This is a genomic window from Thermosulfurimonas dismutans, assembly GCF_001652585.1.
GTDB classification, from domain to species: Bacteria; Desulfobacterota; Thermodesulfobacteria; order Thermodesulfobacteriales; family Thermodesulfobacteriaceae; genus Thermosulfurimonas; species Thermosulfurimonas dismutans.
The window spans coordinates 1-94,683 of sequence record NZ_LWLG01000006.1; the positions used below are offsets into that span (position 1 = coordinate 1).

Annotated in this window: 87 protein-coding genes, 5 tRNA genes and 1 pseudogene; 45 read left to right on the plus strand and 48 right to left on the minus strand. The window is 51.4% G+C overall.

Annotated elements, in window-relative coordinates:
- Nucleotides 1-1,083 (minus strand): capsule biosynthesis protein (locus TDIS_RS05210; protein ID WP_068670050.1); only part of this gene is annotated, 1,083 nt, incomplete at its 3' end.
- A gap of 17 nt (nucleotides 1,084-1,100) precedes the next feature.
- Nucleotides 1,101-2,147 (minus strand): capsular polysaccharide export protein, LipB/KpsS family, encoded by a 1,047-nt coding sequence (locus tag TDIS_RS05215; RefSeq protein WP_068670052.1) that lies wholly within the window; start codon nucleotides 2,145-2,147, stop codon nucleotides 1,101-1,103.
- A gap of 222 nt (nucleotides 2,148-2,369) precedes the next feature.
- Here TDIS_RS05215 and TDIS_RS10830 point away from each other — a divergent pair, with 222 nt between their 5' ends.
- Both TDIS_RS10830 and TDIS_RS11160 read left to right on the plus strand, forming a co-directional pair.
- Entirely contained in the window at nucleotides 2,370-2,756 is a 387-nt protein-coding gene (locus TDIS_RS10830) for a transposase (RefSeq protein ID WP_084270974.1), read from the plus strand.
- Between the two features lie 10 nt (nucleotides 2,757-2,766).
- The gene (locus TDIS_RS11160; protein ID WP_161939481.1) at nucleotides 2,767-2,943 is read left to right on the plus strand and encodes an IS3 family transposase; all 177 of its coding nucleotides are present in this window, start codon (nucleotides 2,767-2,769) and stop codon (nucleotides 2,941-2,943) included.
- Nucleotides 2,944-2,971: 28 nt separating this feature from the next.
- Here TDIS_RS11160 and TDIS_RS11545 read toward each other — a convergent pair.
- The 3 genes and pseudogenes from TDIS_RS11545 to TDIS_RS05230 all read right to left on the minus strand — a co-directional run.
- Nucleotides 2,972-3,145: pseudogene (locus tag TDIS_RS11545) on the minus strand (IS256 family transposase); the annotation flags it as partial.
- On the minus strand, nucleotides 3,084-3,410 hold the full coding sequence (locus TDIS_RS05225) for a hypothetical protein (RefSeq protein ID WP_153303778.1): 327 nt from the start codon (nucleotides 3,408-3,410) through the stop codon (nucleotides 3,084-3,086). The pseudogene TDIS_RS11545 and the gene TDIS_RS05225, both read right to left, overlap by 62 nt.
- A 216-nt stretch (nucleotides 3,411-3,626) precedes the next feature.
- Nucleotides 3,627-3,702: transfer RNA gene (locus TDIS_RS05230), tRNA-Glu, on the minus strand.
- A gap of 86 nt (nucleotides 3,703-3,788) precedes the next feature.
- Between TDIS_RS05230 and TDIS_RS05235 the strand changes: the two genes are divergently transcribed.
- The 4 genes from TDIS_RS05235 to TDIS_RS05250 are packed head-to-tail and all read left to right on the plus strand — an operon-like array spanning nucleotide 3,789 to nucleotide 7,877.
- A complete protein-coding gene (locus TDIS_RS05235; RefSeq protein ID WP_068670056.1) occupies nucleotides 3,789-6,074 on the plus strand; it encodes an excinuclease ABC subunit UvrA in 2,286 nt (761 codons plus the stop codon).
- Entirely contained in the window at nucleotides 6,071-6,628 is a 558-nt protein-coding gene (gene rsmD / locus TDIS_RS05240) for a 16S rRNA (guanine(966)-N(2))-methyltransferase RsmD (RefSeq protein ID WP_068670057.1), read from the plus strand. Before TDIS_RS05235 ends, rsmD begins: the two co-directional genes overlap by 4 nt.
- Nucleotides 6,612-7,124 carry a pantetheine-phosphate adenylyltransferase gene (gene coaD / locus TDIS_RS05245; protein ID WP_068670060.1) on the plus strand — a complete coding sequence of 171 codons (513 nt, stop codon included), beginning with the start codon at nucleotides 6,612-6,614 and terminating at the stop codon, nucleotides 7,122-7,124. The genes rsmD and coaD overlap by 17 nt, the downstream gene beginning before the upstream one ends.
- Nucleotides 7,125-7,877, plus strand: coding sequence for a DUF3108 domain-containing protein (locus TDIS_RS05250; RefSeq protein ID WP_068670062.1), 753 nt, complete (start codon nucleotides 7,125-7,127; stop codon nucleotides 7,875-7,877).
- Here TDIS_RS05250 and TDIS_RS05255 read toward each other — a convergent pair.
- Nucleotides 7,798-8,301 (minus strand): bifunctional adenosylcobinamide kinase/adenosylcobinamide-phosphate guanylyltransferase, encoded by a 504-nt coding sequence (locus tag TDIS_RS05255; protein WP_068670064.1) that lies wholly within the window; start codon nucleotides 8,299-8,301, stop codon nucleotides 7,798-7,800. The genes TDIS_RS05250 and TDIS_RS05255 overlap by 80 nt on opposite strands.
- 70 nt (nucleotides 8,302-8,371) lie before the next feature.
- Here TDIS_RS05255 and TDIS_RS05260 point away from each other — a divergent pair, with 70 nt between their 5' ends.
- From TDIS_RS05260 to cobA, 14 genes are all read left to right on the plus strand, one after another.
- Complete coding sequence (locus tag TDIS_RS05260) at nucleotides 8,372-11,014, plus strand: valine--tRNA ligase (RefSeq protein WP_244147484.1); 2,643 nt, start codon at nucleotides 8,372-8,374, stop codon at nucleotides 11,012-11,014.
- Nucleotides 11,015-11,417: 403 nt separating this feature from the next.
- Complete coding sequence (locus TDIS_RS05265) at nucleotides 11,418-11,759, plus strand: PilZ domain-containing protein (RefSeq protein ID WP_068670066.1); 342 nt, start codon at nucleotides 11,418-11,420, stop codon at nucleotides 11,757-11,759.
- A gap of 67 nt (nucleotides 11,760-11,826) precedes the next feature.
- Nucleotides 11,827-13,134: a trigger factor gene (tig, locus tag TDIS_RS05270; protein WP_068670068.1), complete on the plus strand. Its 1,308-nt coding sequence runs from the start codon at nucleotides 11,827-11,829 to the stop codon at nucleotides 13,132-13,134.
- Between the two features lie 2 nt (nucleotides 13,135-13,136).
- Nucleotides 13,137-13,748, plus strand: coding sequence for an ATP-dependent Clp endopeptidase proteolytic subunit ClpP (gene clpP, locus TDIS_RS05275; protein WP_068670071.1), 612 nt, complete (start codon nucleotides 13,137-13,139; stop codon nucleotides 13,746-13,748).
- The gene (gene clpX / locus TDIS_RS05280) at nucleotides 13,745-14,992 is read left to right on the plus strand and encodes an ATP-dependent Clp protease ATP-binding subunit ClpX (protein ID WP_068670076.1); all 1,248 of its coding nucleotides are present in this window, start codon (nucleotides 13,745-13,747) and stop codon (nucleotides 14,990-14,992) included. Before clpP ends, clpX begins: the two co-directional genes overlap by 4 nt.
- A 35-nt stretch (nucleotides 14,993-15,027) precedes the next feature.
- Nucleotides 15,028-17,445 (plus strand): endopeptidase La, encoded by a 2,418-nt coding sequence (gene lon / locus TDIS_RS05285; protein ID WP_068670078.1) that lies wholly within the window; start codon nucleotides 15,028-15,030, stop codon nucleotides 17,443-17,445.
- A gap of 36 nt (nucleotides 17,446-17,481) precedes the next feature.
- A tRNA-Val gene (locus tag TDIS_RS05290) sits at nucleotides 17,482-17,556 on the plus strand.
- Between the two features lie 28 nt (nucleotides 17,557-17,584).
- Nucleotides 17,585-17,662: transfer RNA gene (locus TDIS_RS05295), tRNA-Asp, on the plus strand.
- Nucleotides 17,663-17,681: 19 nt separating this feature from the next.
- Nucleotides 17,682-18,467 (plus strand): YdcF family protein, encoded by a 786-nt coding sequence (locus tag TDIS_RS05300; RefSeq protein WP_068670080.1) that lies wholly within the window; start codon nucleotides 17,682-17,684, stop codon nucleotides 18,465-18,467.
- Nucleotides 18,451-19,023: a D-sedoheptulose 7-phosphate isomerase gene (locus TDIS_RS05305; protein ID WP_068670082.1), complete on the plus strand. Its 573-nt coding sequence runs from the start codon at nucleotides 18,451-18,453 to the stop codon at nucleotides 19,021-19,023. The genes TDIS_RS05300 and TDIS_RS05305 overlap by 17 nt, the downstream gene beginning before the upstream one ends.
- Nucleotides 19,013-19,975, plus strand: a complete 963-nt coding sequence (locus tag TDIS_RS05310) for a GSU2086 family protein (protein WP_068670084.1) — start codon at nucleotides 19,013-19,015, stop codon at nucleotides 19,973-19,975. The genes TDIS_RS05305 and TDIS_RS05310 overlap by 11 nt, the downstream gene beginning before the upstream one ends.
- Nucleotides 19,962-20,183 (plus strand): FmdB family zinc ribbon protein, encoded by a 222-nt coding sequence (locus TDIS_RS05315; RefSeq protein WP_068670086.1) that lies wholly within the window; start codon nucleotides 19,962-19,964, stop codon nucleotides 20,181-20,183. Before TDIS_RS05310 ends, TDIS_RS05315 begins: the two co-directional genes overlap by 14 nt.
- Nucleotides 20,183-21,103 carry a hydroxymethylbilane synthase gene (hemC, locus tag TDIS_RS05320; RefSeq protein WP_068670088.1) on the plus strand — a complete coding sequence of 307 codons (921 nt, stop codon included), beginning with the start codon at nucleotides 20,183-20,185 and terminating at the stop codon, nucleotides 21,101-21,103. Before TDIS_RS05315 ends, hemC begins: the two co-directional genes overlap by 1 nt.
- Nucleotides 21,100-22,620, plus strand: coding sequence for a uroporphyrinogen-III C-methyltransferase (gene cobA / locus TDIS_RS05325; protein ID WP_068670090.1), 1,521 nt, complete (start codon nucleotides 21,100-21,102; stop codon nucleotides 22,618-22,620). Before hemC ends, cobA begins: the two co-directional genes overlap by 4 nt.
- Here cobA and TDIS_RS05330 read toward each other — a convergent pair.
- Nucleotides 22,593-23,492 (minus strand): transposase, encoded by a 900-nt coding sequence (locus tag TDIS_RS05330; protein WP_068670092.1) that lies wholly within the window; start codon nucleotides 23,490-23,492, stop codon nucleotides 22,593-22,595. The genes cobA and TDIS_RS05330 overlap by 28 nt on opposite strands.
- Before the next feature lie 108 nt (nucleotides 23,493-23,600).
- Here TDIS_RS05330 and TDIS_RS05335 point away from each other — a divergent pair.
- Nucleotides 23,601-23,676: transfer RNA gene (locus TDIS_RS05335), tRNA-Lys, on the plus strand.
- Here the strand turns inward: TDIS_RS05335 and TDIS_RS11550 are convergent.
- The 15 genes from TDIS_RS11550 to TDIS_RS05405 all read right to left on the minus strand — a co-directional run bounded on the left by TDIS_RS11550 (nucleotide 23,635) and on the right by TDIS_RS05405 (nucleotide 40,516).
- Nucleotides 23,635-24,192, minus strand: coding sequence for a type II toxin-antitoxin system VapC family toxin (locus tag TDIS_RS11550; RefSeq protein ID WP_084270983.1), 558 nt, complete (start codon nucleotides 24,190-24,192; stop codon nucleotides 23,635-23,637). The genes TDIS_RS05335 and TDIS_RS11550 overlap by 42 nt on opposite strands.
- On the minus strand, nucleotides 24,162-25,004 hold the full coding sequence (locus tag TDIS_RS05340) for a hypothetical protein (RefSeq protein WP_068670094.1): 843 nt from the start codon (nucleotides 25,002-25,004) through the stop codon (nucleotides 24,162-24,164). Before TDIS_RS05340 ends, TDIS_RS11550 begins: the two co-directional genes overlap by 31 nt.
- A gap of 299 nt (nucleotides 25,005-25,303) precedes the next feature.
- Nucleotides 25,304-28,441 carry a type I restriction endonuclease subunit R gene (locus tag TDIS_RS05345; RefSeq protein WP_068670224.1) on the minus strand — a complete coding sequence of 1,046 codons (3,138 nt, stop codon included), beginning with the start codon at nucleotides 28,439-28,441 and terminating at the stop codon, nucleotides 25,304-25,306.
- 14 nt (nucleotides 28,442-28,455) lie between these two features.
- Nucleotides 28,456-29,151, minus strand: a complete 696-nt coding sequence (locus TDIS_RS05350; protein ID WP_068670096.1) for an abortive infection family protein — start codon at nucleotides 29,149-29,151, stop codon at nucleotides 28,456-28,458.
- 108 nt (nucleotides 29,152-29,259) lie between these two features.
- Nucleotides 29,260-30,873: a DUF6119 family protein gene (locus TDIS_RS05355; protein ID WP_161939482.1), complete on the minus strand. Its 1,614-nt coding sequence runs from the start codon at nucleotides 30,871-30,873 to the stop codon at nucleotides 29,260-29,262.
- Entirely contained in the window at nucleotides 30,860-32,215 is a 1,356-nt protein-coding gene (locus TDIS_RS05360) for a restriction endonuclease subunit S (protein ID WP_068670098.1), read from the minus strand. The genes TDIS_RS05355 and TDIS_RS05360 overlap by 14 nt, the downstream gene beginning before the upstream one ends.
- Nucleotides 32,216-32,305: 90 nt before the next feature.
- Complete coding sequence (locus TDIS_RS05365) at nucleotides 32,306-33,322, minus strand: PDDEXK nuclease domain-containing protein (protein WP_068670100.1); 1,017 nt, start codon at nucleotides 33,320-33,322, stop codon at nucleotides 32,306-32,308.
- A complete protein-coding gene (locus tag TDIS_RS05370) occupies nucleotides 33,315-33,617 on the minus strand; it encodes a nucleotidyltransferase family protein (RefSeq protein WP_068670102.1) in 303 nt (100 codons plus the stop codon). Before TDIS_RS05370 ends, TDIS_RS05365 begins: the two co-directional genes overlap by 8 nt.
- Before the next feature lie 25 nt (nucleotides 33,618-33,642).
- Nucleotides 33,643-33,993: a DUF5615 family PIN-like protein gene (locus tag TDIS_RS05375; protein WP_068670104.1), complete on the minus strand. Its 351-nt coding sequence runs from the start codon at nucleotides 33,991-33,993 to the stop codon at nucleotides 33,643-33,645.
- Entirely contained in the window at nucleotides 33,993-34,235 is a 243-nt protein-coding gene (locus tag TDIS_RS05380; RefSeq protein ID WP_068670106.1) for a DUF433 domain-containing protein, read from the minus strand. The genes TDIS_RS05375 and TDIS_RS05380 overlap by 1 nt, the downstream gene beginning before the upstream one ends.
- Nucleotides 34,236-34,256: 21 nt before the next feature.
- Entirely contained in the window at nucleotides 34,257-35,930 is a 1,674-nt protein-coding gene (locus TDIS_RS05385) for a class I SAM-dependent DNA methyltransferase (RefSeq protein WP_084270984.1), read from the minus strand.
- A gap of 427 nt (nucleotides 35,931-36,357) precedes the next feature.
- Nucleotides 36,358-37,716 (minus strand): Na+/H+ antiporter NhaA, encoded by a 1,359-nt coding sequence (gene nhaA / locus TDIS_RS05390; protein WP_068670108.1) that lies wholly within the window; start codon nucleotides 37,714-37,716, stop codon nucleotides 36,358-36,360.
- On the minus strand, nucleotides 37,713-38,405 hold the full coding sequence (locus tag TDIS_RS05395) for a HesA/MoeB/ThiF family protein (RefSeq protein WP_068670110.1): 693 nt from the start codon (nucleotides 38,403-38,405) through the stop codon (nucleotides 37,713-37,715). The genes nhaA and TDIS_RS05395 overlap by 4 nt, the downstream gene beginning before the upstream one ends.
- A complete protein-coding gene (locus TDIS_RS05400; protein WP_068670112.1) occupies nucleotides 38,402-38,698 on the minus strand; it encodes a MoaD/ThiS family protein in 297 nt (98 codons plus the stop codon). Before TDIS_RS05400 ends, TDIS_RS05395 begins: the two co-directional genes overlap by 4 nt.
- Before the next feature lie 9 nt (nucleotides 38,699-38,707).
- Nucleotides 38,708-40,516 carry an aldehyde ferredoxin oxidoreductase family protein gene (locus tag TDIS_RS05405; protein ID WP_068670116.1) on the minus strand — a complete coding sequence of 603 codons (1,809 nt, stop codon included), beginning with the start codon at nucleotides 40,514-40,516 and terminating at the stop codon, nucleotides 38,708-38,710.
- Between the two features lie 323 nt (nucleotides 40,517-40,839).
- On the opposite strand from TDIS_RS05405, the gene TDIS_RS05410 reads away from it, so the two are divergent.
- The 7 genes from TDIS_RS05410 to TDIS_RS05440 all read left to right on the plus strand — a co-directional run bounded on the left by TDIS_RS05410 (nucleotide 40,840) and on the right by TDIS_RS05440 (nucleotide 49,295).
- Nucleotides 40,840-41,223: an ArsR/SmtB family transcription factor gene (locus TDIS_RS05410; protein ID WP_068670118.1), complete on the plus strand. Its 384-nt coding sequence runs from the start codon at nucleotides 40,840-40,842 to the stop codon at nucleotides 41,221-41,223.
- Entirely contained in the window at nucleotides 41,201-42,484 is a 1,284-nt protein-coding gene (locus TDIS_RS05415; RefSeq protein ID WP_068670120.1) for a permease, read from the plus strand. The genes TDIS_RS05410 and TDIS_RS05415 overlap by 23 nt, the downstream gene beginning before the upstream one ends.
- Before the next feature lie 12 nt (nucleotides 42,485-42,496).
- The gene (locus TDIS_RS05420) at nucleotides 42,497-42,742 is read left to right on the plus strand and encodes a thioredoxin family protein (RefSeq protein ID WP_068670122.1); all 246 of its coding nucleotides are present in this window, start codon (nucleotides 42,497-42,499) and stop codon (nucleotides 42,740-42,742) included.
- A complete protein-coding gene (locus TDIS_RS05425) occupies nucleotides 42,743-44,071 on the plus strand; it encodes a TolC family protein (RefSeq protein WP_068670124.1) in 1,329 nt (442 codons plus the stop codon). It abuts the gene before it with no gap.
- Complete coding sequence (locus TDIS_RS05430) at nucleotides 44,055-45,176, plus strand: efflux RND transporter periplasmic adaptor subunit (RefSeq protein WP_068670126.1); 1,122 nt, start codon at nucleotides 44,055-44,057, stop codon at nucleotides 45,174-45,176. Before TDIS_RS05425 ends, TDIS_RS05430 begins: the two co-directional genes overlap by 17 nt.
- A complete protein-coding gene (locus tag TDIS_RS05435) occupies nucleotides 45,173-48,274 on the plus strand; it encodes an efflux RND transporter permease subunit (protein WP_068670128.1) in 3,102 nt (1,033 codons plus the stop codon). Before TDIS_RS05430 ends, TDIS_RS05435 begins: the two co-directional genes overlap by 4 nt.
- A 235-nt stretch (nucleotides 48,275-48,509) precedes the next feature.
- Nucleotides 48,510-49,295: an N-acyl homoserine lactonase family protein gene (locus TDIS_RS05440; RefSeq protein ID WP_068670130.1), complete on the plus strand. Its 786-nt coding sequence runs from the start codon at nucleotides 48,510-48,512 to the stop codon at nucleotides 49,293-49,295.
- On the opposite strand, the gene TDIS_RS05445 is transcribed toward TDIS_RS05440, so the two are convergent.
- The 3 genes from TDIS_RS05445 to dnaA all read right to left on the minus strand — a co-directional run bounded on the left by TDIS_RS05445 (nucleotide 49,292) and on the right by dnaA (nucleotide 52,303).
- Complete coding sequence (locus TDIS_RS05445; RefSeq protein ID WP_068670132.1) at nucleotides 49,292-49,564, minus strand: hypothetical protein; 273 nt, start codon at nucleotides 49,562-49,564, stop codon at nucleotides 49,292-49,294. The genes TDIS_RS05440 and TDIS_RS05445 overlap by 4 nt on opposite strands.
- Nucleotides 49,565-49,649: 85 nt before the next feature.
- Nucleotides 49,650-50,990, minus strand: a complete 1,341-nt coding sequence (locus TDIS_RS05450; protein ID WP_068670134.1) for an FAD-binding oxidoreductase — start codon at nucleotides 50,988-50,990, stop codon at nucleotides 49,650-49,652.
- Nucleotides 50,957-52,303: a chromosomal replication initiator protein DnaA gene (gene dnaA, locus TDIS_RS05455; RefSeq protein ID WP_068670136.1), complete on the minus strand. Its 1,347-nt coding sequence runs from the start codon at nucleotides 52,301-52,303 to the stop codon at nucleotides 50,957-50,959. Before dnaA ends, TDIS_RS05450 begins: the two co-directional genes overlap by 34 nt.
- Nucleotides 52,304-52,677: 374 nt before the next feature.
- Between dnaA and TDIS_RS05460 the strand changes: the two genes are divergently transcribed.
- Nucleotides 52,678-53,298 carry an HD domain-containing protein gene (locus TDIS_RS05460; protein WP_068670138.1) on the plus strand — a complete coding sequence of 207 codons (621 nt, stop codon included), beginning with the start codon at nucleotides 52,678-52,680 and terminating at the stop codon, nucleotides 53,296-53,298.
- Nucleotides 53,238-54,164 (plus strand): D-alanine--D-alanine ligase family protein, encoded by a 927-nt coding sequence (locus TDIS_RS05465; protein ID WP_068670140.1) that lies wholly within the window; start codon nucleotides 53,238-53,240, stop codon nucleotides 54,162-54,164. The genes TDIS_RS05460 and TDIS_RS05465 overlap by 61 nt, the downstream gene beginning before the upstream one ends.
- On the opposite strand, the gene TDIS_RS05470 is transcribed toward TDIS_RS05465, so the two are convergent.
- A complete protein-coding gene (locus TDIS_RS05470; RefSeq protein WP_068670142.1) occupies nucleotides 54,133-54,849 on the minus strand; it encodes a lysophospholipid acyltransferase family protein in 717 nt (238 codons plus the stop codon). The two genes, TDIS_RS05465 and TDIS_RS05470, sit on opposite strands and share 32 nt — an antisense overlap.
- 69 nt (nucleotides 54,850-54,918) lie before the next feature.
- Here TDIS_RS05470 and hisD point away from each other — a divergent pair, with 69 nt between their 5' ends.
- Complete coding sequence (gene hisD, locus TDIS_RS05475) at nucleotides 54,919-56,223, plus strand: histidinol dehydrogenase (RefSeq protein ID WP_068670144.1); 1,305 nt, start codon at nucleotides 54,919-54,921, stop codon at nucleotides 56,221-56,223.
- Here the strand turns inward: hisD and TDIS_RS05480 are convergent.
- From TDIS_RS05480 to TDIS_RS05490, 3 genes are all read right to left on the minus strand, one after another.
- Nucleotides 56,220-57,257, minus strand: a complete 1,038-nt coding sequence (locus TDIS_RS05480; protein WP_084270978.1) for a bis-aminopropyl spermidine synthase family protein — start codon at nucleotides 57,255-57,257, stop codon at nucleotides 56,220-56,222. The two genes, hisD and TDIS_RS05480, sit on opposite strands and share 4 nt — an antisense overlap.
- 85 nt (nucleotides 57,258-57,342) lie before the next feature.
- Entirely contained in the window at nucleotides 57,343-57,876 is a 534-nt protein-coding gene (locus tag TDIS_RS05485) for a (Fe-S)-binding protein (protein ID WP_068670146.1), read from the minus strand.
- Between the two features lie 13 nt (nucleotides 57,877-57,889).
- Nucleotides 57,890-57,966: transfer RNA gene (locus TDIS_RS05490), tRNA-Met, on the minus strand.
- 123 nt (nucleotides 57,967-58,089) lie between these two features.
- On the opposite strand from TDIS_RS05490, the gene TDIS_RS05495 reads away from it, so the two are divergent.
- Entirely contained in the window at nucleotides 58,090-61,503 is a 3,414-nt protein-coding gene (locus TDIS_RS05495; RefSeq protein ID WP_068670148.1) for an AAA family ATPase, read from the plus strand.
- Here the strand turns inward: TDIS_RS05495 and TDIS_RS05500 are convergent.
- From TDIS_RS05500 to TDIS_RS05515, 3 genes are all read right to left on the minus strand, one after another.
- A complete protein-coding gene (locus TDIS_RS05500; protein WP_068670150.1) occupies nucleotides 61,500-61,904 on the minus strand; it encodes a hypothetical protein in 405 nt (134 codons plus the stop codon). The genes TDIS_RS05495 and TDIS_RS05500 overlap by 4 nt on opposite strands.
- Nucleotides 61,905-62,043: 139 nt before the next feature.
- A complete protein-coding gene (locus TDIS_RS05510; RefSeq protein WP_263046556.1) occupies nucleotides 62,044-64,428 on the minus strand; it encodes a GSU2204 family CXXCH-containing (seleno)protein in 2,385 nt (794 codons plus the stop codon).
- Nucleotides 64,429-64,482: 54 nt separating this feature from the next.
- Nucleotides 64,483-65,541, minus strand: a complete 1,059-nt coding sequence (locus TDIS_RS05515; protein ID WP_068670157.1) for a GSU2203 family decaheme c-type cytochrome — start codon at nucleotides 65,539-65,541, stop codon at nucleotides 64,483-64,485.
- A 488-nt stretch (nucleotides 65,542-66,029) separates the two neighbouring features.
- Between TDIS_RS05515 and TDIS_RS05520 the strand changes: the two genes are divergently transcribed.
- Nucleotides 66,030-67,139, plus strand: coding sequence for a 3-deoxy-7-phosphoheptulonate synthase (locus TDIS_RS05520; protein WP_068670159.1), 1,110 nt, complete (start codon nucleotides 66,030-66,032; stop codon nucleotides 67,137-67,139).
- A complete protein-coding gene (locus TDIS_RS05525; RefSeq protein ID WP_068670161.1) occupies nucleotides 67,140-68,063 on the plus strand; it encodes a radical SAM protein in 924 nt (307 codons plus the stop codon).
- 50 nt (nucleotides 68,064-68,113) lie between these two features.
- Here the strand turns inward: TDIS_RS05525 and TDIS_RS05530 are convergent, their stop codons facing one another.
- The 10 genes from TDIS_RS05530 to TDIS_RS05575 all read right to left on the minus strand — a co-directional run bounded on the left by TDIS_RS05530 (nucleotide 68,114) and on the right by TDIS_RS05575 (nucleotide 76,091).
- On the minus strand, nucleotides 68,114-69,892 hold the full coding sequence (locus TDIS_RS05530; RefSeq protein ID WP_068670163.1) for a DUF6178 family protein: 1,779 nt from the start codon (nucleotides 69,890-69,892) through the stop codon (nucleotides 68,114-68,116).
- Entirely contained in the window at nucleotides 69,879-70,295 is a 417-nt protein-coding gene (locus TDIS_RS05535; RefSeq protein WP_068670165.1) for a YraN family protein, read from the minus strand. The genes TDIS_RS05530 and TDIS_RS05535 overlap by 14 nt, the downstream gene beginning before the upstream one ends.
- Nucleotides 70,222-70,872, minus strand: coding sequence for a ribonuclease HII (locus TDIS_RS05540; protein WP_068670167.1), 651 nt, complete (start codon nucleotides 70,870-70,872; stop codon nucleotides 70,222-70,224). Before TDIS_RS05540 ends, TDIS_RS05535 begins: the two co-directional genes overlap by 74 nt.
- Before the next feature lie 3 nt (nucleotides 70,873-70,875).
- Complete coding sequence (gene rplS, locus TDIS_RS05545) at nucleotides 70,876-71,223, minus strand: 50S ribosomal protein L19 (RefSeq protein ID WP_068670169.1); 348 nt, start codon at nucleotides 71,221-71,223, stop codon at nucleotides 70,876-70,878.
- Nucleotide 71,224: 1 nt separating this feature from the next.
- Nucleotides 71,225-72,523, minus strand: a complete 1,299-nt coding sequence (trmD, locus tag TDIS_RS11405) for a tRNA (guanosine(37)-N1)-methyltransferase TrmD (RefSeq protein WP_068670171.1) — start codon at nucleotides 72,521-72,523, stop codon at nucleotides 71,225-71,227.
- Between the two features lies 1 nt (nucleotide 72,524).
- Nucleotides 72,525-73,034 carry a ribosome maturation factor RimM gene (gene rimM, locus TDIS_RS05555; protein ID WP_068670173.1) on the minus strand — a complete coding sequence of 170 codons (510 nt, stop codon included), beginning with the start codon at nucleotides 73,032-73,034 and terminating at the stop codon, nucleotides 72,525-72,527.
- 19 nt (nucleotides 73,035-73,053) lie between these two features.
- Nucleotides 73,054-73,293: a KH domain-containing protein gene (locus TDIS_RS05560; protein WP_068670175.1), complete on the minus strand. Its 240-nt coding sequence runs from the start codon at nucleotides 73,291-73,293 to the stop codon at nucleotides 73,054-73,056.
- A 68-nt stretch (nucleotides 73,294-73,361) separates the two neighbouring features.
- Complete coding sequence (gene rpsP / locus TDIS_RS05565) at nucleotides 73,362-73,631, minus strand: 30S ribosomal protein S16 (protein WP_068670177.1); 270 nt, start codon at nucleotides 73,629-73,631, stop codon at nucleotides 73,362-73,364.
- A gap of 87 nt (nucleotides 73,632-73,718) precedes the next feature.
- Complete coding sequence (ffh, locus tag TDIS_RS05570) at nucleotides 73,719-75,050, minus strand: signal recognition particle protein (protein WP_068670179.1); 1,332 nt, start codon at nucleotides 75,048-75,050, stop codon at nucleotides 73,719-73,721.
- A 60-nt stretch (nucleotides 75,051-75,110) separates the two neighbouring features.
- Nucleotides 75,111-76,091 (minus strand): calcium/sodium antiporter, encoded by a 981-nt coding sequence (locus tag TDIS_RS05575; RefSeq protein ID WP_068670181.1) that lies wholly within the window; start codon nucleotides 76,089-76,091, stop codon nucleotides 75,111-75,113.
- 21 nt (nucleotides 76,092-76,112) lie between these two features.
- Here TDIS_RS05575 and TDIS_RS05580 point away from each other — a divergent pair, with 21 nt between their 5' ends.
- Complete coding sequence (locus TDIS_RS05580; protein WP_068670184.1) at nucleotides 76,113-77,912, plus strand: adenosylcobalamin-dependent ribonucleoside-diphosphate reductase; 1,800 nt, start codon at nucleotides 76,113-76,115, stop codon at nucleotides 77,910-77,912.
- Here the strand turns inward: TDIS_RS05580 and TDIS_RS05585 are convergent.
- The gene (locus TDIS_RS05585) at nucleotides 77,909-78,664 is read right to left on the minus strand and encodes a biotin--[acetyl-CoA-carboxylase] ligase (protein ID WP_068670186.1); all 756 of its coding nucleotides are present in this window, start codon (nucleotides 78,662-78,664) and stop codon (nucleotides 77,909-77,911) included. The two genes, TDIS_RS05580 and TDIS_RS05585, sit on opposite strands and share 4 nt — an antisense overlap.
- A gap of 122 nt (nucleotides 78,665-78,786) precedes the next feature.
- Between TDIS_RS05585 and TDIS_RS05590 the strand changes: the two genes are divergently transcribed.
- A complete protein-coding gene (locus TDIS_RS05590; protein ID WP_153303780.1) occupies nucleotides 78,787-79,029 on the plus strand; it encodes a hypothetical protein in 243 nt (80 codons plus the stop codon).
- Entirely contained in the window at nucleotides 79,026-79,904 is an 879-nt protein-coding gene (locus TDIS_RS05595) for a prephenate dehydrogenase/arogenate dehydrogenase family protein (RefSeq protein WP_068670191.1), read from the plus strand. The genes TDIS_RS05590 and TDIS_RS05595 overlap by 4 nt, the downstream gene beginning before the upstream one ends.
- Here the strand turns inward: TDIS_RS05595 and lgt are convergent.
- The gene (lgt, locus tag TDIS_RS10840; protein ID WP_084270982.1) at nucleotides 79,788-80,585 is read right to left on the minus strand and encodes a prolipoprotein diacylglyceryl transferase; all 798 of its coding nucleotides are present in this window, start codon (nucleotides 80,583-80,585) and stop codon (nucleotides 79,788-79,790) included. The genes TDIS_RS05595 and lgt overlap by 117 nt on opposite strands.
- A 91-nt stretch (nucleotides 80,586-80,676) precedes the next feature.
- On the opposite strand from lgt, the gene TDIS_RS05605 reads away from it, so the two are divergent.
- Entirely contained in the window at nucleotides 80,677-81,291 is a 615-nt protein-coding gene (locus tag TDIS_RS05605; RefSeq protein ID WP_068670203.1) for a bacterio-opsin activator, read from the plus strand.
- Here the strand turns inward: TDIS_RS05605 and TDIS_RS05610 are convergent.
- Nucleotides 81,288-82,616 carry a sigma-70 family RNA polymerase sigma factor gene (locus tag TDIS_RS05610; RefSeq protein ID WP_068670204.1) on the minus strand — a complete coding sequence of 443 codons (1,329 nt, stop codon included), beginning with the start codon at nucleotides 82,614-82,616 and terminating at the stop codon, nucleotides 81,288-81,290. The genes TDIS_RS05605 and TDIS_RS05610 overlap by 4 nt on opposite strands.
- Nucleotides 82,617-82,725: 109 nt before the next feature.
- Between TDIS_RS05610 and TDIS_RS05615 the strand changes: the two genes are divergently transcribed.
- From TDIS_RS05615 to hemA, 6 genes are all read left to right on the plus strand, one after another.
- Nucleotides 82,726-83,442 (plus strand): RNA 2'-phosphotransferase family protein, encoded by a 717-nt coding sequence (locus TDIS_RS05615; RefSeq protein WP_068670205.1) that lies wholly within the window; start codon nucleotides 82,726-82,728, stop codon nucleotides 83,440-83,442.
- Between the two features lie 66 nt (nucleotides 83,443-83,508).
- Nucleotides 83,509-84,846, plus strand: coding sequence for a TolC family protein (locus TDIS_RS05620; RefSeq protein WP_068670206.1), 1,338 nt, complete (start codon nucleotides 83,509-83,511; stop codon nucleotides 84,844-84,846).
- Nucleotides 84,843-86,003, plus strand: coding sequence for an efflux RND transporter periplasmic adaptor subunit (locus TDIS_RS05625; RefSeq protein ID WP_068670207.1), 1,161 nt, complete (start codon nucleotides 84,843-84,845; stop codon nucleotides 86,001-86,003). Before TDIS_RS05620 ends, TDIS_RS05625 begins: the two co-directional genes overlap by 4 nt.
- Nucleotides 86,004-86,006: 3 nt before the next feature.
- A complete protein-coding gene (locus tag TDIS_RS05630) occupies nucleotides 86,007-89,216 on the plus strand; it encodes an efflux RND transporter permease subunit (protein WP_068670208.1) in 3,210 nt (1,069 codons plus the stop codon).
- A gap of 24 nt (nucleotides 89,217-89,240) precedes the next feature.
- Nucleotides 89,241-90,071, plus strand: coding sequence for a c-type cytochrome biogenesis protein CcsB (gene ccsB / locus TDIS_RS05635; RefSeq protein WP_068670209.1), 831 nt, complete (start codon nucleotides 89,241-89,243; stop codon nucleotides 90,069-90,071).
- Nucleotides 90,055-91,410 carry a glutamyl-tRNA reductase gene (hemA, locus tag TDIS_RS05640; RefSeq protein ID WP_068670213.1) on the plus strand — a complete coding sequence of 452 codons (1,356 nt, stop codon included), beginning with the start codon at nucleotides 90,055-90,057 and terminating at the stop codon, nucleotides 91,408-91,410. Before ccsB ends, hemA begins: the two co-directional genes overlap by 17 nt.
- Here hemA and TDIS_RS05645 read toward each other — a convergent pair.
- Complete coding sequence (locus tag TDIS_RS05645; RefSeq protein ID WP_068670215.1) at nucleotides 91,407-91,826, minus strand: single-stranded DNA-binding protein; 420 nt, start codon at nucleotides 91,824-91,826, stop codon at nucleotides 91,407-91,409. The two genes, hemA and TDIS_RS05645, sit on opposite strands and share 4 nt — an antisense overlap.
- Nucleotides 91,827-91,829: 3 nt before the next feature.
- Entirely contained in the window at nucleotides 91,830-92,219 is a 390-nt protein-coding gene (locus TDIS_RS05650; RefSeq protein ID WP_068670216.1) for a secondary thiamine-phosphate synthase enzyme YjbQ, read from the minus strand.
- Between the two features lie 109 nt (nucleotides 92,220-92,328).
- Between TDIS_RS05650 and TDIS_RS05655 the strand changes: the two genes are divergently transcribed.
- On the plus strand, nucleotides 92,329-93,054 hold the full coding sequence (locus TDIS_RS05655; protein ID WP_068670229.1) for a CBS domain-containing protein: 726 nt from the start codon (nucleotides 92,329-92,331) through the stop codon (nucleotides 93,052-93,054).
- Here TDIS_RS05655 and TDIS_RS05660 read toward each other — a convergent pair.
- A partial coding sequence (locus tag TDIS_RS05660; RefSeq protein WP_153303781.1) for a penicillin-binding protein 1A occupies nucleotides 93,005-94,683 on the minus strand: 1,679 nt, incomplete at its 5' end. The genes TDIS_RS05655 and TDIS_RS05660 overlap by 50 nt on opposite strands.

The following is a 94,683-nucleotide window of genomic DNA, read 5'->3' on the forward strand; positions in this document are numbered from 1 at the left end:
TAGAGAACCCTTATAAGTCAAACCTTCAATATTATAAATAGCTTTACCAAGAGCAATAAGAGGCTTTTTATGATATAATACCTGAGTTCCTACCGTGCTATTGATAAGTACTACTCCTAATGAATTTTTTATAAAAGTAGGCAAATGACAATCGTGAATATAAAAAACCCTTCTTTCAATCCTTAATTCTTTGGCTAAATTTTTAATTAACTTAGTGTAATCTTTATATCCTCTGTCTCTGGGGTGATGCTTGAACACTAAATAATGCTCTTTTTTTGCATGTATTGCAAAGGAATTCATTACATATTTAATGAAGTTTTCTACACAACTGAAATCTGAATGGATAACTACCTGAGAATCATTGTGAACCTGCAATGGAATTAAGAAATATTTATTTTTAAGTTTTTTTAATATGTATTCCTTAAGTTCCTTCTCTTTTATTTGATAATAATACTTTCTGAAAATAGACCTAATCCAAGGAAGAGCTTCTTTATATAGACAAAAAGGGAAATATAAGCTCTTATGATGGCGATAGCGAGGAAAGATAGGATAAAGAATGTTAGCTGCTAAGTAATAAAGAATAGCCCAGATTACTTCGTGCCAGAAAGGATTTCCTATCGGATTTGGATTTTCTATAAATTTTGGGGGTATATTTACCTTAGAATAATCAATATGTTGATTACACAATACCGAATAACCATTTACTCCATTTAACTCTAAAGTGACATAATTTGGTCTTATATAACCCTCTTCAAAAGAGCCAACTATAATCTTTTTTCGTTTACAAACTTCGCAAGCAATCTTATGCCATGGTCTCCAATCACTAAAAAGAAGAACAATATCAATCTTATATTTATCTATTATATCTTCCAAAAATTTTCTCCAGTGTTTCAAACTTTTTCGGAAATTTATACACTCAAAAGGATAAAATAAAAGATCCCCACCATTAAAGTTAACCTTATAAACTTTGGCTCCAGCCTTTTCCAAATCTTTTTTTAGCCACCAGAAAAAGGGACCTCTTGGCCCTTGAAGAAGCAAAACATTTTTATTTTTGTAAAAATTCAGATTTTTTAAATAGGCCATTTCGACCAGAAATTATATCAAAATTTTCTAATTTTTAAAAAGGGATCGAAAAGATTTTGCAATAATCCCCACAATTTTAACTTAAAAGGCAAATTTTTCTTCAAGTTAACAAGTTCAAAAATAGCTTCTTCCGCACTTATTCGGTTGCCATCTATCAAGCTTACATACATAGGATAAAGTAATAAAGCCCCAGCTACAAGCTCCTGAAGGCTTAATTTAATATTTCTTCTGGGATGAGGATAAATATCAGTGGTCAAGCCATAACCAGCATAAAAAGGATGTCCGTAGCAAGTTACGGGTTTTCCGGCAATGAGCGCTTCGAAACCGAACAAGGAGGTAAGAACATGCACCTCATCTGCGTATGAAATGATATCGTAACTGGAAGAATTTACACAGATCTCATCACAAAATTTCAAAAGCTCGCCTGGCTTATAACTTCCTTTCCGGTATCCTCCCACTACATCCGGATGTGGTTTATAAACTATGTAAGCATTTGGATTATGTTCTCTCACACTTTTTAGTAACTCTAAGTTAGTCTTTATATAAGGAGATCCGAACTTAATAGAAGCATCACTTTCTACTTGACCGGGAACAACAATTATTTTTTTATCCGTTCTTGGGGGTCTCCATTTTTTGTCAGTTGAGATATTATACTTCGTTATCTTGTAACGCCTCAATAATTCTATTACCCTCTGCGCTCGTTCCAAAATAACATTGTCAAATTTTCTCGCGAGCAAAATTTCCTCTAGATAGGAGGGCTTGGTTGCATCATAGTATATACCTATAGGATCAGCCACCAGAGAAATGGGTATAGATAACCTTATGCCCAGTCCTATGGATCTAATAAACCCATCCTCTAAACGATACACTTCTACCGATTTATTGAAATTGACTCTTTCGTTCTCTAATGTACTTCCCCAGACCAATAATCTTATTTTGCCCTTCTTTTGACAGAGATCCTCGACTTCCTGCCTAGAAGATAGATTTCCTTTTACGGTGGGAAAAAATCTTTTTATTATTCTTATTTTCCAGAGAGAAAATTTGTAGGTATAAAAGTCTTCCACAGTAAGCTTCTTTATTCCGGGAATTTGGACCTTTTAATTACAAAATTTCCGGGTGCTTTTCAAGCCCCTTTTTGCAGAAACGAAGATCTTATATCGTAAGGTTTTAGGTTCTAAAGAGCTCGGTGCTGAGGTATCTCTCCCCGGTGACCTGCCCCTCATTTTTCGAACCACTTGGAGTGTTAGGATTTATAGATCCAAAATCTAAATCGATGGAGGTAAGCAATGAAAAAGTTCTCTATTGACCAGCTCATCAAAATCCTGGCCGAGGCAGACACCCCAGGAAACTCCGTAGCCGCTACCGCCAGAAAATACGGCGTTTCCGAGCAAACCATCTATAGATGGCGAAAAAAATATCGCGGTTTCTCTGCCTCCGAAGCTAAACGCTTAAAAGCCCTCGAAGAAGAAAATGCACGCCTCAAACGATTGCTCGCCGAAAAAGAACTCGAAATCCAGGCCTTAACACAGGTGATTAAAAAAATTTCTGACTCGGGAGGAAAAGAAAATGTTGGCTTCCCTATTGGTACAAGAGGGTCTTTCTCTAAACAAAGCCCTCCGCCTCATAGGCCTTTCCAAGTCTTCCTACTTTTATCGGAGCAAAAAGGCCTCTGAGGAAGAAAAATTGGCTAAAAGGCTAAGGGAGCTTGCCCTGGAAAAGCCAGTTTATGGTTATCGGAGGCTCTGGGCTCTTCTTAAGCGAGAAGGCTTTAAGGTGGGTCTTAAAAGGCTTTACACCTTGTATCGGAAGTTAGGCCTGGGGCTTTCTTCCCGCAAGAGACGAGGCTACCGAAAGACCTAAAATCCGGCGCTTGTCAAGTTTTCTGTGTCTAGACCAAGAGGTTCTCATTTTTTAACCTTTCCTCGAAAAGATATCTCAGGAGGTGAGCCACCCGCTGGTATTTCCAGTTGACCCTCCTCCACCTGCCCTCTAGCAATTCCTTAGCTAGCACCCCATACCTGAAGTCCCGATCCCGTTCCGAATGGAAATAACCCCCACAGGCCTACCTTATAAAGTTGAATATCCGTCTGAGGAAAAAGGCTTGAGGTGAGGCCCAGGAGTCCAGGGTAAGCCCTAGAGCCACCTATCTGTAGTGTTCTTTCGTAGAAGCCGTTTCCCTTGTCATGGGGATGTTTCTTGAGGTGGATGGCGCGGTGTGCCAGAGCCAGGCCATTAAAGATGGAGGTGAGGAGGTTTTTAGGGGTGAAGTTTTCCCAGTTCTGGATTTCCTCTAGCAATTCTTCGGGGAAGGGGTTATGCTTTTTCATGGTATCACCTCCGTTTGTAGTTTTTTCCTTGTGGAGGGGCCCCACTAGGGGCTCCCTCTCCTTTTATCCCCCGGACACAAAATTTTGAATACCACCCGGAAAGTCAAAGTTGATCAAAAACGAATACTGGCGGTTATTAGGGCCAGGTTATGGACACCAATATGGACACCAAGGCAAGTTATAAAGCAGGGGGTGTCCGGAAACCCTTGAAACCACTGGCGGCCCCACCGGGACTCGAACCCGGGTCTCTGGCGTGAGAGGCCAGTATCCTAGGCCGCTAGACGATGGGGCCGCAGACGCTATAAAACTAACCTCCGCCTCGTTACCTGTCAAGGAAGACTTGCGGTCTTTTTGTCCTCCGGTTTATCCTTGGGCTAAATGAGATTCCAGGATGTCACCACTCACAACCTCAAAATCGAAGAGCTGAGCCTTCCGGAAAGGGCCCTCATTGTGATTACCGGGCCCTCTGGTTCAGGAAAGAGTTCGCTAGCTTTAGATACCATTGTAGTCGAAGGGCAGAGACGTTACCTCTCGGCCCTAGCCTTATCTCAAGAGGTGAAGATTCCTCCCCCACCGGATCTAAAGGAGGCTTCGGGCATACCACCTACCGTAGCTCTCCCTCAGAGGGTTCCCCCTCCGAATCCCCGTTCCACGGTAGGCACGGTAAGCAGGCTTTTAGAAGTGCTGAGGAGTCTTTTTTCTGAGCTCGGAGAAACTACCTGCCAGGGCTGCGGAGAACCTGTTCGGACTTCCACTATCTCCGAACTTTTGGCCTTTTTTGGGGAGCTTTTGCCCGGAACCAAGCTTATCGTTCTGGCTCCACTTAGCAAACCCTCCCCCAAGGCCATTTCCTATTTGCTCTCGGAAGGTTTCGGCCGTTTCGTAATCGACGGCCAGGAGCTTGACCTCACGGAGGAGCCCCTACCGGATAGCTTTGAACGGGTGGAAGTAGTTATCGACCGCTTGATAAAGAGAGAAGGCACTGAAATCCGTTTCCTTGAAGCCCTAAGGCTTGCCGAAGGCCTATCCGGAGGGCCAGTAAAAATAAAAGTCCTAGAGGGATCAGAATATAAATTCACCCTCAAAAACCGATGCCCTCATTGCCTTTTAGAAGTCCCAGGACTCTCTCCAGAAAGTTTTTCTTTCAACCATCCCCGGGGTGCTTGCCCGGAATGTGGAGGCCTCGGGGAAAAAGACGGAAGCCCGTGTCCCCACTGCGGTGGGCTGAGGCTCAGGCCGGAAAGTCTTTCGGTTCGTTTCGGTGGGAAACAGGTCTCGGAGATCCTTGAGCTCCCACTTGAAGAACTCCATGACTTCCTTGAAGAGCTGACCTTTAGCGGCCTTGCGAAAAGGCTCTTCCTCCCCTTTAGGGAAAGGGCCTTATCGGTCCTTACCACCCTTATCGAGCTCGGTCTGGGGCATCTCCACCTTCTTTCCCCTTTTCATCGACTCTCCACCGGCGAGAGAAAGCGGATAGAGATTGCAAGCCTCCTTTCAACCGGGCTTTCGGGCTGTGTCTTCGTGCTGGACGAACCCAGTCTAGGACTTGCCCTTCAGGAAAAGGAAAAACTCCTGGTTTTCATAAAGAAACTCGTACTTTCCGGAAACACGGTTATCCTGGTGGAACACGACCCCTTCTTCATCAAGGCTGCGGACTTGATAGTAGAACTCGGCCCAGGGGCCGGAGAACATGGAGGCCGGCTTCTTTTTGTGGGGTCTCCGGAGGAGCTTTCCCTAAGGGCGGATCTTCCCACCGGGGCCTTTCTTTCCGGCACAAGACGCCTAAAACGTCAAATCCGACCAACCAAAGGCACGTTAACAGTCCTCTGTGGACCTTCCGGAAGCGGAAAGACTCAGTATCTCAAAAAACTCGCAGAAGACCTCTCCGCCGAAGGGCAGGCCGTTCTTTTCATTTGCGGCGAGATCCCGGGAAAGTTAAAAGGCCTAGTAGCCAGTTTCATCGGTATCTTCAACGAGATACGCCGTCTTTTTGCCGAGACCCCCAAGGCCCGAGCCTTGAACCTCAAGCCCGCACACTTCAGTCCATTCTCCCCGGAGGGCAGATGCCCGCTCTGCCGGGGCGAGGGCCGAAGGATACTTCGAATCTCGGGAATACCAGAAACCGAAGTCCTCTGTGAAGAATGTGGAGGCACGGGTCTCAAACCCGAGGTCATGAAAGTCACCTACCGAGGGCTCACCCTCCCTGAGGTCCTTGGACTTACCGTGGAGGAGGCCCTCAATCTTTTTGCCCGCATTCCGAAGATAAACGAAACCTTGCTCTTCCTCTCAGAAAACGGCCTCTCCTACCTTAGGCTCGGTCAGCCCTTAAGGACCCTTTCCGGCGGAGAGAAGCTCCGCCTACGACTCTTTCGAGAGCTTTCAGCCCGCAGGTCAGCCGATTTCATCCTCCTCGACCTACCCTCCATGGGGCTTCACCTTACGGACCTCGAAAGACTTCTAGCCCTCTTCGAAAAACTTACGGCCGCGGGCAAAAAACTCATCCTGGCCGAAAACCATCCGGCCCTCATTCTCCTCGCAGATGAGGTCTGGCTCATGGAAAGAGGCCGCCCCGTATTTCGGGGAAAGGCAAAGGAATTACTGGAATTCGAACACCCCTTTACCAGGGGACTTGAGAAATACCTTTCCTTGGTGGAGATTCCATGAGAATCACTGGCGGCACGGTCAGAGGGCTGAAACTCATTTCCCCTAGAATCTCGGGAGTCCGACCCATGACCGAAAGGACGAGAAAGGCCCTTTTCGATATCTTAGGCCCGCGGGTCTGCGGGGCAAGGGTGCTCGATCTTTTTTCCGGGACAGGAGCCCTCGGGCTTGAGGCCCTGTCCCGGGGAGCAGAAGAAGTCATCTTTGCAGAGGCCTCTCCTCGCATGGTGAAGGTCATCCTTGAAAATCTCAAAAGGGCCGGATTCCAAAAGAAGGCCCGGGTGCTTAAGGCCCAACTTCCCCGCGACCTCAAGCGTCTTCCAGAAGGACCCTACGATCTCATCTTTATCACACCACCTTACGGTACGGGCCTGGGTCAGGAAACTCTAGTCCAGATAAAAGCCTCCTTTCTTGCCGAAGGGGGACTCATCGTGGTAGAAGAAAGAAAGCAAGAGAGCTTCTCAGTAGAGAATACCCCTTGGGAACTAGTGGAAATCCGGAAGTATGGTGAAACAGCACTCTATTTCCTGAGGAGAAAAGATGGAGCACGAGATTAAGATTGCAGTATATCCCGGAACCTTCGATCCTGTAACCTACGGACACCTCGATCTCATCAAGCGAGCCCTAAAGCTCTTCGACCATGTCATCGTAGCCATTGGGGAGAATCCGACCAAAAAGCCCCTATTTTCCCTAGAAGAAAGACTCGAAATGCTGCAAGAAGCGGTCAAAGAGATACCGGACAGAGACCGACTGGAGATCACGAGTTTCTCGGGCCTGCTGGTAGATTTCGTCCGGAAAAGGGGGGCCCGAGCCATCGTGCGGGGACTGAGAGCGGTCTCGGATTTCGAATACGAGTTCCAGCTGGCCTTGATGAATCGACGTCTGGCCCGGGACATAGACACTATCTTCCTTATGCCTGGTTTCCGGTGGATCTTCATCAGTTCCACCATCATCAAGGAGGCCGCCAAATTTGGAGGTTCGGTGGATGGCCTGGTCCCTCCAGTGGTGGCGAAGAAATTAAAAGAGAAATTCTCTTCTCAAGAAGGTTCCTAAGTGTTTATCTTCCTCTGCCTTCTGTTGGTATCTCTATCCATCCAGTCTGCCAAAGCCCAGGACCTTTACTTTGAGTACCGGGTCTCCTGGGAGTTTATCTTCATAGGGAAGATCGAAATTTGGAAAAAGGAAGGTCAGGCGGTGGCCTATGCCCGCACCACCGGGCTAGGGGCCTTCATTTTCCCCTTCAAATCTCTCTGGCGAACGGAGACCAACCAGGCAGGAGAACCCGTAAAGACCGAAATAGAAGTCCTAGAAAGAGGGCACCCGAAAAGAAAACGTATATTCTTTGACCGAAAAAATGGTTGCGTAATTAAAGAAAAGATCACTTTCGAAAAACATCGGCGCGATACCTTTCCGGCAAATTTTCCCCTTTTTGACGAACTTACCGGATTCCTGGCAGCCCTTACCTTAAACTGGGACTCCCCGGGGCAGATCTATACCCTCCCCATCTTTGCGGGGAAAAAGACACACTTCGCTCGTCTCCTCTTCAAAGGGCAGAAAGAGATCAAAACTTTCCGGGGATGGGAAAGGGTTTTGGAAATTGAGGTAAGCCTTCCTTTTGAAAGTGAACTCATCAAACGCTCACAAAAAATTCGAGTCTATCTTTCGATGGAGGGACTCCCTGTGGTAGTAGAAGGTGATATTCGTCTGGGACATCTTACGGCCTATCTCACGCGGGTTTCAACTTCAGGCTCTGCCCCGCCACCACCAGAAGCACTTCTTCACAGCGTTCTGAAAGCTCCCGATTGAGTTCCCCGAGGAGATTGACGTAGCGTCGGGTCAAGGCATCGGCCGCTACCGGAGCCAAACCGATTTCGTTTGAGACCAGAATAAGCCGGCCCGCAAAATCTTTAACCGCGGAATAGAGACTTCCAAAGTACTCATGAGGTTCCTTCCCGTAATGGAGAAGGTTCCCTAGCCATACCGTAAGGCAGTCCACCACCACAGTCTTTCCGGAAATACGCCTCAAGACCTCCGGAAGCTCCAACGGTTCTTCCACCGTGAGGAAAGTCTCTCCCCGCTCTCGCCGGTGTCTCTCAATCTTTTCGGCCATTTCAGGATCAGTGGCCTCCGCGGTGGCCACAAAGATCCTGGGGGATGGAGCCGAAAGGGCCAACTTCAACGCCAGATGACTCTTTCCCGAAGCTATGCCACCCAGGATCAGAGTTCGCATCTTGAAACCTTGCTTTTACTTTATTTTTGGCTTAAAGAAAAGGCAATCTCTCAAAAAGGGAGGGCCCTCGGTGAAGGAACTTCCAAAGGCTTACGACTTTCGGGGACTTGAAGAGAAATGGTACCGGTACTGGGAAGAACAGGGGTATTTCCGGCCCAAACTCGACCCCAGGAAACCCAAGTTCTGTGTAGTCATTCCACCCCCTAATGTTACCGGGTCGCTTCATATCGGACACGCCCTGAACAATACCATCCAGGACATCCTAGTACGCTATCGGCGTATGGACGGCTATGACGTCCTCTGGCTTCCCGGGACGGATCACGCTGGAATCGCCACTCAGAACGTGGTGGAGAGAGAGCTTGCCCGCGAAGGAAAGACCCGCCATGATTTAGGCCGTGAGGCCTTTCTTCAGAGGGTCTGGCAATGGAAAGAACGTTTTGGGAACCGCATCATAGAGCAGTTGAAACGTTTAGGGGCCTCCTGCGACTGGTCGCGGTTGCGTTTCACCATGGATGAAGGGCTCTCCCGGGCCGTACGAGAGGTCTTCGTTAGACTCTGGGAGGAGGGCCTCATCTACCGGGGGGACTACATCATCAACTGGTGCCCTCGTTGTCACACGGCGCTTGCGGACATCGAGGTGGAGCACAAGCCCATCGCCGGAAACCTTTGGTACATTCGCTACCCTCTCACCGATGGCTCAGGCGAGGTAGTAGTGGCCACTACCCGTCCAGAAACCATGCTAGGAGACACGGCGGTGGCCGTCCATCCTGAGGACGAGCGTTATCGGAACCTCATAGGTCGCAAGATAAAACTACCCCTCATCGGACGGGAAATACCTATTATCGCGGACAAGAGCGTGGACCCCGAGTTCGGAACCGGAGCGGTCAAGGTCACCCCGGCCCATGACTTCGCGGACTTCGAGATGGCTCGCCGTCACAATCTTCCTTTCGTAAAGATCATGGACGAAAACGGACGGATGACCGAAGAAGCCGGGCCTTACGCCGGCCTTGATCGCTTCGAGGCCAGAAAGAAGGTAGTGGCGGACCTTGAGGCTCAGGGATTTCTCGTCAAAACCGAAGATTACGAGGTCATGCTTGGCCATTGTTACCGTTGCGACTGCGTGGTGGAGCCGCTTCTCTCAAAACAGTGGTTCGTGCGCATGAAACCCCTGGCTCAGCCGGCCACAGCGGCCGTAGAGAATGGCTTTATCCGGCTCGTCCCCGAGCAATGGAACAACCTCTATTTCGACTGGATGTACAAGATTCGGGACTGGTGTATCTCGCGGCAGATCTGGTGGGGACACCGCATCCCGGCCTGGACCTGCCAAGACTGTGGAAAGACCATAGTGGTCAGGGAGGATCCCGAAAGCTGTCCAGAATGCGGGTCGAAAAACCTTCGGCAGGAGGAAGACGTCCTTGACACCTGGTTCTCCTCGGCCCTCTGGCCCTTTTCCACCCTGGGTTGGCCGGAAAAAACCGAGGACCTCAAGGCCTTTTATCCTACCTCGGTACTGGTCACCAGCTTTGACATCCTCTTTTTTTGGGTGGCCCGAATGATCATGATGGGCCTTCATTTCATGGGGAACATTCCCTTTCGCACGGTCTATATCCACGCCCTGGTACGGGACGAGAAGGGCCAGAAAATGAGCAAGAGTCGAGGCAACGTCATCGATCCGGTGGTCATGATCGAAAAATACGGAGCGGACGCCCTGCGGTTTACACTTGCGGCCCTAGCGGCCCAGGGCCGGGATATAAAGCTTTCGGAATCTCGGATCGAGGGTTTCAAACACTTCGTCAACAAGATCTGGAACGCCGCTCGGTTCGTACTCATGAACCTTGAGGACTATGAACCTCGAGAACTCAAATCCGAGGCCTTACCGCTTCCATCGCGCTGGATCCTCTCGCGCCTTCAGAAGACCATTCAGAAGGTGCGGGACCGACTTGAGGCCTACGAATTTGACCAGGCAGCCCTGGCCATCTATCACTTCTTCTGGCACGAGTTCTGCGATTGGTACGTGGAAGCCTCCAAACTCTATCTTCGGGAGGGCGGAGAGGCCAAGCGTCTTGCCCAGAACGTCCTCCTTCACGTGCTTGAGACCTCGCTGAGACTCCTTCATCCCTTCATGCCCTTTGTGACCGAAGAGCTCTGGCAGGCCCTTCCCCATGAAGGCCAATCTATCATGGTAGCTCCCTATCCCAAGGTAGAAGAGAAGTTCGTTTCTCCAGAGACCGAAAAGGAAATGGACCTCGTTCGGGAAGTTGTAGTGGCGGTCAGAGGTATCCGGGCGGACTATCGCCTTCACCCCACCCGCAAGCTCCCGGTGGTAATTCTCACCTCAGAAGAGTCGGTTAAAGAAGTCCTTAGGGAGCATAGCCCCCTAATAGAGCTTCTGGCCGGAACGGAAGCCCTGCAGATAGAGGTGTCCGGGGAAAGACCTCGGGGGGCGGCCTCAGTGGTTTTGACAGAGGCCGAAGTCTTCGTACCGTTGGCGAACCTGGTGGATGTAGCCCAAGAGATCAAGAGACTCTCCAAAGAAAAGGAAAAGTACTCCAAAGAACTTGCCCGTGTTCGGGCCAGACTTGAAAATCCAAATTTCATCGAAAAGGCCCCAGAAGAGGTAGTAACTAAGGAAAAGATCCGAGCTGAGGAGCTTACGGAGAAACTAAAACGCCTAGAGGAAAACCTTGAACGTCTGAAAGAGATCGAAACTTGATGTTTATTTCCTTAACTTCTTCCTCTTCCGTGAAATCGACAGGTTTTCGGCCCGGCTGAAGGCCTGGGAAAAACTGGAGGGCCTCAAAAAATGTGAGGAGATACTTTTACATGAGGTAGAAATGGAGGGGAAAGGGAGAAAGTTCGTCCTCAACTTCCGGATGATCGTTTAATTTCTCTCGCTCGCCCCTCATTTTTTTATTTTAATGCTAGCTCTCAAATTCGAAGATCACTCCATTCTCAAAAGAATAGTAAAAATATCCAATAAAATTTAAGAAAATTAGAAGTTAATCTCAATTAATAGGACGAAATCCTGAAACAACTCCTTCCAAAAAATTTGGAAATTTTAATTTAATGAATAAAATGAAAAGAATGAGGTTTTTCGTTAGTGAGCGAGTTAGTTAGTGGCTGAAAGAAGGTGGTTTAACCGTTATAAAGTTAGAGCCTCGGGGGCCCTAGCTAATAACACTTATATGTGTAAGGTAGAACTTTTAGACTTGAGTGCAGCAGGGGCCCGGGTAAGGGGAAATTTATACCGAATAAAAGAAGGCGATGAGATCTATTTATCCATCGCCTTCAAACCTCCGATTAAAGCCAAAGGCATTATACGCTGGTGCAAGAAAACCGAAGAGGGCCTAGAAGCGGGTATCGAATTCACCTATATGGATTTTAAGACCCAGCAACATCTCCAGGCCTTTCTCTCCCAAATAGCCTTGGCCAGTATGTCCGACGCTTATCTTCGATAGGTCTTGTCGCCAACCTTAAATCCCGTTAGGTTTTTAAGAAAAATTTCTGGGGAAAGGAGTAGCTTCTATGAAGGTAAACGTAGAAGACATAAGTGCCGTGGAAAAACGCTTGCAGGTAGAAATTCCTCCAGAGGAAGTGCTTAAGGCCATTGATCGTACCTGTCAGAAACTTTCCCAAGAGGTAAATCTCAAAGGCTTCCGTAAGGGACGGGTACCCAAATCGGTGCTAAAACGTCTCTTCCGGGAACATATCGAAGATCGAGTGGCCGAACTTCTGATCTCGGAATCCCTCCCCAAGGCCGTCAAGGAAAGCGGTCTGGAACCTATCCTAAGGCCCGTAGTGGAAAGTCATGGCCGAGTAAACGAAAATGAGGCCTTTCAATACACGGCCGCTGTAGATATCCGTCCGGAGTTCGAGCTGCCGAGGGAAGTCTATATCGGACTCGAAGTGGAAAAACCCTCGGAGGAGGTCTCCGAAGAGGAGGTAGAACAGTACCTCGAGGCCTTGCGTTACACCTTCGCGGATGTCAAAAAGGCCCCGGAAGATCACGAACTCCAAGAACGGGATGTAGCCATTCTCTCCTTTCGGGCCTTTGATGGGGATAAGCCCGTTCCAGGACATGAAGCCGAGGCCCTTTATGTGGACGTAGGCACAGGGGAATTCGATGAAAGGGTGGAAAAGGCCCTCATTGGCCACAAAGCCGGGGATGAAATAGAAGTAGAAGTGGAATATCCCGAGGATGCCCTGAACGAGCTTCTGGCCGGCAAAAAGATAAGGTATGAGGTAAAAATTCGCGAAATCTACATTCGGGAATTGAGCCCTCTCAATGACGAATTCGTGGAAAAGATGAAACTAGGTTTTAAATCCGCCGAGGACTTAAAACAACGGGTTAGAGCCAGATTGGAAGAGGAGAGGAAACGCAAGGCCGAAGAGACCCTTAGAGAAAACCTCCTCTCCAAGATCCTCGAAAAGGTAGATTTTCCGGTCCCTGAGCGTTATATCGAATTCAAAATCGCCCAAATGCTCGAGGGCATCGAACAAGACCTCCAGCAAAAAGGGCACACCTTCGAGTCCGCGGGTATTTCTGTGGAAAGGCTTAAAAAACGGCTACGGCCCGTAGCTGAAAGACAGGCCCGGGAAGAAATGGTTCTTGAAAAGATCGCCGAGCAGGAAAACATCACCATCACCCAGGAGGACCTAGAGAAGAAGGCCCAGGAAATGGCCAAGGCCTCGGGGGGCAAACCCGAGGACGCCATGCGAGTGATCATGACTTACATGGTTCCGAAGCTTCTGGCAGAAAAGACCTTGCAGTTCCTGGTATCCCAAGCTACCCTTAAAAATGGCTCTGAAAATCAAGAAAAAAGTGAGGATTAAGAATGCCTCTTATTCCTATCGTCATTGAACAAACCGGCCGGGGCGAAAGGGCTTATGACATCTATTCCAGGTTGCTCCGAGAGCGAATTGTTTTCATCGGAGGCCCCATCGACGACCAACTGGCCAATCTGGTGATCGCCCAACTCCTATTCCTCGAGGCCGAAGATCCGGAAAGGGACATCATGCTCTACATCAACTCCCCCGGAGGGATCGTGACCGCAGGGCTGGCCATCTACGACACCATGCAGTACGTGAAACCTGACGTCTGTACCATATGCCTGGGGCAGGCCGCCAGTATGGCGGCGGTTTTACTTGCGGCAGGGGCTAAGGGTAAGCGCTACGCCCTACCCCATTCCCGGATCATGCTACATCAGCCCATGGGAGCTTTTCAGGGACAAGCCACGGACGTGGACATCCAGGCCCGAGAAATCATCCGCCTTCGGGAACTCCTCAATAACATCTTAGCTAACCATACCGGACAGCCGGTCGAACGCATAAAGGAAGACACCGAGAGAGATTTCTATATGTCAAGCCATGAAGCCCTAAAATATGGTCTCGTTGATAAGATCATCGAACACCGGGAAAATAAAAAGGAGGCTCAAGAAAAATCATGAATCGTTCTAGGACAACCTCCGAACTCCATTGTTCCTTTTGTGGAAAAAGTCAACAGGAGGTCCGCAAGCTCATCGCCGGACCTTCGGTCTATATCTGTGACGAATGCGTGGAACTCTGCAACGAGATCATCGCCGAGGACTACGAAAAAGAACTCGCGGACGAAAAACTAAAACGTATCCCTAAACCTTCGGAGATCAAGGATTTTCTCGATCAATATGTCGTAGGGCAAGAACGGGCCAAAAAGATCCTGGCGGTGGCGGTCCATAACCATTACAAACGCATTGAAAGTGGCCTCAATCTCAAGGATGTAGAGCTCCAGAAGAGCAACATCCTCCTCATAGGCCCTACGGGTTGCGGAAAAACCTTACTGGCCCAAACGCTCGCTAAGTTCTTGAACGTACCCTTTACCATTGCCGACGCCACTACCCTTACTGAAGCTGGATATGTAGGCGAAGACGTGGAAAACATCCTCCTCAATCTGCTTCAGGCCGCAGACTTCGACCTTGAGCTTGCCCAGAGAGGGATCGTTTATATCGATGAAATAGACAAGATCGCTCGCAAATCCGAAAGCCCCTCCATCACGCGGGACGTCTCCGGAGAGGGGGTGCAGCAGGCCCTCTTAAAGATTCTTGAGGGCACCATTGCGAACATCCCTCCCAAAGGAGGTCGCAAGCATCCCCAGCAGGAATATATTCGGATGGACACCACCAATATCCTCTTTATCTGTGGTGGGGCCTTTGTAGGTCTGGAAGAGATCATCAAACAGCGCCTTGGAAAAAGCGGGATCGGCTTCGGAGCCAAGATCAAGAATGTAAACGATATGAGTATTGGTGAGATTCTAGCCCAGGTACAGCCGGAAGATCTCATCAAGTACGGCATGATTCCGGAATTCGTAGGCCGGATTCCGGTAGTGGCTACGTTAGACGAGCTTACTGAGGACGAATTGATAAAGATCCTCACCGAACCCAAAAACGCCTTGGTCAAACAGTATCAAAAGCTTTTTGAAATGGATGGGGTGGAGCTCCGTTTCACCGAGGGAGCCCTTCGGGCCATTGCCCGGGAAGCCACGCGCAGAAAAACCGGAGCTCGAGGACTTCGAGCCATCCTGGAAGAGGCTATGGTGGACGTGATGTATGAGTTGCCTTCGCTTGAAGGCGTAAGGGAGTGCGTCATCACCGAAGAGGTCATCTTGCGGAAGGAAAAACCAATCATAATTTATGAAAAGAAAGCCCAGGAGGCTTGAATAAATGCTAAAGGCCACCAGGCCGAAGGAGGGTTATGAGTACGGAGCAGAATCAGCTTTTAAGATTGCCCCTTTTACCCTTAAGGGACATCGTCCTTTATCCTAATTCTTTGGTTCCGCTCTTTATCGGACGGGAAAAGAGTATCCTAGCCGTTGAGCACGCCCTCTCTACTGGAAAAGAAATTTTCTTGGCAGCCCAAAAAGATGCTCAGCTAGACAATCCCAAAGAAGATGACATCTACCGTGTAGGCACCATAGGACAGATTATTCAGGTGCTGCGGCTGCCAGACGGAACCATCAAGGCCCTGGTGGAGGGCAAGCAGCGCGGTCGCATCGTGCGGTTCATCCCGGATTACGAATTCTTCGTAGTGGAGGTGGAACCCAAGACCGAGGTTATCGAAGCCGGACCAGAGCTTGAGGCTCTGGTGAAGCTCACCCATGAGGCCTTTCAGGAATACAGCCAGATCAACAAGAAAATACCCTCGGATCTGGTAAACAATATCCTTAAGATCAACGAGCCGGCCAAGCTCGCCGATCAGGTGGCCACGGTCCTCAATCTCAAACTCTCTCAAAAACAGCGGCTCCTTGAACTCACCAGTGTACGCAAGCGGCTCGAAATGGTCTACGGCTACCTCAGGGGCGAGATCGAGGTGGCCAAGGTGGAACAGCGGATCAAAGACCGGGTCAAGAAGCAGATGGAGAAGACCCAGCGCGACTACTACCTCAACGAGCAGATGAAGGCTATTCAGAAGGAACTGGGAGAGCGGGAAGACGGACGTTCTGATCTCGCGGAACTCGAAAAACGGATTAAGAAAAAACGCCTCCCGAAAGAAGCGGCGGCTGTGGTCCGGCGGGAGTTCAAGAAACTCTCCATGATGTCCCCCATGTCCGCCGAGGCTACGGTGGTGAGAAACTATATCGACTGGATCCTAAGTCTTCCGTGGTTCGAAAAAACCAAGGATAAACTCGATATCGAGGAAGCCGAAAGGATCCTAAACGAAGATCATTACGGTCTTGAGAAACCCAAACAGCGCATCCTTGAACATTTAGCGGTCCAGAAACTGGTCAAGAAGATCAAAGGGCCGATCCTTTGCCTAGTTGGTCCTCCGGGCGTGGGTAAGACCTCGCTGGCCCGTTCGGTAGCCCGGGCCTTGGGGAGAAACTTCGTGCGAATGTCTCTGGGTGGAGTTCGAGACGAGGCTGAGATCCGTGGACACCGCCGTACCTATATCGGGGCGCTTCCAGGAAAAATCATCCAAGGTATGCGCAAGGCCGGTACCATCAACCCGGTCTTCTGCTTGGACGAAGTGGACAAGATAGGAACGGACTTTAGGGGTGATCCGGCGGCGGCCCTGCTTGAGGTCCTCGATCCTGAACAGAACCATTCCTTTCAAGATCACTATCTGGAGTTGGGCTACGACCTCTCACAGGTCTTTTTCATCACCACTGCCAATGCCCTACACACTATCCCGGCACCGCTCCTTGACCGTATGGAGATTATCGAGATCCCGGGCTACACCGAGGAGGAAAAACTCGAAATTGCCAGACATTATTTACTCCCACGTCAGCTCGAGGCCCACGGTCTCAAACCTGATCAGGTTCCGCTACCGGACAAAACCTTGCTAGAAATCATTAGGCGTTATACCAGGGAAGCCGGAGTAAGGAATCTGGAGCGGGAACTGGCTACCATCTGCCGTAAGATTGCCAAAGAAGTGGCTAAGGATCCCAAGGCCTTCAAGCCTTTCACTATCACGATTCGAAGGCTCAATCAGCTTCTAGGGATGCCCCGTTATCGATACGGGGTGGCCGAAGGCAAGCCCGAAGTAGGTATGGCCACCGGCATGGCCTGGACCGAGACCGGAGGGTCGCTCCTTCAGATCGAAGCTGTGATCATGCCCGGAAAGGGACAGCTCAATATCACTGGTAAGCTTGGTGAAGTTATGCAGGAATCGGTTCAAGCAGCCATGAGCTACGTACGTTCCCGGGCTCATCAGTTGGGGCTTCCTCCAGACTTTTACCAGAAAATAGACATCCATGTCCACGTCCCTGAAGGAGCCATTCCCAAGGACGGCCCCAGCGCCGGGATTACCATTGCTACGGCCATCGTCTCGGCGCTTCTCAAAATCCCGGTTAAGAATACGGTGGCCATGACCGGAGAGATCACGCTGAGAGGTCGAGTCCTTCCGGTGGGTGGTCTCAAGGAGAAACTTTTGGCTGCTCGGCGCGGAAACATCGAAACCGTAATTCTGCCCAAGGAAAACGAGAAGGATCTTAAGGAGATTTCTCCCAAGATCACCCGAAAACTGCGGATAATAATGGTGGAACACATGGATGAAGTCCTCAAAGAGGCTCTTGTGCTGGAGGATCCGGAGAAACTCTTCAAGGATGTACCGCCCCTTGATATCTGGACCCTACTCAAGAAAGGTGAAGGCGAAGAAATTCGAGCTCATTGACAGGTAAGCGATTTTTGGTTAATTTAGGCCCCCGAAGGGCGGATAGCTCAGTGGGAGAGCATCGGCCTTACAAGCCGGGGGTCAGAGGTTCGAATCCTCTTCCGCCCACCAAATTTTGTGTTATAATAAAAAAGACGGCGGGGCTGTAGTTCAGCACGGTTAGAACGCCGGCCTGTCACGCCGGAGGTCGCGGGTTCAAGTCCCGTCAGCCCCGCCATTTTGTTTAAATCAATCCCATGTCGAACACCTTCCTGATAAAAAAGATTGCTCTTTATTTGCTCTATCCCTCGGGCTTGATTTTTCTTCTCCTCCTGGGGGTAAGCTTCTATGCCCTGTGGGGCAAGAGACGAGGGCGGCGGAGAGCGCTGTTATTCACGGCTCTCCTTCTCTATTACCTAGCAAGCACCCCCTTTCTACCCTACTATCTCCTCAGGCCTCTTGAGGCTGGCTTCAAGCGCCCGAATCCGCAGGAGCTATCCCAAGCTCGGGCCATTGTAGTTCTTCCAGCCAAGATCTATGGTCAAAAGGACCTCCTTCTTGAGGAGCGCTTTAGTCGAGAGACTTGGGCTCGGTTCATAGCGGCCTTAAGGCTTAAGAAACGTTTGCCAGAGATACCCCTTATCGTGGCCGGGGGGTCCCTTGAGGGGCCAGGGGCAAAATATCTCAAGGAAATAGGCGAAGAACTGGGCTTTAAAGTTGAAGCCCTCGATGCCCCCTTAGATACTATTTCCACCGTAGCGGCCCTGAAGGAAAGACTTAGTGACCAGCCTTTTGTTCTACTAACCAGCGCTCACCACCTCCGGCGCTCGATGTATCTTTTTAAGCGCGAAGGACTATCTCCTATCCCCTATCCGGCGGTGTACGTCTCCCACACCTGCCGTTTCACCCCTTTCCACATCCTTTATCTCTTTCCCTATCCGGTATATCTTGAACTTACCAATGAGGCCATACATGAATATCTTGGCTTGTCCTTCTATCGTTTGAGGGACCTCGTTTTCGGGAGAGATGATGGAAAAAATTAAGGCCATCCTTTCGGCCTCACACGAGGTCACGGCCCGCTTTGTCGAAACCGAAGGACCGAAGATCCTCTCCCTAGTGGAAAAGACCTGTGAAGTTTTCAGGAACGGGGGCAAACTTTTGGTATTTGGAAACGGGGGCAGTGCCGCGGATGCCCAGCACCTGGCAGCTGAGCTAGTAAACCGTTTCAAGAGGGAACGGACTCCGCTTCCAGCGCTGGCCCTTACCACTGACACCTCCATCCTTACGGCCGTAGCCAATGACTACGACTTCTCTCTGGTTTTCGTAAAACAGATCGAGGCCCTTGGTAGAGCCGGGGACATCGCCCTCGGGATAAGCACCAGTGGTCGTTCACCGAACGTGCTCAAGGCGCTGGCCCGGGCTAGGGAGCTCGGGCTCTTTACCGTAGGACTTACTGGAGGAACAGGCGGAGGGATGCCCGAGGTTTCGGACCTAGTAATCACCGTGCCTTCCGAGGAAACCCCTCGTATTCAGGAGGGCCATCTCCTTTTCATCCATGTATTCTCCGAACTCATAGAGGAGGCCTATTTTGGGAAATAGGCCAGAACCTTTAAGTTTTAAAGATCTCAAAAGCTATTCCCTTTATGAACGCAAAAGCAAGGTTTCTCTAGAAAAACTGGGCCACCCCTTTCAGCGCGGGGCCCGTTTCAGGGAGTTTCTGGAGAGTCTTCCGCAGGAGCTAGCCGCTCGCGATCTTCTCGAGATCGCCCAGGCCGTAGTCGAGGCGCGAAAGGCGAAAAGACCTTTCATCTTCGCCTTCGGGGCCCATGTCATCAAGGTGGGCGTGAGCCCCTTCATCCTATCCCTTATGGAAAAGGGCATTATCTCGGCGCTTTCCACCAACGGGGCGGCCATGGTTCACGACGCCGAACTGGCTATGGCCGGTATTACTTCCGAAGACGTGGCCGAAGCCCTGAAAGACGGAAGTTTCGGGGCTGCACGGGAGACCGGCGAACTCCTAAACGAAGCCGCCCGCCTCGGGGCCGAAGGCCCGGGTCTGGGCAGAGCCCTAGGTAAACTCATCGCCGAGTCCGATTTTCCCTATAAACACCTTAGCCTCTTTGGAAGGGCCTACGAGCTGGACCTTCCGATCACGGTGCATGTGGCCCTAGGAACGGATATCGTCCACATTCATCCCTCGGCCGACGGGGCGGCCATCGGACGGGCCTCCTATATAGATTTTCAGATTTTTTCCCGCCTAGTCTCCGAACTTGAGGGCGGGGTGTTTCTCCTCGCAGGCTCCACGGTCATCCTGCCGGAGGTCTTTCTCAAGGCCCTGAGCGCCGTGCGAAACCTCGGTTTCAAGGTAGAAAAGTTCGTAACCGCCAATTTTGATTTTATCCGCCATTATCGTCCTCTTACCAACGTGGTCCATCGCCCTACCCTTTCCGGCGGAAAGGGTTATAGTATTACTGGACACCACGAGATTTTGATACCGCTCCTTTATGGAGCCTTAATCGAGTTGTGGGAGGAAGAAGATGCCCATCTATGAATTCGAATGTGAGGCCTGCGGGGAAGTATTCGAGGAACTAGTTTTCGGAGGGAAAATCGAGGGTATCAAGTGTAAAAAGTGTCAGTCCGAAAAGGTCAAAAAACTCATGTCGGCCTGCGGGTTCAAGAGTGAAGGGAAGTTTGTGAGCACGGCTTCCGGCGGAGCCTGTAGCGGCTGTGCCGGAGGATCCTGTAGTACTTGCCACTGATGAAAAAACTACTACGTGTAGGCACCCGAGGAAGCAAGCTAGCCCTAGCCCAGACCAACTGGGTAGTTAATCAGATTAGGACCCGTTATCCAGAGGTCCAGATCGAAAAAGTCATTATCAAGACCAAAGGGGACAAGATCCTGGACGTGCCACTGGCCAAGATCGGGGGCAAAGGGCTTTTCGTTAAGGAGATCGAGGAGGCCCTCCTCCGGAAGGAGATAGACTTTGCAGTCCACAGCATGAAAGATGTGCCCTCGGAGTTGCCGGAGGGACTAGGTATCGTGGCCATCCCGGAAAGAGAAGATCCCCGAGACGTATTTGTGGGACGAGAGTTAAAGAGTTTTTCCGAACTCCCTGAGGGAGCCAAGGTAGGTACCAGCAGTCTTAGACGCCAGGCCCAGCTCAAACGACTAAGACCAGATCTTGAGATCCTCCCCCTTCGGGGAAACGTGGATACCCGGCTGCGTAAACTCTCGGAAGGTCAGTACGAGGCCATCATTCTAGCCGAAGCCGGCCTTAAACGTCTTGGTCTTGACGTAGAAAGGGAACCCTTGTCTCCCGAAATTATGCTTCCAGCGGTGGGGCAAGGAGTACTGGCCATTGAGGCCAGAGAAGAAGATGTAGAGACCAGGGAAATCCTTGCTAGCCTTCACCATCCAAAAACGGCCCTTTGTGCCCAAGCGGAAAGGGCCTTTCTCAAAAGGCTTCAAGGTGGTTGCCAAGTACCACTGGCGGCCCATGCAACCTTAACAGATGGTCTTCTTGTGATCGAGGGTTTCATTGCCGATACCGAAGGCCGCAGGTTTTATCGGGAGAGACTGGAGGGTTCTCCGGAAGAAGGCGAAGCCTTGGGTATAAAACTTGCCGAGATTCTCCTTGAAAGGGGTGGTCAAGAAATCTTGGCGGAGCTTCTCGCATGAAAAAGGGCAAAGTCTATCTGGTAGGCGCAGGCCCGGGAGATCCAGGGCTCATCACTCTCAAGGGTATCAAGGCCTTGAACAAAGCCGAGGTGGTGGTCTACGACTATTTGGCCAACCCCAAGTTACTCTCGCACGTTCCGCCGGAGGCTGAAAGGATCTATGTAGGCAAGAAGGGAGGCTGTCATACCCTATCCCAGGAGGGCATAAACCGGCTTCTGGTAAAGAAGGCCCTAGAGGGCAAGACCGTAGTGCGGCTCAAGGGAGGAGATCCCTTCATCTTCGGTCGAGGGGGGGAGGAAATCGAGGCTCTATTGGCCGAAGACATTCCTTTTGAAGTCATCCCGGGAATCACCTCGGCCTTTGCCGTTCCGGCCTACGCCGGCATTCCAGTAACCCACCGGGAATACACCTCCACCTTGGCCCTCATTACCGGACATGAGGCCGAAGGTAAAGAGGATTCGGCCATCGACTGGGAGGCCCTCGCCCGCATCGGAACCCTCATCTTCCTCATGGGCATGAAAAACCTGCCCCGTATCTGTGAAAACCTCCTCCAGAACGGCAGATCCCAGGATACTCCGGTGACGGTCATCCAGTGGGGGACCACTCCCAGGCAGCGGGTGGCGGAGGGAACCCTCTCAAATATCGTGGAGCGGGTTAATGAAGCCGGGCTTTCGGCTCCGGCCATCATCCTGGTGGGCGAGGTGGCCCGTCTGCGTGAAAAATTCAGGTGGTTTGAGACTAAGCCGCTTTTCGGGAAAAAGGTCGTGGTGACCCGCACTCGGGAGCAGGCCAGTCAACTGGTGGAGGCCTTAGAGGAGGCCGGGGCGGAATGCATCGAGATCCCGACCATCAAAATTGTGCCTCCTGAAAGTTTCGAGCCTCTGGATCAGGCCATCCAAGAGATCGAGACCTTTGACTGGGTGATCTTCACTTCCCAGAATGCTGTTAAATATTTTGGGGAGAGACTCTGGGCTCTCGGAAGGGACGCGCGCAGTCTATACCGGACAAAGCTGGCCGTCATAGGAACGGCCACCGCGGCCTCGCTTGCGGAAATGGGTCTCAAAGCGGATCTCATTCCGTCGGAATTCAGGGCCGAGGGACTCATCGCGGCCTTTGAAAAGATGGAGATTGCCGGCAAGAAGATCCTCCTTCCTCGAGCTGAGGAGGCCAGGGAGATCCTGCCGAAAAAGCTCAGGGACTTCGGAGCCGAGGTCAGTGTGGTTCCGGCCTACCGTACGGTCCTTCCCGAAGAGTCCCGGGAGGCTCTACTTTCGGCCCTGAAAGAGGGCGTGGACCTCATCACCTTCACCAGTTCCTCGACCGCCAAGAACCTCTTCAAACTCCTTGAGGGACACGAATCCCTGCTCGAAGGGGTAGTTCTGGCCTCTATAGGCCCCATCACCAGTGAGACCCTTAGAAAACTAGGCCATCCACCGCAGATTGAGGCACGGGAATATACCATTCCGGGGCTGGTCTCCGCCATATTGGATTATTTTTCTGAGAGTGTTCGAAAATAGTTTTTAAGGAGCAACGAGATATAGAGGAGGGTAGCCAGGAGGTACATATTATAGAGCACAAAAGCGGCCAGTCCTCTCTTCTGGGCTATTTCTTCCTTTCTTACCCTAAAATGCGAGCCTATTTTCAGTTTTACCGTACCAAACAAACTTTCAATCAGATATCTATTTCGGCCCCATTTCTCCCAGAAAATTCTGGAATCTTTCCGCAGAGGATGTTTTACCTTCTGCCTGAAGGTTTCTTTTACTTTTATGGCCGGTTTTAATCCAAGCTCTACAAGTTTTTCCATGACCTTGAGACTATCATAGCATTTATCTGCTATAAGACATTCGGCTTTAAAAGTGACCGGATCAATCTCTGTCAGAGCTTCCAGGAGAAGTTTTACCTCGCTGGCATAGGGACCTCCGGTTTCAGCGGTAATGACGATTCTTTTTCCGGATGAAGTTACTCCGATTATGGGGACCACTCTTATATGGGCTTTTACTTTTCTGATTTCTGAGCCTCTTAAGAATTTTAAAGGATAGAGGTCATGATAACTAAAACCGGTGCCATCAGAGATAAAGAAAAAGAGGTGATGTTCTTTTGCTAGAAGTTTTCGGGCCAATTCTTGGAGAAGGATTTTCAGGGATTGTTTAGGGAATTTTGAGACTCGGTAGTGGTAGGTAGAAAGGGCGGGTCTTCGTCCCAATATATCGAAGGCCTCTTCTAGGGCTTCTCGGTAGGATAGATTTTTTAGGGTTTGGTAGAGGAAGATAGAGATAATGAAGGCATCGGAATAAGTTTTTGGGCGACCTCGAAAGGCCAGAGGCTTTTCATTTATTATAGCTCGGGTTATTTTGAAGATGGTCTTGAGACGCAGTTTGCTTCTTCTCATGTTGGGGGAGTTAATTCTAGGCTCCCCCAACGTCAATATCTAGTTTTTTCGAACACCCTCATTATTTTTCTTGACAGTCCTTGAGAGGGTGTTATCTTAGACCCTGGTGGGCCGCTAGCTCAACTGGTAGAGCAATGGACTCTTAATCCATAGGTTGGAGGTTCGAGTCCTCCGCGGCCCACCAGCAATTCCTTGCCTCTCTAGGGCTCAAATTTGTCCCAGAATCGATTTTTTTACCCATTTCTTGGCGATTTCGGGATCTTCTTGGGCGGCTAGCTTGATCTTTATCGTTTTCGTTTCTTGTCAATACCGGAATCCCTAAAACCCTAGCCGAAGCCGCAATAAAAATGTCGCTCCACCTGCGGCGAAACTCCCCTCCGGTTTTCTTTTTTACCCTGAAAGCCAGGTCCGCCGCCGTCTCGCAAATTTCTTCCGTGGAATGAATTACTTCGACTTCCGCCAAAAAGCTCATCAAATCATTTTTAAGAGCTTGTTTTTCTTCTGCCGAAAGAGATTCTTCCTCTTCTATCAATTTGACCCATAGAAGAAGCTCGGTAAGAGTGGCAAACGAAATAAAGATGCGAAATTTGTCGGGGAAGTCTTTGGGTAGGAAATAGGTTTCTCCTCGGAGGTAATTGTTAACGACATTTGTGTCGGCTACAACTTCGATCAACTTCCCCAAAGAGTTTCCTTCTGCCATTCTGTTATTTCCTCCGTACTTCTAGCAGAGGCCACCTCTTGGAAAATGCCCTCAAACCTTCTGAGCTCCTGCGGACGCTTCCTTGCTCTCTCTAGATCTTCTCTGCTTGTGATACCGTAAGGCTCAATAGCCTTGAGCTTGAAAGAAAGGATACGAAATGTGGTGGGATCTACCAGAGCTGTTCCATAGGCCCGCACTGTTTTCCTAAGATACCGGCAGACTTCTTCTTCTAGCCCCAGAGGATAACTGACCGAGATTTCTTCCCCCAGCAGGGTTTTAAGGGTAAAAGTACGTCTGTTCGGATGAGTGTCGATTTTCTTGATCGTCCCCAAAAGGACTTTGTCTTCCTCAAACGGTTCTTTTCTTGCTTTTTCTACCGCTTGAAAGAAAGTTTTAGCAGAAACCGTGGTTTTTCTGTTCCCAAGCATATCCACAGCCTCAATCGCTTCCCAGTCTTTATTGAAAAGGCCCTGCATTTTGGCTATACGCAAAATTTTACGGGCATAAGTTTTCTGATTTCCGTTGTTCATGGCTACGAAAACTCCGTAAACCTCTCCCCAAAACCACTTTTCCAGTTCTTCTGTAAACAGTTCTGATTGATCTTCATTACTGAAGAGAAGACCCGTTGACCCCTCTTCAATTCCCACAAAAACAGGACGGAATTTTCTAAAAAACGCTTTGTAAGTTGACGGGGCCTCTTCTTTAAGCAGAGAAAAAAGCCCCTTCAGGGCTTGGGCTACCGTAGAAAGGTGCTCTAGAGGGATAGCTCCCCGCAGCCGACCTTTAAGGATGAGCTTAAATTTAGGTTCCATGAATCTAATTCAAACATCCTTTCCCAAAATGTTATCCTCTTCGTGTCGAAACTGCAAGTTAAGAAATGAAAAGTTTTCGAAAAAATTCCCCAATCCTTGGCCCGGTTGAAGGCATAGCGCACGGTGGCCAAGGCTATTTCGATGCTTCGAGGGCTCCTTTCCACATCCTGCATGGCCTTCTTGAACTTTTCCAGAAGGAAAGGGGGCACTACAGGTCTCTAGAAGATTCATTTTTTTGGAATCTGGTGTCCTGTCATACCCAAATTGCCTGCGCTCTGCAGGCAATCGGCAGGCAATGATTAAGGGTTCATTTTTACCCATTCTTCAGATAAAACTTCGGCCTGCTTAAGTACCGTCTGCGTGGCTTCTTCCTGTTTGTCCGGGGGGTAGCCGTATTTACGAAGGGTCCGTTTCACCAACACTCTCAAATAGGCCCTTACGTTTTCGCGCTGGGCCCAGTCCACGGTGACATTCTCTCGTACCAGGCGCACCAGCTCCTGGGCGATCTGGCGCAAAGTTTTATCTCCCAAGACTTCCACCGCGCTCTCGTTGGCCGCTAGGGCATCGTAAAAGGCCACCTCTTCCTCGCTTAAACCCAATTCTTCCCCTCTCCGGTCGGCCTCACGCATCTCGCGGGCAAGCGCAATCAGCTCTTCAATGACCTGGGCGGCTTCAATGGCGCGGTTCTGATAGCGACGAACAGCGCGCTCAAGCATCTCGGAAAAACGCCGGGCCTGAACCACGTTTTTGCGCCGCCGGGTGCGGATTTCTCCCTGCAAAAGTTTGCGCAAAAGTTCCACCGCTAGATTCTTTTGAGGCATATCCCGCACTTCCGCCAGGAATTCCTCCGAAAGGATGGAAATGTCCGGCTTTTTAAGGCCTGCGGCGGCAAAAATATCCACTACTCCCTCAGGGGCCACGGCCCGATCCACCAACTGGCGGAGGGCGTGATCCAATTCTTCTTCGGGACGGGCGTCAGAAGGTGAACGTTTCACCAGGGCGGAGCGTACGGCCTGAAAAAAGGCCACGTCGTCACGGATGCGTAGGGCCTCTTCATGAGGAACGGCCAGGGCAAAGGCCTTAGAAAGTTCAAGCACCGCCTTGACAAAACGTTCTTTTCCATCCGGCTGGGCCAAAATATGTTCCTGTGCAGCGGGAAGGAGGGCCAGACGTTCTTCAGGAGCTCCGGTTTTCCAGGCCGACCAGTCAAAGCCGTGGAAAAGGTCACAACAAATTTCGTATTTCTCCTGCATGACCGCCACCGCTTCTTCCTGATCAAGGGCCGTGCGGCCTCTACCTCCGCTTTCGGTATAAACCGCAAGCGCTTGTTTTAATTCGCGGGCCAGGCCAATATAGTCCACCACCAGCCCTCCGGGTTTGTCCCGGAAGACGCGGTTCACCCGGGCGATGGCCTGCATGAGCCCGTGGCCGCGCATGGGTTTGTCAATGTACATAGTATGAAGGCTCGGACAATCGAAGCCCGTAAGCCACATGTCGCGCACGATTACCAGTCTCAAAGGATCGTTTGGGTCACGAAAACGCCGGGCCAGGAACTCCCGTCTTTCTTTGTTGCGGATGTGGGGCTGCCATTCCGGAGGATCCGAAGCCGAACCGGTCATTATCACTTTAATTACGCCTTTATCGTCATCCTCATGGTGCCATTCAGGACGCAGGCGAATAATCTGGTGGTAAAGATCAACGCATATGCGACGACTCATGCAAACGATCATGCCCTTGCCATCGAGGGCTTCCAGACGACGCTCAAAATGCTTCACTATATCTTCGGCGATCATGCGGAGGCGTGGTTCCGCCCCCACAACGGCTTCAAGTTGGGCCCATTTGGTTTTGAGTTTCTCTTTGCGCTCGACCTCTTCTCTCTCAGTAACTTCCTCAAATTCTTCGTCGATTTTGGGCTTTAGCTCCTCGGGTAGCGCAAGCTTTGCCAGCCGGCTTTCGTAGTAGATGGGCACCGTCGCGCCATCTTCTACGGCTCGCTGGATATCGTAAATGGAGATGTAGTCGCCAAAGACAGCTCGCGTGTTGCGATCCTCAAGCTCAATCGGTGTTCCCGTGAAAGCAATAAAAGAGGCGTTGGGTAAGGCATCCCGAATATGGCGGGCAAAACCGTCAATGAAATCGTACTGACTGCGATGAGCTTCGTCGGCCATGACCACAATGTTGCGTCGGAGAGAAAGTAGTGGATGACGGTCGCCTTTCTCGTCAGGAAAGAACTTTTGAATGGTAGTGAAGATGATACCTCCGGCTTCTCGTGAAAGAAGCTCGCGCAGGTGGGCCCGACTTTTGGCCTGAATAGGCTCCTGGCATAGAAGTTCTTGGCAGCGAGAAAAAACTCCAAATAGTTGATCATCGAGATCGTTTCGGTCGGTGAGTACCACCACCGTAGGATTTTGCATGGCCGGTTCACGAATGATGCGCCCAGCATAGAAGACCATGGTCAAGCTTTTGCCGGACCCCTGCGTATGCCACACTACCCCGATACGCCGGTCGCCGGGCCGCCCACCCTGGCCCCGCACTTCATAACGGCCTATTTCTTCTCTCACGCGCAAGCCTTCGTCTTGGGTTAACGCGGCCGCCCTCAGAGTCTCCCGCACCGCTACGCGCACGGCATGGAATTGGTGGTATCCAGCCACTTTTTTGGTGAGTCGACCGCCGTCGTCTTCATAAACCATGAAATCCCGGATCAGTTCCAAAAAACGCCCCGGCTCGAAAACACCCTTAAGAAGCACTTCAAGTTGGGGGACGCCTTCGTCCTCCACCCGCTCGCCCGAGATCGTGCGCCAGGGTTTGAACCATTCCCGCCCGGCGGTCAAGGTACCCATTCTGGCTTCCAGCCCGTCCGAAATGACTAAAAGTTCATTGAAGGTAAAGAGAGTAGAAAGCTCCACTTTGTAAGTCTGGAGTTGCTGATAAGCAGTCCAGATGGTGGCTTCTTCGTCCGCCGGATTTTTCAATTCGATGATGACTAGCGGAAGCCCATTTACAAAAAGCACTATGTCCGGCCGGCGGGTATGGCGGCCTTCGGTAACGGTAAATTGGTTGACGGCCAGGAAGTCGTTATTTTCGGGATCGTCAAAGTCTATTACGCGCGCCTGGGCACCGGCTATGGAGCCATCCTCCCGGCGATATTCCACCGTGACACCGTCCACGAGCATTCGGTGGAAGGCCCGGTTACGAGCCTCTAAGGTGGCGCCGGGAGGGTTTACGAGCTTTCGGAAAGCCTCATCTAGGGCCTCGACAGGAAGTTCCGGGTTTAGCCGGGCCAGAGCATCCTTCAGACGTTGTGGGAGAAAGGGCTTCCGATAATCGTCTCGCTCGGCGAAAGGCTCCCCGGGGGCGATCTCCGGCCCGTGCTTTATTTGCCAGCCTAGGGATTCGAGCCAGGCCAGCGCCGCCGATTCAACTTCGGATTCAGCCATTTTATAAGGATTACTCACGATTGTTGCTCCTTGTTCGATTCTATAAACGCCTGGAGATAACTTTCATAGGCTCTTAGATCCAAATAAAAAAGCACCTCGCTAGGCCTATATTCCAAAATATCTCCCAAGACATTTATACGAACGTATTCGCCATTTTCCTCATCTACGTATTCATTAAATACAGAGTTATCTTCGTATTCCAACGGTTTTTCCGGTTCAGAGAAAGGGAACCGATGGACTGTAAAAAGGAAATGTACAATTGCGTCTACAGCCCTAGCAACAAGAAAGGCATGGACCTTATCAAGACCTTGAAAGTCTGGTCCCTTGCCATGAGATGCGAAACCATAAGTATTCCTTAACTCAACTATACTTTGAACAACAGTTTGAAGGCTCCCGTTTAACTTACGTATTGATTCGTTTGCTTGTTCTTCTCTAATTACATAGTTTGGTACGAGTTGGAGAGCGTCAAGGGAGGTTTTAAAAAGTTTGGGAAGCTCCCATTTTTCTTCGTATGGAATACCTCTCTCAGAAAGAATGGCTTTGCATACACTCTCAAGGAGAGTTCTAGCCAAGTCAAACACCAGGCCTGGGTTAGCCTTATTCAAAGCATCTTCAAGAGCTTCAATTTGTTCGTGAATATGAGTAAAACCGGATTCACTTGCTTCTCTGGCTCCATACATTACAAATTTAGTAAAACCCCTATTGTTCACAAGGCTTTCCTCTTCGAGGAGATTCTCCTATTTTTGTTCGGGCTTTTTTGTACATGTCTTTAAGTTAGGATGGATTACACTCGTATATTATTCATTTCAAATAGCTAGCTAACACTCTTCTTCTGCGACCACCTGAAGAGCAACTTTATATCCCATTCCTTGCAAAAACCTCGCATTTTGCACAAGATTTAATTGACTAAAAAATGGAAGTAAAGATGTTACATCGCTTCCGATTTTCTTGCTAATAATTACATAAGTAACCTCATAACTCGAAGGATTTGGTCTTTGTGAAGCATCAGGAATCAATTCTAAAAACCTCTCTCCGTTATCCATAGTTGCTATTTTTTCACGTATTTTCTCTCGAACAGAACTATCTTGTAAAAACACTCTCGCAGATACTGTTCCTTGAGCAAATAAATGACTTAAAGTAGCGGATCTTGTTTTCTTTTTAACGTGAATAATCTGCTTTTTATCGGATAACAAATCGCAAAATTCTATAGAAGATACAGCATCTGTAGGCTTAATAAGAATTTTATCTAAACAGATAAAACTATCATCTTCTTGAGCTACACGTAGATTATATTCAGATTCTCGCTCTCCAGTTCTAGCAGTAGGTAAATTATAAACTGGAGGAGGTATTGACTGGACAAAACTTTTTACGCGTTCGGCAAAGCTACTGTCAATTTCGAACCATTTTCCCTCGATTAAAACATATAAGCGACCTTCATGTATTATTTCCCACACAATGCAATTGAAAAGTGACCACTTATCCTGAAATTGTTCATTATTAATCCATCGGACTGAAACTCTATAGTTTTTTAATTTTTCAACTGTTAGGTTATTTGTCTTGTCTCCAAGTACATTTAGATATTCTTCAATATCAAGATCGTCGTACTCTTGTTGTCTTGTTCCGGTAATACGAAATTTGTCTATGGATTGCCAATCAACAACTTCAGGTGGAGCTAAGTGAAGTTTTTCTATATTTTTGTTTTTTATTGCCTCCTCTAATTTAGAGTTTAGGAACTTAATTAGACTTAGATCTCTTACTTCGTTTAAATAGTCTACCCAGCCGAAATATTGTTTATATCGATTATCATAGTAAGCCTCTAAAATTTGCTTGCACTTTTCTCCAAGCTGATCAATTGTGATTTGTGCAGTAAAAGTCAGAGCATCAGCTCCAGTTAATCGCTTTGCAAAAGCTTCATCTTCAGGCTCTCCTGTTACAGCCCGAAGTAAATCTCTCGAAACATCTAAACCAAAAACTCCTAAATCTGCTCCTCGACTTGTTTGTTTTCGGGTAGCAAGCATCATGTCTTCATAAGTTCTCAAATCTAAGCTGCGCAATCTATTCGGATGAATTCGATTTAGAACTACTTTTAGACCAAAATTAAGCTCATAACAATCTGGCTTTAAAAGATTACGGCCATAACCAAAGGTAAACGCAAAAATCCTTTTTTCAGTTTTTATAAAAAGTACACCTGAAGCATTTGAAACACTTATCTCATTAAGATCCAAATCTAATGAGGGTTGAATAAACTCGATCCATTTAGGAGGTCTACTTAACGAAGTTGAATACCAAAACTCTCCTTCAAAAGGAAGTTCCGACCTAAGAGGAATTCTCTTAAGTGCATCAGGATTTCGTAATGCGTCCTGAAAAGAACTTATGTTATCTTTCAGCAGCAAGACCGTTAGCTTTTGTGTTTTTTTCTTAGTTGAGCTCACAAAATTTCCCCACAAACTTTTCCGCATCTTTGATGCGGATTTGACCGGAAATGAGTTTGGGAAGGAGGGTGTCGCGTACACCTGATAATGTTTGCGATTCTTTGTTGTTAGATTTTATTTTCAAAAATAGGGGGTCAACGGTTTTTTCAAATTGGATTAATATTTCTGAAGGAGCTTCAGGAATATAGAAATGTTCAAAGGCTTCTTTAGAAACTCTTTGACGGCCAGATGTTCCTTTCATAGTTTTTACCGCAAAGTCTCTCAATTTTTCCCATCGAGACAAACAATAAATAAAATATGATCCAGCTCTTTTAGGTGAAAACACCAAAAATTCCGTTGATCCCCATCCTACTTGATCTTCTTCTAAAAAGTTAACTAAAGTTGTTTTGCCGTTTTCTAAACAGGGAGTTATGCGTGCAAATAAAACGTCACCATTTTTAAACTTACTTCCGGAAGTAAATTCTCGGAGCTTGGGGGGAGATAGCAATTCCAATCCCGATGTGGGCAAAGATGCCATATCTACATAAGGAGCAATTTTCCCTTTGGAAAGGGAATATTTAGGATTTATCTCAATAATTTCTGTAAAAGAACTAACCCTCCACCCCTTCGGTATCGGGCCGAGGGGGGAATCCTCAAAGGAATCAGGGAAGAGCCGGGCGATTTCGGGAGAAAGTTTGGGGGTGGAGATGGCGCGGCGGCGGGCGGCCTTTTCCGCCAGGGCGTCGGGAATGGGGTTTCCGGCCTTAAGGGCGTTGTCAATCACCGGGGCAAAGTCCACAAACCAGGACTTAAAGATGGCCTTCGCCATCTCCTCCAGCGTCTCATTCATCCGCCGATTAAGCTCTATCTTGTCATCCAGCGTGCCGAGTATGTGAGCGATGGCTTTTTGTTCGGGGAGGGGTGGAAGAGGAATTTGAATCTCATCAAATGATTTCATGGTAATAGTATCAAATACCGTCCCATAAGAAACCGCATGCATTTCCTGTATAGAGGCTTTTAAAGCGTAGTAGAGATAATCTTGATCTATTTTGTTTGTGTCTTTAGGAATCAAGCCATAACAAGTTTGATTAAACGCCATATTTTCGCCCAATTGGGCAATAGCTCCCACTGTTCCGCGTGCAGTAATAATTACTGTTCCTTTTGGTAAAATCTTGGCCGCACTATTGTTGAGACCTTCTTCGGTTATTGTTTCAGCGGTAGAGAAAAGATATCTACCTTTATTGTTTACAACATCCTTAGCTGTAGCCCATTTTATAGAACCATCCCAGTAACTTGAAATACCACGCTTGGGAGTGCCTCCTAATACAGGGATAGCAATGTCAGAAATCGGTACTTTTCTCATTTTTTTTGCGAGACGTTAAACGAAAAATTCACTCTTACTCTCTCCTCAATCCTTTTTCTGATCTGCGAATACAATCTGGCGTTAAGATTTTCACGTTCCCTCCAGCTCCCTTTCCAATTCCTCCACACTCGGCAAACTACTCTTGATCTCCTCCGGTAGAGCACGGGTCAGGCGATAAGAAGAAACGCCTATTGGTTTGGTGGTATCCCTTAAGGCGTACTCTACGATTACTTTGTTTTTGGACTTGCAAAGGATGATGCCTATAGAAGGCCTATCGTCGGGATGACGGAACAAATCGTCCACCGCCGAAAGATAAAAATTCATCTTGCCGGCATATTCCGGCTTGAATTCGCCAGTCTTAAGTTCTATCACCACATAACAGCGGAGTTTTAGGTGATAAAAGAGGAGGTCCAGGTAAAAATCCTCTCCCCCGACTTCCAGGTGAACTTGACTACCCACAAAGGCAAAACCAACTCCTAATTCAAGGAGAAAATCCCGGATGCGGGCGATGAGCTGCCTTTCAAGCTCACGCTCGCGGATATCTTCCGCCAATCCCAGAAAATCAAAAACATAGGGATCTTTCAGTATTTCTTGAGCAAGGTCTGATTGGGGAGCAGGCAAAGTCCGATCAAAATTGGTAATGGCTTTTCCCTTACGATGATAAAGGCCGCTTTCTATTTGGTGGACCAGGACGTTTCGGCTCCACCCATGCTCGATGGTTTGTCGGATGTACCATATACGCTCAGCAGGATCTTTGACTTTATCTAAAAGGGTGCAATGATGGAACCAGGGGATTTGTGCAGCAACCTGCTGCACAAATTCTTTGTCAGGATAGGCTTCAGCAAAAGCCCGCATATACTTCAAATTCCGGGCTGAAAAACCCTTCAGGTCTGGAAACTCTCGCCTCAGATCCTGTGCCAGACGGTCAATCACCTTTGAACCCCAGCCTTCCTTTTTCTGGCGTTCCAGGACCATCCGGCCGATTTCCCAGTAGCGCAGGATAAGTTCGCGGTTGGCGGAAAGGGCAGCTTTGATCCGGGCCCTTCGAATACGCTCCTTCAAATCCGCTAAAAATTCGGCATAGCCGGGAGGTAAGCTATTAAACATTCACCAGCTCCTCTTTTATATGCTGCCAGAGTCTTGGTTTGCGAATAACAGCTTTTTTAGAAACTACATCAACTTCAAGGCCTAAGATTTGTTCTAAATAATCTTTGAGATCTATTATTTTTAAGCCGATAGGCTTTTCAAACTCAACTAGAATATCAATATCACTGGCAGTAGTTTCCTCGCCACGCACATAAGAACCAAAAAGATTGGTCTCTTTAACGCAAAATTCTTTAGCTAAAACGGGTTTATGTGCTTGAAGAATGCGTTTTATTTCTTCTAAAGATTTATTCCCCATAAAACCCAAATTGTTTCTGTTTTAGTTATAGTTTCTTCTGTCTAATCTTAGTTCGTTCTACTACTGTAAACATTCCTTTAAGTTTAATGTTTTGCAAACTTAAAATCTTTAATAAGATTTCTCCACATTCCTCAGGATAAGTAGGAGTAAAGCGAAAATATATTATTCCGGCAGGCCGAAACTCTTTTTCGTGAAAAATTATCTTTCCATAATCTTTGTCAAAAGTAAGGATTATTCTCTCTTCTTTCTGCGCTATTCTTAAAACTTCTCTATCACTGATACCTGGAGACTCTTCCATAATAGATTTTACGTCGTATCCATTGTCTCTTAAAAGTTTTATGGACTTTAACGGAATATTTTCATTAGCTAATAGCATTATGCAGCTTCTCTGTTTTCCAACTCATAAATTAGCTCTTCACGCATACAATCGGCGACAAACGCGAAAACCGCTTTTAAGCTATCAAGAGTAAGAGAAGGATAATTTTCTAATATTTGTTCTACAGTCCAGCCTTCGGCAAGTAAATTCAAAATAAACTCTACAGAAAGTCTCGTCCCTTTGATAACAGGTTTTCCAGCCAAAATTTCAGGATTTGAAGTAATATAGTCTTGCCACCTCATAAATTCCTCCAATTTGTTTTTTTAGTTACCATAAAACCCAAGCTCCCTTAAATTGCGTTTTATAGCTTCTTCAAGTTTTGTGCTTTCGGCAAATTGAGTCTCCAGCTCCGCCACCAGGCGTTTCAGCTTTTCTTCAAAGGGCTCGTCGTCTTCTTCCTGCTGCGAGATGCCTACATACCGTCCGGGCGTGAGCACGTAGTCGTGTTTGCGGATCTCTTCAAGGCTTACGTTTTTACAAAAGCCGGGAACATCCTTATACTCTCCCGCACCTTCCTCACCGCGCCAGGCATGGTATGTCTGAGCAATTTCTTGGATTTCTTCGTCGGTTAACTCCCGATGGACGCGATCCACCATACGACCCATACGGCGGGCGTCGATAAAAAGCACTTCGCCCCGGCGGTCACGAAGACGCTTCTTTTGCCCGGCAGGGGGACGACCGCTCTTGTCCCTGGCCAGAAACCACAGGCAGGCCGGGATCTGGGTGGTGTAAAAAAGTTTGTCAGGCAGGGCCACGATGCAGTCCACCAGGTCGGCTTCCACGATATTTTTACGAATCTCCCCTTCGTTTGACTGATTAGAAGAAAGCGAGCCGTTGGCGAGCACCACCCCAGCGTAACCTACTGGTGATAGATGATGGATCATGTGCTGTAGCCAGGCAAAGTTGGCATTTCTCGCCGGCGGAAGCCCATATTTCCAGCGTTTGTCGTGGCGGAGTTGTTCTGCGCCCCAGTTCTTCATATTGAAAGGTGGATTGGCCAAGATGTAATCGGCTTTGAGATCAGGAAACCGATCATTTAAAAAAGTGTCGCCTTGCTCGATCTTGCCCTCTATGCCACGGATGGCGAGGTTCATTTTACAGAGACGCCAGGTGGTGTAATTAAGTTCCTGGCCGTAGATGCTGATTCGGGCCCGGGCCCGGCCACCGTTACCGTTGCCCGTGGCGTGGGCCTCTACAAAACGCACCGACTGCACAAACATGCCGCCAGAGCCACAGCAAGGGTCGTAAACCCGGCCCTCAAAAGGCTCAAGCATCTCGACCAGAAGCTTTACCACCGAAGCCGGAGTGTAAAATTCACCCCCTTTTCGGCCTTCGGCGCTGGCAAATTGGCCGAGAAAATATTCGTAAACCCGCCCCAGAACGTCCTTGGACCGGGCTTCTTCGCCCTCTAACCGGATATTCGTAATCAGATCTATGAGTTGGCCCAGGCGCTGTTTATCCAGGGCCGGGCGAGCATAATCTTTAGGAAGCACCCCTTTTAGGGAGGGGTTCTCGCGCTCTAAGACCTCCATGGCCTCGTCCACTATCTGGCCGATCTCCGGCCGACGGGCGTTTTGCTTGAGACGCTCCCAGCGGGCGGGAGAAGGCACCCAGAAGACGTTGGCCGCCCGATACTCGTCGGGATCTTCGGGATCGGCGTAAGGTTCCTGTTCAAGTCGTTTGCGATGTTCCTCGAAAGCGTCCGAGATGTACTTGAGGAAGATCAGCCCCAGGACCACGTGTTTGTACTCGGCGGCGTCCATACTTCCCCGCAGGGCATTGGCCGCCTCCCAGAGCTTGGCTTCGAAACCAAGATTGGCCGTGCTACGCCTTTTCTCTTTTGGTGGACGGGGTGGTTTTAATTCCAATTTGGGAGTACTGGTATTTTGGCCCTTTAGTTCTTCCACAAACTCATCTATAGGATTCTTTTTCGGCATATAGGCCCCCGGATACAACAGAGTCTTAATACTTCAATACTTCTTTATCTTCTGGCTTACCACGCCGATGATCTCATGCTCCTCGGTCATCTCGATTTTGGAATATTCGTGTTTTTTCCTAAACTACCGTATAAGTATCTCTTTTTCCCCCTTAAAAGGCTTATCTACCTAATTTAGAATCTTTTGACAACTCGGTTTGGTGTCCATATAGGTGTCCAATATTTTGGAATTTTACGATTTTATGTTACCATCCAGGCGAGATAGAAAAAGATTACGTGAGATTGATAAAGATCGAGAAAAGTTTATCGGCCTCTTAATCCATAGGTTGGAGGTTCGAGTCCTCCGCGGCCCACCAAGTTTTTCAAGGGTTTCAGGAATCCTCTCCTCAGGGGTCCGTACAGATGTCCGTAAATTGCTTAAAGCCCTACTACCGTGAGACAAACCGGAGCCAGAGGTAACCGGCTATTCCGGCGAGGAGGGAGGCTAAAAGGATACCCATCTTGGCCTGCTGAAGTAAAGCTTCCTCACCCGGCCAGGCCAGCTCTGTAATAAAGAGACACATGGTAAAACCTATCCCGGCCAGAAACCCCACTCCTACGAGCTGCGAAGGCCGAACCCCGGTGGGTAAAAAAGCCAGCCCTAATCTCGATACCAGCCAGGCCGTGCCAGCGATGCCCACCGTCTTTCCCACCACCAGTCCCAAGACAATGCCCAGGGATACGGGATGAGCAAACACTTCGGCCAGAGCCCCGGGCTCCATGTGAATTCCAGCGTTAGCCAAGGCGAAGAGAGGGATGATCACCAAGGCCACCGGAAGATGCAGGGCGTGCTCCATCCGTAGTGAGGGAGGCTGCACATCCCTTACAGCCGTGTGAATAGCTTGGATAACTTCTTTTTGGTAAGGGGTGAGAGTATGGGGGGCCGCCGAAACGGGAACGGCCTCGCAGGCCTTGAGGAATCTCTGGAGAACATCTTTGAAGTATCCGGGGATCAGTTTGGGCCTGGTGGGGACCGTGAAAGCGGTAAGTACTCCGGCGATGGTGGCATGCACGCCGGAAGCCAGCATAAGTAGCCAGAGTATAGTGCCTCCTATAAAATAAGGCAGGCCATGATAGATTCCGGCACGATTGAAGGTCCAAAGCAGGGTCCACACTCCGAAAGCCCCGCCCAAAGCCTTGAAATCAATGGCATGAGTGTAGAATAAGGCTATTATGATCACCGCCCCCAGATCATCTACGATGGCTAAAGCGATGAGAAAGGTGACCAACCCCGAGGGAACGTAACGCCGAAGGAGCACCAGCACGCTTATGGCAAAGGCTATGTCCGTGGCCATGGGGATGCCCCAACCCCTGATGGTAGGCTCACCGTGGTTCACCAGGGCGTAGATGATAGCCGGAAATATCATTCCTCCGATGGCCGCTATCACCGGAAGCAGGGCCGCCTTAAAGTCCGAAAGCTCCCCCACCAGGATCTCTCGTTTTATCTCCAGACCGATCAGAAAGAAAAAGAAGGCCATAAGGCCATCGTTTATCCAGTGATGCAGACTCATCCGTAGTTCCCACGAACCAAAGACTAGAGCCAGCTCTTTCTCGAAGAAGTGATGGTAGGCCCCGTTTACCGGAGAGTTAGCCAGAACAAGGGCCACCACGGTCATAACCATGAGGACCATAGCCGAGGCCGTTTGAGTCTTGATAAACTCCTCTATAGGGCTTAGGATCTTGTCCACCGCCCTCTCCCAAGGAGCAAAAAGTCGAAATTCATCGGGCAACTGTAGTTGATCTTTCATGCTGGCTCTCCATGAGGTGATCTCAGAGGCTCCAGATGGAAACGGTACTCCACTAGATCCACGAGGAGGAGTTTTCCAACCAGAGTCCCCGGAAGCCCCAGAAGGAGCTTCACCGCCTCCAGGGCCTGAATGGCCCCAAGGGTGAGGCAGATGGGGATCGCTACCGGAGGAGGCTCCGTATCTCTGGCCCCGGCAAAGATCTCGGAAAGGCGCGGGGTCCTTCCTGGAACGAGGCTCGTCACCTGGCCGAAAAGCCCGTTGAGTCCGGCGTGGACCAAGAAAATCCTTTTTTGCCAGCAGGCCTCCTCCAAAAGAAAGCGGGAGGCCCAGTTGTCCAGGGCATCCACGGCCCCAGAGACCCCTTCCGGGAGGGCAAAGCCTGGCCTGATCTCGGTCCCCAGGGGATGCACCTTAAGGCCGGAAAAGAGACACCCCAGTCTCTCGGCCGCCACCTCCGCCTTGGGCCGGCCCAGGTCTTCCCAGGTATAAAGGATCTGGCGGTTGAGATCCGGGGGATCCACCCGGCCGGAATCTAGGAGATATAGAGTACCCACCCCCAGGCGGGCCAGGGCCTCGGCCACCACACAGCCCAGGCCCCCTAGCCCGGCCACTAGGAGGGACTTCTCCGCAAGGATCTCCTGGGCTCCGGGGGGAAGGAGGGGTATCTGGCGGGAGAAGACCTCCCTCAACCGCCGCCTCCCGGGGGAAAAACGGAAAGGCTCTCACCCCCGCGCACCGGGGTGGAAAGGCCCTCCAGGTGAAGGACGTTCACCCCATCTTTCAGGATGATGACCCCGGGGCGGAGGGCCTGGCCCTCAAAGAGCTTCTCCCGCAGAACCTTTCCCCTCTTCTCCCCGAGGACCCGAGCCAGACGCTCAAGGACCTCCCTTAAAGGGACTTCCCCGGGAAGCTCAAGCTCAACTTCCCCGAGGCCCAGGTCAAGCCGCAGAGTTCCAAAGATCCTGACCCGAACCCGGACCAAATCCGCCCCCTAGGCCAGCCCCAAGGCCTTGAGCTTGTCCGGGGTGGGTTGGCCCGTCTCGTCCCAACCGCGCACGCGGTAGTACTCGGGGAGCATCTCCGAGAGCCGCACCACCGCCCCCTTGTTCGGGCCCTCGGGCATGGGCTCCTCCAGCATCCGTTTGGGAAGCGTATCCTGCGAGGGGTCCATTCCGGCCCGGAGATTGAAGAGGCGCTCCAGGTTCCAGATGCGCTCCCCGCAGGTCATCATCTCCTCCACGGTGTAGTCAAAGCCGGTGGCTGCCGAAAGGAGATCCCGATAGTCCTCGACCGAGAGGGCAAAAGAGGTGAAGAGACAGAGCCCAATAGAGTCAATAACCGCGGTGAGGTCCTGAAAAATCTTGACCCATTGGGCCTTGCCCTCCGTGCTCTGGGGATCAAGCTTTTCCGGAACTCCCAGGATCTCTGGCGAGATGAGATAGGCCCGCACGTGGCAGCCGCCGCGGTTTGAAGTGGCGTATCCCAGGGCGTGCCCCTGGGCCCCGCGGGGATCGTAGGCCGGAAGCTCCTGCCCTTTAACAGACATGGAGAGCTCGGGATGGCCGTAGGCCCGAGCCAGCCTGAGGGAGCCTTCGGCAAGCTTGTCCCCGAGGCCCCGGCGATAGGCCATGGCCTCAGTGTAATACAGGATGGCCTCGGAACTTCCGAAATGCAGTTCCGGTCCGGGTCCCAGGTCCTCCTTCGGAAGATAGCCCTTCTCGTAAAGCTCCATGGCGCAGGCGATGGTCACCCCCGCGGAGATGGTGTCAAGCCCCAGGCGGTTGCAGAGGAAGTTGGCCTCGGTCACGGCAATGAGGTCCTTCACCCCACAGCAGGCCCCGTAGGCCCAGCCGCTCTCGTACTCCGGCCCCTCTCCCTTGCTCCTGGTGGGAAGCTCGGTCACTCGGGCGCATTTGATGGGGCAGGCGTAGCAGCCCCGGTTCTTCTTGAGGTAGCCCTTCTCCACCAAGGCCTCGCCGGAGACCTCGTGTGTGCTATCAAAGACCCCGGTCTGGAAGTTCCGGGTGGGATAGAGGCCGTTTTCGTTGATGATGCTGTCAAGGACCTTGGTCCCCAGCCTGGGGAGCCCCTCACCGGTCACCGGATTTTTCTCCAGGATCCCGAGTTTTTGCCGGATGAAGTCCATGAAGACCTGTTTGTCCGGGGCCTCGGGGCGCCTGGTGCCCCGGACCACGATGGCCTTGAGCTTTTTGGCCCCCATGACGGCCCCCACCCCGGAGCGCCCGGCGGCCCGGTGTTTGTCGTTTATCACGCAAGCCAAGCGCACCCGGTTCTCCCCGGCCGGACCGATGCAGGCCACCCTAGCCCGCTCGTCCCCGATTTCTTCAAGGAGCCGGTCCGTAGTCTCGTGGGTGTCAAGCCCCCAGAGATGCTCGGCCGGCCTGAGTTCCACCCTGTCGTCCTGGATGAAGAGATACACCGGTTCCCGGGCCTCACCCTCAAACACCACCATATCGTAGCCCGCGGCCTTGAGCTCGGCCCCGAACTTGCCCCCGGAGTTGGAGCAGGCAATGAGCCCGGTAAGAGGACTTTTGCAAAGAACCATGTAGCGGCCCCCGGTGGGAGCCGGCGTGCCGGTAAGCGGCCCGGTGGCAAAGATCAGGGGATTCTCCGGTGAGAAGGGATCGGCCGTGGGGTCCATCATCCGCCAAAGATAATAACTCCCCAGGCCCCTTCCCCCGATGTAAGTCCTCAGGACCTCCTCCGAGGGCCGTTCCTTTTCTATCCGGCCCTCGGTAAGGTTCACCCTCAAAATACACCCCGCATACGTTCCAGGCATAACGGACCTCCTTAGAGCAGAATTAGATCTATTATACCAGTAAAGTGGGTTAGGAAAGCATTTTTTTAGGCCAAGCCGGTTCTAGTCCCTTGCAGGTCCGTTTTTTTCTGCCATCTATTTTTGGAATCCTGGAGAGGCGAAAGATACCAACCACCGAATCCTGCGAAACAGGCTTTAAGCGGATCGATAGAAAGGAATACCCTTCATAATTGCGTCAGAACAAATAGGGCTTCTTTACAAGCTATCTATAAATTGAAAAAATTTGGTGTCGCTTAATGACTCTTCTTGACAATATAGCTATTTGGCTATATATGAAAAAGACTATGAAGAAACTGGAAAAGCGACTCAAGGCTCTGGCAGATGGCACCCGGTTAAAAATACTAGGGCTGCTTTCGGTAAGGCCCTGTTGCGTGTGTGAGCTTTCGGCGGTCATCGGTTACACCCAGCCTACCCTTACGCGTCACCTCCAGAAACTCACCGAGGCCGGATTCCTTTCGGTAGAACGGCGGGGGTTTTTCCAGATCTACCGCCTGGCCCCGGAGGACCAGGAGGCCGAAAGACTGCTCGCCCTAGTGCTCTCCGAAATTCGGGAAACAACGGAATACGAAAGGCTTGTCGAAAGACTCCGGGTCGAGGGGAGACTCCCAAACCTTTTGCCTACGGAAGAAAACGGGAGTAAGGCCTATGAATTGGCGAAAAGAGCTTAGGTTCATCCTTCTCGGGACGGTAGTTTTTACAATTTTTTACTTTTGGCCGTATCTGATTCCTGGTCTTTCAGGAGACATCGCTCCAGGAGAGGACTCCCGACTCTTTATAGCCTTGAAGGAAGGACTCCTTTTCGTCCACGAATACGCTCGGGAACACGTAATCCTCTGTTTACTCCCGGCCTTTTTCATCGCCGGAGCCATAAGCGTTTTTCTATCCAAGGAATCTGTTATGCGCTATCTGGGGCCAAAGGCCCCCCGGCCAGTGGCCTACGGAATGGCCTCGGTGGCAGGGACCATCCTTGCGGTCTGTTCCTGCACAGTGCTGCCACTTTTTGCCGGCATTTACATGCGAGGGGCAGGGCTAGGTCCTGCCACCACCTTTCTTTACTCTGGGCCAGCCATAAATGTGTTAGCTATCGTGTTTACCGCCGGGGTCCTGGGACCGGCCTTGGGCATAGCTCGGGGGCTTACGGCCGTAGGCACGAGCGTCATCATTGGGCTAACTATGGCGTTTTTATTTCGACGCGAGGAGGCGGCCAGAGCCGCGGAGATGGAAACACTCGAAGCCGAAAAGACTCGCCCCTTTTGGCAGAGTCTACTTTTCATGGCCACGTTGATAGCCATTCTCCTTTTCGCTCACGATAAGAAGTGGATCTTTCTCGCTCTAGCGGCCTTTCTACTTGCCTTTGAACTCGTCTTCCTTTTTCGGGTGCCGTTTACCGGAGTTCTTTTTACTGGAGGTCTTGTTCTTGGAGCCGAGTTGCTCTTTAGGGGCCACGAGCTTTCCTTTATTCTGGGGATAGTCGGCCTTTCAGTCTTTCTCCATCGGGCCGGGGGGGAGGCTCGTGAGTGGCTTACGTCCTCCTATTTCCTAGCTCGGCAGATCCTGCCCCTTCTTTTTCTGGGGGTGTTTTTCGCCGGTTTTTTCTTGGGAAGACCGGGGACGGAGGGGCTCATCCCATCGCACTACGTAGCCAAGCTGGTGGGTGGAAACTCGCTTTCGGCCAACCTTTTTGCCTCCGTGGTAGGGGCCCTCATGTACTTCGCCACCCTAACGGAGATCCCCATTCTTCAGGGACTACTAGGAGCCGGGATGGGAATCGGGCCAGCGCTGGCGCTGTTGCTTTCCGGTCCGGCAGTCTCTCTTCCCAACCTACTCGTCATCCGCTCGGTCCTCGGGATGCGAAAGACCATAGCCTACCTGGCCCTGGTGGTCACGGTTTCTACCCTTTCGGGTTTCATTTTCGGAAAAGTTTTCTGAAGGAGGTCCGATATGGCACGGGAAATCAAGGTCTTTGGTCAGGGCTGCTCCCGATGTGAGGCCCTTTACGACCATGTAATTCTGGCCCTGGATGAGCTGGGAATAGAGGCCACGGTAGAGAAGGTGCGGGACCTCAAGCAAATGGCAGTCCACGGGGTGATGAACCCTCCGGGACTTGCGGTGGATGGCCAAGTGGTCTCCCAGGGAAAGGTCCTCTCCGTGGAAGAGATCAAAAAGATTCTTGTAAAAGACGAGTAAATGGGACGGTTTTTAATTCTTAGCGCCTTGCTGTTTTTAGGATGTCCTCTTCTAGTTGAAGCTCTCACCCTTTCCGAGGCTATTTCCCGGGCCCTTGAGAACAACCCGGAGATCCTAGCCAGGGGACACGAGGTTGCGGCGGCCGAAGCCGCCCGGCAAGCAGAATGGGGGGCACTCCTCCCGCAGGTAAATCTCCTAGCCCAGGCCAGCCGGCTGAGCGACCCCCAGGCCGTAACCTCTATCAAGGGACCGAACCGGTTTCCGAGCTTCAGCCGAGACATTTACCTTTTTGATGTCAATTTAGTGCTTCCGCTTTATGAGGGCGGGAGAATCCGTAAACGGGTCAAGATGGCGAAACTTGAAACCGCTCTCCGAGAAAGTCTTAAATACCAGACGGCCCTAGACCTTATCGCTAACGTCAGGGAGACCTATCTCCTAGCCCTCTATCTCAAGGCCCTCGTTCAGGCCCGTGAAAAGACCCTTGAGGCCTTAAAGCGTGTGGCCGAGGAGGCCCGGCTCCGGCTTTCCGTTGGCCGCATCGCCCCTCTTGATCTCATGCGCATTGAGACCCAGGTAAAGGCCGAGGAGGCCGCACTTGCCGAAAGCCGCGAGGCTCTGCGTCGGGCCAAAGAGGCCCTCTCCGTCCTTATGGGAGAACCTCCTCGAAGTGATTTTGAGCTTACGGGAAAGCTTGAGGAAAGGCTCATTGAGCCCGAAGCCCCGGACTGGGAGAGGGTCCTTGCCTGTCGACCGGATATTGCGGCCCAGAGGCGGGCCGTGGCCCGAGCCGAGGAGGCGGTAAAGCTTGCCTTCCGGGGGCACTTTCCGGCGGTAGAGCTTTTTTCGAACTATGGCCGTCGGGCGGGTTCAGGATTTAACGACAGTGAAGAGGTCTGGGAGGCGGGCGTAAGGCTAAAACTCAACTTCTTTAGCGGCGGCACGCTTTCGGCCCGGGTGGCCGAGGCCCGTGCAAAGTGGCTTGCCGAAAGGGAAAAGTTAAGGGCCCTTGAACTTTCCGCACGTAAGGAGATTTCCACAGCCCTCTCGCACCTTGCTGAAACCAGGGAACAAATAGCCCACTTTGAGGCCGCAAGGCAAACGGCCAAGGAAGCCTTTCGAGTAGCTAGCCTCAAGTATCGCACTGGGGCCGGCACGGTAACGGATATGCTCCTTTCCCAGGCGGCCTGGTTTTCTGCCGAAACGGACTATCTTTCGGCCCTTTACCGGCACGCCCAGGCCCTCATCGCCTACGAGCGGGCTACCGCCGAGATCGCTCGCGGTTTCCTAAATCTTTCCTGCGAGGAGAATCGCTATGTTTCGAAACCTTAAAATTCTGATCGCCCTCCTATTGATGGCCGGCCTGGCTCTGGTGGCCGTAAAGACGGTCAAAAAGAAAAAGGCCGCGCTAGAAAGACTCTCCCCACCCCAAGTGTCACCTCTTCCGGTGGAGGTGGTTCGGGTAAAGGTCGGCCCCCTTCTCGTAACCGAACACTATCTGGGAGAAATACGGCCCGTACTTTCCGCTCGGCTCTCCTCACGGATTACGGGCTATCTCCTTGAGGTACGGAAGTACGAGGGGGATCCGGTCAAGAAAGGTGAGGTGCTCGCCCGTATAGATGACCGCAAAATCAGAGCGCAGATGGGGGCTCTTTCCGCCCAGATTTCCGCCGCCGAGACGGAATTTCTCACTCGTAAACACATCTATGAGAGGGACCGCACGCTTTTTGAAAACCAGGCCATCTCCCGTGAGGCCTATGAGCTCTCAAAGGCAGCCTTTGAAAATGCGAAAGCGAGGCTTGCGGCCTTAAAAAAAGAGCTTTCCGCCGTGAAGTCCGATCTCGCCTACACCATGATCCAGGCCCCGTTTTCGGGGCTGGTTTCCCATAGATTCAGGGAGCCCGGAGAGCTGGTTCTTCCAGGAATCCCCATCCTTGAGATTGAGGCTCCGGAAGAGGGCTACCGCATCTTCGTGCGAGTGCCCCAGAGGAAAGCCGCTTACATAAAGGAGGGCTCGAAAGCCGTTCTTTCCGAGGGCCGGAGGAGACTTTCCGTTTCGGTGTTCCGGGTGCATCCGGCGGTTAGCGAGAATGGACTGGCTACGGTTGAGATCCGGGTCGCCGAACGGCCCTTCGGACTTCCAAGTGGGGCGAAAGTGGGCGTTGATCTGGTGATGAAAGAAGTCCAGGGAGCCATCGTACCTTTAAAGAGTCTACTTGAAACTACCGAAAAGACCTATGTTTTTCTAGCAAAAACCGAAGAGGGAGATCTTGCCTCGGTCCGGAGCGTCCCGGTCATGGTGCTGGGAAGAAATGGGAATCTAGTTGCGGTCTCTGGAAGGATCTCTGAAGGCGATTGGGTCATCGTAGCCGAAGAATCCACTCTTTTGAGGCTTCACGAGGGAATGAAGGTTCAGGTGACCGAGAAGGCAAAATGAGTTTTCTTGAACGCTATTTTCAAAACCCCTATCTCATCACCTCCCTCCTAATCTTAGGGGTGGTTCTGGGATTTCGTAGCTTTCAAAAGATGCCACTTAACCTTTTTCCGGATGCCAACTACCCCAAGATTGCGGTGATCCTCGTATGGCCGGGAGCTTCGGCTGAGGATATGGAGGACAAGGTAGCCCGGCCGGTGGAAAAGGAGCTTGCCACGCTGGACCTGGTCCGCAAAGTCAAGTCCTCCTCCCGGGATGAGGTGGCCGCAGTCTCCGTAGAATTCGAGTACGAAAAGAGCCTAGATTCCGCGGAGGTAGATGTCTCGGCAGTGCTTGATCGCATCTGGGCGGATCTACCACGTGGGCTCCTTCCCCCGCGTATCTTTCGGATAAGCGACGCTACCACCCCGGTCTGCACGCTGGCGGTCTCGCCCAAACCGGGCACACACCTTGACCTCGCCAAAGTTAGACAGATCGCGGACAATGAACTCCGTGAGGCCCTGCTGCGTATCCCTGAGGTGGCCCAGGTAGAAGTCTTCGGGGGCTATCTTCCTGAAATACGGGTAGAGATTGATCGCGATCGGATGGCCCGCTATGGACTCTCCCTCTCGCAGGTGATCTCCGCGCTCTATGCTCAGAACCTCAATATCCCTGGAGGGCTTATCCTTCGGAATCGGGACCAGATCCTGATCAAGGTTACCGGAGAGGTCCTGGAACGAGAAAAACTCGGAGATCTCGTGGTAGCGAGCTTTGAGGACGGAGAAATCCATCTCCGGGACATCGCTGAGATCCGGATCTTTTATGCCGAAAGACAGAGCTTGTTCCACGGGAACGGACGGCCAGCCATAGGGCTCAACATCCTGCGACCGGAAAAAGGACACGTAACCAACACCCTTTCCGCCCTTCGTCGGGAGCTTCCCCGAATAAAGAAAACTTTTCCGGACCTCGTAATCGAGGTCGCCGATACGCAGGCGGACCTCATCCGAACTTCCACCTCCAATATGGTCGAGGCCCTGAGGGACGCCATCCTCCTCACGGTGGCCGTAATCTTTTTCTTTCTGGCAAGGGGAAGGGTGACGCTTCTCGCCGCGGTCTCCATTCCGTTCACCTATTTCATGACCTTCTTTGGAATGCGGGTACTGGGTTTTGAACTCAACATCGTAACGCTTACGGCGGTGATCATCGCCGTGGGCTTGCTCGTGGACGATGCCATCGTAGTCATCGAGAACATCGATCGGCACATCCGCTTGGGTAAAAACCCTCGCGAAGCCGCGCTTTCGGGCACAAACGAGATCTGGCTTGCCGACTTCGCCGGAACCCTTACCACCATCGTGGTACTCGTTCCCATCATGTTCGTTGGAGGTTATGTAGAAAAGATCCTGCGGCCGCTTGCGGTCGTGCTTACGCTCGCGCTCCTTTCATCCTACGTGATTTCCATCACAGTCATACCGCTCCTAGCCCCGAAGGTCCTCCGGGACGACACCCAGCGGAACTTCTTGGAAAGGATCTTTTATCGGCTTAGCAAGCTCTTGCTTAATCCCCTGCGGAATTTCTTTACTGGGCTTTTCGTCCTGGCTGAAAGGCGAAGACTCCTTTTCATAGCCGGGGCCATCGGACTCCTTGTGGTGAGTCTACGGCAGATGCCCCTTGTGGGCCGGGATCTCATGCCGCCTATGGACACCGGTATCATCAAGGTCTCCTTTGAAACCGAGCCCAACACGGTACTTGCTCACACCGAGGAGATCGTAAATCAGATGGAAAAAATCATACGGAACACCCCGGGATTCATTCGCATGGCCACCGTGGTGGGAAGCGAACCCGAGGTCATAAGCTTTGGGGCCGAGCGCACCCCGCAACAGGGGCTCATCACCGCCCATTTTGTGGACCGTTTCCATCGGAAAAAGTCCATCTGGGAAATCGAAGACGAATTGCGGAAAGCCTTTTCCCGGATTCCTGGCCTTAAGTATATCCATGTTTACGAGTTCGGAGCCACGCCCCTTTCCTCCATTACCGCACCGGTGGAGGTCATGATAAGCGGCCCGGACATAAAAATTCTGGATCAACTGGCCGAAGAGGTCAAAAGTCGGCTTTACCAAGTTAAAGGCCTTACCACTATTTCACGGAACTGGGACATGGAAAAGCGGGAGGTACACCTTAAGCTTGATCTTGAAAGGCTTTCCCGTTACGGACTTTCGCCTACTTCTTTGGCCGAAGCCATTCGAGGGGCCTTCTCCGGGGCTAAAGCCACCGTGCTCCGAGTTCCCGGAGAGGACGGCTACATCGTGACTGTAAGACTGCCATTAGAAGCACGCTCTTCGCTTTCTGATCTCAAGACTTTTGAGATCGCAACTAAAAAAGGCCCTGTACCCTTAAATGAACTTGCGGACTTTGAGGTGGTTAAGACTCTTACGGTTTTTACCCGCGAGAATCTCTCCCCGGTAGTAAATGTCCTGGGATATCGAACTACCGCTGCTATCACCCATCTTCAGCTCCAAGTGGAGGAGGTCCTTTCGGACCTTCTGCTTCCGCCCGGTTACCGGATATCGCAGGAAGGTGAGATCAAACCCATGAAGGAAGCCTTCGGACGGCTTAGAGGAGCCATTATTGTATCCCTTATCCTCCTTTACTTCGCCTTGGTGCCCACCTTCCGTTCCTTCGGACACCCCTTAACTATCATGGTGGCCATACCGCTATCGCTTATTGGGGCGGTCTGGGGCCTGCTGATCGTCGGCCGCCACTTCTGCATGCCGGCTTTCATGGGACTCATCCTCCTTTCCGGGATCGTGGTCAACAACTCTATTATTCTTATAGATTTCATCGAAAGGGCCCGGGCCAGGGGAAGCTCCCGGCGAGAGGCCATCCTTTCGGCCATCCGCATAAGGACCCGGCCCATCATCATGACCGCGGCCTCCACCATCACCGGCATGCTTCCTATCGCTGCCGAAAGGGCCGTGGGGCTCGAAAGACTCTCGCCCCTTGCGGTGGTGGCCATCGGAGGGCTTTTCGTCTCCACGCTCCTCACCCTGCTCTACGTGCCCCTTTTTTACACCCTTTTCGAGGACGCAAGGACCAAGCTGACAAGACTCGGGAGGAGAAGATGAGAAGAACTGTCCTATTACCGATTCTTTTTGGGGACCTTTTCGACCGAAAAGGGGACATTATTAACAGGAACATCTCTGGGGAATAACTTTCGTAAAGTTGTGATTTTCCCCGATCGTTGAGACCGTTAAACCCCTTATCCTCAGGAAATTTCCGTTTTAAAAGTTTAGAAGATTTGACCTTTGAGTCTGATCGGGCCATCCTTTTTCTAGGCGACACTCAACAAGGAGGTGGGGCATGGCACTCTACAAGATTCACCCCCTAGTGCTCGGGGCCAAGATCTTCAGTAAGGGCATCCTTACCTATCAGCATGATTACGATAAGGAAATTACCGTCCCGGTCTACGGCTGGCTCATCGAGGGTGGGGACAAGACCATCCTGGTGGATACCGGCTACTTGGGCCCGGTGATCACCGAGGCCCGGGAGAAGGCCATCGGCGGAAAAATCTACCGTTTTGAGGAGGCGTTGGCCCGTTGGAACCTCACGCCTAAAGACATCGACATCGTGCTCCATACCCATCTTCATAACGACCATTGCGAGAATGACATGAAGTGTGTGAACGCCACCTTCTACGCCCATGAGTTCGAGTTCGAGACCCTCTATAACCCACATCCTCTTGATTTCCGCTATGCCCCGGATTTTGTGGAAGAGATCGATAAGGGCGGCCAAATGGTGCACCTTAAGGAGGACACCGAGATCGTCCCCGGGATAAGAATGGTCCACACCCCGGCCCACACCCGCGGCGGTATGACTGTGCTGGTGGCGACTGAAAAAGGCACCGCGGCCATCACTGGCTTCTGCACGCTTCTTGAAAACTTCTTCCCCCCGAAAAGGATCCGGGCCCTCGAATGGGAGGTCATCCCTCCAGGGGTAAACATCGACCCTTACCTGGCCTACGAGCAGGTCCTGAGGGTAAAGAGAGAAGCGGATATTTACCTTCCGCTCCACGAGCCGGCCTTTGCCCGGATCGACACCATTCCTGATGACCTAGAAAAACTTGAAGATTACCCACAGACGAATTAGGGAACGACATCCGTAAAAAGTGATAGATACCCGTAGGGAAAATAAAGGGCCTCCGAGGAAAGGCCCTTTCGGTAAAGAAGGTCTCTAACCCGCGACAAGAAATCACGGGCAAGGACCTGCGGGCCGCAGAAATATTTAAGGATCCGCAAGTTTTCCTTTATACGGCGAAGGTCAGTCCCCCGGCGAACACGGTTGTGCTGCTCCTCCGAGCCGTCTACTCCGTTTCCATTGACCGTGACATGCAGAACCGTGGGGCGTCTCTTCCCCAAAAACTCCTCTAAAGTACATTCCATACTTTAGGGTGGAAGAATTCTTAAAAAATGGCAAGTTTTTGCTACGAATTTCAAAAAAGTGCTAAAAGATCTTTCCGGGATTTAGAAGTCCCTTGGGATCGAAGACCTTCTTTATCTCTCTCATGAGAGAAAGGGCCCGTGGAGGAATTTCCCAAGGAAGATAGGCCCTTTTGGTAAGGCCTATACCGTGTTCTCCAGAAATGGTACCAGAGAGAGAAAGAACCAAGGAAAGGATCCTCTCTCGCAGGCTCTCTGCACCTTCCTTTTCCTCGTCAAAAAGGATGTTTACATGGAGATTCCCGTCTCCGGCATGCCCGAAGCAGGCCACCCTAAGGCCAAAATCCTTTGAAAGGGCTCGTACCTCTCTCACAAAGACGGAAAGCTTTGACCGGGGAAGAACGATATCGTCGGCTATCCGCCGGGTCCCTAGTTTCTTTAAGGCCGGAGAGATCGCGCGCCGTACTTCCCACAAAGTTTCCGCAGTCTCTCCAGAAGCCACCTTTAAAAACCGAGTTCGGCTATCTAGTATTTCCAAGGCCTTTTCAACTTCCTCCTTTACCGTAGAATCCAGGCCATCAAATTCAAGGAGTAGCAGGCCCTTTATCTCGGGTTCGAGGGCCCCGGTGGCTGTCAGGGTAACCTCGTCCATGAATTCGGCGGCTGCAGGAAGAAGCCCCCCGGAAAGGACCTCGTTTAGGCTCGCAAGGGCCTCCTCCTCCGAGCCAAAGCCTGCGGCCACTGTAGCGCGAGCCGGAGGAAGAGGAAGGACTTTCAAAGTAATTTTAGTAATGACCGCAAGCGTTCCCTCCGAGCCCACAAGAAGCCGCGTAAGATCGTAGCCCACCACACCTTTAAGGGTCCGCGTGCCCAACGGAAGGACCTCCCCGCCGGGCAAAACGGCCTCAAGCGCCAGAACATAGTCCCTAGTGACCCCATATTTGAGGCCCCGAGGCCCTCCGGCACAGGTGGCTACGTTTCCTCCTATAGTAGAGAATCGGTAGCTTGCCGGATCCGGAGGGTAGAAAAGTCCCCGGCGGGCAAGTTTCTCTTTAAACCTCCCGTTCACTACCCCCGGCTCCACCACCGCCACCAGATCTTCGGCGTTGATCTCAAGAATTCGATCCATAAGGGTGAAGGCTACGACCAGCCCTCCTCTTGCAGCCAAAGGTGCCCCGGTAGTAGCGGTCCCGGCCCCACGCGGGATTACCGGAAATTCCTCCTCATAGGAGAGGGCGAGAATCCGGGAAACCTCTTCGGTATTCTGCGGGAGGGCTACCGCCTCGGGCAGATAAGTCCTGCCCGAGGCGTCATAGGCATAGACCAGACAATCGCTTTCTGCCTCTAGTAAGCGGTCCCCGAGGAGGCGTCTTAGCTCTTTTCGAGCCTTTTCGGAAAGCGACACTCCTTCTCCGTCACGCCGAATCTCTCGGTGATTTCCCTCTCGAGGTATTCTATCTGATAACGAAAGGAGGGCGAAGAGGAAAGTCTCTTTTCTACACTCTGGAGGGCGTACACTACGGTAGCATGATCGCGGTTGAACCGCTGACCAATGGACGAAAGGCTCTCCTTGGTAAATTTTCTCAAAAGAAACATAGCCACCTGTCTGGACTGGCTTATACGTTTCTTACGGGACCGGGAAACTAAATCTTCCCTAGAAACCTTAAAATTCCGGCAAACAAGTTCTATCACCACGGAGGCCAGATCATGTCCTTCCGGAGGCATGATCTCCGAAACTAACTCCCGGGCCAGGGCTAGATTTACAGATTCTCGAAGAATACTTGCGCGAGCTATAAGTCCCACCACCGCGCTTTCAATTTGTCGGATATCTCCCCGCAGGTGCCGGGCCAAATATTCCACCACCTCCTCCGGAAATTCTTGACCCTGATTTCTGGACTTACGACGGATAATATTTTTACGAGTTTCATAATCCGGAGGATTAATCCTTACAATCATTCCGGCTGAAAGCCTTGAGCGCAGAGAGGAATCTAGATGAGAAAGCTCGTGGGGCTTTCTGGTAGAGGTAAAGACTACCGCCTTTTCCTCCTCGTAAAGATAATCCAAGGCCAAGGCCAGCTCTCCCTGGGTGAAATCTCTAGCCGGAATATGGTGGACCTCCTCCAGCATAAGGACGTCACAGTTCCGCCAGACCCGTTCCTTGAAGTTTTCCATCTGACCGCTTTTTAAGGCCCTAACCAGTTGTGAAGTAAAATCCCGAGCCGTAAGATAACAGACTCTAAAAGTATTCTTTCGAGAAACAAGGGCGTTTCCCACGGCCTGTGAGAGATGACTCTTTCCGAGACCGCTTTCAGCGGTGAGATAAATAATGTGCCCTCGGGGATTTTCGGCCATTTTGAGAAAAACCTTATAGGCCAGCCGATTGCAATCTCCCACCACAAATTCCTCAAAGGTATAGCGAGTCGAAAATTTTCGGCCAAGCACACGGGTAGGTTCGTAGGGCAAATCCTGTTGAAGAGGAGGCCTGGCCTCCTCCACCACAAAGGCTAATGAAAGACCTTGCCCCCAGAGAGATAAGGCCTCTTTAAAAAGCGAGAGGTAATTCTCAATTAGCCACTCCCTTGTAAATTCATTGGGTACCGAAACTACAAGCTTGCCGTCCTGACAATGCCCGGAAAGAGGTTCTATCCACACCTTAAAAACAGGTTCAGGAAGCCTTTCTTTCAAAAAATCTTTAATTTTTAGCCATAATTCTGACATAAAACCCTCCTCGCTTCCGGAAAAAGGTCTTTTTCTTATTAACTCGGTAAAAGGCAAAATTCAAAGTCTGAAAAAGGGGATCTCAGGAGATTAGCTCCCACATATAGGTTACCGAATTTTGGTCGATCTAAATGACACTTAAACCACAAATCCCTGAACCGACCGGGAAACCGTAAAAATTTTACTGAAAAATTTATACAAGGTTTAAAGGCATTTGGTAGTAACAAACTTGTTTTTAAACTTTGGGTTCTCCCTCTCGATCTTCTCCGGCTGGGTTTTTTCCTCCAATTTCACCATCGAGATTTTAAGACGTTTCGAGAAGGGGTTAGACCAAGGCTCCCCAAAAGGCCTAGAATCTGGTAGTAAAGAGGACGATGTCCCGAATTCCTTCACTTGAAGAGTGTTATCGCCTATTGGAAAAGGAAGGGGTTCCTTTTCATATCCGGAGACATGCTGAAAAGGTGGCTTTAGTCGCCGTATTTTTAGGAAAGGAACTAATCAAACGGGGCGAAAAACTCAACCTAAAACTTCTGTGTGCCGGAGGCCTCCTTCACGATCTGACCAAGCACCATTCCCTCAAAACCGGTGAGAACCACGCCGAAAGTGCCCGCAATCTCCTTCTCCGTCTTGGCTATCCCGAGGTGGCGAAGGTCGTGGAACAACACATATTTTTAAAGCCCGGGCCTCCGGGAACCCCCATCCGGGAAGAGGAATTGGTTTACTATGCGGACAAACGGGTAAAACATGAAGAAATCGTCTCTTTAAAGGAACGTTTTATCGATCTCCGGGAACGCTACGGCCGAAGGCCCTCTTCCTGGGTAAGGATCTTCTGCCTGGAGGAGCTCACTAAGCTTCTTGAAAAGCGGCTTTTTAAAAGGCTGCCCTTCGGACCGGATAAGATCCTGGAATTAAATCAAATCGAGGAGATCCCCAAATGCCTTACCGTGTGGCTTTGCTCTGCGGGGGAAACTCCCCGGAACGGGAGGTCTCTTTAAAAGGCGGAGAGGCGGTGGAACGGGCCCTCGTTTCGCGGGGGCACGAGGTCGTGCGGTTTGACCCCCCAAGGGACCTTCCGCGTCTTGCCGAAAGGGCTGGAGAATTCGACATCGCCTTTCTAGTACTCCACGGCCCAGGAGGAGAGGACGGAACCATCCAGGGTTTTCTGGATTCTCTGGGCCTTCCCTATCAGGGGGCCGGAGTACTGGGTTCGGCCCTAGCCATCCACAAGGGACTTTCCCGCCTGCTTTACCAAGAGGCCGGCCTTCCCGTGCCCCCCGGCAAGGTCTTCCATCGGAACGAAAGTCATCAAATCCCCGAGTTCTGCAAGCATTTGGGCTATCCCGTAGTGGTAAAACCCGCCACTCAGGGGTCAAGCCTTGGCCTTTCGGTGGTCAAACACCCGGAAGAACTTCCGGAGGCCACCGAGAGGGCCCTGACCCTTGACCACGAGGTGGTCATCGAAAAGTTCCTCTTCGGGCGTGAGATTACGGTAGGGATTTTGGGAAATAAAGCCCTGCCAGTGGTGGAAATCATTCCCGAAAAAAGCGAATACTTCGACTATGAAACCAAGTACACTCCTGGAGCAGCCCGCGAAATCTGTCCGGCTGAAATCCCAGAGGCCTTATTCCGCAAGGCTCAGGAATACGCCCTCCGGGCCCATCAGGCTTTGAGACTCCGGCACTACAGCCGCACGGATATGATAATTATGGGCGAGGAAATCTATCTCCTTGAAACCAACACCATCCCCGGAATGACCGAAACCAGCTTGCTTCCGCTTGCGGCCAAGGTCTTCGGACTTTCCTTTGAAGACCTGGTGGAAACCTTGCTCCTTATGGCCCTCGCGAAAGAGCCTCCTCTATGAAGGAGCGGACCTCCCGGGCTAGGCTCTCCTTGTCTTTATTTGTGAGTCCTTCGGTAGAAATGGGGTCGCCAATGATCACTTTTACCCTTCCAGGGTTAACGAAAAGGCTACCTTTAGGAAGAATTTTCCGGGTCCCTAAAATGGCCACCGGAACCGCAGGCACCCCAGCCTTAATCGGAATAAGAAAGCCGGCGGTCTTAAAGGGAAGTAGCCTGCCATCCGGACTACGCGTGCCCTCGGGAAAGACCACCACCGAATAGCCGGCCTTCACCCTTTCGGCACAGGCAAGAAGACTCCTCAATCCCTCCCGAGGGTCCTCTCGTTCCACCGGAATGTAACCGAGAGCCGCAAGACCCCAGCCGAAAAAGGGAATCCGAAAAAGGCTTTTTTTGGCCAAAAAGCGGATTTCAAAGGGCCGTAGGACCTCCTCAAGGACCGGTATATCCATCTGGCTCTGGTGATTGGCAAAAAAGACGTAACGGCCGGGGGGAAGACCCTTCAGACCTTCCACTTCCACCTTTACCCCGGAAATAAAAAGTATCAGGCGACACCAGAGCCAGGCTATCTTGTGGGCCAAGATCTTACGGGACTCAAGGAGGGCTACCAGGATAGCGACCATCCCGAAAAAGGGCACCGAGACCAGGATGAAAAGACCAAGGGCTATATTTCGCAAAAAGACTCCCATAGTGCTTTCCCTTTTCTTTATGTGGTAAGGTATAGGGAATTAAAGACTGCAAGTCAAGGAGGCCGTCTCATGAGGATATTGCGGGAAGAAAGTTCAGCCGGGAAACGGTTCATTCAAAGGCTAATTAATCGTGGAGCAAATCTTCCTACCAGGATAGAACGGTCGGTGAGAAAAATTCTTGCGGAGGTCAGGCGCCGGGGAGACGAGGCCCTTCTGGAATACACCCGAAGGTTTGACTGCCCAGATTTTAGAATCGAAGATCTCCGGGTAAGGCCTTCGGAGATCGAAGAAGCCTACAAGAAGGTAGATTCTGAGCTCCTTTCAGCTCTAAGACTTGCCATTCAAAATGTAAGGGTCTTTCATGAGAGACAGCTTGAGAAATCCTGGTTCTACACCCGAGAGGAAGGGATCTTTCTGGGGCAACTGGTAAGGCCGGTCTCCTCGGCCGGCATCTATATCCCCGGAGGTACCGGTGGTGATACCCCTCTGGTCTCCACAGTGGTCATGACCGCCATACCGGCCCAGGTGGCCGGAGTAAAGCGGATAGTCATGGTATCTCCACCCAATCGAGAGGGGAATTTACATCCGGCCCTACTGGTGGCCGCCGCCGAGTGCGGAGTAACCGAAATTTACCGGGTAGGAAGCGCCTGGGCCATCGGGGCCCTGGCCTATGGCACCCAGACTATTGCCCCAGTAGAAGTCATAGCCGGGCCGGGAAACATTTACGTTACGGTGGCCAAGAAACTCCTTTACGGCGAGGTGGGCGTAGATCTCGTAGCCGGACCTAGCGAGGTCCTCATTGTCGCCGATGAGTCCGCCGAACCGGAAGCTCTCGCCTGGGATCTTCTGGCCCAGGCCGAACACGATCCCCTGGCCACCGCGGTACTCTTTACGCCCTCGGCCGGACTGGCCCGCAAGGTCAAACGGGAAGTCGAAAAAGCCTTGGAACGACTACCCCGTAAGGAGGTAGCCGAGGCCGCTCTTAAAAAGCAGGGCGGGCTGCTCATTACCCGAAGTCTAAGTTCGGCTCTCGAACTGGCCAATCGCGTAGCCCCGGAACACCTGGAACTAGCGGTATCCGACCCCTTCGATCTCTTACCTTATATCCATAACGCCGGAGCGGTCTTCCTAGGAGGCTTCACCCCCGAGGCCCTAGGAGACTACGTGGCCGGACCGAATCATGTGCTTCCCACCCTGGGAGCGGCCCGCTTTGCCTCCGCGCTCTCGGTCTCGGTATTCCTCAAAAGGACGAGTTTGCTAGCCTATTCCCGAGAGGCTTTACAGAAGGAAGGCCCGGCGGTACTGAAACTAGCTGAAACTGAGGGCCTTTTCGCCCACGCCGAAGCCGTGCGCGTAAGGCTAAAGGAAGGTTAGGCCTCCTCCAGATAAGAAGGCATGGGCGTAGCCCAGGATTCGTCATCAAAATAAAGTTCCCGGAGGTCCCGGGGCTTCTCGAAAGGCGGGAGCGTCGGGCCCTCCACAACTTCAAAACGTACAAAAGAGCTCTTATACCAGTCCACCTCCGGAAGCGGCAACTCTAGTTTCTTCATTATCTCATAGGTACGGTAAAAGTCCTCCCATTGATTCTCGTTTTCAGGATAAATGGCGAAATCTCTCAAAATATCCGTAACTACTAGCCCGGCCGAAAGGATAAACTTTTCGAAATCGTACCACTTCCGGAGCGAGGCCTCCCGGTGAGTAAAACCCATGTACCCTGCGGCCCCAGGTCCCTTCAAGGCTTCCAGGCAGCGGCCGACAAAAAGTTTAAGGCCCTTTTTGGTTTCCACGGGATCAGTGACAAAGACATCAAAGGACCTTTTAAGGCTCTCAGGTAAAGCCTCGATAACGTTGTAGTTATAGACCTCTAGGTTGGTAAGCCCTTCCCTTTCAGCAAATTCCTTAATAAAGGCATTGAGACGTTCGTCGATCTCGACCACCACCACTCTTTTGGGCATCCGGGTAAGACCCATGACCACCGAAAGCAGGTCATCGTCACCTAGAATGAAAATCTCGGCCTCCTCCAGATCGCCACGCTGGTAGATATAGGCCACCCGGCGAACAGTATCCACCGGCCTAACAAAACCTTGATCATAATCGCTAGTAGGAAGGGGACGCTCTTTAGTGACCTCCAAGAAGCGCTGATAAAGATCTTCCCAAAAACCCTTGAGCTCCACCCCCAGCCCGCACCGAGAACAAAGAGTATCGGCCAGAGGGTTCAACGGGATTTCCTTTTCCAGATGGAACTTATAGTCCCGATAAACTATCAAACCTTCCTCAAGGAGGCTGTTCAGGGCCTCGAAGAAGGCCGCAATATGCCCATCTTGATAGTTTATAAGTTCCCAGAAAGTCTGAGGCTTGAGTTTCAAAGCTCTCAAGATTTGCTTCTTTATTCGCTCTATCTCAGACATTTAGCCCTCCCAACGCATGGTATCTTCCCAAACCTAACAAAATCCTCCAGCTTGACAACCGGCTTTCTTGGCGAATCAGGGCTTTTTAAGCCCCCGTAAGCTTTTTTTCCAGGATCAAGCGGTTTTCCTGAAAGATAGCCTCTTCATAAAGTGGGAGGCAGGCCCTGGGGTCGGCCTCTCCGGTTGATAATCTGGTAGCCAAAGCCAGACAGGAGGGCTCACCGCACTTTCCACAGTTAGTCCCGGGCAGTAACTTATAGATCTCAAGGGCCGGAGGTAATTGCCGGGGTTCATAACGAGGTTTTATTTCCTCTCGTCGTTTCCAAAGCTCTTCCAAGAACTTTTCCAGCTTTTCCTTTACCCTTCGCCCCTCTTCAATATCGGAAAGATCGGATATTCTCACATCTCCGGACCGTACGGCCACCTTCTTGCCTTCAAACCGGAAAATGATCACCGGCTCATCCGGATCATAAAAAACCACCCTGGCCTCGGCATTCAGATACGGGATAAGAGGAGACAAATCTTTTTCGGCAGGTATGACAGCCTTATAACGAGGGCAACGGGCATCTACATAACAAGAGGCAGGCTCAAGCTTGAAATCTGGCCTTAAAAACGACATAACAGAAAAAATTTGGGTGCGGGGGCGGGATTTGAACCCGCGACCTCCGGGTTATGAGCCCGACGAGCTACCAGGCTGCTCTACCCCGCGTCCGTTAGATAATAATTTAAAGGGTTTTAAGTAGAAGTCAAGGGGGCCAACCCTCTTCGCTATACTCAGCGGTGTATTAATCCACTCTCCCTAAAGAATAAAAAAGCATTAAAATTTCAGGCGATGAGAATAAAACGGCTCGAGATCTACGGATTCAAATCCTTTCCCTATCGGGTGAGTCTCCCCTTCCCTCCGGGGATTTCGGCCATCGTGGGCCCTAATGGCAGCGGGAAGAGCAACATCATGGACGCTCTCCGCTGGGTCCTCGGGGAACAAAGTCTTAAGCGTCTGCGAGTAAGGTCCGCTGAAGACCTCCTTTTTGCCGGAGATCACGGTCGGTCTCCAGGTTTTGCCGAAGTTCGGTTGGTGCTCGAGAATGACGGTGGAGTTCCAGAAGAATTTCGGGAACTTCCAGAAATAGTAGTAGCCCGTAGACTTTATCGATCCGGAGAGTCCGAGTACCTCATCAATAATCGCACCTGCCGCCTCAAGGACATTCATTACCTCTTCTTGGACACTGGGGTAAACCCAAGAGGTTATGGTCTTATAGATCAAGGGGAAGTCGGCAAGTTCCTGGAACGGAGTCCTCAAGAAAGGCGTTTCTTCCTGGAGGAGCTGGCCGGAGTCTCTCGTTACCGAGCCAACCGGGATGAAACCGCTCGAAATCTAGCCCGCACGCGTGAAAACCTGGCTCGGGTAGAGGACATCCTCTCCGAGATCAGAAAACAGATCACCAGCCTGGAGGAGCAGGCCGAGCTAGCCGCAAAGTACCTCCGGCTTAGAGACCGCCTCAAGCAACTCTCGCTCTCAAGACTGGCCGTCCTCTACCTCAAAGCCCGGAGAGACCGAGACCGAGCCGAAAAAAACCTCTCCGAGCTACGCCAGAACCTTGAAGCCCTTTCGGAACGGGAAGAAAAACTCCTCCCCCTCTATGAAAAGGTCCTCTCCGAGGTCAATCTCCTGAAACGAAAGCTTCGGGAAAAAGATGAAGCCCTTCAATCCCTAGAATCCGATCTCAAGGCTGTAGCCGAAAAATTGCGTACCCTCTATCGGGAGGAAAACGAGATCTCAAAGAAGTTGGAGAGGGAACGAACGCGGAAGGAAAATTTCACCGAAAACCTCAAAAATCTGGAAAAAGAGCTCCAAGGACTCATCACCGAAACCGAAGAACTTCAAAAGAGACTCGAAACCGAAGAGCACGTTTTCAAAGAACTTCAGGAAAGATATCTGGCCAAAAGAACAGAGGCCGAAAAGGCTGAAAAGAAATTGAGAGAAGAGGAAAAGAAGGTCCTTGGTCTTCGGGAAAGACTGCGCTTTTTGAAAGAAAGGAAGGAGCGCTTGGATAGGGAAAAGCGAACCCTTGAAGAAAAGAGACGGCTTCTTTCCGAAAAGAGCTCCAAACTAAAAGCGGAGAGAGAGCGCTTAAAAGCTCGCCAGGTAAGCCTTGAAAGTCATCTAGCCCGAATTGAAGATGAACTTTCCGGTCTTCGCAATAAAAAGCAAACTCTTGAGTCCCGGGTAGCGGAACTAAAGGAGGCTCTTCGCGGTCTTGAAAACGACGAAAAGGAGCGAAGACTTGAAATACGTTCCTTAGAGAAGGAAAAGGCCATGCTCCTTTCCCTTTTAAAGCAAGAATTGATCATAGATCCCGAAAAACTAAAAGGAACTGGCTTGAACCTCAAAATCTTGGCCGAAGAACTGGAAATCTCTCCAGAGAGGATGGAAGCCGTAGAAGCCTTCCTAGGAGAAAAGTTATCCTTTCCCGTGGCGGAATCTGTAGAAGATATAAAACAACTCCTCTCAAGCACGGAACTTCCAGGTCTTTTCTACAAGACGCCTGAAACTCACCAAAGACTTATCCAGGAACTTGAAGAACTTGAAGAGGAAGAGAGCCTTGAGAGGCTTCCTACTTCTCTACCATCAGGAAAAATACTTTATTTCCAGAGAGAAAAGGCCATCTTGTTCCCCAGCGGATTCCTGCTGTTTTCCGGGCGGGAGGCCCCGGGACCTCTGAGGATCAAAAAAAGACTTCATGAGCTTGAAAAAGAGCTCCAGGATCGGGGGTTGGTCCTACAAAAAGTTCAGGAAGAAAAAGCAGGTCTTCAGAAAACCCTTAAAGAAACGGAAGAAGCCTTAAAAGGCCGAGTTAAGGCTTTAAAGAAACTTGAGGAAGAGAAGGGACGTCTGATTAGAGAGCTCAAAGGCATTGAACAGAGTCTTACGAGGTTGATGCAGGAGGAGGCTTTTCTGGCGCGGGAAGGTTCGGCAGAGACGGCCAGGCAGGAGGCCCTGGCAGAGGAAAAAGAGAAGATTGAAGCGGAAATCCAGGGCTTAACCGCAGAACTCGAGGAGATCCTCCGGCAGGAAAAGGAACTCCGAGAGAGGAGACAAAGGTTAAAGAATGAAAGCTCTAAAGAGGAAAAGGCCTTTAAGGAGAAGAATCTTCTCATCTCGGAACTCTCCGGAAGACTGAAGGCCCTTTCCAGGAGGAAGAACGAACTTAATGAAGAACTCCGCAGGACACGGGACAAGTTGCGCAACACCTCCCAACAGGTCAGGCTCCTTGAGGAAGAGCTTCAATTTGTACGGGGAATGATTCGTAAGGAAAAGGAGACCCGGCGGGAAAAGGAAACTGTTCGTGAGGGTTTGCTTCGGGAAAAGAAAGAAGTTGAGGCCGCCCTTTCGGAGGCTAGTAAAAGGCTTTCCGAATTAGAGAGAGAGGGTAAGTCCTTGGAAAAAGATCGGGAGCGTCTAAAAGAGCGGTTACATCGCCTTGAGCTTGACCTGGTAGAGGCCGAAATGAGCCTGGAACATCTCTTGAGAGAGGCCCGTGAGAACCATGAGACTGATCTTGAGGCCTTCGTGGCGGAGGAAAAACCGGCGCTCAAAGATACGAGCGGCATAGAGGAAGAAATCATTAAAGTACGGGAGGAACTTTCACAGTTTCCGCCGGTCAACCTGGCCGCCGGCGAGGAACTCGAAAAGGCCCGCGAAAGGTTTGAATTTCTTTCCTCTCAGAGAGAAGAGCTCTTGGCAGCCATAAAAGACCTTGAGGCCGCCTGTCGGCGTCTAGATGAAGAGAGCCGCCGAAAAATCCGCGAGGCCTTGGAGCTTGCCAACCAAAAGTTGAGCGAGGTCTTTCCCCTTCTTTTTGAAGGCGGACGGGCAGAACTCTATTTCACGGATTCAGATGATCCTCTCCAGGCCGGACTTGACCTCAAGGTAAAGCTTCCGGGAAAACCGGTAAGACACCTCTCCATGCTCTCCGGAGGCGAAAAGGCCCTCTGCGCCCTGGCGGTACTTTTCGCTTTTTATCTAGTCAAACCAGGACCCTTCTGCATCCTAGACGAGGTAGACGCCCCTCTGGACGAGGCCAACACCTTAAGGTTCAATGAGCTTCTCAAGCGCCTAAAGGAACACTCCCAGGTCATCCTGGTAACCCACAATCCCCGCGTCATGGAGATCGCAGACGCCCTTTTCGGAGTAACCATGGAGGAAAAAGGGGTGTCTAAAGTAGTAAGCGTTAAGCTTACCTAAATGCGAATGCTTCCGTAGCGGGACGAACGCCGGGAACGGAAAATCATAAAGAGCAAGATAAGGACAAAGACCCCTATAAGGGCCATTATGGCCTTGGCCAGAATCTGGACCTGGATCCTAAGTTCCTCTATTTGAGCGCTCATTTGATTAAGCCGAACTTCAAGAACACGATTAGGAGATAGTTTGTCATTGCTTTTTAGAAGAGAAAGGATTTCCTCGTTTTGTTGACGAAGGATAGAAACCTGGGAGGACAGCTCGTTGATACGGGAAGTATGTTCCAAAGAATTCTTTTGAAGTTCCTCGAGCCTCTGCAAAATTTTTTTAGAGGAAGGATCTTGGGCAGCCAACGAAGAGACAACCCCTAACTCCAACACCAAAAACAAACCTAATATCAGTTTCATAACGGCTTCCCATCCCCGGCCCATATATCTGTTTTTATCAGATTTTCTCAACCATAGCAACAAATCTTTAAAAAACAAAAAAAGGGCGGGCTGGTCGCCCGCCCCTGCGGGAGAAGGTGTGGGGTTCAAGCGCTGCGCGCTAGAAGCTCCAGGTTATGAACCCGGTAAGGGTATAGGCGTCGCCATCGAGGTCGCCGTACACATAGGGCTCGTCGTCGTCGAAGTCGGAGTACCAGTAATTAAGGGTAAACGATAGGTTATCCCTGATCTGGTAGGTTCCGGTGACCTCCAGCTCGAGCATGGAATAGTCGAGGTCGGAGTACTCGTCGGCGTTGTTCATAAGAATAGGATTGTAGGCCCCGTCAAAAGTGCCTCCACCATTGGTCACTGTCACCGAAGGCATACTGGGACTTTCCATCTCGGCCTCAGCTAGAGTGTAGCTAAGAGTGGCCGAAAGATCCAACTTCTCCATGGGTACGAAGAAAACATTGAGGTAAAAGACATGGGCCACATTTTCCCAATCGAGCTCATCGTTGGCGGACCGAACCTGGTCCGACATGACGTGGCCCCCTCACCCGTGGTACACGGCTGCACAGAGCATACTCGTGTACTCATCCCAGAAGAAGTTGTACCCCACGTTAACACCGAACTTTTCCATGGGGGTATAGGTCACGTTCACGCCACCCATAAAGGTATTCTGCTCCCAATTGTAGCCGTCGGTATCGTCTTCGTTTTCTGCATAGCGGTATTTGAGATAGAAATTGGTGTTCAAATTGGCACTCAAGATGTAGTCCACCTTAACCCCGAGATCGTGGGCCATCTCAGGCTGATTAGTGGTATCCGCATGCCGACGGCCATACACAGTGTAACTGTACCAGGAATAGTTCCAGGGATTATCCGGGTTCGAGTTCACTGGCGTATAATCCGTTCCCCCTACACTAGTGCCTATAGCCTCCTCCGGGCAAGCCGCGTGCTTGAAGGCGTAAGGATCATCTACGTAGAGGAAGTTATAGTCCGCCTTCACCTTTAGACCAGCCATAGGCTTCCAGGTGGCGCCCAATTTGAAGAGGTGTTCTGTAGTCTCATCGGTCACATGATGTTCTTCGGCGTTCTTACGATCAATGTATTCCAACTCATAACCAAATCTGAAGGCCAACTCCCGGGAATAACGCCAGGAAAGATCTGCGGAGAAGATATACTCGTCCTCGTCGTAGGCGGACTTACGATTAAAACTGAAATCCTTGCCATCAATGGTGGGATCAGCGGGGTTGTAGTAAGGGTCGAGCTGAATGTAAACATCATCACCGTCCATGGTGTGATACTTGGCCTTGACCGTGAGGCTCATATCCTTGCGAAGACGCCAATGCCAGTTGCCGGAGAAAGCCAGGTAATCCACCTCAAGCTCTTCACCGGCATCTCCGTAGAGAAGACCGGAGCCACCCTCAGCTTCATCAGAGGACTCATTGGTGGCCTCGGAGTAAACGAAACCAAGGTTAAGTATCTGGGAGGAAGAGATATCCCACTTGGCCTTCAGAGTGTGCTGCCACTTCTCGGATTCGGGCGTGCGCGCAAAGGGAAGCTCGCCGTCGCTGTAGTCGTAGTTCAAGCCCCCCTCTCCCGGAAACTCTCCCGGGGCCAAACCAAAATCAGGCTTGAGGGCCGCCGCAGGATCGGTGGTAGGGGCAGGCCCCTGGGCATTGAGATAGAGGTGGCGGGGAACGTCGCTGGAGGTGTTAAAGCTGCGATACATGAGGCTGTAACGCACCGTCCACCGGCCAAGACGGGCTTCAATGTACGGAATGTAATCATTGGTGTATTCCTCGATGTACTTGGAGTAAGCCGCTACGTGACAGCTAGAGCACTTGGAGACCGTACGGGCCTGATCCCAACCCTTGCGCTCCTCCATACGGTGAGTGAAGCCCAGCACCACACCGGGAACGGTAGGCAGACGCAAAATGGCGTCGTTTTTCCAGAGCGAGCGAGTTACCCCGTAATGGTGGACCTTCTCGTAGCTATCATGCCAAACCGCCGCCGAAGCTCCTTCCCAGACCCCATCATTATCAATATCTTTGACGTCTGGCATAGAAGACGGAGGAGTAAAGGTACTCGTATATTTTTCGGGATACCAAGTGCCACCCCGATATTCAGTAGCCGTGGCCTGGAGGTTCTCCATTAGGTCTCGGTCGAGCCTGTGATAGAACCTATAGTAGTTGCTCTTGAAAGAGAAAAGACGCCGAAAATCGAGGCTTCCGGAATACTCCTGATCGTTGACTTCAATGTAACGACCCTCAAGATTCAGGAGAAAATCTTTCTCGGCCAGACTGAACTTACCTCCTATATACCAGGAAGAGTCCATGTCCACTTGGCTTTTGTACTCTGCAGCCCGGTTGGGTACATCTCCGTAATCGTTTACCGAGGCCCCAAGGTTTACCTCTAGCTCGTAAGACTTCTCATCCTCGGCCCAGGCCTGGCTACATGTCAACACCAGACCTAGAGCCATCAACAATAAAATCAACCTCCTCATCCTAGCACCTCCTCCTATTTTTAAACTTTGGTTATTTCCCTGCATTTCAAACCCCTATCGGGTAAGCTTCTTACCCTGACCAGGAATGGTCTGAGACGGAAAGTCCGAACCGTGCACAGAAGGATGGCACTGCGTACACTTGGTAAGAAAGCTCTTCTGCCACCCCTCAGCTGTAGAGTGAATGTTAGGCGCCGAAGGATAACGCCAATCCTGGCCCACCGGATAACCTGCAGGATTAAAAGGATGGACCGTATCCTTATCGTTATACCTAGTGGCATGGAAGTGGACCTCATGACACTGCATGCACAGGAAGGGCTCGTTCTGCTTCAGCAGGTTGTTGGCCACCGCACCGTGGGGATCGTGGCAGATGGTGCAGTCCTCCACCACGGGCTCGTGTTCGAACACAAAAGGCCCCTGGTAGCGGGTATGACAGGTAAGACAAAGATCGTTCAACCGTTCCTCCGTTCTAAGCATGCCCGGGATGGGGTTACCCGTGCCATGAGGATTGTGACAGTCGGAACAGCCTAGGTGACCCTCCTTAACCGGGTGGTGAGAGGGGAAGAAGAGTTTGGACTGCACATCCCGGTGACAGGAAGCGCAGAGTTCAAGCTCGGCTTTGGCCAGCAGAGCCTCCCGCTTGTTCCCGTGCACTTTATGACAGTCGGAACAGGCCACATCGTTTTCAAAGTGGGCAGAGAAGGCAAAGTGCATGGTCTCGCCGCCGGCGTGACAGGTCATGCAGACGGCACTGGCCTCCTCGCCTTCGAAGCCTTCCTCCCCGAAACGAATGATGGCTGAAAGTCCCTTTTCCGTATCGTCCTCCTGCATGGCCTCCACGTGCTTGGACCCCGGCCCATGACAGCCCTCACAACCCTTGGCGTAGCCAGGAGCCTCATAATCCGCCAGTCTCAGGTGAACATTGGTCTTGGCATCCGCCGCGTAATCCTCGTGACATTCTAGACAGGTTTCCGCACCCACATACTCTGCTCCCGGAGCCACTACCGGAGGTTTGAGGACCTGGGCCCGCTTCTCAGCTGCTTCCTTGGTACACGCTCCCAAAAAGAGAAGAAATACACCTAACAAGCCCGCCATCCATAGCTTTACCCTATCCATACCAACCTCCTCCATAGATAATATCGCTAGAATTTTGGCTAACACCAAGGCAAAGGTCAAATCGTATTAACTGTAATTATCTCGTTTTTAACCTTTTTTTTACATTCTAATAGAAGCTTTCGCGCCGAGTCTCACCGGAGATTAAAATTTCCGATATTTATAGCAAAAAATTTTTTCCGCCAGCTTTCCGCTAAAGCAGAGATCTGGATACCTAAACCCGTTGGCGTGTTTGAGATTGAAATTGATCCGAATAGCTGATTTTAGCCAGTAGGTAAAAGGAAAATCGAAAAAACTAAAGCGCTGCAGGGAGTTTCAGGGGCGCAAGCTCCTCTGACGAAACGATTAAGTGGAAATCAGTCTTTAAGGGAGGGTTGCCATTTTTAAAAATCGCGTAAGGATGTAAATTTAAATTGAAAAGAAGCCATATGTTGGTGAGAAGCTATTCGATATAGACGATAAAAATAATAATGGAAGGAGGTTTTTAGAGAATGATTGTCATCCTTAAACCGGAGGTTACCCCAGAAAGTCCGGAATTCCGAAAAATTTACGACTATTTTGCCCGTTTTGAAGGTATAAAGCTTCGTGTGGCCCAGTATGAAGGTGTAAGCCGGAAAGTAATCGAGATCCATCTCATAGGAGATACGCAAAAGGTGCCTTTAGAAGAAGTTCAGGCTTTACCGGGAGTAGAAAAGGCCATCCGGGTTTCGGCCAAGTATCGCCAGATCGGTCGACATGGAAGTCTTGAACCTTTTGGTTTTGAATATCAGGGACTGAAGTTCGATCAGGATTCTTTCCATGTTTTTGCCGGGCTCTGCGCGGTTGATTCCAAAGAAAATGCCGAGACCATCTTCAAAGCCCTTTCCGAAAACGGTGTAGTCACCGCCCGTATGGGGGCCTACAAACCCCGCACCTCCCCGTACGATTTTCAGGGATTTGGCAAAGAATGTCTCCCTTGGCTCTTTGAACTCGCTGGAAAATACGGCATAAAGGTCATCGCCATGGAGGTACTCTCCCCTCATCACATAGACGAAATCCGGGAAGCCTTGGAGAAAACTGGACATCCCACCGGAGTGATGCTACAGATCGGAACCCGCAACGCCCAGAATTTTGAACTCCTGCGGGCGGTTGGAAGCCAAACCGAGTTTCCGGTACTCTATAAGCGGGGCATGGGGCTTTCCATTGAAGAATCCCTCAATGCCTGCGAATACATTGCCAGTGAAGGCAACCACAAAATTATCTTCTGTCTGCGAGGCGTAAGGACCCACTTGGGAGATCCCCACCGTAATCTAGTGGATTTCGGACATGTACCAGTGATTAAGCGTCAGACCAGGCTTCCGGTCTGCGTGGATCCATCGCATCCTATCGGTTCACGAGTAGCGGCTCCAGATGGTATTAAAGACATCTATCACGTGGCTGCCCAAGGTGTGATCGCAGGGGCCAACATGGTTTTGGTTGAGTTTCATCCCAAGCCAGAAGAAGCTCTCTGTGACGGTCCTCAGGCCCTTCAACTTGAAGAGCTCCCCTGGTTCTTAGAACACGTAAATCTAGCCCGCGAGGCTTATCTGAAGATGCGGGAGCTGGTGAGTAAATATAGCTAAATGCCCATCTTCGGTCCGGTTAGATCGCGAAGGCTGGGGCTTTCCCTAGGGGTGGACCTTGTTCCGTCCAAGGTCTGTTCTATGGATTGTGTGTATTGCGAGGTGGGCCGCACCACGCGGTTAACCCTGGAGAGGGCGGAATATCGTCCGTTTTTCGAATTAAAAGCCAGTCTGAAGCGGGCTTTAAGAGAAAAAAATTATGATGTAGTGACCCTTACGGGTTCGGGTGAACCCACCCTGAATATCATTTTCCCGGAGGTAGTCAAACTCGTAAGGAAGCTTACGGATAGGCCCATCGCAGTCCTTACCAACAGTACCACTCTGGAGTCCCCGGAGGTCTTCTCTGCCCTTTGCGAAGTGGATTATGTGCTGGCCTCTCTGGATGCCGCAAGGAGCGAGTCTTTCCGAAAGGTAAACCGTCCGGCGGCAGGCCTTGAGCCCGAGAGGATCGTGGAGGCCCTAGCGCGCTTGCGGGAGGCCATGTCCGGGGAGCTCTGGCTCGAGATCCTCCTGGTAAAAGGCCTGAATGATACCCCTGAGGATATAGAGGCCCTGAAGAAGGCGGTTTTACGGATAAAGCCCCACCGGGTGCAATTAAATACCGTGGTGAGGCCGCCGGCCGATCCCCGAGCAAAGCCCCTCTCTTATGCCGAGCTCCTGGCCCTGGCCAGAGAGTTCGGCCCGGAAGCGGAAGTCTTAACGCGTCCTCCGGAAAGAAGGGCCGGTGGAGGCAAAATTGGAGCAGAAGAAATCTTGGCCTACCTCAGGCGCCGTCCGGCTCCAGCCGAAGAACTGGCCCGGGCCTTCGGAGTGAGCGCAGAAGAGATAAAAAGATTTCTGGAAAACTTGGTTAAAGATAGAAAGATAGAATCACTCCTATTTAACGGGGTGGAATTCTTCCGTTTTCTTTCGAAGGATTTGTAAATACCGACCTTTGAAGCCAGTTTAATTTGGAGTCGATAAAAAGCTGGGTTTTATTCTGTGATCAAGATATAACGCACGTAACGAGGAGAGGGCGGGGACTCGGGATCGGCAAAAGCGTATTCCTCCTCGAAACGGGAGGCCACAAACCTTAGAAAACTCTCGGTGAGTTCCGGGGCGTAGTAAAAGGTCTGTTGGGCGAGGCGCCTGAAGTTATCCAGAAGTTCCCGGAAAAGCTCTTCGGAAAACCGGTTTCTTTCCGAGTTAGAACGAACCTCCAGAAACCTTTCCAGAACTTCAGGCCACCTTTTCGCTGGAATAGGAGCAAACTTAAACTCCTGGGAAAGGACCCAGTTGGCCAATCCCGTAAGGATTAAGGCCGACCAGGTAATGTCCGAAGGTTCAAGGAAGTTGGTTTTTTGGGTAGCCATTTCCGCCACCCAAAGAGGCGGGATGCCAAAGGCCTTCTGAATAAGAACGGCCCAGTAACCGACTTCCTCAATGATCCTCTCCACCTGCCTTACCTCGGAAAGCTCACGGAACCAGCGGTATTCCTCTGCGGTTCCGGCCTTATCCGGCACAAAAAACTTGATGCGGTTGGCGTCCCGTACCGTAACTCCTTTGAGATAGGAGGCATAGGGTTCATCAAGGTGTCTCAGGACACGGACATCCAGGTCCTCCTGAGAGCTGATTTCGCGAGCCTTTTTGCGAAGGCTTACGATCAGGGTGTGTGCTAGCCGGAAGATGTCCTCTAGGAAGTAAGTTTCAAGAATTCGTCGCCCAGCCTCTGGATCTGGCCCAGCTAGATATTCCAAACCGATATTGAGATACCCCAAGACCTTATTTAAGGAATCCTCCACCTGGGCAATCTCGTCAATACTCACATGATCCACGATAAGGACCTTGTTGGTGATCCAGGCGAGCTCCCTTTTCAGGCGATCGAGCTGATGGGGATCCGTAATCCGAGAAAGGGCCTCGGAAAACCTCTCGGCCCCAGGATAATAAAGCGCCGGCACAAAACCAGGCGGGCTCTCTCCGGTTTCTTCTACTCGTCCGGGGAGGTAGCGCGGATCTATCCGACGAAGATGATTCTTGACTATTGGAGCGTAAACGTCCAAGGCCTCAAAGTAATCCGGAATCCCATGATCGGCCAGCCGCCCCCGACGCCAACGATAGGCCATCTCCTCTACCTGGGAGGGAAGCTCCCAGATGATGGCCTCCATAAGGTTGTAGTAATAGTTCTCATCCATGTCCCGGATGATCTCAATGATGCGCCGGAAATAAAACTCAAGCTTTTGTTTTCTGAACTCCACGAAATAGACTTCATCTAAAGTATAGGGTGGGAGCCAGTCGCGGGCCTCGGTAAGATCTACATCGTCCGGGCGCTTCACTACCCGCACGAACCTTTGCATAATGGCTACCAGAAAATCGAAGTCCGCCACCCGAAGCCACTCGGCCACTTTGTCCTCAGAGGTCTCAAAAAGGAGAACTAGCCAGGCGGTAAACCTTTCAGGAGCAAGGCGATCCTTCCGCCAGGCATCTATATCAAAAAGGAACTGAATTTGGGGCCCTTTGGCGTAGCTCAGGAGATCCACCGCTTCTTCCGTAGAGACGGCTTTGAGAGTGAGGAAAAGCTCCTGGGGAGGTAGGTTTTTTACCAGCCCTTCGGCCAGAGGCGAAAGCGTGATGACTCGGGCCCGGAGTTCCCAGGGAGTAGCAAGCACAAGATCCATTTGCTCACGAAAACTGAGCTCCGTAAGAAGCTTTTCGGCCTCCTCCGCCGGCCGGGAGAGCAGGTCCTGATAGGTAACCGGAAGTTTACGTTCCGCCATCCTCTATCACACCCTCAAGGTGTCTTATACAGGGTTTCTTTCCCGAAAAATCCAGGGCTATGACATCAAAGCGTACCCTTTTGGCCCTTCCTGCGTAAGAAGATAAGTAGGTTCTCGCTAGAGTTAAGAGCTTTTTCTGTTTAGCGGGATTTACGGCCTCCTCGGGAAGACCATGAGTAAGCTTACGACGGGCCTTAACTTCTATAAAGACCAGTGTATCCCCCCTTTCGGCGATGAGGTCTATCTCTCCGAGACGTGTCCGCCAGTTTCGGGCAAGAATTCGGTAACCTTTGAGTTTAAGATACCTTTCGGCCAGAGCCTCGGCCTCTTTACCGAGGCCCTGGCGGTCCGGTGAGGTCCGAAACCGGACGAAAAGTTCGGCGATGAATCGGGCAAGGGCCATAAAGTTTTAAGGCCTCGAGGTGTTCCTTAGTGCCGTACCCCTTATGGCGGGAAAATCCGTAAACCGGGTATGTAGGGCTTACGGACTCCATCAGACGATCCCGGGTAACCTTGGCCACGATGGAAGCCGCGGCCACAGAGGCACAGAGTGCGTCTCCGTCCACTACGGCCTTCTGCGGCCCGCTCCAGCCCGGAAGGCAAAAACGACCGTCCACCAAAAGGAGTTCCGGAGTAGGGGTAAGCCTGGTAACCGCTCGGGACATAGCCAAAAGGCTCGCCTGAAGGATCCCAAGGGCATCCACTTCCTCATGGGAAGCCTCTCCCACTGCCCAAGAAATGGCCTCCCGAACGATGATTTCATAAAGGGTTGCCCGTTTTTCGGGAGTTAAGACCTTGGAGTCCGCAAGATCTTCATGATCGAAATCCTCCGGGAGAATAACCGCGGCCGCCACCACCGGCCCAGCCAGCGCCCCCCGTCCGACCTCGTCCACCCCGGCAATAAACCGATAGCCGGCCTTGCGGAAAGATTTCTCCCGCGCCCAACGCTGAGAAGAAAAATATTCGGGAGGCCAGAGCATACCCTATAGACGCTCCTTGATGCGGGCAGCCTTTCCGTAACGGCCACGGAGATAGTAAAGCCTAGCCCTCCGAACCTTACCCCGTTTCACAACTTCGATTTTTTCGATTCGGGGGGAATGGAGGGGAAAAGTTCTCTCCACACCTATACCGAAAGAGATCTTCCTAACGGTAAAAGTGGCCCCGGTACCACCTCCGCGTTTACGAATGACCACACCCTCGAAGACCTGAACCCTTTCCTTTTCATCCCCTTCCTGAATCCGATAATGTACCCGAACAGTATCCCCCGGGCGGAAATCCGGTAGATCCTTTCGCAGATAACGTTTCTCTACCTCTTGAATAAGCGGAAACATCTTATCTTCCCTCCCCTAACAAGCGATCAATTATAATGCTAGCCGCTGATCTTACCGAAAGATGGTTATACTCGTCAAGTCTTCCGGAAATAGGTAAAAGGAAATAATGGCTCTTGTCAAGGACCTCATCGGCCAGTCCCCAGGCCGTGCCGAATAACACCAAAACCGGTTTCCCGGAGAAAATAAGACCTCGGGCCTCTTCATAAGAAAAGGTCTTTCGCAGGGGCCTGGCATCGGTGGCCAGGATGACGGGATCGTGGCCTTCGATCTTTCGGATCTCTTCAATAACCTCATTCAAAGAATGAACCGGACGCACCAGGCTCAGGGCCTCGCGACGGTCGGGATTGTGCTTAGCCCCAGGACCTGAAAGCCAGAACTCAAGCATCTCCTCCATGATAGCCCGCTGGTCAGATAGGGGCTGCACGATAAAATAAGCCTTAAGGCCGTAAGTTCTCGCCACCCGGGCAATGTCGTGGAGATCAAGATTGGTGAAGGAGGAGGCGATCTTGCGGCCTTCCTTGTTCAGAACCGGATAGTGAAGCAGAGCCGCGTAAACTTTGGCCTTACGAGCCTTCTCCCGTTTTAGCTTCTCTAAGAAGGCTCGGTCTTCATCGGTAAGCGAAGCCTTGGCCAAAAGATCAGGACGTTTCTCAAAGGTTATTCGCAGGGATTCCTCTCGTCTGAAACGCTCAATACGGGCGTGGTCGCCAGAGAGCAAAACCTCTGGAACCGTGTAGCCCATAAAATCCCGAGGTCGGGTGTACTGAGGATGTTTCAGGAGGCCCTCGGCAAAGGAATCTCGCTTTACGGAATCCTCACACCCTACCACCCCGGGCACAAGACGTGCGACGGTCTCGATCAAGACCAGAGCTGCCGCCTCACCGCCGAAAAGGACATAGTCTCCGATAGAAATCTCGTCATCTACGAAATACTGCCTTATGCGTTCATCTATCCCCTCGTAACGGCCACAGATTAAGATTAAATGTTTCTTTGCAAGTAGCTCGCGGGCCACCTCCTGATTGAAAAGCCTTCCCTGAGGAGAGAGATAAACTACCCAGGGTTCGGGAGACTCTTTTTTCAAGGCTTCGATGGCACGATAGAGGGGTTCGGGTTTAAGCAGCATACCCTCCCCACCACCAAACGGCTTATCATCCACCGTGCGGTGCTTGTCGGTAGCAAAGTCCCGTAGATTATGGAGACGGACCTTGAGCAACCCTTTCTGGATAGCCTTTCCCAAGAGACCAACCTTCAGGGGAGACTCAAAATATTCCGGGAAAATGGTTATGAGATCGAAAACCATCTCAAATCTGGCTCTCGATAAGTCCGGGGGTGGGACGAACTAGAACGTAGCCCTCATCAAGATTGATCTCCAGGATCACCTCCTCCACCATGGGAAGGTAAAAACTTTGGCCCTCTTTGGTTTCCACCTCAAGGAGGTCGTAAGGCCCAACCGGCATCACGCCCTTAACCCGGCCCAGGATCTCTCCAGCTTCGGTCTTCACAGGAAGGTCTTCGATCTGAAAATAATAGAACTCTCCCTCTTCAAGTTCGGGAAAATCAGAAACTTCGGCATAGAGAACCCTTCCCCGCAACCCCTCAGCGATCTCAACATCCTCGATACCCTCAAAACGAAAAAGGAAGTCCCGCCCCCCTGGGGCCTCCCTTACTGAAATAGGTATTAAGATCTCTTCGCCTTCTTTTTGAAGGAAAAATCGAGGAAGTTCCTTTAAAAGCTCTCGATTGGAAAGAAAGGGAAGGACTCGAACCTCGCCTTTTAGTCCATGAGGGCGGGTGATCTTACCTACTGCCACCCGCCCTCTTTTTTTCGGATTACTCAATAATCTCTAACACCGCCCGTTTACGAAGCTTGGTGGAAGCCGCACTCAGGATGGTCCGCATAGCCCGGGCCGTGCGTCCCTGTTTACCGATGACCTTACCCAGATCCTCCTTAGCCACCCGCAACTCGATTACTGAGGTCTGCTCGCCTTCAATCTCGTTTACCTGAACAGCATCCGGATTGTCCACCAAGGCCTTGGCCATCTGCTCCACCAGTTCCTTGAGCTTGCCCATCTTCTACCTCCTCCACTGGGAATCTTTTAGCGAGAATTTTACTCTACAAAACCCACGGCCGTAAAGACCTAAGCCGCTTTCTTTTGCTGAATCTCTTTGAGGATCCCGGTACGCTTGAGAAGGGCCCTTACGGTCTCCGTAGGCTCGGCCCCCCTATCGAGCCATTTCTTTACCTTTTCGGGATCCACCTTGAATTCAAAGGGTTCTTTAACAGGATCATAGTAGCCTAGGATCTCCAGAAACTTACCGTCTCGCGGCGCCGAGGCCTCCGCCGCCACCACCCGATAAAAAGGCCGATTGCGCCGCCCCATCCGCATGAGCCTAATCCTTACCGCCACCTTTGTTCACCTCCTTTGCCCAAACTGTTTCGGCTCCTAATTTAAACCGAAATGCGCAAACATCAATACTGATTTTAAAAAGGTGCCTCAAAAGGCCTGCAAAAGCCTCCGGGCTAAACGTTCTAGCCCCCGTGGACCTCGAGCTTTCTTGAGGAGCTTGCGCATCTCTTCGTAACTCTTGAGTAGTTTGTTCACCTCCTGAACAGTGGTTCCGCTTCCCCGGGCAATCCGACGCTTGCGGCTAGCGTTAATGATCCGGGGATTGAGACGTTCTTGGCGGGTCATGGAGTTGATGATGGCCTCCATCCGCACCAGTTCTTTTTCATCGAAGGGCATCTCCTTGATCTTCTTACCGATTCCAGGAAGGAGCGAAAAGACTTCCTGCATGGAACCCAGCTTCCGCATCTGTTTTATCTGTTCCCGTAAATCCTCAAGGGTAAATTCCCGTCGGCGAAGTTTTTCCTGAAGTTCACGAGCCTTTTTAAGATCAAAGGCCTCCTGGGCCTTCTCGATCAGGGTCAGGACATCTCCCATTCCCAAAATACGGGAGGCCAACCGATCCGGATAAAAGACCTCCAGAGCCTCCAGTTTCTCGCCGGTTCCGATGAACTTGATAGGGCACCCCGTAACCTCGCGAATGGAAAGAGCGGCCCCCCCTCTAGCATCGCCCTCCACCTTGGTAAGGATCACCCCCGTAAGTCCCACCTTTTCGTGAAAGCTCTTGGCAATGTTTACAGCATCTTGGCCAGTCATGGCGTCGGCGACCAAGAGCACCTCACGGGGACTTACGGTTTCCTTGATGGCCGCGGCCTCGGTCATCATGGCCTCGTCGATATGGAGGCGGCCAGCGGTGTCAATGATGGCCACGTCTCGCCCCAAGGCCTTGGCCTCGGCTAGGGCCTTTTTAGCAATTTCAACCGGATTGTCTGTAGGATCAGTGTCGTAAACCGGGACCCCCACCCTTTCGGCAAGAGTCTTCAACTGATCAATAGCCGCCGGCCGATAAACGTCCGCCGGCACCAAATAGGGCCGATGCCCCTTCTTCCTAAGAAAGAGGGCCAGTTTGGCCGCCGTAGTGGTCTTACCTGACCCCTGAAGACCTACCAGAAGGATAGGAACCGGCCTTGATCCACCGAGATCCAGAGGCGCCGGAGTTTCTCCCAGAGTCCGAATGAGTTCTTCGTGAACGATCTTTATGAGTTGCTGAGCCGGAGTGAGGCTCTCGAGGACTTCCGCCCCCAGGGCCCTTTCCCGCACGCGATCGACAAAATTTTTGACCACCCGGTAATTAACGTCGGCCTCAAGCAGGGCCAGACGTACCTCCCTGAGACCCCGCTCCACATCATCCTTGGTGAGTTTGCCCTTGCCCCGGAGCCTCTGAAAAACCCCTTCCAACCTTTCACTTAAATTTTCAAACATACCTTGCCCTGTTTTTCTCTCTTTTCGTATTTTTCAATCATAATGAGCCGGTTAGGGGTGTCAATAAGCCAGGGTCATCACCTTCCAACCAAGATAGGCCAGATAGGCAACCAGGAAGAAGATACCATCCCGCCTCCTGATCTTGCCCGAAAAGGAAAAAAACCATAGACCCAAGGAGAGAAAGAACGTCATAAAAAGGTCGGGAAATCCCTGTTCGGGGACCGGAACCGGCCGAATAGTAGCGGTGACCCCCAAGATGAAAAGTAGATTAAAGATATTTGACCCCACGATATTTCCGATGAGAAGGTCCGTCTCGCCACGCCTTACAGCCATAATAGAGATAGCAATCTCTGGAAGGCTAGTCCCGAGAGCGATAAGGGTAAATCCGATAAAGGCCTTTGGAAGTCCCAAGGCCGTAGCCAAACTTACGGCGAACCTTACGGTGACCTCGGCCCCAAGAACCAGCCCGGCCACTCCCAAGACAAAAAGTCCTAAGGCCACCGGAATGGAAAGCGGCTTTTCGGGTAAGGTCTCGGAAGCCGCCTGAAGCGCCAGACCGTTTAAACGATCCTGAACGACTTCAACCAGGTTGTAGTAGATGAAAATAGCAAAAAAGAGAAGCAGGAGGAGACTCTCGGTGCGGGAGTAAAGGGCTGGACCGTTAGAGAGATAAGGATCAAGGACTGCGACCACCGCAGCTACGGTAGCAAGCATCATCATTGGGATTTCCCGCCTGACCACAATGCTCTCGACCGCCAGAGGAGCTATCAGGGCTGCCAGGCCTATTCCTAGACCGATATTGGCAAGATTAGAGCCTATGATATTTCCAAAGGAAATCTCTCCGGCCCGAAGGGCGGCGGCCACATTTACGGCCAACTCTGGGGCACTAGTCCCGAAGGCCACCACCGTAAGGCCGATGACCGTGGTAGAAATCCCCAAGCGCCGAGCCAAGGCCGCCGCCCCCCGTACCATGAGATCTCCCCCACCGAGGAGAATGGCAAGCCCTAAAAGAGTAAAAATGAGATCTAGAAAAATCGACATATTCATTATTATAATGAAAGGATGAAGTTTCCCAAGACGGACCTCCCTTTAAGGGAGCCTGCCCTTCTGGTCCTTGCCTACCGATACTTGGTAAAGGACGAAAACGGCGAAGTAGTGGAGACCCCTGAGGAGATGTTCTGGCGGGTGGCCCGGACAGTAGCCGAGGCCGAAAGTTTCTTCGGAGAAGATCCGGAACCCTGGGCCGAAAAATTTTATCACCTCATGGCCTCTCTGGATTTCCTCCCCAACTCCCCTACCCTCATGAACGCCGGTCTTCCCCTAGGACAGCTCTCGGCCTGTTTCGTGCTACCGATAGAGGATTCCCTGGCGTCCATTTTCGAAACTCTGAAAAACGCGGCCCTCATTCACAAATCCGGCGGTGGAACCGGCTTTTCTTTCTCTCGTATAAGACCCAAGGGCGATGTGGTTAGGAGCACTCAGGGAGTAGCCAGCGGGCCGGTTTCCTTCATGAGGGTCTTTAACGCCGCCACCGAGGCCATCAAACAGGGCGGCAAGCGCCGCGGGGCCAACATGGGCATCCTGCGGATAGATCATCCAGACATTGAGGATTTCATCCTGGTAAAGCGAGATTTTAAAGAACTCACCAACTTCAACCTCTCCGTGGCCTTAACGGACGCCTTCATGGAAGCCCTTAGGAAAGACGATTACTTCTCTCTTATAAATCCCAGAACCCAAAAGGAAGTTCGCAGAGTTCGAGCGCGGAGGCTATTTGACCTCCTAGTAGAAAGTGCCTGGCTTACCGGAGATCCGGGGGTTATCTTCATCGACACCATCAATCGAGACAACCCTACCCCCCTGCTCAGCGAAATCGAAAGCACCAATCCGTGTAGCGAACAACCACTGCTTCCCTACGAATCTTGTAACCTCGGGTCTATCAATCTCTCCCGCTTCGTTAAAGAAGGACAGGTGGATTACGTACGTCTCAAAGAAGTCGTACACCTGGCCGTACGGTTTCTCGATAACGTCATCGAAGTGAATCGATTTCCCTTGCCTCAAATCGCCAGGATCACCCGGCTCAATCGCAAGATAGGCCTTGGAGTAATGGGCTTTGCGGACCTACTCATTAGGTTAGAAATCCCATACACTTCTAGAGAGGCCGTAAGGCTGGCGGAAGAAATCATGGCCTTTATCGAGCGGGAATCCGTAGCCGCAAGCATGGAGTTGGGCCAAAAACGGGGAAGCTTTCCCGCCTATGCCGGAAGCGTATGGGACAAACCCGAAACCCCTCACATGCGGAACGCCACCACCACTACCATCGCCCCTACCGGGACTCTCTCCCTCATCGCCGGGACCTCCTCGGGCATCGAACCCCTCTTTGCCCTGATCTACCGCCGAAGGGCCTTTGATGGAGCCGAGTGGACCGAAGTCCATGATCTCTTCTTGGAGGCCCTTGCCCATTACGGCCTTTCTTCCCAAGATATCGTTTCTGAAATCCTAGAAAAAGGGAGTCTGCGCAAGATTTCCGGCGTACCGGAAAAACTTAAGAAACTCTTCGTAACAGCCTTAGAGATCCCGCCGGAGCAACACCTAGCCGTCCAGGCGGCCTTCCAGCGTCACACCCACAACGCAGTCTCGAAGACCATAAATCTTCCGGAAAACGCCACCAAGGAGGAAGTTGCACACATTTACCTCAAAGCTTACGAGATGGGACTTAAGGGGGTCACAGTATATCGCTATGGCTCTCGTCCAGAGCAGGTCCTGAGACTACCCAAGGATAAGTGTCCGGACTGTGGGAACACGCTTAAAAACCGAGAATATTGTCTCCTCTGTGAGAATTGCGGTTATTCCGAGTGCGGCTAGGCCTTCCGAAGATAGAGACACTCCCCGGCCAAAATTCTTATCATCCTTCCTTCTTCGGTCTTAAGGATAAGGGCTCCCTCTTCGTCCACCTCGCAAGCCATCCCAATAAAGAGCCCCTCAGGAGAAGCCACCCGAACCTTTCGGCCCAGGGTATCCGAAAGTGTCCTCCACCTCGAAAGCACCTCCTCTGGCGAGAAATCCTCAAAGATAGTATAAAGTTCCTTTAAGATAGATCGCAGAAGCTCCTCTCGAGAGAGCCTCCTTCCCAAAATTTCACAAAGGGCCACCCCGGAAGACTCAAATTGCGAAACAGGATGATTCACATTTACCCCTATGCCAATGAGAGCATATTTGGGAACTTTCTCTCCGGGGGCCATTTCAAGGAGGATGCCAGCCACTTTTCGCCCACCGTAAAGTACATCGTTCGGCCACTTAAGGGTTACCGAAAGGTCGTATTCTTTTTTAATGGCCCTGGCCACCGCCACTCCGGAAGCCAATGAGAGGAGATGGGCCTTTTTCGACGGAATTTCAGGACGCACGATGAGAGTAAAATAAAGCCCCCCTTCAGGCGAAAGCCAGTTTCGGCCGCGGCGGCCCCTTCCACGGTTCTGTTTTTCAGCCACCACCACCCCGATCTTGCCCTCCTCGGCAAGGATCCGGGCCACGTCCATAGTACTCTCTACTTCCGAATAAGAAAAAAGGGGGACCTTAACCCAAGACGAACTCTCCATATTGGCTAAGTTTATCATCATTGAGAGTGTTCCGAAATTGCCTAAAAAGGCTTTATATATTAATATTCAAAATTGTCATGAAGGCTCTAGATAGAGGTCTAAAAAAAGGTTGGTTATGGTGTCTCTTGGGAGGGAGCCTGCTTATGGCCCTTCTCATACTTGGGGGAGAGCTCACCGGTAAGGCCAAGGTTATGGAGACCCCTGTCGCCGAATTGAATCTTAAAGAGATTCAACTCCTAAAAGAGTACCACGGTGCTAGGGCCGTAAAGTTTGAAAATGGCAAATGGTATTTCCTTGGCCCCCGAGGGCGTAAGTGGTATCCCCTCACCACTTCCATGGCCTGTCGGGAGCTCAGGCTTTCCTGCACGGAAACGGTCGCTAAATGAAACCTTCCCTCATTGGTATTGTCGGCGGGCTGGGTAGAATGGGGGCCTGGTTCCGCCGAGTTTTTGAGGAAGCGGGATACACCGTTCTGGTCTCCGATCTCAATACCCCTTTGACCAACCGTGATCTTGCGGAAAGATGCGAAGTGGTAATTGTTTCCGTGCCCATGCCGGTCTTCCCGAAGGTCATTCGGGAAATAGGGCCTCATCTTCCTAAAAACGCCGGCCTCATAGACCTTTGTTCCTTAAAGGCCCGAGAAGTAAAACTCATGTTAGAGCACAGTACCTCTGAAGTGGTAGGGGCTCACCCTCTTTTCGGCCCATACGAAAAAGGTCTTCAAGGACAAACCGTAGCCCTTTGTCCGGCCCGGGGGCAAACCTGGTACCAATGGTTTAAGGACTTCCTAGAAGAAAAGGGCGCCCGTACGGTTACCGTATCTCCTGAAGAACACGACCGTATCATGAGCTTGGTCCAAGTCCTGAACCATTTTTGGCTCCTGGTACTCGGAAGGACCATTGAAAAAAGCAGGCTTTCTCTCGAAAAACTGGTGGCCCTTTCCACCCCTAGCTTCAAAAGACAGCTAGAAATCTTCTCTCGGCTGGCTCCTCAGGACCCCGAACTCTATGCCGCCATCCAGTTTGACAACCCTTTAGGAGACGAAACTCGAAAGCTTTTCTGGCAACTCTCCAAAGAACTTTCCGAAATCATTGCCCATCGAGACCGCAAGACCTATATAGAGTATTTTAAAGATATGCAGATCTTAGCCCGAAAGGTAGGGACCTTCCTTTCGACCTCGGCGAATCCAAAACAGAAGCCCCCCCAAAACGACCATCAGGACACAGAAGACCTGTCCACGGGTCATCCAGCCAAACAGTAAAGACACCCCTAGGTCTGGTTCTCGGAAAAATTCGATGAAGAAACGGATCAAACCATAAAGCACCATAAAAAGAGCCAGTTTTGTCCCCGAAGCCCAAGGTTTACGCCTTACGGACCAAAGCACAAGGAAGAGCACCAGGCCTTCCCCCAGAGCTTCGTAAAGCTGTGAAGGATGTCGCGGCACCGGGCCACCGGCCGGAAAGATCATGGCCCAGGGAACATCCGTAGGTCTGCCGAAAAGCTCTCCGTTTATAAAGTTTCCTAAGCGGCCGAGACCAAGACCTATGGGGACCGTGACCACCAGAAGATCCGCCCACCAGAAGAAGGAAAGCCGATGTCGACGGGCATAAAGCCAGCCCGCTACCACCGCTCCGATAAGCCCTCCGTGAAAGGACATCCCTCCGTGCCAGACGGCAAAGATCTCAAGCGGATTCTTGAGGTAATAACCAGGATAATACAAAAGGACATGGCCCAATCTGGCCCCGACAATGAGGCCCACTCCTCCCCAAAAAAGGACGTTTTCGAGCACAGGATAGAGCTTCTTAAGCCCTCTTTCTCGGAGTTGATAACGGGCCAAAAAATAGGCCGCCAGGAACCCTAAAAGATACATCAGTCCGTACCAGCGAACGGCCAAAGGACCAACCCTAAAGATTTCAGGATCTATACGGGGATAAGGAAGCATGTCTCCATTATAAAACATGTTTTTTGGACGCAAAGCCTGGATCGTCAAATTTTTGGCTTTATCTTTTTAGAAAAAGGGGGAGGTAAGGACTATGCCGATAATTATTGGAGAGTCAGAAATTCAGGAAAGAGATCTAGATGCCAGAGCCTTAAGAGTCTTTCTAAAGGCCCTGGAGTTGCTAGGAGGTCCTAGGAAACTCATCGAACTACGCAATCTAACCTGGGTCACTAGCCTGATGGAAGCTTCTTACGCTGTAATCCTTGCGGAAGAAGGCCTCAAAACCGAAGATGAGATCGCGGCTTTCCTGGGGCTTACCCGCCAGACGGTTAGAAACATCCTGAGGGCTGATCCCGAACTCGTTATGATGAAGCTGGAAGGCGAACTTCGAGAAAAGACCCCCAAAGCCCATACCGCCGGAGGTCTTGCCAAATTGGCTTACCGAGAGATCAAAGAGGGTCGGGACGCCCTCATCTTTTTCTCGAGTCTGGTAGAAGAGGGGGCCCGACTACTCGGAGTGGGCTGGCCGGCGGAGGTCTTGGCCCGCCTAAAAGGTCTTCACTTTCCGGTTGCCGGAACCGAGATTGGACAAAGACTCAAAGGTCTAAAGGTTAAGGGAAAGGACCTCGGAGATATTGCGGCCACAAAAGATATTTATCATCATCCACGAGAAATCTTACAGGTACTTTCAGAAGCCTTGAAAGATTAATCCTTATACTTGATGTTCTCCTTCTGGGTCATCTGGCGCAGACGGGCTAAGGCCTTTTTTTCAATCTGCCGAATCCGCTCTCTGGAGACCCCAAAACGCTTGCCGATTTCCTCCAAGGTATATTCGCCCTCTTCCCCGATACCGAAACGCAGCCGGATAATTTTCTCCTCTCGGGGAGAAAGGGTAGAAAGGAGACTTCGGATCTTCTCCGAAAGATCCCGGTCCTTTACCTCCTCGTAAGGAGAAGGACTGTCCTTGTTCTCTATGAAGTCCCCCAGGGTGCTATCCTCGTCTCCGATGGGAAGCTCAAGGGAAACCGGCTCCCGTGAGGCCTCGAAGATGGCCAGAATCTTTTCCCGAGGAAGACCCGTACGTTCCGAAAGCTCGGCCGGGGTAGGTTCCCGACCCAGCTCCTTTACCAACTCGTAAAAGGCCTTAAAGAACTGACTGCGGAGCTCCAGAAAGTGGACTGGAAGGCGTATGGTGCGGGTCTTGTCCAAGATGGCCCGGGTAATAGCCTGCCGTATCCACCAAGAAGCGTAGGTACTAAACTTATTGCCCTTTCGATAATCGAATCGGAAGACCGCCCGCATGAGACCCAGATTACCTTCCTGGATAAGATCTGCGAGAGGCAACCCTTGGCCGATATAGCGCTTGGCGATGGAAACCACCAAACGCAGATTGGCCCGCACCATCTCGTCCTTGGCGGCCTCAATCTCGGAGACCCGGACTTTAACCTCCTCATAGAGTTTCTGGAGGCTCTCATCTCCAGGATACCTCTCTTTCATCTCCTCAATGGAGTTGACCAGAAAGTTCAGGAGACTCTTCTTAGGCTTGAGACCCGGATCTCGCTTTCTCCAGAGGGCAATTTCAGCCCTTAGGGCCTCCATTTCGGGGACTTGGGAAGGATGTTTTTCCACCGCCTCTATAATGGCATAAAACCCACCTCTAATAATTTTGGAGAGCTCGGCTTCCCGCTCCGGGGTAAGAAGAGGGTATTTGCCCATCTCCTTGAGATAAAGGCTGGTCACCTCTTCGGATTCGGAGGGCTCTTCTTCCTCGCCTGCCTCAAGCTCACTTTCCGAAAGGGTAGAAAGCTCCTGAATCTTCTTCTGAGCCTCTTTTTCTATCCAATCTTCTTTTTCGTAGAGTTGCTTCTCGTCTAGGATTTCAATATTGTTCTTGGAAAGAAAATCAAAAATTTCTTCAATTTTATCGGGATCGTCGTAATTCTCAGGTAAAATCTCGTTCAAGGCTTCGTAAGTAATAGCTCCATTCTTGCCCATCTCCAGAAGCTTCTTTTCAAGCTCCTTCTTGGTACTCATTAGACTTCACCCACCCTTCACCAAAAGTTTGAACTTATAGTTTTTAACAAACAAAAACCCCTTTGACAAGTCCTCCTTTAATGTTAAACATCAAAATAAAAAAGTCAAAATGGCGGATACAAAAAGGCTTATCAAGTTAGTCCATTATATGCTGGTCTACCGACCCGATGAGTTCGGTCTCATACCCGATAATGAGGGTTTTGTAAAGATCAAAGACTTACATTTGGCTATCACCGAAACCGACGGCTTCCGAGGGGTTAGACGAAAAGAACTTGAAAGCCTCTTTGAAGTCTTTGCACGAGAACGGTTTGAGTATCGTCGAGATCTCGGTCTGGTAAGGACTAAAGATCAAGTCCAGTTTACTGGGGTGGAGTATACCGAAAACCCTCCCGCTCGACTCTACCTTCCAGTCAAACCCAGAGCCTGGCTCCATATCTCCGAGAAGGGTTGGCAACGACCCGACCAAGCGATTATGACCCCAGACAAGGATCTGGCAAAAAAACTCGCCCGGAGAAAGGGGGCCCTTTTGATCGAAGTGGATACCACTATCGCCCGAGAGGAGGGGGGCATCTTCTTTCGGTTCATCGAAAAACTTTACCTTTCCCCCTGGCTTCCGGCCAAGGCCTTGCGCGGCCCGAAAGTAGACGAAAAATTTCGGGCCCGCTACGCCCCCAAACCAAAGGCAGAACCTGAGCCCGAACCCATTATCCCATTCCGACCCGATACTCAACTCCCAGAACTCCCCTACCGCAAGATCACTCGTGGAAAAAAGAAAAAAATCCCCTGGAAAACAGGACGAAAGGAAAAGAAAAAAGGAGATTGGTAAAGATCGCAAATCAATTAAGGGTTGCTTTATAGGCGAAGGGGTTTATAGTTGAGGAAGGGGGAAAGGATGAAAAAAGGCTTATGGTTGCTACTCTGGCTTTGTTTTTGGCCGGGCTTCCTTAAAGCCGAGACCTTAACTTTATCAAAGATTTATGAGTTGGCCTTAAGCAGGCACCCTTTGATCCGGGCGGCTGAGGCCGAGGTTGAGGCCGCTAGGGCCGGAGTGCGCGAAGCCAAGGGGGCCTTCTTGCCACAGATCGATCTCCGAGAGCTTTACGCTCGCACGGACAGCCCGCCCCAGGTCTTTTCTTACAAGCTCGCTCAAAAGAATTTTAAACCGGAGGACTTTTTAATCGATCGTTTGAACCATCCTACAGACTATTCCAACTGGAAGACACAGCTGGTAATCACCCAACCCATCTTCAATCAAGGCAGGGAAATCATAGGCTATCGCAAGGCCATGGTGGCCCTTTCGCAGGCGGAAGACTATCTTCAGGCGGTGCGGCATCGGGTCCTTTTCGAGGCCGAGTCTGCCTACCTCAGATTAAGATTGGCTCAGGAAAGAGTAGCCGTCTTGGAAGAGGCCGTACGGACTGCCAGGGAGAACCTTCGAGTGGTGGAGAGGCGATATGCCGCGGGCCAGGCCCTCAAGTCCGACCTTCTGGAAGCTCAGGTCTTCCTCTCCAGGCAGGAAAAGGATCTTGAGTCTGCCAGACACGAGCTCGAGGTGGCGGCCTCAGCCCTGAACTTGGCCTTAGGGCTTCCGCTCGACACTCGGTGGGAGATCCCAGAGGAGGCTATTCAAGTCCCCAAGGAGATTAAGTCACTCGAAAACTGGTTAACCCTTGCCCGTCAGAATCGACCGGATCTCAGGATCATAAAACACCGAAAGCGTCTCTCTGAGCTCGATCTCAAGGAAGCCCGCTATCGGTTCCTGCCCTCGCTTAATCTCAAGGGTATCTACGAGAAGAACTCCGAAGATCCTCTAGGGGGAGGCGCCGATGGCGAAGCTTACATCTTCTTGGCTGAGCTAAATTTCAATCTCTTCAAAGGTTTCCAAGACAAGGCTCGGTTGGCTAAAGCCAGGGCTAGGCTCCTCTCGGAAAAAGAGAAACTCCGACAATACCAGCGAGAGGTGGAACATCAGGTACGGGAAGCCTATAGTCGTCTCCTTACGGCCCGGAGAGAAGTAATGGTCACAGAGAAGGCCGTAGCTCGGGCCGAGGAGGGCTTAAGGATCATACGTAAACGGTACGAAGCCGGACTTTCGCTTCTGGTGGAACTCCAAGATGCCGAAACAGCCCTGAAACGGGCGCGACTTCTCCATCTGGAAGCTCTTTACGGTGAGAGGCAGGCCTTTAGCCGTCTGCGCTACGTCTCGGGAACTATAGGAGGCACACCATGAAAATTTTCAAATGGTTGGTTCCGATCTTTCTGGTGGTCTTTCTCTCGGCCTGTGGTCATCGGGAATCCGAAACCGAAAGACCCAAAGGCCGGACCATTAAAGCCGAGCTCTATACGACTTCCACGGTAGAAATCTCCCTCCTGCGCGAGCTTCCGGGAACGGTGGAGGCTAAGGTGCGGGCCAAACTCTCTTCCAAGGTGGCTGGATTCTTGAAAGAAATCCGCGTAGAAGAGGGCGACCGGGTCAAAAAAGGCGATCTCCTGCTAAGGATCGAGGATCGAGATATCAGAGATAAAATAAGGGCTTTGAGGGCGGGCATTTTAGCTGCCCAAAAGGATCTTGCGGAGGTTTCGGCCCGACTGGCTTTTGCCCGGGCAGAATTTGAGCGCTACCGCAAACTTTTTGAGGAAGAAGCTGTCACGGCTCAAGAGTTCGAAGCCAAAAAATCCGAATACGAGGCCCTCTCGGCCAGAAAGGGAGCCCTTTCGGCTCGCATCAAAGAGCTTCGAGCCAGGCTTTCGGAAGCCGAAAGCCTTCTACCTTACACTACCATTCGGTCTCCCTTCGATGGCCAGGTCCTGCGCAAATGGGTAGATACCGGAAGTTTCGTTAATCCCGGCCAGCCTTTACTTGAAATCGAGGACACCACTTCGGGAAGGAGGGTGGTCTTCCATCCTGAGGAAACTTTATTTTCTACGATAAAACCAGGGCTCGAAGTCTTCGTACGATTTCCGGCAAAAGGTAAGGCCTTAAGGGTTTGGATAACGGAAGTGGTCCCGGAGGTAGATCCCCAGACCCGGACCTTCACCGCCAAGGCCGATCTTCCCAAGAATTACCAGGTATTGTCTGGAAACTATGTGCAAGTGTTTGTCCCCACAGGCAAGACTTCAAGGATTCTGGTACCGAAAACGGCCCTAATCAATCGGGGAGGATTCTACGGCGTCTTCGTAGCCGACAAAAGTGGCGTTCTTCACTTTCGGGTCATTCGCATCGGAAAAACCTTCTATCAGGAAGGTGCAAACTTTCTGCCGGTCTGTCTGAAGACCGATTGTAAGGCTTATGTAGAAGTCCTTTCCGGTCTCCATCCTGGGGAAAAAGTGGTGGTCAAGCCTCCGGAGGGCGTTCGCGAGGGAGATCGGATAGCCGAGGGAGCTTAGGAAATGGTAGATCGCGGCGGTTTCATTGCTCGCATAACGGAATACTTCGTAGACTCCAAACTCACACCTCTTATCATCCTGGCCATGCTCTGCCTGGGAGTAATGGCCATCGTGAACACTCCCAGTGAAGAGGAACCCCAGATCGTAGTCCCCATGATCGACATTTTCGTGGAGATGCCGGGAGCCACAGCAGAAGAGGTGGAAAAGCGGGTCGTCACTCCTATGGAAAAGCTCCTCTGGGAAATACCGGGAGTGGAATACGTATATTCCACGGCCTACAATGGACGGGCGCTTACGGTAGTGCGTTTCTATGTGGGCGAAGACACCGAAGAGAGTCTAGTCAAGACCTATACCAAGCTCTATCAGCATTTGGACTGGATCCCTCCGGGTTGCTCCCATCCCATTCTGAAACCACGTTCCATTGACGACGTCCCTATCGTGACCCTCACCTTTTGGGGAGAGGGTTATGACGCCTTCCGACTGCGCCAGATCGTAGCCCGGGTGGACGACGAGATCCGCAACATCCCGGGGATCTCAGAAACCTTCATCAAAGGGGGGCTGAGGCGCGAGGTCCGAATAGAACTTGAACCGGACCGAATTTATGCCCTAGGGCTTGATCCCGTAGACGTAGCCCAGGCCATCTATACCCAAAACAAGGCCCGAGTACTGGGTGAGTTCCGTCAAAACTCGCAGAGTTTTCAGGTTCGCCTTGCCAATTTCTTTTCGGACATTCGGGATCTGGAAAACACGATCATAAAAACCGTAGCCGGCCGGCCGGTTTATCTCAGGGACGTTGCCCGGATCGTGGACGGACCCGAAGAGCCTGAAAACTATGTCTTCATGGTACCCGGGCCGGCGGCCAAAGCTAAAGAGATAGAAGGTGAGCTCGGGAAACTCTATCCTGCGGTAACGCTTGCCGTCGCCAAGCGCAAGGGTTGGAACGCCACTCGCCTGGCCGAAAAGATCCTCCAAAAAGTGGAAGCCCTTAAGGGGGATCTCATCCCCGAGGACCTCAAGATCACCGTCACCCGCAACTATGGAGAGACCGCCCGGGAAAAGACCAACGAGCTCCTAGAACACCTCCTCATCGCCACGGTTTCGGTAGCGGTCTTAATAGCCCTCTTCCTAGGGGTGCGGGCCAGCCTGGTAGTCTTGGTGGCCGTACCGGTAACCTTGGCCATTACCCTCTTTGTTTACTGGTTCTATGGCTATACCCTGAACCGGGTCACCCTTTTTGCCCTAATATTCTGCATCGGTATTTTAGTAGATGACCCCATCGTGGACGTGGAAAACATCGTCCGCCATCTTCATCTCCCGGAAAATGCTGGGCGTCCTTTCCGGGAGGTCATCATTCGGGCGGTAAACGAAGTCCGGGCCCCCCTTATCCTGGCCACCTTTACAGTCATTGCGGCTATTGCTCCTATGGGATTCGTACGGGGACTTATGGGCCCCTATATGCGCCCCATGCCGGTAGGCGCTTCGGTGGCCATGCTCCTTTCTATGGTGGTGGCCTTTGTGATCACCCCTTGGACAGCCTACCACCTCCTTCCCCGGAACATTAAACACGAACACCGCGAGACCCTCCTCACCCGCTACTATCGTTGGCTGATGGGGCACCTTATACGCAGTCCTCGCTGGCGCTGGACCTTTCTCTTCATGGTGGGAGGGCTCTTTTTCCTCTCTTGCTCCCTTATTTATTTCAAACTGGTCTATGTGAAAATGTTACCCTTTGACAATAAGAGCGAATTTCAGGTGCTCATCGATATGCCGGAGGGGACCACCCTTGAAACTACGGCCAGGGTGGCCGAGGAGGTGGCCCGTGCGTTAATGGAGGAACCCTATATCACGGATATGGAACTCTACATTGGTACGGCGGCCCCCTTCAATTTCAACGGGCTTATCCGACATTACTATCTCCGGCAGGGAGATCACGTAGCCGACATTCAGGTAAACTTGATCCCCAAACATGAAAGAAAACTCCAGAGCCACGACATCGCCAAAAGGGTAAGGCCTCTGGTGGTAGAGGTAGCCCGCAGATACGGGGCCAGGATTACGGTGGCCGAAATACCCCCTGGGCCTCCCGTGCTTCAGTCGCTCGTGGCCGAGGTCTACGGGCCGGATTACAAAAAACAGATCGAGCTGGCCCGAAAGATACGAGAGATCTTTGAGAACACCCCCGGTGTAGTGGATGTGGACTGGTACATGACCGAACCGCAAATCGAATGGCGTCTGGTCATAGACCGTAAGAAAGCGGCCCTCTCCGGAATTACACCGGAAAGGGTACTTTCGGCTATGGAAATAGCTCTCCCAGGAAAGATCCTGGGCCTCTTCCATGATCCCAAAGCCAAAGAAGATGTCTTTCTCAAGCTCCGTTTCCCTCAAGCTGAAAGGTCAGCTTTACCAGACCTCTCTGAACTTAAGGTCAGGAGCTTTTCCGGAGAACTGGTCTCAGTCTCAGAGATAGCCCGTTGGGAGAAGACGGTGGTGCCCCATCCCATTTACCACAAGAACCTCCACCGAGTGGTCTATGTGGTGGGAGATCTCGCCGGAAAAGAAGAGGCTCCGGTTTACGGTATATTCAAGATCAACCAGGCTCTGAAAGATCTCAAAGCCCCGGACGGAGGCCCCATCAAAATTTACTATACCCGCCTTCCCTTCTCAGAGAGGGAGTGGGCCATAAAATGGGACGGGGAGTGGCATGTAACCTATGAAGTTTTCCGGGATCTGGGGCTGGCTTTCGGGGCCTGTCTGATCCTCATCTATCTCCTGGTAGTGGCCTGGTTTAAATCCTACACCGTACCGCTGGTGATCTTGGCCCCTATTCCCCTTTCCTTGATTGGTATCCTTCCGGCCCATGCCCTCATGGGGGCCTTCTTTACGGCCACCTCCATGATCGGTTTCATTGCCGGGGCTGGTATTGTAGTGCGGAATTCCATCATTCTTGCGGACTTCATTGAACTTCGCCTTAAAGAGGGCTACAGCCTAGAGGAAGCCGTGATCGACGCCGGAGCCATTCGTTTCCGCCCCATGCTCCTTACGGCCGCGGCGGTGGTGGTGGGAAGCTTCGTCATCCTCTTCGACCCTATCTTCAACGGCCTGGCCTTGTCGCTCATGTCCGGTGAGGTCGCCTCCACCCTCTTCTCCCGGATGGTAGTCCCCATCCTCTACTATCTGGATCACCGCATCAAAAAGGAACGTCGGCTGGTGCTCTAGGCCTTGGTATGGTAATAAACGAGTATGATCGAGGAATTCTTCTTTAAACTGGCCTTCATCCTTTATCTAATTTCAACAGTGGGTTTCTTTATTTATTTCTATTCTCTAAAACCTGAAGCCTTGAAAGGGGCCAGGCTCGTCCTTCTAGGAGGATTTTTCTGTCACACCCTGAACATTGTTCTCCGGTTAAAGATCTTGAAAGCCCCTCCGGTAGCCTCTTTTCACGAAAGCAGTTCTTTTCTGGCCTGGGCGGTGGTAGGGGTCTATTTCTTTTTCGTCTATCGCGGTCCCAAAGTCTATACTCTGGGGACTTTTCTTCTCCCTTTAGTGCTTCTTCTCATGATAGCTTCAGCCATATCTCCTTCGGAGATCACACCTTTGCCCCCGGTACTCCAAAGTCTATGGCTCCCGATACACGCAATCATCTCCCTTTTTTCCTACGCCTTTTTCCTCACGGCTGCGGTAGCAGGCTTCATGTACCTTCTCCAAGAAAGGCAGGTCAAACACAAACATCTGGGAGGCATCTTCAGACGCCTGCCTCCGCTTGAGTCTCTCGACCGTATAAACGAGCTCTCTCTGAAATACGGTTTCCCTCTTCTTACTCTAGGGATCATCACCGGAGCCCTCTGGGCGGAAAAGGCCTGGGGAACCTATTGGAGCTGGGACCCCAAGGAGACCTGGTCCCTCATCCTCTGGTTCATTTACGCGGCCCTGCTTCACGAGCGTCTCATCGTAGGCTGGCGGGGAAGAAGGGCCGCCATGATGGCCCTTTTGGGATTTTTTGTCTGGATAATCAGCTTTTTTGTGGTAAATCTTTTTTTACCGGGGCTTCACAGCTATGGAAAATGGTCCTAAGGAGAAAATACTCATTCTTGGCCTCAATCACCGGACGGCTCCGGTGGAGGTCCGGGAGTGTTTCGCCCTCAAAAACGTTTCTGAACATCCTTTAGCCATTCTAAAACGGGAACTCCCCGAAGCTGAAGAGGTACTGTTTCTTTCAACCTGCAACCGGGTAGAGTTTATTTTAGTTTCAAAGACTTCGGACCAAACCCTAAAGAGCCTGAAAGAGATCCTCGTCAGGACCACCGGGCTGGAGGTAGCCCGGTTTGAGGATCACCTTTACTTCTACGAGAACCGAGATGCGGTAAGGCATCTTTTCCGGGTAGCTTCAGGACTAGATTCTCTGGTTCTGGGAGAACCTCAGATCCTAGGCCAGGTAAAAGAAGCCTATCGGGAAGCAGTGGAATACCGCACCACGGGCCCCATTTTGAATCGGCTTCTACACAAGACCTTTTCGGTAGCCAAACGGGTGCGTACCGAGACCGGCATCGGGTCCCATGCGGTCTCGGTAAGCTATGCGGCGGTGGAACTGGCCAAAAAGATCTTCGGTTCCCTCAAAGGGCGTACGGCGCTCTTGGTGGGAGCGGGCGAAATGGCCGAGCTTGCGGCTCAGCACCTTATCTCTGCGGGGGTCTCCCGGATGCTGGTGGCTAACCGTACCCTTTCCCGGGCCATTGAGCTTGCCGAACGTTTTCGCGGAAAGGCTTATGGCCTTGAGGAACTTCCGGAATGTCTCCTTGAAACCGACATTGTAATCACTTCCACCGGAGCCCCGGGTTATGTGATCACCCGAGATATGGTGAAACCCCTTTTGCGCAAAAGGCGACTGCGGCCGCTCTTTTTCATAGATATCGCCGTGCCCCGAGATGTAGAACCCGCAGTCAACGAGCTCGAAAACATCTACGTCTTTGACATCGACGATCTCAAACAGGTGGTAGAGGAAAACCTAGGTCGGCGAAAGCAGGAAGCCCTGCGAGCCGAGAAGATCGTGGAGGAAGAGGTCCTCAAATTCGAAAGGTGGCTACGAGAACTTGCGGTCTATCCTACCATCAAGGCCCTGCGGGAGAAGGCCGAAGCCATCCGAAGACGGGAGCTTGAAAAGACCCTCGGCCGTCTGGACCTTTCACCGGAAGAGAAAGAAGCCATCGAGACTTTGACGGAATCCTTAATCCAAAAGCTTCTTCACGATCCCATTTCCTACCTAAAGTCTGGCTATCACCGAGAAGGGCGTGAAGCCATTGTGACCGTACGCCGGATCTTCAATCTGGATCAGGAAGAGCCGGGCTCCTCGCCTACCTTTGAGGAGCTCAGTGGGGCTGAGGAGGCCACGGAAATCCCTAAAAAATGGCATTAAAAGGGGAGATCCTCGTCTGGCGGAGGTTCAGGTAAAGATTCTTCTCTAGGAGAGCCAAACGAATCCGAAGGGCCGCTCTCCATAGTGTCCCGGCGACCGTCAAGCATACGCATATCGTTGGCCACGATTTCGGTAACATAGCGTCGGTTGCCGTCACGATCCTCAAAAGAGCGGGTACGTATCCGACCTTCAATATAAACCTGACGTCCCTTGGAGAGATACTCCCCGCAGATTTCGGCCAGGCGCCCGAAGGCTACGATACGATGCCACTCGGTATGTTCCTGCCGTTCCCCGTTTTTCACCCAAACCTCATTGGTGGCAATACGAAAAGTGGCTACCGGCTGGCCGTCGGCGGTATAGCGGATCTCAGGATCCGCACCGAGTCGCCCGATAAGGATCACTTTGTTTACACTCATAAGTTAACCCTCCAGAACTTTGAGATAGACCTTACGGGTACGGGGGCCATCGTATTCCGCAAAGAAAATTCTTTGCCAGGTGCCAAGAACAAGTCTTCCGTCCTCGATAAGGACCGACATACAGGGCCCGGTAAGACTAGCCTTCACGTGCGCCGGTGAATTGCCTTCCAGATGACGATAGGGATGTTCATAGGGGGCCAGACGCTTGTAAATATCGAGGATATCCTCAGCCACCGCCGGATCTGCTCCCTCGTTGATAATGATACCGGCCGTGGTGTGAGGCACATAAAGGAAACAAACCCCACTTTTTATCCCCTTTACCCGCCGGGCAACCTCATCGGTAATGTCTATAAGTTGGGCCCTGCTAGTGCTTTTTACGGTAAGGATCTCCATGCCTCCCCTCCCGAGGAACTTACCAAACTATATCCCCTATCCCGAGCTTGTCAAAGAGAGGCTTCCCCGGCATAATGAAAATGAGAAATTCTATATTTGGAGGCCAGAAATGCTGGTGAAAGACTGGATGAGCGAAGAAGTCATAGTCCTTGATGAAAACGCCTCTATCATGAAGGCGTCTCAGATTATGAAAGAGCACAACATCCGACGAATCCCGGTGGTAAGGCAAGGGAAACTGGTGGGTATTGTAAGCGATAGGGACATTAAAGAAGCAACCCCTTCCAAGGCTACCTCTCTGGATGTTCACGAACTCTATTATCTCCTGGCGGAAGTTCGAGTAAAGGACATCATGACCCCGGATCCCATCTATGTAAAACCGGAGGATACGGTAGAATACGCGGCAGTGCTCATGCTTGAGAATCGAATTTCCGGGCTTCCAGTGGTAGACGAGGAAAAGCGCGTGGTGGGTATCATAACCCAGACCGACGTTTTCAAACTTTTCGTAAATATCACCGGTATCTATCAGGGACCCATTCAGATTGGTCTGGAGATAGACGAATCCACCACGTTGGATGAAGTCACGGCCCTGGTGGTAAAACAAGGGGCCAGGATCATAAGTATTCTAACCTATCCCGAAGAGCTGGATCTTGCTAGACGTCAGGTCTTCATTCGTATCACGGATTTAGAAGAAGATAAGTTCAAGGCTCTGTTATCAGAGTTAGAAAAACGCTATCGGGTACGCTACTGGGCCCGGGATGATGTCACCAAGATCAAACCCCGAGACATCAGCGCCACCAGAAAAGCCATCTTAGAGGAGAGCCTGGCCGAGGTCTAATAGGAGGCACTTCTCTTATTTCCGGAGCTCGGTTTTCGGGATAGGGGAGCCAGATCTCCTCCGGTTTCCCTCGGGGATCGTGGTCCTTAAAAGGTACAAAAGTAATGCCTTCTGGTATCTGAAAGTCTTCGACCGGATGCTGGACAGCCTGCATGACCGCCAGCCACACCGGACAGGCGGCCCGGCCTCCGGTCTCAAGTCTTCCTAGAGATCGGGGGCGATCATGCCCTACCCAGACCCCGCAGGTGTATCGGGGGGTAAAGCCTATAAACCAGGCATCCTGATAGCGATCCGTGGTTCCAGTTTTACCACCCGTCGGTATGCCTAAGGCCCTAGCACATCGCCCGGTGCCTTCCCTAACCACTTCCTTGAGAAAAAAAGTGAGCACGTAAGCCGTTTCCTCGGAAAGAACTTGTTTGGGTTCGACACTCAGGCGATAGATCTCCCTACCCTCTCGGTCATAAATAGTCTCTACAAAGTGGGGAAAAACTAATTTGCCTCCATTTGGAAAGACGGTGTAGGCCCGAGTAAGCTCAAGGGGAGAGATACCGGCTGTCCCCAAAGCCACGGAGTAGTTCCGGGGAAAAGTGGCCGTGATGCCCACCATACGAGCGGTCTCCTCCACTTCTGAAATACCAAGTGCCCGGGCAATCTTGACTGCTACCGTGTTGCGAGATTCCACCAGGGCCAGTCTCAGGGAAATGATTCCAAAATAACGATGGTCGAAGTTCCGAGGACGCCAGAGGCTATCCGGCTCTTCGCCGAGGAAAACCACCGGTTCGTCCACCACCAGGGAGTCCGGGAAAAGAAGGCCGTCTTCTAGAGCCCGAGCCCAAAGGAAGGGTTTGAAGGCTGAACCCGGCTGTCGACGGGCAAAGACTGCCCGATTAAATTGACTTTCCTCGTAATCCCGGCCTCCGATAAGAAGCCTCACCGCTCCGCTCTGGTTTTCCAGGCAAACCACCGCCAATTGCGGGAGCTCCTTCTTACGATGACGTTTGGGGATCTCGGTCAGTTTTTTCAAGGCCTTTGGCCAGGCCTTCTCCGTCCAGGAAAGATCCAGTGAAGTATAAATGCGGTAGCCACCGATAAGGAGATTATGTTCTCCAAGCATGCGCTCAAGACGCTTACGCACCACCTGGAGAAAATAGCCTGCCAGAGGATTCGAAGAAAAGTCTTCAGGATTGAGCTTTAGAGGGGTAGAGTCTGCCCGACGAGCGGTTTCCCAGGTAATATAACCCTCCTCAGCCATACGCCGCAGGACATAACTTCGACGTTTGAGAGCCAGTTTCGGATTCTTTAGGGGATTAAACCGACTGGGGGCTGGAGTAAGACCGGCAATAAGCGCGGCTTCGGGAAGAGTCAGTTCCCAGACGTGTTTCCCAAAATAGGTCCTGGCCGCAGATTCCACCCCGTAGGCCCCGGCCCCAAGATAGATGTGGTTGAGATAGATATTGAGGATCTCGTCTTTGGAAAGGGCCTTGTCGATCTGCCAGGCTAGGATAGCCTCCCGAATTTTACGGGAAATCGTCCTTTCACGGGATAGGAGGAGAGAACGGGCCACCTGTTGGGTAATGGTACTTCCTCCCTGGACAACTCGGCCGGCCCGGATATCGGCCAAAATAGCCC

What these genes read in the sequence shown, in the direction of transcription:
- trmD (WP_068670171.1), bottom strand. Translation starts at nt 72,523, where the DNA reads ATGGTTTTCGATCTCATAACCATTTTCCCGGAATATTTTGAGTCTCCC.
- TDIS_RS05435 (WP_068670128.1), top strand. Translation starts at nt 45,173, where the DNA reads ATGAGTTTTCTTGAACGCTATTTTCAAAACCCCTATCTCATCACCTCC.
- TDIS_RS05540 (WP_068670167.1), bottom strand. Translation starts at nt 70,872, where the DNA reads ATGCTCTGGCCTCCCGAATATTTTTCTTCTCAGCGTTGGGCGCGGGAG.
- coaD (WP_068670060.1), top strand. Translation starts at nt 6,612, where the DNA reads ATGGAGCACGAGATTAAGATTGCAGTATATCCCGGAACCTTCGATCCT.
- TDIS_RS05630 (WP_068670208.1), top strand. Translation starts at nt 86,007, where the DNA reads ATGGTAGATCGCGGCGGTTTCATTGCTCGCATAACGGAATACTTCGTA.
- TDIS_RS05530 (WP_068670163.1), bottom strand. Translation starts at nt 69,892, where the DNA reads ATGGCGGAACGTAAACTTCCGGTTACCTATCAGGACCTGCTCTCCCGG.
- TDIS_RS05460 (WP_068670138.1), top strand. Translation starts at nt 52,678, where the DNA reads ATGTCCCGAATTCCTTCACTTGAAGAGTGTTATCGCCTATTGGAAAAG.
- cobA (WP_068670090.1), top strand. Translation starts at nt 21,100, where the DNA reads ATGAAAAAGGGCAAAGTCTATCTGGTAGGCGCAGGCCCGGGAGATCCA.
- TDIS_RS05255 (WP_068670064.1), bottom strand. Translation starts at nt 8,301, where the DNA reads ATGCGAACTCTGATCCTGGGTGGCATAGCTTCGGGAAAGAGTCATCTG.
- TDIS_RS05650 (WP_068670216.1), bottom strand. Translation starts at nt 92,219, where the DNA reads ATGGAGATCCTTACCGTAAAAAGCACTAGCAGGGCCCAACTTATAGAC.
- TDIS_RS05480 (WP_084270978.1), bottom strand. Translation starts at nt 57,257, where the DNA reads ATGTCTGAGATAGAGCGAATAAAGAAGCAAATCTTGAGAGCTTTGAAA.
- TDIS_RS05235 (WP_068670056.1), top strand. Translation starts at nt 3,789, where the DNA reads ATGAGATTCCAGGATGTCACCACTCACAACCTCAAAATCGAAGAGCTG.
- ccsB (WP_068670209.1), top strand. Translation starts at nt 89,241, where the DNA reads ATGATCGAGGAATTCTTCTTTAAACTGGCCTTCATCCTTTATCTAATT.
- TDIS_RS11550 (WP_084270983.1), bottom strand. Translation starts at nt 24,192, where the DNA reads ATGGCAGAAGGAAACTCTTTGGGGAAGTTGATCGAAGTTGTAGCCGAC.
- TDIS_RS05370 (WP_068670102.1), bottom strand. Translation starts at nt 33,617, where the DNA reads ATGGGGAATAAATCTTTAGAAGAAATAAAACGCATTCTTCAAGCACAT.
- TDIS_RS10830 (WP_084270974.1), top strand. Translation starts at nt 2,370, where the DNA reads ATGAAAAAGTTCTCTATTGACCAGCTCATCAAAATCCTGGCCGAGGCA.
- hemA (WP_068670213.1), top strand. Translation starts at nt 90,055, where the DNA reads ATGGAAAATGGTCCTAAGGAGAAAATACTCATTCTTGGCCTCAATCAC.
- lgt (WP_084270982.1), bottom strand. Translation starts at nt 80,585, where the DNA reads ATGCTTCCTTATCCCCGTATAGATCCTGAAATCTTTAGGGTTGGTCCT.
- TDIS_RS05515 (WP_068670157.1), bottom strand. Translation starts at nt 65,541, where the DNA reads ATGGATAGGGTAAAGCTATGGATGGCGGGCTTGTTAGGTGTATTTCTT.
- clpP (WP_068670071.1), top strand. Translation starts at nt 13,137, where the DNA reads ATGCCTCTTATTCCTATCGTCATTGAACAAACCGGCCGGGGCGAAAGG.
- ffh (WP_068670179.1), bottom strand. Translation starts at nt 75,050, where the DNA reads ATGTTTGAAAATTTAAGTGAAAGGTTGGAAGGGGTTTTTCAGAGGCTC.
- TDIS_RS05410 (WP_068670118.1), top strand. Translation starts at nt 40,840, where the DNA reads ATGAAGAAACTGGAAAAGCGACTCAAGGCTCTGGCAGATGGCACCCGG.
- TDIS_RS05645 (WP_068670215.1), bottom strand. Translation starts at nt 91,826, where the DNA reads ATGAGTGTAAACAAAGTGATCCTTATCGGGCGACTCGGTGCGGATCCT.
- TDIS_RS05420 (WP_068670122.1), top strand. Translation starts at nt 42,497, where the DNA reads ATGGCACGGGAAATCAAGGTCTTTGGTCAGGGCTGCTCCCGATGTGAG.
- TDIS_RS05525 (WP_068670161.1), top strand. Translation starts at nt 67,140, where the DNA reads ATGCCCATCTTCGGTCCGGTTAGATCGCGAAGGCTGGGGCTTTCCCTA.
- TDIS_RS05415 (WP_068670120.1), top strand. Translation starts at nt 41,201, where the DNA reads ATGAATTGGCGAAAAGAGCTTAGGTTCATCCTTCTCGGGACGGTAGTT.
- clpX (WP_068670076.1), top strand. Translation starts at nt 13,745, where the DNA reads ATGAATCGTTCTAGGACAACCTCCGAACTCCATTGTTCCTTTTGTGGA.
- TDIS_RS05495 (WP_068670148.1), top strand. Translation starts at nt 58,090, where the DNA reads ATGAGAATAAAACGGCTCGAGATCTACGGATTCAAATCCTTTCCCTAT.
- TDIS_RS05595 (WP_068670191.1), top strand. Translation starts at nt 79,026, where the DNA reads ATGAAACCTTCCCTCATTGGTATTGTCGGCGGGCTGGGTAGAATGGGG.
- lon (WP_068670078.1), top strand. Translation starts at nt 15,028, where the DNA reads ATGAGTACGGAGCAGAATCAGCTTTTAAGATTGCCCCTTTTACCCTTA.
- TDIS_RS05305 (WP_068670082.1), top strand. Translation starts at nt 18,451, where the DNA reads ATGATGGAAAAAATTAAGGCCATCCTTTCGGCCTCACACGAGGTCACG.
- TDIS_RS05535 (WP_068670165.1), bottom strand. Translation starts at nt 70,295, where the DNA reads ATGGCCCTTGCCCGATTCATCGCCGAACTTTTCGTCCGGTTTCGGACC.
- TDIS_RS05465 (WP_068670140.1), top strand. Translation starts at nt 53,238, where the DNA reads ATGCCTTACCGTGTGGCTTTGCTCTGCGGGGGAAACTCCCCGGAACGG.
- TDIS_RS05625 (WP_068670207.1), top strand. Translation starts at nt 84,843, where the DNA reads ATGAAAATTTTCAAATGGTTGGTTCCGATCTTTCTGGTGGTCTTTCTC.
- TDIS_RS05440 (WP_068670130.1), top strand. Translation starts at nt 48,510, where the DNA reads ATGGCACTCTACAAGATTCACCCCCTAGTGCTCGGGGCCAAGATCTTC.
- TDIS_RS05585 (WP_068670186.1), bottom strand. Translation starts at nt 78,664, where the DNA reads ATGATGATAAACTTAGCCAATATGGAGAGTTCGTCTTGGGTTAAGGTC.
- hemC (WP_068670088.1), top strand. Translation starts at nt 20,183, where the DNA reads ATGAAAAAACTACTACGTGTAGGCACCCGAGGAAGCAAGCTAGCCCTA.
- TDIS_RS05605 (WP_068670203.1), top strand. Translation starts at nt 80,677, where the DNA reads ATGCCGATAATTATTGGAGAGTCAGAAATTCAGGAAAGAGATCTAGAT.
- TDIS_RS05300 (WP_068670080.1), top strand. Translation starts at nt 17,682, where the DNA reads ATGTCGAACACCTTCCTGATAAAAAAGATTGCTCTTTATTTGCTCTAT.
- nhaA (WP_068670108.1), bottom strand. Translation starts at nt 37,716, where the DNA reads ATGAAAGATCAACTACAGTTGCCCGATGAATTTCGACTTTTTGCTCCT.
- TDIS_RS05430 (WP_068670126.1), top strand. Translation starts at nt 44,055, where the DNA reads ATGTTTCGAAACCTTAAAATTCTGATCGCCCTCCTATTGATGGCCGGC.
- TDIS_RS05520 (WP_068670159.1), top strand. Translation starts at nt 66,030, where the DNA reads ATGATTGTCATCCTTAAACCGGAGGTTACCCCAGAAAGTCCGGAATTC.
- TDIS_RS05365 (WP_068670100.1), bottom strand. Translation starts at nt 33,322, where the DNA reads ATGTTTAATAGCTTACCTCCCGGCTATGCCGAATTTTTAGCGGATTTG.
- TDIS_RS05375 (WP_068670104.1), bottom strand. Translation starts at nt 33,993, where the DNA reads ATGCTATTAGCTAATGAAAATATTCCGTTAAAGTCCATAAAACTTTTA.
- TDIS_RS05655 (WP_068670229.1), top strand. Translation starts at nt 92,329, where the DNA reads ATGCTGGTGAAAGACTGGATGAGCGAAGAAGTCATAGTCCTTGATGAA.
- TDIS_RS05315 (WP_068670086.1), top strand. Translation starts at nt 19,962, where the DNA reads ATGCCCATCTATGAATTCGAATGTGAGGCCTGCGGGGAAGTATTCGAG.
- TDIS_RS05575 (WP_068670181.1), bottom strand. Translation starts at nt 76,091, where the DNA reads ATGTCGATTTTTCTAGATCTCATTTTTACTCTTTTAGGGCTTGCCATT.
- TDIS_RS05485 (WP_068670146.1), bottom strand. Translation starts at nt 57,876, where the DNA reads ATGTCGTTTTTAAGGCCAGATTTCAAGCTTGAGCCTGCCTCTTGTTAT.
- TDIS_RS05360 (WP_068670098.1), bottom strand. Translation starts at nt 32,215, where the DNA reads ATGAGAAAAGTACCGATTTCTGACATTGCTATCCCTGTATTAGGAGGC.
- TDIS_RS05500 (WP_068670150.1), bottom strand. Translation starts at nt 61,904, where the DNA reads ATGAAACTGATATTAGGTTTGTTTTTGGTGTTGGAGTTAGGGGTTGTC.
- TDIS_RS05560 (WP_068670175.1), bottom strand. Translation starts at nt 73,293, where the DNA reads ATGGGCAAGCTCAAGGAACTGGTGGAGCAGATGGCCAAGGCCTTGGTG.
- dnaA (WP_068670136.1), bottom strand. Translation starts at nt 52,303, where the DNA reads ATGTCAGAATTATGGCTAAAAATTAAAGATTTTTTGAAAGAAAGGCTT.
- TDIS_RS05340 (WP_068670094.1), bottom strand. Translation starts at nt 25,004, where the DNA reads ATGGAACCTAAATTTAAGCTCATCCTTAAAGGTCGGCTGCGGGGAGCT.
- rplS (WP_068670169.1), bottom strand. Translation starts at nt 71,223, where the DNA reads ATGTTTCCGCTTATTCAAGAGGTAGAGAAACGTTATCTGCGAAAGGAT.
- tig (WP_068670068.1), top strand. Translation starts at nt 11,827, where the DNA reads ATGAAGGTAAACGTAGAAGACATAAGTGCCGTGGAAAAACGCTTGCAG.
- TDIS_RS05405 (WP_068670116.1), bottom strand. Translation starts at nt 40,516, where the DNA reads ATGCCTGGAACGTATGCGGGGTGTATTTTGAGGGTGAACCTTACCGAG.
- TDIS_RS05425 (WP_068670124.1), top strand. Translation starts at nt 42,743, where the DNA reads ATGGGACGGTTTTTAATTCTTAGCGCCTTGCTGTTTTTAGGATGTCCT.
- TDIS_RS05590 (WP_153303780.1), top strand. Translation starts at nt 78,787, where the DNA reads ATGGCCCTTCTCATACTTGGGGGAGAGCTCACCGGTAAGGCCAAGGTT.
- TDIS_RS05345 (WP_068670224.1), bottom strand. Translation starts at nt 28,441, where the DNA reads ATGGCTGAATCCGAAGTTGAATCGGCGGCGCTGGCCTGGCTCGAATCC.
- rsmD (WP_068670057.1), top strand. Translation starts at nt 6,071, where the DNA reads ATGAGAATCACTGGCGGCACGGTCAGAGGGCTGAAACTCATTTCCCCT.
- TDIS_RS05470 (WP_068670142.1), bottom strand. Translation starts at nt 54,849, where the DNA reads ATGGGAGTCTTTTTGCGAAATATAGCCCTTGGTCTTTTCATCCTGGTC.
- TDIS_RS05385 (WP_084270984.1), bottom strand. Translation starts at nt 35,930, where the DNA reads ATGCCGAAAAAGAATCCTATAGATGAGTTTGTGGAAGAACTAAAGGGC.
- TDIS_RS05580 (WP_068670184.1), top strand. Translation starts at nt 76,113, where the DNA reads ATGAAGTTTCCCAAGACGGACCTCCCTTTAAGGGAGCCTGCCCTTCTG.
- TDIS_RS05615 (WP_068670205.1), top strand. Translation starts at nt 82,726, where the DNA reads ATGGCGGATACAAAAAGGCTTATCAAGTTAGTCCATTATATGCTGGTC.
- hisD (WP_068670144.1), top strand. Translation starts at nt 54,919, where the DNA reads ATGAGGATATTGCGGGAAGAAAGTTCAGCCGGGAAACGGTTCATTCAA.
- TDIS_RS05380 (WP_068670106.1), bottom strand. Translation starts at nt 34,235, where the DNA reads ATGAGGTGGCAAGACTATATTACTTCAAATCCTGAAATTTTGGCTGGA.
- TDIS_RS05620 (WP_068670206.1), top strand. Translation starts at nt 83,509, where the DNA reads ATGAAAAAAGGCTTATGGTTGCTACTCTGGCTTTGTTTTTGGCCGGGC.
- TDIS_RS05330 (WP_068670092.1), bottom strand. Translation starts at nt 23,492, where the DNA reads ATGAGAAGAAGCAAACTGCGTCTCAAGACCATCTTCAAAATAACCCGA.
- TDIS_RS05610 (WP_068670204.1), bottom strand. Translation starts at nt 82,616, where the DNA reads ATGAGTACCAAGAAGGAGCTTGAAAAGAAGCTTCTGGAGATGGGCAAG.
- TDIS_RS05225 (WP_153303778.1), bottom strand. Translation starts at nt 3,410, where the DNA reads ATGAAAAAGCATAACCCCTTCCCCGAAGAATTGCTAGAGGAAATCCAG.